The 113188-nt window shown below is 69.0% G+C and carries 101 protein-coding genes and 1 pseudogene (1 of these 102 cut by a window edge); 49 read left to right on the top strand and 53 right to left on the bottom strand.

All coding sequences use genetic code 11. The features are described 5' to 3' along the window. On the top strand, positions 1-1199 hold the 3' portion of the coding sequence (locus AVL48_RS33300) for a cobyric acid synthase (RefSeq protein ID WP_061981472.1). Its footprint begins 271 nt before the window's first position; only the last 1199 of its 1470 coding nucleotides appear in the window; the start codon falls outside the window, past its left edge; its stop codon occupies positions 1197-1199. 242 nt (positions 1200-1441) lie between these two features. Here AVL48_RS33300 and AVL48_RS33295 read toward each other — a convergent pair whose 3' ends face one another. Continuing rightward, complete coding sequence (locus AVL48_RS33295) at positions 1442-2203, bottom strand: CbtA family protein (protein ID WP_061981473.1); 762 nt, start codon at positions 2201-2203, stop codon at positions 1442-1444. Positions 2204-2217: 14 nt separating this feature from the next. Next, entirely contained in the window at positions 2218-2427 is a 210-nt protein-coding gene (locus AVL48_RS33290; protein WP_061981474.1) for a CbtB domain-containing protein, read from the bottom strand. A 208-nt stretch (positions 2428-2635) separates the two neighbouring features. Here AVL48_RS33290 and AVL48_RS33285 point away from each other — a divergent pair, with 208 nt between their 5' ends. Then, positions 2636-3529, top strand: coding sequence for an ROK family protein (locus AVL48_RS33285; protein ID WP_082857851.1), 894 nt, complete (start codon positions 2636-2638; stop codon positions 3527-3529). Here the strand turns inward: AVL48_RS33285 and AVL48_RS33280 are convergent. The 3 genes from AVL48_RS33280 to gltB form a co-directional block, all read right to left on the bottom strand. Further along, complete coding sequence (locus AVL48_RS33280) at positions 3519-4304, bottom strand: DeoR/GlpR family DNA-binding transcription regulator (protein WP_061981476.1); 786 nt, start codon at positions 4302-4304, stop codon at positions 3519-3521. The two genes, AVL48_RS33285 and AVL48_RS33280, sit on opposite strands and share 11 nt — an antisense overlap. 686 nt (positions 4305-4990) lie before the next feature. After that, on the bottom strand, positions 4991-6442 hold the full coding sequence (locus AVL48_RS33275) for a glutamate synthase subunit beta (RefSeq protein ID WP_061981477.1): 1452 nt from the start codon (positions 6440-6442) through the stop codon (positions 4991-4993). Next, a complete protein-coding gene (gene gltB / locus AVL48_RS33270; protein ID WP_061981478.1) occupies positions 6435-10973 on the bottom strand; it encodes a glutamate synthase large subunit in 4539 nt (1512 codons plus the stop codon). The genes AVL48_RS33275 and gltB overlap by 8 nt, the downstream gene beginning before the upstream one ends. A gap of 551 nt (positions 10974-11524) precedes the next feature. Here gltB and AVL48_RS33265 point away from each other — a divergent pair. After that, positions 11525-12160 carry a YigZ family protein gene (locus AVL48_RS33265; RefSeq protein ID WP_061981479.1) on the top strand — a complete coding sequence of 212 codons (636 nt, stop codon included), beginning with the start codon at positions 11525-11527 and terminating at the stop codon, positions 12158-12160. Between the two features lie 70 nt (positions 12161-12230). On the opposite strand, the gene AVL48_RS33260 is transcribed toward AVL48_RS33265, so the two are convergent. The 4 genes from AVL48_RS33260 to AVL48_RS40760 form a co-directional block, all read right to left on the bottom strand. Then, entirely contained in the window at positions 12231-12800 is a 570-nt protein-coding gene (locus AVL48_RS33260; RefSeq protein ID WP_061981480.1) for a GNAT family N-acetyltransferase, read from the bottom strand. 41 nt (positions 12801-12841) lie between these two features. Beyond that, positions 12842-13108, bottom strand: a complete 267-nt coding sequence (locus AVL48_RS33255; RefSeq protein WP_061981481.1) for a hypothetical protein — start codon at positions 13106-13108, stop codon at positions 12842-12844. Between the two features lie 131 nt (positions 13109-13239). Next, on the bottom strand, positions 13240-13647 hold the full coding sequence (locus AVL48_RS39325) for an Lrp/AsnC family transcriptional regulator (protein WP_244162367.1): 408 nt from the start codon (positions 13645-13647) through the stop codon (positions 13240-13242). Positions 13648-13868: 221 nt separating this feature from the next. Beyond that, positions 13869-14003, bottom strand: coding sequence for a hypothetical protein (locus AVL48_RS40760; RefSeq protein ID WP_341865665.1), 135 nt, complete (start codon positions 14001-14003; stop codon positions 13869-13871). 93 nt (positions 14004-14096) lie between these two features. Here AVL48_RS40760 and AVL48_RS33245 point away from each other — a divergent pair, with 93 nt between their 5' ends. Both AVL48_RS33245 and AVL48_RS33240 read left to right on the top strand, forming a co-directional pair. Continuing rightward, the gene (locus AVL48_RS33245; RefSeq protein WP_061981482.1) at positions 14097-16871 is read left to right on the top strand and encodes an FAD-binding and (Fe-S)-binding domain-containing protein; all 2775 of its coding nucleotides are present in this window, start codon (positions 14097-14099) and stop codon (positions 16869-16871) included. A 156-nt stretch (positions 16872-17027) separates the two neighbouring features. After that, positions 17028-18230: a cytochrome P450 gene (locus AVL48_RS33240; protein ID WP_061981483.1), complete on the top strand. Its 1203-nt coding sequence runs from the start codon at positions 17028-17030 to the stop codon at positions 18228-18230. Here the strand turns inward: AVL48_RS33240 and AVL48_RS33235 are convergent. Further along, positions 18211-19125, bottom strand: coding sequence for a phosphotransferase family protein (locus tag AVL48_RS33235; protein WP_061981484.1), 915 nt, complete (start codon positions 19123-19125; stop codon positions 18211-18213). The genes AVL48_RS33240 and AVL48_RS33235 overlap by 20 nt on opposite strands. A 42-nt stretch (positions 19126-19167) precedes the next feature. Beyond that, on the bottom strand, positions 19168-19734 hold the full coding sequence (locus AVL48_RS33230; RefSeq protein ID WP_061981485.1) for a TetR/AcrR family transcriptional regulator: 567 nt from the start codon (positions 19732-19734) through the stop codon (positions 19168-19170). A 118-nt stretch (positions 19735-19852) separates the two neighbouring features. Here AVL48_RS33230 and AVL48_RS33225 point away from each other — a divergent pair, with 118 nt between their 5' ends. The 3 genes from AVL48_RS33225 to AVL48_RS33215 are packed head-to-tail and all read left to right on the top strand — an operon-like array spanning position 19853 to position 22535. Next, positions 19853-21043, top strand: a complete 1191-nt coding sequence (locus AVL48_RS33225; protein ID WP_061981486.1) for a cytochrome P450 — start codon at positions 19853-19855, stop codon at positions 21041-21043. A gap of 2 nt (positions 21044-21045) precedes the next feature. After that, a complete protein-coding gene (locus AVL48_RS33220) occupies positions 21046-21261 on the top strand; it encodes a ferredoxin (RefSeq protein ID WP_082857850.1) in 216 nt (71 codons plus the stop codon). Positions 21262-21314: 53 nt separating this feature from the next. Continuing rightward, positions 21315-22535: a GNAT family N-acetyltransferase gene (locus tag AVL48_RS33215; RefSeq protein ID WP_061981488.1), complete on the top strand. Its 1221-nt coding sequence runs from the start codon at positions 21315-21317 to the stop codon at positions 22533-22535. Between the two features lie 122 nt (positions 22536-22657). Here the strand turns inward: AVL48_RS33215 and mtnA are convergent, their stop codons facing one another. Further along, entirely contained in the window at positions 22658-23623 is a 966-nt protein-coding gene (gene mtnA / locus AVL48_RS33210) for an S-methyl-5-thioribose-1-phosphate isomerase (RefSeq protein WP_061981489.1), read from the bottom strand. Between the two features lie 61 nt (positions 23624-23684). On the opposite strand from mtnA, the gene AVL48_RS33205 reads away from it, so the two are divergent. Beyond that, positions 23685-24083, top strand: coding sequence for a RidA family protein (locus AVL48_RS33205; RefSeq protein ID WP_061981609.1), 399 nt, complete (start codon positions 23685-23687; stop codon positions 24081-24083). Positions 24084-24163: 80 nt separating this feature from the next. Here the strand turns inward: AVL48_RS33205 and AVL48_RS33200 are convergent, their stop codons facing one another. Further along, a complete protein-coding gene (locus AVL48_RS33200) occupies positions 24164-24958 on the bottom strand; it encodes a PIG-L family deacetylase (RefSeq protein WP_061981490.1) in 795 nt (264 codons plus the stop codon). Between the two features lie 399 nt (positions 24959-25357). Here AVL48_RS33200 and AVL48_RS33195 point away from each other — a divergent pair, with 399 nt between their 5' ends. From AVL48_RS33195 to AVL48_RS33180, 4 genes are all read left to right on the top strand, one after another. Next, on the top strand, positions 25358-26575 hold the full coding sequence (locus AVL48_RS33195) for an ROK family transcriptional regulator (RefSeq protein ID WP_061981491.1): 1218 nt from the start codon (positions 25358-25360) through the stop codon (positions 26573-26575). Positions 26576-26850: 275 nt separating this feature from the next. After that, positions 26851-27036 (top strand): lasso RiPP family leader peptide-containing protein, encoded by a 186-nt coding sequence (locus AVL48_RS33190; protein ID WP_143104784.1) that lies wholly within the window; start codon positions 26851-26853, stop codon positions 27034-27036. Positions 27037-27042: 6 nt separating this feature from the next. Next, positions 27043-28863: an albusnodin/ikarugamycin family macrolactam cyclase gene (locus AVL48_RS33185; RefSeq protein WP_061981493.1), complete on the top strand. Its 1821-nt coding sequence runs from the start codon at positions 27043-27045 to the stop codon at positions 28861-28863. Continuing rightward, positions 28860-29552, top strand: coding sequence for a lasso peptide biosynthesis B2 protein (locus AVL48_RS33180; protein WP_061981494.1), 693 nt, complete (start codon positions 28860-28862; stop codon positions 29550-29552). The genes AVL48_RS33185 and AVL48_RS33180 overlap by 4 nt, the downstream gene beginning before the upstream one ends. Positions 29553-29603: 51 nt before the next feature. Here AVL48_RS33180 and AVL48_RS39315 read toward each other — a convergent pair whose 3' ends face one another. The 7 genes from AVL48_RS39315 to araD all read right to left on the bottom strand — a co-directional run bounded on the left by AVL48_RS39315 (position 29604) and on the right by araD (position 38277). Continuing rightward, positions 29604-29744: a hypothetical protein gene (locus tag AVL48_RS39315; protein WP_156515791.1), complete on the bottom strand. Its 141-nt coding sequence runs from the start codon at positions 29742-29744 to the stop codon at positions 29604-29606. Positions 29745-30258: 514 nt separating this feature from the next. Further along, positions 30259-30948, bottom strand: a complete 690-nt coding sequence (locus AVL48_RS33175) for a dienelactone hydrolase family protein (protein WP_061981495.1) — start codon at positions 30946-30948, stop codon at positions 30259-30261. Continuing rightward, a complete protein-coding gene (locus AVL48_RS33170) occupies positions 30945-31829 on the bottom strand; it encodes an arginase family protein (RefSeq protein ID WP_061981496.1) in 885 nt (294 codons plus the stop codon). Before AVL48_RS33170 ends, AVL48_RS33175 begins: the two co-directional genes overlap by 4 nt. Before the next feature lie 125 nt (positions 31830-31954). After that, complete coding sequence (locus AVL48_RS33165) at positions 31955-33166, bottom strand: GGDEF domain-containing protein (RefSeq protein ID WP_244162368.1); 1212 nt, start codon at positions 33164-33166, stop codon at positions 31955-31957. Positions 33167-33304: 138 nt separating this feature from the next. Further along, a complete protein-coding gene (locus AVL48_RS33160) occupies positions 33305-34516 on the bottom strand; it encodes an MFS transporter (protein WP_061981498.1) in 1212 nt (403 codons plus the stop codon). An 81-nt stretch (positions 34517-34597) separates the two neighbouring features. Further along, positions 34598-36400 carry a VanW family protein gene (locus AVL48_RS33155; RefSeq protein WP_061981499.1) on the bottom strand — a complete coding sequence of 601 codons (1803 nt, stop codon included), beginning with the start codon at positions 36398-36400 and terminating at the stop codon, positions 34598-34600. 158 nt (positions 36401-36558) lie between these two features. Next, entirely contained in the window at positions 36559-38277 is a 1719-nt protein-coding gene (araD, locus tag AVL48_RS33150; protein WP_061981500.1) for an L-arabinonate dehydratase, read from the bottom strand. Between the two features lie 35 nt (positions 38278-38312). Between araD and AVL48_RS33145 the strand changes: the two genes are divergently transcribed. The 3 genes from AVL48_RS33145 to AVL48_RS33135 are packed head-to-tail and all read left to right on the top strand — an operon-like array spanning position 38313 to position 40486. Beyond that, complete coding sequence (locus AVL48_RS33145) at positions 38313-38969, top strand: GntR family transcriptional regulator (RefSeq protein WP_061981501.1); 657 nt, start codon at positions 38313-38315, stop codon at positions 38967-38969. 2 nt (positions 38970-38971) lie between these two features. Next, entirely contained in the window at positions 38972-39475 is a 504-nt protein-coding gene (locus AVL48_RS33140) for a metallophosphoesterase family protein (RefSeq protein ID WP_061981502.1), read from the top strand. Between the two features lie 18 nt (positions 39476-39493). Beyond that, complete coding sequence (locus tag AVL48_RS33135; protein WP_061981503.1) at positions 39494-40486, top strand: PHP domain-containing protein; 993 nt, start codon at positions 39494-39496, stop codon at positions 40484-40486. A gap of 67 nt (positions 40487-40553) precedes the next feature. On the opposite strand, the gene AVL48_RS33130 is transcribed toward AVL48_RS33135, so the two are convergent. Together AVL48_RS33130 and AVL48_RS33125 are read right to left on the bottom strand one after the other, a co-directional pair. Then, entirely contained in the window at positions 40554-41720 is a 1167-nt protein-coding gene (locus AVL48_RS33130) for a saccharopine dehydrogenase family protein (RefSeq protein WP_061981504.1), read from the bottom strand. Positions 41721-41740: 20 nt separating this feature from the next. Further along, the gene (locus tag AVL48_RS33125; protein WP_244162369.1) at positions 41741-42391 is read right to left on the bottom strand and encodes a GOLPH3/VPS74 family protein; all 651 of its coding nucleotides are present in this window, start codon (positions 42389-42391) and stop codon (positions 41741-41743) included. Between the two features lie 191 nt (positions 42392-42582). Between AVL48_RS33125 and AVL48_RS33120 the strand changes: the two genes are divergently transcribed. The 5 genes from AVL48_RS33120 to hrpA all read left to right on the top strand — a co-directional run bounded on the left by AVL48_RS33120 (position 42583) and on the right by hrpA (position 50924). Continuing rightward, positions 42583-44073 (top strand): APC family permease, encoded by a 1491-nt coding sequence (locus tag AVL48_RS33120; RefSeq protein WP_061981506.1) that lies wholly within the window; start codon positions 42583-42585, stop codon positions 44071-44073. Between the two features lie 70 nt (positions 44074-44143). Further along, on the top strand, positions 44144-44470 hold the full coding sequence (locus AVL48_RS33115; RefSeq protein ID WP_061981507.1) for a hypothetical protein: 327 nt from the start codon (positions 44144-44146) through the stop codon (positions 44468-44470). A 42-nt stretch (positions 44471-44512) separates the two neighbouring features. Next, positions 44513-45721, top strand: a complete 1209-nt coding sequence (locus AVL48_RS33110) for a cation:proton antiporter (RefSeq protein ID WP_061981508.1) — start codon at positions 44513-44515, stop codon at positions 45719-45721. 13 nt (positions 45722-45734) lie between these two features. After that, on the top strand, positions 45735-46898 hold the full coding sequence (locus tag AVL48_RS33105; RefSeq protein ID WP_061981509.1) for a lactate 2-monooxygenase: 1164 nt from the start codon (positions 45735-45737) through the stop codon (positions 46896-46898). A gap of 138 nt (positions 46899-47036) precedes the next feature. Then, a complete protein-coding gene (gene hrpA, locus AVL48_RS33100; RefSeq protein ID WP_061981610.1) occupies positions 47037-50924 on the top strand; it encodes an ATP-dependent RNA helicase HrpA in 3888 nt (1295 codons plus the stop codon). 101 nt (positions 50925-51025) lie between these two features. On the opposite strand, the gene AVL48_RS33095 is transcribed toward hrpA, so the two are convergent. Beyond that, positions 51026-52726 (bottom strand): bifunctional 3'-5' exonuclease/DNA polymerase, encoded by a 1701-nt coding sequence (locus AVL48_RS33095; protein ID WP_061981510.1) that lies wholly within the window; start codon positions 52724-52726, stop codon positions 51026-51028. Positions 52727-52878: 152 nt separating this feature from the next. On the opposite strand from AVL48_RS33095, the gene AVL48_RS33090 reads away from it, so the two are divergent. Then, positions 52879-54516 carry an acyl-CoA synthetase gene (locus tag AVL48_RS33090; protein WP_061981511.1) on the top strand — a complete coding sequence of 546 codons (1638 nt, stop codon included), beginning with the start codon at positions 52879-52881 and terminating at the stop codon, positions 54514-54516. Here AVL48_RS33090 and AVL48_RS33085 read toward each other — a convergent pair. After that, the gene (locus tag AVL48_RS33085; protein ID WP_177242308.1) at positions 54513-55451 is read right to left on the bottom strand and encodes a hypothetical protein; all 939 of its coding nucleotides are present in this window, start codon (positions 55449-55451) and stop codon (positions 54513-54515) included. The two genes, AVL48_RS33090 and AVL48_RS33085, sit on opposite strands and share 4 nt — an antisense overlap. 262 nt (positions 55452-55713) lie before the next feature. Here AVL48_RS33085 and AVL48_RS33080 point away from each other — a divergent pair, with 262 nt between their 5' ends. The 5 genes from AVL48_RS33080 to AVL48_RS33060 all read left to right on the top strand — a co-directional run bounded on the left by AVL48_RS33080 (position 55714) and on the right by AVL48_RS33060 (position 60464). Then, complete coding sequence (locus AVL48_RS33080; protein WP_082857849.1) at positions 55714-56964, top strand: S8 family peptidase; 1251 nt, start codon at positions 55714-55716, stop codon at positions 56962-56964. A 100-nt stretch (positions 56965-57064) separates the two neighbouring features. Next, positions 57065-57817, top strand: coding sequence for an SDR family oxidoreductase (locus AVL48_RS33075; RefSeq protein ID WP_061981512.1), 753 nt, complete (start codon positions 57065-57067; stop codon positions 57815-57817). Next, entirely contained in the window at positions 57814-58878 is a 1065-nt protein-coding gene (locus tag AVL48_RS33070; protein ID WP_061981513.1) for a phosphotransferase family protein, read from the top strand. The genes AVL48_RS33075 and AVL48_RS33070 overlap by 4 nt, the downstream gene beginning before the upstream one ends. Then, positions 58879-59535 carry a histidine phosphatase family protein gene (locus tag AVL48_RS33065; protein WP_061981514.1) on the top strand — a complete coding sequence of 219 codons (657 nt, stop codon included), beginning with the start codon at positions 58879-58881 and terminating at the stop codon, positions 59533-59535. 11 nt (positions 59536-59546) lie between these two features. Continuing rightward, a complete protein-coding gene (locus AVL48_RS33060; protein ID WP_061981515.1) occupies positions 59547-60464 on the top strand; it encodes an SMP-30/gluconolactonase/LRE family protein in 918 nt (305 codons plus the stop codon). A 122-nt stretch (positions 60465-60586) separates the two neighbouring features. On the opposite strand, the gene AVL48_RS33055 is transcribed toward AVL48_RS33060, so the two are convergent. Beyond that, positions 60587-61057 (bottom strand): VOC family protein, encoded by a 471-nt coding sequence (locus AVL48_RS33055; protein ID WP_061981516.1) that lies wholly within the window; start codon positions 61055-61057, stop codon positions 60587-60589. 62 nt (positions 61058-61119) lie between these two features. Between AVL48_RS33055 and AVL48_RS33050 the strand changes: the two genes are divergently transcribed. Then, positions 61120-62058 (top strand): helix-turn-helix transcriptional regulator, encoded by a 939-nt coding sequence (locus AVL48_RS33050; RefSeq protein ID WP_061981517.1) that lies wholly within the window; start codon positions 61120-61122, stop codon positions 62056-62058. Between the two features lie 10 nt (positions 62059-62068). On the opposite strand, the gene AVL48_RS33045 is transcribed toward AVL48_RS33050, so the two are convergent. Genes AVL48_RS33045 through AVL48_RS33030 form a run of 4 tightly spaced genes read right to left on the bottom strand, consistent with a single transcriptional unit; the run spans position 62069 to position 65824 of the window. After that, complete coding sequence (locus AVL48_RS33045) at positions 62069-62896, bottom strand: enoyl-CoA hydratase family protein (RefSeq protein ID WP_061981518.1); 828 nt, start codon at positions 62894-62896, stop codon at positions 62069-62071. Further along, the gene (locus tag AVL48_RS33040) at positions 62893-63585 is read right to left on the bottom strand and encodes an SDR family NAD(P)-dependent oxidoreductase (RefSeq protein ID WP_061981519.1); all 693 of its coding nucleotides are present in this window, start codon (positions 63583-63585) and stop codon (positions 62893-62895) included. Before AVL48_RS33040 ends, AVL48_RS33045 begins: the two co-directional genes overlap by 4 nt. Continuing rightward, positions 63582-65084: a benzoate-CoA ligase family protein gene (locus AVL48_RS33035; protein WP_061981520.1), complete on the bottom strand. Its 1503-nt coding sequence runs from the start codon at positions 65082-65084 to the stop codon at positions 63582-63584. Before AVL48_RS33035 ends, AVL48_RS33040 begins: the two co-directional genes overlap by 4 nt. Next, positions 65081-65824 carry a creatininase family protein gene (locus AVL48_RS33030; protein WP_061981521.1) on the bottom strand — a complete coding sequence of 248 codons (744 nt, stop codon included), beginning with the start codon at positions 65822-65824 and terminating at the stop codon, positions 65081-65083. The genes AVL48_RS33035 and AVL48_RS33030 overlap by 4 nt, the downstream gene beginning before the upstream one ends. Positions 65825-65872: 48 nt before the next feature. On the opposite strand from AVL48_RS33030, the gene AVL48_RS33025 reads away from it, so the two are divergent. The 4 genes from AVL48_RS33025 to AVL48_RS33010 all read left to right on the top strand — a co-directional run bounded on the left by AVL48_RS33025 (position 65873) and on the right by AVL48_RS33010 (position 69906). Further along, positions 65873-66694, top strand: coding sequence for a PaaX family transcriptional regulator (locus AVL48_RS33025; RefSeq protein ID WP_061981522.1), 822 nt, complete (start codon positions 65873-65875; stop codon positions 66692-66694). Then, on the top strand, positions 66691-67473 hold the full coding sequence (locus AVL48_RS33020) for a tryptophan 2,3-dioxygenase (RefSeq protein WP_061981523.1): 783 nt from the start codon (positions 66691-66693) through the stop codon (positions 67471-67473). The genes AVL48_RS33025 and AVL48_RS33020 overlap by 4 nt, the downstream gene beginning before the upstream one ends. After that, the gene (locus tag AVL48_RS33015; RefSeq protein ID WP_061981524.1) at positions 67470-68663 is read left to right on the top strand and encodes a PLP-dependent aminotransferase family protein; all 1194 of its coding nucleotides are present in this window, start codon (positions 67470-67472) and stop codon (positions 68661-68663) included. The genes AVL48_RS33020 and AVL48_RS33015 overlap by 4 nt, the downstream gene beginning before the upstream one ends. Before the next feature lie 172 nt (positions 68664-68835). Then, positions 68836-69906 (top strand): Glu/Leu/Phe/Val family dehydrogenase, encoded by a 1071-nt coding sequence (locus tag AVL48_RS33010; RefSeq protein ID WP_061981525.1) that lies wholly within the window; start codon positions 68836-68838, stop codon positions 69904-69906. Positions 69907-70080: 174 nt separating this feature from the next. Here the strand turns inward: AVL48_RS33010 and AVL48_RS33005 are convergent, their stop codons facing one another. Both AVL48_RS33005 and AVL48_RS33000 read right to left on the bottom strand, forming a co-directional pair. Next, on the bottom strand, positions 70081-70269 hold the full coding sequence (locus AVL48_RS33005) for a DUF5302 domain-containing protein (RefSeq protein WP_061981526.1): 189 nt from the start codon (positions 70267-70269) through the stop codon (positions 70081-70083). Between the two features lie 166 nt (positions 70270-70435). Further along, positions 70436-71311 (bottom strand): alpha/beta fold hydrolase, encoded by an 876-nt coding sequence (locus AVL48_RS33000; RefSeq protein ID WP_061981527.1) that lies wholly within the window; start codon positions 71309-71311, stop codon positions 70436-70438. 62 nt (positions 71312-71373) lie between these two features. On the opposite strand from AVL48_RS33000, the gene AVL48_RS32995 reads away from it, so the two are divergent. Beyond that, positions 71374-72111: a TetR/AcrR family transcriptional regulator gene (locus AVL48_RS32995; protein ID WP_061981528.1), complete on the top strand. Its 738-nt coding sequence runs from the start codon at positions 71374-71376 to the stop codon at positions 72109-72111. Between the two features lie 98 nt (positions 72112-72209). Here the strand turns inward: AVL48_RS32995 and AVL48_RS32990 are convergent, their stop codons facing one another. Continuing rightward, positions 72210-72842 (bottom strand): TetR/AcrR family transcriptional regulator, encoded by a 633-nt coding sequence (locus AVL48_RS32990; RefSeq protein WP_061981529.1) that lies wholly within the window; start codon positions 72840-72842, stop codon positions 72210-72212. A 220-nt stretch (positions 72843-73062) separates the two neighbouring features. After that, on the bottom strand, positions 73063-74436 hold the full coding sequence (locus tag AVL48_RS32985; protein ID WP_061981530.1) for a sensor histidine kinase: 1374 nt from the start codon (positions 74434-74436) through the stop codon (positions 73063-73065). A gap of 77 nt (positions 74437-74513) precedes the next feature. On the opposite strand from AVL48_RS32985, the gene AVL48_RS32980 reads away from it, so the two are divergent. From AVL48_RS32980 to AVL48_RS32970, 3 genes are read left to right on the top strand one after another with little or no spacing between them, the layout of a single operon-like run. After that, complete coding sequence (locus tag AVL48_RS32980) at positions 74514-75041, top strand: P-loop NTPase family protein (RefSeq protein WP_244162370.1); 528 nt, start codon at positions 74514-74516, stop codon at positions 75039-75041. Beyond that, positions 75038-75697, top strand: a complete 660-nt coding sequence (locus AVL48_RS32975; RefSeq protein ID WP_061981532.1) for an ATP-binding cassette domain-containing protein — start codon at positions 75038-75040, stop codon at positions 75695-75697. Before AVL48_RS32980 ends, AVL48_RS32975 begins: the two co-directional genes overlap by 4 nt. Beyond that, positions 75694-76809, top strand: coding sequence for an FtsX-like permease family protein (locus AVL48_RS32970; RefSeq protein ID WP_061981533.1), 1116 nt, complete (start codon positions 75694-75696; stop codon positions 76807-76809). The genes AVL48_RS32975 and AVL48_RS32970 overlap by 4 nt, the downstream gene beginning before the upstream one ends. A gap of 12 nt (positions 76810-76821) precedes the next feature. On the opposite strand, the gene AVL48_RS32965 is transcribed toward AVL48_RS32970, so the two are convergent. From AVL48_RS32965 to AVL48_RS32945, 5 genes are all read right to left on the bottom strand, one after another. Further along, on the bottom strand, positions 76822-77523 hold the full coding sequence (locus AVL48_RS32965; RefSeq protein WP_061981534.1) for a response regulator transcription factor: 702 nt from the start codon (positions 77521-77523) through the stop codon (positions 76822-76824). A gap of 76 nt (positions 77524-77599) precedes the next feature. Next, a complete protein-coding gene (locus AVL48_RS32960) occupies positions 77600-79072 on the bottom strand; it encodes a nitrilase-related carbon-nitrogen hydrolase (protein ID WP_061981535.1) in 1473 nt (490 codons plus the stop codon). Between the two features lie 182 nt (positions 79073-79254). Then, positions 79255-80061 (bottom strand): sugar phosphate isomerase/epimerase family protein, encoded by an 807-nt coding sequence (locus AVL48_RS32955; RefSeq protein ID WP_061981536.1) that lies wholly within the window; start codon positions 80059-80061, stop codon positions 79255-79257. Then, the gene (locus tag AVL48_RS32950; protein ID WP_061981537.1) at positions 80061-81212 is read right to left on the bottom strand and encodes a dihydrodipicolinate synthase family protein; all 1152 of its coding nucleotides are present in this window, start codon (positions 81210-81212) and stop codon (positions 80061-80063) included. Before AVL48_RS32950 ends, AVL48_RS32955 begins: the two co-directional genes overlap by 1 nt. Positions 81213-81290: 78 nt before the next feature. After that, the gene (locus tag AVL48_RS32945; RefSeq protein WP_061981538.1) at positions 81291-82331 is read right to left on the bottom strand and encodes a LacI family DNA-binding transcriptional regulator; all 1041 of its coding nucleotides are present in this window, start codon (positions 82329-82331) and stop codon (positions 81291-81293) included. Between the two features lie 38 nt (positions 82332-82369). Between AVL48_RS32945 and pip the strand changes: the two are divergent. The 4 genes and pseudogenes from pip to lpdA form a co-directional block, all read left to right on the top strand. Then, a pseudogene (gene pip, locus AVL48_RS32940) lies at positions 82370-83305 on the top strand (prolyl aminopeptidase); the annotation flags it as partial. 69 nt (positions 83306-83374) lie between these two features. Further along, positions 83375-83782, top strand: coding sequence for a nitroreductase family deazaflavin-dependent oxidoreductase (locus AVL48_RS40910; protein WP_425266088.1), 408 nt, complete (start codon positions 83375-83377; stop codon positions 83780-83782). A 63-nt stretch (positions 83783-83845) separates the two neighbouring features. Next, on the top strand, positions 83846-84619 hold the full coding sequence (locus AVL48_RS32935; protein ID WP_061981539.1) for a lysophospholipid acyltransferase family protein: 774 nt from the start codon (positions 83846-83848) through the stop codon (positions 84617-84619). Between the two features lie 51 nt (positions 84620-84670). Next, positions 84671-86056: a dihydrolipoyl dehydrogenase gene (gene lpdA / locus AVL48_RS32930; RefSeq protein ID WP_061981540.1), complete on the top strand. Its 1386-nt coding sequence runs from the start codon at positions 84671-84673 to the stop codon at positions 86054-86056. A gap of 122 nt (positions 86057-86178) precedes the next feature. Here lpdA and AVL48_RS32925 read toward each other — a convergent pair whose 3' ends face one another. The 4 genes from AVL48_RS32925 to AVL48_RS32910 form a co-directional block, all read right to left on the bottom strand. After that, on the bottom strand, positions 86179-86553 hold the full coding sequence (locus AVL48_RS32925; RefSeq protein WP_061981614.1) for a PH domain-containing protein: 375 nt from the start codon (positions 86551-86553) through the stop codon (positions 86179-86181). 52 nt (positions 86554-86605) lie between these two features. Beyond that, positions 86606-86902 (bottom strand): hypothetical protein, encoded by a 297-nt coding sequence (locus AVL48_RS32920; protein WP_061981541.1) that lies wholly within the window; start codon positions 86900-86902, stop codon positions 86606-86608. Between the two features lie 76 nt (positions 86903-86978). Then, a complete protein-coding gene (locus AVL48_RS32915) occupies positions 86979-88064 on the bottom strand; it encodes a winged helix DNA-binding domain-containing protein (protein WP_061981542.1) in 1086 nt (361 codons plus the stop codon). Beyond that, the gene (locus AVL48_RS32910) at positions 88064-89194 is read right to left on the bottom strand and encodes an epoxide hydrolase family protein (protein ID WP_061981543.1); all 1131 of its coding nucleotides are present in this window, start codon (positions 89192-89194) and stop codon (positions 88064-88066) included. The genes AVL48_RS32915 and AVL48_RS32910 overlap by 1 nt, the downstream gene beginning before the upstream one ends. A 63-nt stretch (positions 89195-89257) precedes the next feature. On the opposite strand from AVL48_RS32910, the gene AVL48_RS32905 reads away from it, so the two are divergent. After that, positions 89258-90211, top strand: coding sequence for a helix-turn-helix transcriptional regulator (locus AVL48_RS32905; RefSeq protein ID WP_061981544.1), 954 nt, complete (start codon positions 89258-89260; stop codon positions 90209-90211). Here the strand turns inward: AVL48_RS32905 and AVL48_RS32900 are convergent. After that, positions 90189-90650 carry a GNAT family N-acetyltransferase gene (locus tag AVL48_RS32900; RefSeq protein WP_061981545.1) on the bottom strand — a complete coding sequence of 154 codons (462 nt, stop codon included), beginning with the start codon at positions 90648-90650 and terminating at the stop codon, positions 90189-90191. The genes AVL48_RS32905 and AVL48_RS32900 overlap by 23 nt on opposite strands. A 99-nt stretch (positions 90651-90749) precedes the next feature. Here AVL48_RS32900 and AVL48_RS32895 point away from each other — a divergent pair, with 99 nt between their 5' ends. Further along, the gene (locus tag AVL48_RS32895) at positions 90750-91661 is read left to right on the top strand and encodes an NADP-dependent oxidoreductase (protein WP_061981546.1); all 912 of its coding nucleotides are present in this window, start codon (positions 90750-90752) and stop codon (positions 91659-91661) included. Positions 91662-91711: 50 nt separating this feature from the next. Here the strand turns inward: AVL48_RS32895 and AVL48_RS32890 are convergent, their stop codons facing one another. After that, complete coding sequence (locus tag AVL48_RS32890; RefSeq protein ID WP_061981547.1) at positions 91712-92242, bottom strand: winged helix-turn-helix transcriptional regulator; 531 nt, start codon at positions 92240-92242, stop codon at positions 91712-91714. Positions 92243-92283: 41 nt separating this feature from the next. On the opposite strand from AVL48_RS32890, the gene AVL48_RS32885 reads away from it, so the two are divergent. Both AVL48_RS32885 and AVL48_RS32880 read left to right on the top strand, forming a co-directional pair. Further along, positions 92284-93174 (top strand): alpha/beta fold hydrolase, encoded by an 891-nt coding sequence (locus AVL48_RS32885; protein ID WP_061981548.1) that lies wholly within the window; start codon positions 92284-92286, stop codon positions 93172-93174. A 285-nt stretch (positions 93175-93459) separates the two neighbouring features. Then, the gene (locus AVL48_RS32880; RefSeq protein ID WP_061981549.1) at positions 93460-95352 is read left to right on the top strand and encodes a S8 family peptidase; all 1893 of its coding nucleotides are present in this window, start codon (positions 93460-93462) and stop codon (positions 95350-95352) included. Positions 95353-95405: 53 nt separating this feature from the next. Here AVL48_RS32880 and AVL48_RS32875 read toward each other — a convergent pair whose 3' ends face one another. Further along, on the bottom strand, positions 95406-96896 hold the full coding sequence (locus AVL48_RS32875; protein ID WP_074038113.1) for an IS4 family transposase: 1491 nt from the start codon (positions 96894-96896) through the stop codon (positions 95406-95408). A 379-nt stretch (positions 96897-97275) separates the two neighbouring features. On the opposite strand from AVL48_RS32875, the gene AVL48_RS32870 reads away from it, so the two are divergent. After that, a complete protein-coding gene (locus tag AVL48_RS32870) occupies positions 97276-98016 on the top strand; it encodes an SDR family oxidoreductase (protein ID WP_061981551.1) in 741 nt (246 codons plus the stop codon). Here AVL48_RS32870 and AVL48_RS32865 read toward each other — a convergent pair. Further along, positions 98013-99047: an SDR family oxidoreductase gene (locus AVL48_RS32865; protein WP_061981615.1), complete on the bottom strand. Its 1035-nt coding sequence runs from the start codon at positions 99045-99047 to the stop codon at positions 98013-98015. The two genes, AVL48_RS32870 and AVL48_RS32865, sit on opposite strands and share 4 nt — an antisense overlap. A 71-nt stretch (positions 99048-99118) precedes the next feature. On the opposite strand from AVL48_RS32865, the gene AVL48_RS32860 reads away from it, so the two are divergent. Beyond that, positions 99119-100018: a LysR family transcriptional regulator gene (locus AVL48_RS32860; protein ID WP_061981552.1), complete on the top strand. Its 900-nt coding sequence runs from the start codon at positions 99119-99121 to the stop codon at positions 100016-100018. On the opposite strand, the gene AVL48_RS32855 is transcribed toward AVL48_RS32860, so the two are convergent. Next, positions 99998-101443 (bottom strand): peptide ABC transporter substrate-binding protein, encoded by a 1446-nt coding sequence (locus tag AVL48_RS32855; protein ID WP_082857848.1) that lies wholly within the window; start codon positions 101441-101443, stop codon positions 99998-100000. The two genes, AVL48_RS32860 and AVL48_RS32855, sit on opposite strands and share 21 nt — an antisense overlap. Before the next feature lie 100 nt (positions 101444-101543). On the opposite strand from AVL48_RS32855, the gene AVL48_RS32850 reads away from it, so the two are divergent. Both AVL48_RS32850 and AVL48_RS32845 read left to right on the top strand, forming a co-directional pair. Continuing rightward, entirely contained in the window at positions 101544-102881 is a 1338-nt protein-coding gene (locus AVL48_RS32850) for an LVIVD repeat-containing protein (protein WP_061981553.1), read from the top strand. A 14-nt stretch (positions 102882-102895) separates the two neighbouring features. Further along, entirely contained in the window at positions 102896-103339 is a 444-nt protein-coding gene (locus AVL48_RS32845; RefSeq protein ID WP_061981554.1) for a hypothetical protein, read from the top strand. A gap of 174 nt (positions 103340-103513) precedes the next feature. Here the strand turns inward: AVL48_RS32845 and AVL48_RS32840 are convergent, their stop codons facing one another. From AVL48_RS32840 to AVL48_RS32825, 4 genes are all read right to left on the bottom strand, one after another. Continuing rightward, a complete protein-coding gene (locus AVL48_RS32840) occupies positions 103514-105292 on the bottom strand; it encodes a choline/carnitine O-acyltransferase (RefSeq protein WP_061981555.1) in 1779 nt (592 codons plus the stop codon). Continuing rightward, positions 105289-106131, bottom strand: coding sequence for a class I SAM-dependent methyltransferase (locus AVL48_RS32835; protein ID WP_061981556.1), 843 nt, complete (start codon positions 106129-106131; stop codon positions 105289-105291). Before AVL48_RS32835 ends, AVL48_RS32840 begins: the two co-directional genes overlap by 4 nt. A gap of 16 nt (positions 106132-106147) precedes the next feature. Continuing rightward, entirely contained in the window at positions 106148-106999 is an 852-nt protein-coding gene (locus AVL48_RS32830; protein WP_061981557.1) for a HalD/BesD family halogenase, read from the bottom strand. Between the two features lie 149 nt (positions 107000-107148). Next, positions 107149-109746, bottom strand: a complete 2598-nt coding sequence (locus AVL48_RS32825; protein WP_061981558.1) for a bifunctional FO biosynthesis protein CofGH — start codon at positions 109744-109746, stop codon at positions 107149-107151. Positions 109747-109888: 142 nt separating this feature from the next. Between AVL48_RS32825 and AVL48_RS32820 the strand changes: the two genes are divergently transcribed. Further along, a complete protein-coding gene (locus AVL48_RS32820) occupies positions 109889-111496 on the top strand; it encodes an IS1634 family transposase (RefSeq protein WP_082857846.1) in 1608 nt (535 codons plus the stop codon). On the opposite strand, the gene AVL48_RS32815 is transcribed toward AVL48_RS32820, so the two are convergent. Next, positions 111435-112193 carry an SDR family oxidoreductase gene (locus tag AVL48_RS32815; protein WP_061981617.1) on the bottom strand — a complete coding sequence of 253 codons (759 nt, stop codon included), beginning with the start codon at positions 112191-112193 and terminating at the stop codon, positions 111435-111437. The two genes, AVL48_RS32820 and AVL48_RS32815, sit on opposite strands and share 62 nt — an antisense overlap. A gap of 8 nt (positions 112194-112201) precedes the next feature. Next, positions 112202-112999, bottom strand: coding sequence for an alpha/beta fold hydrolase (locus AVL48_RS32810; RefSeq protein WP_061981560.1), 798 nt, complete (start codon positions 112997-112999; stop codon positions 112202-112204). Positions 113000-113188: the final 189 nt, after the last annotated feature.

Genomic DNA, 113188 nt, shown 5'->3' with positions numbered 1-113188 from the left:
TCGGGAAACCGTTCGGCACGCTGGAAGCGGGCGAGTACGCGACCGGCCGGGCAGGGCTCGCCGAGATTGCCTTCGACACGTTTCGTTCCTTGAAGCAGCGCTTCGACGTCGTGCTGTGCGAAGGCGCGGGCAGCCCCGCCGAGATCAACCTGCGCGAAGGCGACTACGTCAACATGGGGCTGGCGCGGCGGTTCGGCCTGCCGGTGGTGGTCGTCGGCGACATCGATCGCGGCGGCGTCCTGGCCGCGATGTTCGGGACCCTCGCCCTCCTGTCCGCCGAAGACCAGGCACTGGTCTCCGGCTGGCTGGTCAACAAGTTCCGCGGTGACGTCGGCCTGCTCCGGCCGGGGCTGGAGACGCTGGAGGAACTCACCGGCCGCGAGGTCTTCGGCGTGCTGCCGTGGCTCGACCAGGTGTGGATCGACTCCGAGGACGCCTTGGCCGCGGCGGGTTGGGGCGCCACCGGCGGCTCCCTGCGGGTCGCGGTCGTACGGTTCCCACGCGCCTCCAACGCGACGGATGTGGACGCTTTGGCCGCGGAGCCGGGGGTCTCGGTCACGCTGACCGCGGATCCGGACACGGTCCTGTCCGCCGACGTGGTGATCCTGCCGGGTTCCCGCGCCACCGTGGACGACCTGGCCTGGTTGCGGGCCCGCGGGCTCGCCGCCGCGGTCGAAAAACGCGCCGACGCGGGCCGTCCGGTACTGGGGATCTGCGGTGGCTACCAGATGCTGGCAGCCGAGATCGAGGACGACGTCGAGTCCGGCGCGGGTACGGTTCCCGGTCTCGGACTGCTGCCGACCAGGGTCTCGTTCAGCGTCGACAAGGTGCTGGCCCGTCCTTCGGGTGAATGGCGCGGCCAGCCGGTGGAGGCGTACGAAATCCACCATGGTGTGGTCTCGGCGACCGGGCCCGCCGAGTCCTTTTTGGATGGACACCGGCAGGGATCGGTGTGGGGCACGATGTGGCACGGCGCCTTCGAGAACGACGGCTTCCGCCGCGCCTGGCTGGGCGAAGTGGCGGACTGGTCGCCCGCCCCCGGAGCACCGGGGTTCGGCTCGCTGCGGGAGGCGATGCTGGACCGGCTCGCCGACGCCGTCGAGGAGCACGTCGACACGGCCGGGCTGCTGCGCCTGATCGAGAAGGGCGCGGTGGCGGGGAGGCCGTTCGTGCCGCCTGGGGTTCCGTCTCGTGAGTGATTTGGGTCGTTCTAGCCAAGGTTGTTTCAGGTACCTACGGCGTGAGCCCGGTAGCCGCCTGGCCGTGAAGGACTCAGAGTCCCTGCGGGAGTCCTCCACACCTTCTCCAGTACATGATGGCCCCCTTCCTTGCGTCTAGCGCAAGGAAGGGGGCCATCATGTACTTCACGCGAGCAAGACCGCAGGTGACGAGTAGGTCCTAAGAGAGGGTTCGTACCAACGACCCAAATCACTCACGAGCGCTACGCGGTCTTGCCTGCCAGTGCCTTCTGCGCCAGGGCCTTTTCGACGAGCGCGCCGAAGACCAGGCCGAGCGCGGTCCACAGCACCACCTGCGTGCCGACCGAGGCCAGCCGGAAGGTCCACAGCGTGGAACCGGGGAACTCGGCGGGAACCTCGTCGATCGATGGCAGCAAAGCCGCCGCCACCGCGATCACCACGAGGTACCCGCCCGAGGCGATCAAGCCGCCGCGCCAAGCACCGAGCTTGTCGGCCAGCTTCCGGCCGAACGCCGCGGCGAGGATCCCGATGAGCAGCGAAAGCGCCACGAAGCCGAAGTACAGCGAAGTCCGGCTCCCGATGGTGCCCGCCTGCCCGACGGCCGGTGGATTCGCCGGGTATTTCAGGAACGGCACCAGGAACACGACCACGAAGGCGCCGCCGGTGAGCAGCGCGGCGGTCACCCGGGGCCGCAGCGTGCCGAGCCGTCCGTAGACGAAGGCGAACGCCAGCGAGAACAACCCGCCGACGGCGACGCCGTAAAGCCCGACACCGGTCAGCAGGCCCACCGTGCTCTGCACACCACGGGTCACGAGTTCTTCCTCCGCCGCCTCCGGCGCGGCGTGCTCGTGGGCGCCGGGAGCGCTGTGCGAGTGCGCGGAAGTGCCTTCGAGACCGATGGCGGTATCGACCGAAGGCTCACCGAAGAAATAAGCGAAAAGGGTCGCCAGGACACCGGCGACCAGGCCCGCGAGCATGCCGCGGACCAGCAAGGTCCTCATCATGGGGCGCGTGCCGCCTAGTGGCAGGGGAAGGCCAGCAGGTGCCGGCCGTCGTGGACGAACTCGTGGACGTACGAGTTCGCGAACACCGACACCGCACCCTGCTCGGCGCTGACGAAGTACAGCGTGATCAGCGAAAGGAGGATGACGAGCACCGCCCAGGGCAGGATCTCGCGGACGGGGATCCGGATCGGGGCGGGAATTGCGGTTACCGCGGGGGACGACATGGCGGTGGGACCTCCTCGGGCTAGCGCGGCCTCTTCAGGGGTGACACGACGGCGCCGGGTCTGGCTTCCCCGAACCTGCCGGTCCGAGGTCACAGTGGCGCGACCGCGCGGAATCTCACCGCGTTCCGGATACCGTCGTCTGGCCGGTCGAGCGTAGGTCTCCGCAAAGCGTCCGGTCAATGTGACAATCGCGGGTATGACACCTGCGGTGGCGGCACTCGATGTCGGCGGCACGTCCATCAAGGCGGCCTTGTACGACGCGGACCTGAAGGATCTGGCCAGTTTGCGCGAGCCGACGGCGCGCGGAGCGGACGGCGAGGCGCTCGCGGACCAGGTCGCGCGGATCGTGGGAACCCTGGGCAAGCAGGCGGGCACCGGCACCCCGGACGCGGTCGGCGTGGTCATCCCCGGCATCGTCGACGAGGTCGAGCGGGTGGCGCGGTTCTCGGCGAACCTCGATTTCCGGAACGTGCCGTTCGGCGAGATGCTCGACAGCAGGCTGGGGCTGCCGTTCGCGTTCGGCCACGACGTCCGCGCGGGCGGGCTCGCGGAATTCCGTGTCGGCGCGGGCAAGGGCTGCGCCGACGCCGCCTTCATCCCGGTCGGCACCGGGATCGCGGCCGCGCTCCAGCTCGACGGGAAGCTGTACGCCGCGGGCGGGCTCGGCGGCGAGGTCGGGCACATCGACGTCGGCCACCGGCTGCCGTGCGGCTGCGGCGCGACGGGGTGCCTCGAGGCGATCTCGTCGGCGTCGGCCATCGCCCGCCGCTACAGCGAGCACACCGGACGCCCGGCGGAAGGCGCCGAGCAGGTGGTGGACGCCGCCCGGCACGGCGACGAGGCCGCGATCTCGGTCGTCAACGACGCGCTCGACGGACTCGGTCACGGCATCAAGACCCTGGTCACGTTGCTCGCCCCCGAGGTCGTCGTGCTCGGCGGTGGCCTGTTCACCGCGGGCGACTACGTCCTCGACCCGGTCCGTGCCTGGCTGACGGCGAACCTGCAGTTCCAGCGGATGCCGGAACTGCGGATCGCGGAGCTCGGCGACGAGGCGGGCAGGCTCGGCGCGGCCCTGCTGGCGTTGGACCGGCTCAAGCCCTGACGACTCGCACGCCTTCCTCTTCGAAGGCGTGCACCCGCTCGGGATCCGCGCGGCCGTCGGTGACGAGGACGTCGACGTCGGCGGTCGCGCAGATCTTCGCGAAGGCGCGACCCCCGAGTTTCCCGGCGTCGGCGAGTACGACGACTTGCCGCGCGCGGGCCGCCATCAGCCGGTTCGTGCTCGCGTCACCCTCGTGATGCGCCTGCGCGCCGTGCACCGGGTCGAACGCGTCCACCCCGAGGAACACCAGATCCAGCGAGATCTGGTCGAGGAACAGGTGGGACAGCGGCCCGGACAGGTCGAACGACTGCTGGCGCGCGACCCCGCCGGTCACCACGATCTTGATGTTCGGGCGCACGGCGAGTTCGTGGGCGATGTTGAGCGCGTTCGTCACCACGGTGAGCGACGGGCCGCCGCTCGGCTCACCCATGTCCGGCCGGGTGGCGAGCGCGCGGCCCACCTCGGAGCTCGTGGTGCCGCCGTTGAGGCCGACCACCATGCCGGGATCGACCATTCTCGCCGCGGCCGCCGAGATCCGTTGCTGCTCCGGTGCGTTGCGCGCGGCCTTGTGTCGCAACGGAAGGTCGTAGGCGACGTTGCTCGCGACGGCGCCGCCGCGGGTGCGGACCACGAGATTGCGGCCCGCCAGGTGATCGAGGTCCCGCCGGATCGTCGCGGGGGAGACGCCGAGTTCGTCCGCCGAGACTTCGACGTCGACCTTTTCCCGCTCTCCCACCATGTCCAATAAGGCTGTCAGCCGTTCATGCCGATTCATCCCCAGCTCCCTCCCCGAAGCGCGATGTCGCTTACCGCACCGGACAAAGTACTACGCGTCGCGATACGGGCGGAGGGAAGCGGCAGGTTCGGGAAAGTGAGGAGAACCGGGGAAAGCGGGCGCCGGCCACCCCCAGTGTGACCGGCGCCCGCCCCGTGGCCGGTACGCCCAGAACCGGCCCGCATCGGAGGGTAGTGCCGCTGAGCGCGGACTGATATCCGCTTTGCGTCCGTTCCGGTGACGTTTAGCGGATACCCGGCGGACGCGCGGGGACCAGCCCGCCTCGCTCAGGAAGGCGATCGACGGCGTGAAGACGGGGGTCGGCACGTTTGGACGAAATGAGCGAAAAAGGGCCGTTATGCGCGCTTGGGCTGCGAAAAACGTAGGAAGGACGAGAAATAAATGCGATATCCCATTCTCGCCTGATCTTCGAGTCGATCGTCATCTCAAGGAATCCCCCACCCCTCGTGTGAGTCGTACCCTTGATACAACCGATACCGAAAGTTCGCCGTCGTCGCCCGCGATCGTCCTCTTCCGGCGGATTTACCACCCGAAGGAACCAGCGCGCGACTACGGCGCGCATTTAGTCCTCTACTTGCGATAGCTGCCCGCGCAACCACCGCGTCTAGAGGACTGCTTGCGGTAGTTCGCCGTTGAACTACCGCAAGCAGAGGACTAAACGCGGGTCAGGAGAGGGGCCGGTCGGTAGGGGCGATCGGCGCGGGCAGGACGTCACGTCCGGTGAGGAATTCGTCGACGCCCGCCGCGGCGGAGCGGCCTTCGGCGATCGCCCACACGATGAGCGACTGGCCGCGGCCCATGTCCCCGGCCACGAAGACGTTGTCGACGCTCGTCTTGAACGCCTTGTCGCGGGCGACGTTGCCGCGCTGGTCCAATTCGACGTCGAGCGCGTCCAGCAGGCCTTCCCGCTCCGGGCCGACGAAGCCCATCGCGAGCAGCACCAGCTGCGCCGGGAGCTCCTTTTCGGTACCCGGGACCGGGACGAACTTGCCGCCCTCGTTGCGCACCTCGACCAGCTTCAGCGCGCGGACGCGCCCGTCGGCGTCGGCCAGGAACTCCTGGGTGTTGACCGAGTACAGCCGCTCGCCGCCTTCTTCGTGCGCGGACGAGACGCGGTAGATCATCGGGTACGTCGGCCACGGATGCGCGTCGGACCGCGAAAGCGGCGGCTTCGGCATGATCTCCAGCTGCGTCACCGACTTGGCGCCCTGGCGGTGCGAGGTCCCGACGCAGTCCGCGCCGGTGTCACCGCCGCCGATGACGACGACGTCGAGGCCTTCAGCGCTGATCGGCGAGACGTCCAGGTCACCGGCCGCGACGCGGTTGGCGGGCGGCAGGAACTCCATCGCCTGGTGGATGCCCTGGTGCTCGCGGCCGGGAATCGGCAGGTCACGCCACGCCGTCGCGCCACCGGCGAGGACCACCGCGTCGTACGACGACTTCAGTTCCTCGACGGTGAGGTCCACACCGACGTTCACCGACGTCCGGAATTCCGTGCCCTCCGCCCGCATCTGCTCCAGACGGCGGTCGAGCCGCCGCTTCTCCATCTTGAACTCGGGGATGCCGTAGCGCAGCAGCCCGCCGATCTTGTCGGCCCGCTCGAAGACCACGACACTGTGGCCAGCGCGCGTGAGCTGCTGCGCCGCGGCGAGTCCCGACGGACCGGATCCGACCACGGCCACCTTCTTGCCGGTGAGCGCCACCGGCGGCTGCGGCGTGACCCAGCCTTCTTCGAAGGCCCGGTCGATGATCGAGATCTCGACCCGCTTGATGGTGACGGGATCGTCGTTGATCCCGAGCACACACGCCGTCTCGCACGGCGCCGGGCAGAGGGTCCCGGTGAACTCCGGGAAATTGTTGGTCGCGTGCAGCCGTTCGGCCGCGTCGCGCCAATCGTCACGCCAGGTCAGCGTGTTCCATTCGGGGATGAGGTTCCCCAGCGGACAGCCCTGGTGACAGAACGGGATGCCGCAGTCCATGCAGCGTCCGGCCTGCTTCTGCAGCTTCGACGTCGCGAAGTCCTCGTACACCTCACGCCAGTCCATCAGGCGCAGGTCGACGGGACGGCTCTTCGGCGTCTCGCGAGTGGTGGTCAGAAAGCCCTTGGGGTCAGCCATGTGCGGCCTCCATGATCGCCTCGTTCACGTCGCGCCCGTCACGTTCGGCCTTCGCCTGCGCCGCGAGCACCCGCTTGTAGTCCTTCGGCATGACCTTGCCGAACCGTTCGACGGCGGCTTCCCAGTCGGCGAGCAGCGTGCGCGCGACCGCGGACTCCGTTTCGTCGTAATGCTTTTCGAGCGCCTCGCGCAGGAAGTCCACATCGGACGAATCCAGCGGGTCGACGTCGACCATCTCCGGGTTGACCCGGTGCACCGGCAGATCCAGCACGTAGGCGACACCGCCCGACATACCGGCGGCGAAGTTGCGGCCCACCGCGCCGAGTACGACCACCCGGCCACCGGTCATGTACTCGCACCCGTGGTCACCGACGCCTTCGACGATGGCCAGCGCGCCCGAGTTGCGCACGCAGAACCGCTCGCCGACCTTGCCGCGGATGAAGATCTCGCCGCTGGTGGCGCCGTAGCCGATCACGTTGCCGGCGATGATGTGCTCTTCTGCGTGGTACCGCGCCACCTTCGGCGGTCGCACGATGAGCCGTCCACCGGACAGGCCCTTGCCGACGTAGTCGTTGCCGTCGCCGTAGAGCCGCAGGGTGATGCCCTTGGGCACGAACGCGCCGAACGACTGACCCGCGGTCCCGGTGAAGGTGACGTCGATGGTGTTGTCCGGCAGGCCCTCGCCACCCCACCGCTTGGTGAGCTCGTGACCCAGCATGGTGCCGACGGTGCGGTTCACGTTGCGCACCGGCAGTTCCAGCCGGACCTTGTCGCCGGAGGCCAGCGCGCCCTCGGCGAGCTGGATCAGCGTGTTGTCGAGCGCCTTCTCCAACCCGTGGTCCTGCACCGTCTGCTGGTGGCGTCGTCCGGCCGGGGCCATCTCGGGCACGTGGAAGATCGGCGACAGGTCGAGCCCGGCGGCCTTCCAGTGGTCGATCGCCTTGCGCTTGTCGAGCATCTCCGCGTGTCCGACGGCCTCGGCGATGGACCGGAAACCCAGCTCCGCCAGGTACTCCCGGACCTCTTGGGCGATGAACTCGAAGAAGTTCACCACGTACTCGGCCTTGCCGCTGAACTTCTCGCGCAGCTTGGGATTCTGCGTCGCGACGCCGACCGGGCAGGTGTCGAGGTGGCAGACCCGCATCATGATGCAGCCGGACACGACCAGTGGCGCGGTCGCGAAGCCGAATTCCTCCGCGCCGAGCAGCGCGGCGATGACGACGTCACGGCCGGTCTTGAGCTGGCCGTCGGTCTGCACCACGATCCGGTCGCGCAGGCGGTTGGCCAGCAACGTCTGCTGCGTCTCGGCGAGCCCGAGTTCCCACGGTCCGCCCGCGTGCTTGATCGACGACAGCGGGGAAGCGCCGGTGCCGCCGTCGTGCCCGGAGATGAGCACGACGTCCGCGTGCGCCTTGGACACGCCCGCCGCGACCGTGCCGACGCCGACCTCGGACACGAGCTTCACGTGGATGCGCGCGGCCGGGTTGGCGTTCTTGAGGTCGTGGATCAGCTGGGCGAGATCCTCGATCGAGTAGATGTCGTGGTGCGGCGGCGGCGAGATCAGCCCGACGCCCGCCGTGGAGTGCCGCGTCTTCGCGATCCACGGGTACACCTTCGCGCCGGGCAGCTGGCCGCCCTCACCGGGCTTCGCACCCTGCGCCATCTTGATCTGGATGTCGTCGGCGTTGACGAGATACTCGCTCGTGACGCCGAACCGGCCGCTCGCGACCTGCTTGACCGCGCTGCGGCGTTCGGGGTCGTAGAGCCGGTCCGGATCCTCGCCGCCCTCACCGGTGTTCGACTTGCCGCCGAGCCGGTTCATCGCGATGGCGAGGGTTTCGTGCATCTCCGCCGAAATCGAGCCGTAGGAGATCGCGCCGGTGGCGAACCGCTTGACGATCTCGGAGACCGGCTCGACCTCCTCGATCGGCACCGCCGGACGCTGACCGATCTTGAAGTCGAACAAGCCGCGCAGCGTGTACAGCTTCTGCGCCTGGTCGTCGACGGCCCTCGTGTACTCCTTGAAGACCTCGTACTTCCCGGCACGGGTGGAGTGCTGCAGCTTGAACACCGTCTGCGGGTTGAACAGATGCGGTTCGCCCTCGCGGCGCCACTGGTAGTCCGATCCGGTCTCCAGTTCGCGGTGGTTCGCGCGGAACCCGTCGCGCGGGAACGCCCGGCGGTGCCGCTGCGCGACTTCCAGCGCGAGCGTGTCGAAGCCGACGCCGCCGAGCCGGGAAGTGGTGCCGGTGAAGCAGTTCTGGATCACCTCGTCGCCGAGCCCGACCGCTTCGAAGATCTGCGCGCCGGTGTAGGAGGCCACTGTGGACACTCCCATCTTCGACATCGTCTTGCGGACGCCCTTGCCCAGCGCCTTGATCAGGTTCGCGGTCGCCTGCTTGGCGGTGACCCCGGGGATCAGGCCCTGATCGGCCATCTCCTCGACGGTCGCCATCGCCAGGTACGGGTTCACCGCGGCGACGCCGTAGCCGATCAGCAGCGCGATGTGGTGGACCTCGCGCGCGTCGCCCGCCTCGACGATGAGGCCGACCTGCGTGCGGGTCTTCTCGCGCACCAGGTGGTGGTGCACCGCGCCGGTGAGCAGCAATGACGGGATGCCCGCGTGGTCTTCGTCGATGCCGCGGTCGGACAGCACGATCAGCCGCGCGCCCTCGGCGATGGCCGCGGACACCTCGGCGCGGATCTCGTCGAGCCGCCGCACGAGCGCCTCGCCGCCACCGTGGACGTCGTAGGTGCCGTGCACGGTGACCGCCTGGAACTCGGGCAGATCGCCGTCGTCGTTGACGTGCACCAGCTTCGCGAACTCGTCGTTGTCCAGCACGGGGAACGGCAGCACGATCCGGCGGCACGACTTCGCGTCGGCCTCCAGCAGGTTCGGCTGCGCGCCGAGCTGGGTGCCGAGCGCGGTGACCAGTTCCTCGCGGATCGCGTCCAACGGCGGGTTGGTCACCTGGGCGAAGAGCTGGATGAAGTAGTCGAAGATGAGCCGCGGGCGGCTCGACAGCGACGCGATGGGGGAGTCGTTGCCCATCGAGCCGATCGGCTCCGCGCCGGTGCGGGCCATCGGTTCGAGCAGGACGTCGAGTTCCTCTTCGGTGTAGCCGAAGGCCTGCTGGCGGCGCACGAGCGCGGCGTGCGGCGGGATCTCCCGCTCGCGTTCGGGAAGTCCGTCCAGCGGCAGCAGGCCGGCCTCGACCCACTCGTCGTACGGGTGGGCGGTGGCGAGCTCGTCCTTGATTTCCTCGTCCTCGACGATCCTGCCTGCCTCGGTGTCCACAAGGAACATCCGGCCCGGCTCCAACCGTCCTTTCCGGACGATCGTGGCCTGCTCCAGCTCCAGGACACCGACCTCGCTGGCGAGGACGACGAGGCCGTCTTCGGTGACCCAGTACCGCGCCGGGCGCAGGCCGTTGCGGTCGAGCACCGCGCCGATCTGGGTGCCGTCGGTGAAGGACACCAGCGCGGGGCCGTCCCACGGTTCCATCAGCGTCGAGTGGAACTCGTAGAACGCGCGGCGCGCGGGATCCATCTCCTGATGATTCTCCCAAGCCTCCGGGATCATCATCAGCACCGCGTGCGGCAGTGACCGGCCGCCGAGGTGGAGCAGCTCCAGCACCTCGTCGAAGGACGCCGAGTCGCTCGCACCGCGGGTGATGACGGGGTAGATCCGCTTGAGGTCACCGGGGATCAGGTCGGATTCGAGCAGCGCTTCGCGCGCGTCCATCCAGTTCCGGTTGCCGCGCAGGGTGTTGATCTCACCGTTGTGGGCGACGTACCGGTACGGGTGCGCCAGCGGCCACGACGGGAAGGTGTTCGTGGAGAAGCGGGAGTGCACCAGGCCGATGGCGCTGGTGACGCGCTCGTCGGTCAGGTCGTCGAAGAACTTCTCGACCTGCGGCTCGGTGAGCATTCCTTTGTAGACGATCGTCCGCGAGGACAGGCTCGGGAAGTAGACGTCGTCCTCGGCCAGCTCGTGCTCGGCGCGTTTGCGCACCACGAACGCGGCGCGTTCCAGGGCCAGGCCCTCCACCGCGTCCTGCCCCGCCAGGAACAGCTGGCTGAAGTGCGGCATGGTCTCGGCCGCGCCCGTCCCGACGTGTTCCGTGTGGACGGGAAGGTCGCGCCAGCCGAGGACGCGCATGCCTTCTTCGGCGGCGACACGCTCGATGGTCGTCATCGCCCGGCCTCGGCGGTTTTCGTCCTGCGGAAGGAAAGCCGTGCCGACGGCGTAGGCGCCGGCCTCGGGCAGGTCGAAGTCGACGACCTCGCGATAGAACTCGTCGGGGACCTGGATGAGGATCCCGGCGCCGTCGCCGGTCTCCGGGTCGGCGCCACGGGCCCCGCGATGTTCCAGGTTCCGCAGCGCGATCAGTGCTTTGGCGACGATGCCGTGATCGCGTTTGCCGGAGAGGTCCGCGACGAACGCGACACCGCAGGCGTCATGTTCGAACTCCGGGTCGTACAGGCCTTCGGGGGCCTTGCTGCCCTTGTAGCTGGCATGGTGGGTCACGGCTGGCCGCCTCCCAAGGCGTCGGCGCGACCGGTACCACTCCGTTCGGGTGGTTCGGGCGTGAACCAGTTAACAGAGTGGTCCGGGACCGCGATGGTCAGTCGAGAGGGAACGATCCCGCCCGCGGAAACGGGGGCAGGCCTCGTAGAGCCGCACTGCACTGGGCGGCCGATGCGCATATCGGTACTGCTGTGCACGTGGGTCCCGCCTGGCCGCTGTGGTGGGCGGCTGACGGGTACACGTGTTACTCCCGGGTTCGCCGGTCTTATGACGATAGTGTGAAATCGCTGTTATCGACATACGTCGCTTGGTCGGGGTGGGAAATGCCACGTGGGCGTTGACTTCACCCGTCCTCTGCCCACTGGCTGGAATGATGTGTCCACTGAGTGGGGCATCAGTGTGCTGACCTGCGTGAACGATCGCTCACCTCGCGCGAGAGTGTGACCTGGATCGCGCAATGGAGCGTGTATCGCGGGCATTGCGGTCACCTGACGTGACCGTCGGATCGCCCGAACGGCAGAGTGGCCCGTCTGGTTTGAGAGGCTTGGCCGATGGCGGATCGTTACCTGACCGTGGCGGGCGCCGGGGTCCACGAGATCGAAATCCGGCGTTCGCGCTTCCTGTGCGCCCTCGCGCCGGTCACGTCGGAAGAGGCCGCGCGCGAGGTGATCGCCGCCCGGAAGAAGGCCGATCCGGCCGCTCGGCACCACTGTCACGCCTTCGTTCTGGGCGCCGACGGCCGGGCTCAGCGATCCAGTGACGACGGCGAGCCCGCGGGGACGGCGGGCACGCCGATGCTCGAGGTACTCCGTCGCCGGGAGCTGACCGACACCGTCGCGGTGGTGACCCGGTACTTCGGCGGGGTGCTGCTCGGCGCGGGCGGCTTGATCCGCGCGTACGGGCAGGCCGTGGCGGAAGCCGTCGACGTCGTCGGGGTGCGGGAGTACCGGCGGCTGCGGCTGGTGGAGGTCGTCGTCGACTACGACCGGGCCGGCCGGCTGGAGAACGACCTCCGCTCGTCGCCGTACCTGCTGCACGCGACGCGCTTCGAGGACGTCGCGCACTTCGATGTCGGACTCGCCCCGGACCAGGGGAACGCCTTTCGCTCCTGGCTGGCGGACCTGACCGGCGGGGAGGCCCTCGCCGAAGACGTCGGTGAGACCTGGCTGCCTACTACCCGCATTTAGAGGACTAAACGCGCCGCTCCGGTGCCCGGCGCGGAAGGGGTCTCGCGCGGCACACCCCGCGTTCAGTCCTCTAAACGCGGCGCGCTTGGGCGCGCCACTCGTCGAGGGTGATGGCGTACTCGACCTCGCCCTCCTCGGTGCCGGCGATCGGGTCGTCGAAGTCCTCGTGATAGGTCCGGATGTGGCGCATCCCGATCTTCTCCATCACCCGCCGCGACCCGAGGTTCACCGCCATCGTTCCCGCCCAGACCCGCTGGACCCCCAGCTCGGTGAACCCCTTCTCCAGGAGCGCCAGCGAGCCCTCGGTGGCATACCCCCTGCCCCAGGACGACCGGTTCAGCCGGTAGCCCAGTTCGGGATCATCCGAGTGATGACCGCGCAGCGGCCGGAAATGGAACCACCCCAGGAAAGTGCTGCTGGATTTCTCGATCGCCGCCCAGAACCCGTAACCGGGGAAACGCTCGTAGTAACCGAGAAAAGCGGGAAGGTCGTGCTTTTCGATCTCCGCCCGGTCGGCGGGTTTGCCCCCATTGAGGTACCGCATGACTTCGGGGTCGTCGTAGAGGGCGAACAGATCATCGACGTCGGCGTCGGTGAACTGCCGCAGCAGGAGCCGCTCGGTCTCCAAAAAGACACGCATGGGCAAAGCGTCGCGCCGGGGAGCGGCCGGGGCAACCCGTTTTACGCGGCCAGCTCCGGTGTGGCGACCCCCAGTGCGGCCGCTCCCGCCTGGGTGAGCAGGGCGGGGACGCGTTCGCCCCACCTGCCGCCCCTGGCGGCCGCCACCAGGCCGAGATGGGCGAGGCGGTGCGCGGTGTGCTGGTCGCAGCAGGCGAGACCGTCGACGAACAGGTCCGGCTCGCAACTGCAGCTGATCTCGGCGTGGCCCTCGGCCACCGCTCTCAGGGTGGCCCGCTCACGATGATTCAGCTCTGTCCGAACGTCCATGGCGCGCCTCCTTTCTGGTCCGCTGTTGAACAGTTAAACCCATACCCCCGACATTTTCCGTCTCCTCCGATGCTATTCCTTGGATTTCGGACGTACTTAAGGGCGGTGTGTCGCGTAATCAAGGGTGAACACTAGGGGCGGTCACCCGGTATTCGTCGCGGAAGGGGTTCCAGCTCGGTCTTGCGCAGATGCCGGAAAATGATCGAACTCCGGAAGCCGACGATCTCCTTGCGCTTCGACAAACGATCCACCAGAAAGGAGTGGAGCTGATCGACGTCCTGCGCGGCGACGTGGATCAGGAAATCATCGCTGCCGGCGGTGACGAAGACGGAAAGGACCTCCGGCAATTTCGCGACCGAGCGCTGGAAGGAGTCGATCACCTCCCGGCTCAGCGGCCGCACCTGCGCCGAGACCATCGCCTGCACGCCGCGGTTGAGGCTGCGCAGGTCGATGTCCGCGTAGCGGACCCCACCCTCGGCCGACGGCCATGGGCGCGTTTCGTCCTCTGAATGCGGTAGTTCGGCGTCGAAGTACCGCATTCAGAGGACGAAACGCGGGTCAACCGGTCGGACTCGGCGACCGACGCCAGTCGCAGCGCCCGGCCGACCTCATCGGCGATGTCTTCGAGGGACTGCGCCGCGTCGTCGTCGAAGTCGCGCGGCTCGCCCTGCCCAGCGCGAGCACCCGGCCGCGGATCACCGCCTGTCCGGGCCCGGCCAGTTCGGCGACGAACCCGGAATGGGTCCCGATGGATCGCGGATCAGCCGCGCCGTCCCGTTGAGCGCCGCGACCCGGTCGAGGTGGCGAGCAGCTCTTCGCGCTCGCGAAGAAGCCCGCCGAGCACCGCGCTGTGCTCGACGGCGAAGTCCTCGGTGACCTGGCGTTTCGCCGCCACTCGCCCACCATCGCAGACGGAAGTGGTTTCCGACACACCCGTCCGGAGAGGTACACCGGTGCGTTCTCGGCCGCGGTTGTCTTGAATGGACCCGTGGAGATACTGGCCGACGCCGCGACACTGGCGCTGTACACGACCGACGCCTCCAACTACCGGCACGTGCCCCAGGGCGTCGTGTTGCCACGGAGCGTCGACGAGGTGATCGCGGCCGTCGCCGCCTGCCGCGAGGCCGGGATGCCGGTGATCGCCCGCGGCGGCGGCACCAGCGTCGCGGGCAACTCGTGCGGGCCGGGTGTCGTGATCGACACCTCGCGCCACCTCGGCGGCGTCCTCGACCTCGATCCCGCCGCGCGGACGGCGAGGGTCGCGCCGGGAACCGTCCTCGACGACCTCCAGGCACTCGCCGCGCCGCACGGGCTCCGCTTCGGGCCCGATCCGTCGACGCATTCGCGGTGCACGATCGGCGGGATGATCGGCAACAACGCCTGCGGCTCGCATTCGGTCGCCTACGGTCGCACGGTCGACGTCGTCCGCGAACTCGACGTGCTGCTCTACGACGGCACCCGGCTGACCGTCGGACCGATGACACCGTCCGAAGTGGACGCTCGGGCGGCCATGCCGGGCACGGAAGGCCGGGTCTTCTCCGAGTTGCGCGCACTCGTCCGGGACAACCTGGCGTTGCTGCGTACCGAATTGTCCACCTTCAGCAGGCGAGTGTCCGGGTACGGGCTGGAACACCTGCTGCCGGAGAACGGTTTCGACGTCGCCAAGGCGCTGGTCGGCAGCGAGGGCACCTGCGTCACCGTGCTGGAGGCGACGGTCTCCCTCGCCGAGGTCCCGAAGCGCAAAGTACTCGCGGTGCTCGGTTTCGTGTCCGACATCGCCGCGGCCGACGCCGTCCCGGCGATCCTGCCCTGGTCGCCGCTGACCGTCGAGGGCGTCGACGCGGACCTTGTCGCGCTGCTGGAACCGGGCCGCGCCGACGGCCTGCCGCCCGGTGGCGCCTGGTTGTTCGTCGAGATGGCCGATCCGGACAAGGCGCGCGCGCTGATCGCCGAACTGAGCGGCGCGCTGACCGGAGCCACCCTGCTGGACGACGCGGCCGCGCAGAAGCGGCTGTGGCGCATCCGGGAAGAGGGCGCCGGTCTAGCCACGCGGCTCGCCGGCGGCGCGGAGGCCTGGCCCGGCTGGGAGGACGCCGCCGTCCCGCCCGAGCGGTTGGGCGCGTATCTGCGCGAATTCAAGGAACTCATGCGCGCGCACGGCCGCAAGAGCGTCGTCTACGGCCACTACGGTGAGGGCTGCCTGCATCTGCGGCTGGACTTCGATCTGCTTTCCCCGCAAGGGATCGCCGGGTTCCGGTCCTTCCTCGAAGAGGCGGCCGACCTGGTCGCGAAGCACGGCGGCTCGCTGTCCGGGGAACACGGCGACGGCCAGGCCCGCTCGGAACTGCTGCCCCGGATGTACAGCCACGAGATCCTCGCGCTTTTCGCGCGGTTCAAGGGGATCTTCGACCCGGACGGCAGAATGAACCCCGGTATCCTCGTCGCCGCGAGGCCGATCGACACCGATCTCCGGGTGCGGCGCGCGCCGCTGGAAATCGAAGACGTCACCGCGCTCGCGTATCCGGAGGACCGGGGGAGCTTCGGGCAGGCGATGCGGCGCTGTGTCGGTGTCGGGAAATGCCGCAACACCACCGGCGCGGGCGTGATGTGCCCGAGTTATCGCGCCACTCGCGAGGAAAAACACTCGACGCGGGGCCGCGCGCATCTGCTCGCCGAGATGGTGAACGGCGAGCTGATCACCGACGGCTGGCGTTCGGAGGAGGTCGCCGAGGCGCTGGACCTGTGCCTGTCGTGCAAGGGCTGCCTGTCCGACTGCCCGGTCGATGTCGACATGGCGACCTACAAGGCGGAATTCCTGCACCAGCATCACAAGGGGCGGCTGCGTCCGGCGTCGCACTACTCGATGGGCTGGCTGCCGGTGTGGCTGCGCGCGGCCGCGCTGGCGCCGCGGCTGGCGAACACGATGTCGCGCCGGTTCTCCGGTCTGCTGAAACGACTCGGCGGGATCGCGTCGGAACGGGAGCTGCCGACGTTCGCCCGGCTGCCGTTCACCAAGCGGCGCAAGGATCTCCGGCGCTGGGCGACCGGTGCGAGGCCGGTGGTGCTGTGGCCCGACTCCTTCAACAACTACCTCACGCCGGACGTCCTCGACGCCGCGGCCGAGGTGCTCACCGCGGCGGGCTACGACGTCGTGCTGCCGGATCGCGGAGTCTGTTGCGGTCTCACCTGGGTGTCCACCGGACAGCTCGACATGGCGAAGAAGGTGTTGCGCAACACGCTTTCCGTCCTCGAACCGTATCTGCGCGCGGGGTATCAGGTCGCCGGACTGGAACCGAGCTGCACGGCGTTGTTCCGCGGTGACCTGCAGGCCCTGCTGCCGGGCGACCCGGTCGCGAAACTGCTCGCCGGGCAGACCAGGACGTTCGCCGAACTCATCGAAGCCTCGCCGCTGGAATTCCGCGCGCTCGACGTCGAGGCGCTCAGCCAGGTCCACTGCCATCAGCACGCCGTGCTGGGCTTCGACGCCGACGAGGCCGCGATGCGCGCCGCGGGTATCCACAATTCCACACTGGATTCCGGCTGCTGTGGATTGGCGGGCAACTTCGGTTTCGAACGCGGGCACTACGACGTTTCCGTCGCCTGCGCCGAGGACCGCATGCTGCCCGCGATCCGCGCCGCGGCCGAGGGGACCGAAGTGGTCGCCGACGGATTCAGCTGCCGGACACAGATCGAGCAGCTGGACGGACGCCGGGCCGTGCACCTCGCGGAACTACTCCGGCGGGCCCTGCCGCCCCGCAATTAGTCCTCTGATGGTTCACGGCACGGGCTCGGTCACGAGACCTTGGGGCGCACCCTTCGAGTAACGCGATTATCACGCGGTGAGAAGGATCTTCGGCTCTTCGGGCGGGTGAGGGGCCGGAGGCTTCCGATCCCGGCACCACCCGCTCATCATCGGCCCATGACAGCCACCTATCCCGCGGCGAAGGACGATCCGGCGACGCCGATGGGCGCGATCTACGCCGACCATCCGCCGATGTCCAAGGTCGTCTTCCCCAGCGGTTGCGAAGGCTGGCTGGTGACCAGGTACGAAGACGTGCGCCTGATCTTCTCGGACAAGCGATTTTCCCGGAACCTCCTCGGCCCTGGCGCGCCCTGCCTCATCGAACCGGGTGACTTCTCCACCGGTGAGCACAGCATCCTGAACATGGACCCGCCGGATCACACACGGCTGCGAAAGCTGTCGGCGCAGGCCTTCACCGTCCGCCGCATCGCCGCGCTGCGGCCACGGATCCAGGAGATCGCCGACGGTCTCCTGCGGGCGATGGTCGCGGCCGGGCCGCCGGTCGATCTGGTGCGGATGTTCGCCTTCCCGTTGCCCACCGCGGTCATGTGCGAGATCCTCGGCGTCCCGTTCGCGGGCAGGGAACGGTTCAGCCAGTGGTCGCGGGTGATCGTCACGCCGGCCTCGCACACCCCTGACGAAGTGGCGCGGGCCCGGCGTGATGGCGCGGATGACATGGCCGCCCTTGTCACCGCCAAGCGGGCGGAGCCGGGTGAAGACCTGCTGAGCGTCCTCGTGCACGCCCGCGACGAGGACGGCGACCGGCTCACCGAGGAAGAGCTGATCGACCTGGCCACGCAGCTTCTTCTGGCCGGGCACGAGACCACGGTCAGCCTGATCGCGACCGGGGTCGTGTTGCTGTCCGGGAATCCGGAGCAGTTCGCCGCGTTGCGCTCGGATCCCGGGCTGACCGCGGGCGCCGTCGAGGAGATCCTGCGGTTCGACGGACCGGCCGACGCGTCGCTGCTGCGGGTCGCGCTGGAGGACGTCGCATTGAGCGCGGGCGTGGTCCGGCGCGGTGAGGCCGTGCTGGCGCACACCGGCGCGGCGAACCGCGACGAGAGCGCCTTTCCCGGCGCGTCGCGGTTCGACATCCGGCGCCGGAACGCGCCACAACTCGGCTTCGGGCACGGACTCCACTTCTGCCTAGGCGCGGCGCTCGCCAGGCTCGAAGGGGAGATCGCGTTCCGGACCCTCCTCGACGGGTTGCCGGGCCTGGATCTCGCGGTTCCGGCTTCGGCCATCGTCTGGCGGCCGCCGCTTTCGATCCGCGGTCCCGAAGCCGTGCCGGTGACGTGGGCTACCACCAAGCGCGGCTGACGCTCTCCAGCGTCGGCTCTCCCGGTGCCGGAAGAACCTTGAAGTACCAGGTGAAATTGCTGTAGACGTGCAAAAGCGCGTACGCCAGGCAGCGCCGCGCGAAGTCCTCGTCCGGTTCCGTGCCGTACCCGGCGAGCAGCCGCCGCAGGAAATCCTTGTCCCCGCCGGAAACGAACAGGCCGACGGCGACGAAGTCGTACTCGGCCGCGCCCCGCATCGCCGGTTCGAAGTCGAAGAGCCCGCTCAGCCGCGGGCGTTCGCCGTCGTGGGTGACCATGACGTGATCGCGCATGAATTCGGTGTGCAGCGGGACGACGGGCGGACTGCCCAGGTCGACGGAGTCGAGGAACGCCGGGATCTGCCCGATCCAGCTCTCGTCGAGGCCTGTCCGGCGATGGTGCTCGACGGCCTTCGCGCGCTGTTCGGCGATGAAGGCGGCCCAGTCCGGCGGGGCGAGGACGTCCAATCGCCGGTCGTGCAGCGAATGGAGGGCGGCCAGCGCTTCGCCGAGTTCGGGTGCGAGCCGGTGTTTGTCCTCTGTGGACAGTTTCGGCCAGGCGTCCTTCAGCGTCTCGCCCCGAAGGCGCTCCATGAGTAGGTAGCCCCAGCCGTCCCGCTCGCCGACGTCCCGCACCGCGGGGGTCGGGATCGGCAGTTTCCCGTGCAGGACCTCGAGCATCGTCCGTTCGGTGGGGAGTTCGCCGCGGTGCACCGGCGGGAACAGCTTGAGCACCAGATCTTCGCCGACGGCGTAGACCGGCAGCGAGCCTTCGGTGAACGGGACGACGTCGCCGAGGCCGAGCGACCCGGTCAACGACGTCACCGCCGGAAGCAGAGCTTGCCTGGTCAGCGCGTCGAACTCGGCTTCGGTGCCGGCGGGCGGGAACGAGGTCACGGAGGCGACCGTAGGGCAGTGGATCCTCCGGCGGCGACCCAATTACCCGCTGCGCTCCAGCAGGGTCCGCGCGGCGCCGAGCACGAGGCGGCAGACGTCGTCCGGATCCGCGCTGGCCAGGGGTTCCTTGCCGGTGATCTCGCGGACGAGGCCGATTCCGAGCAGCCACGCCAGGACGAGGTCGGCGCGCAGATCCGCGTCTTCGGCGTCGGTCAGCGTAGCCAGTACCTTCGCGTATTCCTCGCCGAGTTGCCGCCGGACCGCGGCCGCGGCGCTGTCGTGCCCGGTCGAGCGCAGGTAGGCGTCGAGGGTGCGATTGCGGCCGGTGTCGGATTCCAGCATGCTGCGCAGCGCCGTCCCGAGGAGTTCACCCGGTGGTGTGGTGGCGATCTGCTCGCGTCCGCCGCGCGCCAGTACCTCTTCGAAGAGCGCGTCCTTCGAACCGAAGTACCGGAACAGCAGAGCCTGGTTGACCCCGGCCAGCTTCGCGATGTCGCGCACCGTCGTCCGGTCGAAACCGCGCTCGCCGAACAGGACCCCTGCCGCGTCGAGCAGGGCCGCCCTGGTCGCGGCCGCGTCGCGCTTGCGGACCTGCGGTTCTTCCGTCATCGGGCACAGGCTATCCGGCTCGGCTGTCGCACGGTAGGCGCATTGACGCTGTCCGTGCTCATGGTTAGCGTTGTAAGCAGTTGCTTACAAACCGCCGAGCCGGGGGGTTTCCGGACAAATGACCGCCACTGAAACCGAAATCTTCGCCTATCCCTTCAACGAGGACGCGGGACTCGAACTCGACAAGGCCTACGCCGCCGCCCGCGAGACCGAGGGCATGCTCCGCGTCCGCCTGCCGCACGGTGAACCCGCCTGGCTCGCCGTGCGGTACGCCGACGCGCGTTTCGTGCTGGGCGATCGGCGGTTCTCCCGCGCGATGGCCACCGGCAGGGACGAGCCGCGGATGGCGCCGGGCAGGCGACCTGGCGGGATCCTGAGCATGGACCCGCCCGACCACACCCGCCTGCGCACGCTGGTCGCGAAGGCGTTCACCATGCGCCGCGTCGAACTGCTGCGGCCGAGGGTCGCGGAACTGGCCGCGGGCCTGATCGAGGACATGAAGGCCAAGGGCCGGCCCGCCGACCTCGTCGAGGATTACGCGCTGCCGATCCCGGTCGCGGTGATCTGCGAACTGCTCGGCGTCCCCGTCGAGGACCGGCCGAAGTTCCGCGTCTGGAGCGACGCCGCGTTGTCGACCAGCCCGTTGACCACCGAACAGATGATGGCCAACCAGGACGAGCTGCGGGCGTACATGCACGTACTCGTCGAGCAGCACCGCGCCCGGCCTCAGGACGACCTGATGACCGCGCTGATCGAAGCGCGCGACGTCCGCGACAGGCTGAGCGAGCTGGAACTGGTCGACCTGTGCATCGGCATCCTGATCGCCGGGCACGAGACCACCGCGAGCCAGATCCCCAACTTCGTCTACGCGCTGCTCGACCAGCCGGACCGGCTGGCCCGGCTGCGCGCGGACCTGGATCTGATCCCGGCCGCGGTGGAGGAGCTGCTCAGGTTCGTCCCCTTGGGTGCCGGAGCCGGGTTCGCCCGCTACGCCACCGAAGACATCCAGGTGGGTGACGTGCTGGTGAAGGAAGGCGAACCGGTGATGGTCGCGATCGGTGCCGCCAACCGGGACGCGCTCCAGTTCAGTGCGGCGGAAACCCTCGACTTCGACCGCGAAGCCAATCCCCACCTCGGTTTCGGCCACGGCGTGCATCACTGTCTCGGTGCCCCGCTGGCCCGGCTGGAACTACAGGAGGCCTTGCGGGCCTTGCTCCGCGATCTTCCCGGACTGCGCCTCGACGGCGATATCGTGTGGAAGACGCAAATGCTGGTGCGGGGGCCCCGCTCCATGCCGATCGGATGGTGACCATGAGCTGGAAAGTCGAAGTCGATGGCGGAACGTGCATCGGCTCGGGGATGTGCGCTTCGCTGATGCCGGAGGTCTTCGAACTCGAAGGCGCCACGGCGACGGTGATCGCGGACGAGGTCGACGCGGACGAGACCGTGCTCGACGCGGCCGATTCCTGTCCCGCGATGGCCATCGCGGTCAAGGAGGACGGAAAGGTGATCGGGCCTCGGCCCTGATTTCCGCACTTTAATGCGTGGCGGTCGTCGGTGAACAGGCGTAGGACGACGGTGTGAGCGATGACAGCTTGACCATCCGCACTCTGACCACCGACGACCTGCCCGCGTTCGCCGAATTGCTCGCGAGCGCTTTCCTCACCGACCTCACGGACGGGTTGAAACACCGCGAAACGCTGGTGTTCGAGCCCGAACGTGCGCATGGCGTCTTCGACGGCGACGAACTCATCGGGACGGGGGAACTGCTCACCCGGAAGATCACCGTGCCCGGCGCGGGGCAGACGCCGTTCGCCGCGGTGACCGCGGTAGGCGTCGCTCCCGGACACCGCAGGCGCGGCGCGCTCACCCGGGTCATGCGGGCGCAGTTGCACGGCCTGCATGAGGGCGGCGGTGAGCCGTTCGCCGCGTTGTGGGCGTCCGAAGCGGTCATCTATCCCCGTTTCGGTTATGGCCTCGCGACGCAATTCTACCGGGCGAAAGTACGGGCGAAGTCGGCGTTCCGGCCCGGAGTCGGACTCGAGGCCGAACCCGTGCGCGAAATCAAGCGTGCGCAAGCGATCCCGCTGATCAAGTCGATCTACGAGAAGGAAGCGTCGCAGCGCGTCGGCGCGCTCGACCGGCCGGAGTCGACGTGGGAGTTCATCCTCGACGACCCGGAGTACCGCCGTCAGGGCGCGACGGCGCTCAAGTTCGCCGTCCTGCCGGACGGTTACGTCATCTACCGCGTGAAGAACGACTGGAACGAAGAGGGCCCGCGAGGGATCTTGACCGTGCAGGAACTGGTCGCGACCACGCCGGAGGCGTACGCGACGCTGTATCGCTTCCTGCTCGACTACGACCTGGTCGTCACAGTGGAGACCTTCGCGGCCCTCGACGAACCGCTCATCCACCTGCTGGACAATCCGCGCGCCATGACCCGCTCCGCCGGCGACTCGCTGTGGTTCCGGCTCGTCGACGTCGATCGCGCCCTGATCACTCGCCACTACAACGCTCCGGTGGATCTGGTGCTCGGCGTGCGCGACGCCTTCTGTCCGTGGAACACCGGGAACTGGCGGCTCGTCACCGCCGCCGACGGCCACGCCGAGGTGACCCGCGTCGAGGACGCGCCGGATCTCGAACTGGACGTGACCGACCTCGGCGCGATCTTCCTCGGCGGGACCCGTCCGAGCACACTGGCCGCGGCGGGGCGGATCAAGGAGCGGACGGCCGGGGCGGTTTCGCGGGCGACGGCGGCGTTCGCCACCGATCGGGAGCCGTGCTGCGTGGAGTCCTTCTGATGAGGGGGATGGCGTAGCTCGGCCTGCGCCGTGAAGCCAGGAAGTCCGTGAAGGCCTCCTTCCCTACCTTGAGAGTAGGGAAGGAGGCCTTCACGACTGGGCCGGCGAAATGACCAAGCTGGTCACGGGCGCAGCACACCCTGCTCCGTGACCACGGCGGTGACCAGTTCGAACGGCGTCACGTCGAAGGCCGGGTTGAACACCTCCGCGCCTTCGGGCGCGACCTTCGTGCCACCGAAGCTCAGGACCTCGCCGGGATCGCGTTCCTCGATCGCGATCCCGGCGCCGTCGGGCATCGCGGTGTCCACAGTGGACGAAGGAGCGACGACCACGAACGGGACGCCGTGGTGCTTCGCCGCGATCGCCAGGCCGTAGGTGCCGATCTTGTTGGCGACGTCGCCGTTGGCGGCGATCCGGTCGGCGCCGACGAGTACGCAGTCGACCAGGCCGCGGCTCATCGTGGCGGCGGCCGCGCCGTCGGGCTGGATCCGGTAGGGCACACCGGCTTCGGCCAGTTCCCAGGCGGTCAGGCGGGCACCCTGCAGCAGCGGCCGGGTTTCGTCGACCAGAACGGATTCGACCAGGTTGCGAGCCTGTAGATGCCAGACGACGCCGAGCGCGCTGCCCCAGCCGACCGTCGCGAGACGGCCGGCGTTGCAGTGGCTGAGCAACCGCAACGGCCGCCGCTCACAGTGTTCGAGTACCACCTCGGCCGCCAGCCGGGACGCCTCGTGGTTGATCCGCTCGTCCTCGTCGAGGATCGCCAGCGCTTCGGCGAGAACGGCTTCCGGCCCTTCGGGGAGCTTCGCCAGCGCGCGGGAGACGCCCCAGCTCAGGTTGACCGCGGTGGGCCGGGCCTGGGCGACGCGGTCCGCCTCGGCCTCGACGTCCCCTCTGGTGCGGGTCGCGAGCACGACCCCGAGCGCACCGGCCGCGCCGAGCGCCGGCGCGCCGCGGACGGCCAGCCGTTTGATGGCGTCGACGAGTTCGCCGACCGTGCGCAGTTCGAGCACGCGGTACTCGGCGGGCAGCGCTGTCTGGTCGATGATGGTGACCGCGTCGCCGGTCCAGTCGATCGTCCTGCGCATGGCGAGGTTCCCCCGGAAATCCAGTTGGCCGGCCGAGGCCGGTTCGGTGACGATGCGATGCGTGACCATTGAACGCCACCATCCGCCCGGTCTGCATCCCACGCCCACCTACCACCACGTGACCATCGTCGAGGGGCGGCGGGACGTCCACCTCGCCGGCCAGTGCCCGCTCGCCGGAGACGGCAAGGTCGTCGAGGGCGACGTGCTCGCCCAGGTCGACCAGATCGTCGCGAACACCGCCGCCGCGCTCGCCTTCGCCAAGGCGACCCCGGCCGACGTCGTACGCACGGTGATCTACGTGGTGACATCGGACGCCGACGCACTTTCGGCCGTATGGGACCGGTTCGTCGAGTCGGAGATCGGCGAGGCCTTCACGACCGCGAGCACCCTGCTCGGCGTCGCGCAGCTCGGCTACCGGGGACAGCTCGTCGAACTCGACGTCACCGCCGCGACGGCCTGACCCCCTCCCGCCGCGTTTCGTCCTCTGGTTGCGATCCTTGCACGCGCAAGTACCGCATTCAGAGGACGAAACGCGAGACGTCAGAGGCCGGCCATGAGATCGGTCTCGGTGATGCCCGGTCCCTGACCCGCGCGGATGAACCACTCGACGCCGAACGCCTGCGCGAAACCCTCGTCCGGCATCGCGAGGAAGAAGGAGCCCTCGCTGATCTGACTGGCGTGGGCGCGCATCGCCGCCCGCTTGTGCGGCAGGTACTCCGTGACGTCGACCCTCGCCGTCAACACCGCTTCCGGCTTGCCGAACTCCGCGCCGTCTTCGAAATCGGGGACTTCCTCGGGCTTCATCTGCCCGGTCCGCACCGCCTCCTCCATGCCTCGGCGCATTTCGTCACTGTTGCTCGTCGCCTCGTAGACCCTCGGCGTACCCGCCAGCTCGGCCGCGCGCATGCCGACGCGATGCACCTGGATGTGGTCCGGATGCCCGTAGCCGCCGTTGTCGTCGTAGACGGTCAGGACGTCGGCCTGCTCCTCGCGCAGGATCGCGGCCAGCCGCTGCGCGGCCTCCTCGACGTCGGCCTGCCAAAACGTGCCCGGCTCGTCGTTGCGCGGCTCGCCCATCATGCCGGAATCGGTGTACCCCAGGAACTCCACGCGCTTGGCCCCCAGTACCTCGGCCGAAGCGTGCGTCTCTTGGACGCGGCGCTGCCACAACTCCTCTCCGTCGTCGAGGAAACCGTCCGGCACCTCACCGACCTCGCCCCTCGTCGCGACGACGAGCACGACACGGTGGCCTTCCTCGAAGGCCTTGCGCATGACGCCGCCCGCGACGATGCACTCGTCGTCGGGGTGGGCGTGAAAACTCACCAATGTGGCCATGCTGGGGAAACTACCGCGAGGCCCCGACATATTCCGTCGGCGCGGACCAGGGCGGACGGCCGCGACGATGGCGTGGCAGGGGCGCCGCCCAGGCCGCGGGGGTCGGCGGCCGGGGAGCAAGGTCGACGAAGGATCGACCGAGAATCGGTTTCTTGAGGCAAATTCGGGGGCTGATTGAGCCATTCGGGTTGTGTTCAAATCGAGCAGACTTTCGCCTCCTTCCGACTGAAGTAGGAACATTTCTTCTTGATCACTCGGCTCGCGAGACCGGCTGATCAAGCGTGTTTCGCAAGGTGGCGTGAATCGTTAAGAGCCGTCTCCTTAAACTTGAAGCCGACTCTGTTAGCGTGCATTGCTTCGGCTTCACTTTTGGGTCGCGCGACGGGGAAGAGGGGTTCGATGCTTGAGGCGCGTGAACTGCTCGGCCCGACGAGCGGCACGAAGGAGCAGAATCGCCGGAAGCTGATCATCGAGATCATGATCAAGGCGGATCAGCAGTCACGCCTGGCTCAGCGACTGGGTATCTCCGGCGCCTCGGTCTCCACCGCCGTCGCCGATCTCGTGGAAGAGCACATCGTCGAGGTCGAGCCGGGGCGCAAGGGGAGTGTCGTACGCCTGCCCGAGACCAGAGGCGTCGCGCTCGGGATCGACCTGGGTTTCCGCCGGGTGGCGGTGATCGCCCGCCCGGTCGACCGGCCGTTCGACACGGTCGAGGCCCAGATCGAGATCGAGGGTGCCAACCGCGGGTTTTCCCGATTGCTTCCCCAGCTGGAAAGCATGATCCGCGCCGCGGTGCGGTCGACCGGCCAGGAACTGGACGACGTCGTCTCGGCCGGGCTGGCCGTGCCGAGGATGATCGATCCGCGCAACGGCCGCTTCACCACTCCGGTCCTGCCGCCGTGGACCGGCACCGACGACCCGGCCGCCAGTTTGCGGGAACTGCTCGGCGTCCGGGTCGCGGTGGACAACGACGCCAACCTCGGCGCCATGGCCGAGCAGACCTACGGCCTGGAGAAACCGCTGGAAACGGTGGTGTACATCAAGGCGTCGACGGGGGTCGGCGCGGGGATCATGATCGGCGACAAACTGCTCCGCGGTGAACGGGGGATGGCGGGTGAGCTCGGCCATCTGACCATCGACCGCGATGGCCAGGTGTGCCTGTGCGGCGGCCGCGGTTGCCTCGACACGTTGGTCGGTGCCGAAGCGTTGACCAGTCAGGTGCGCCGGGCCGGACGGCGGGACTATCGCCCGCCCGACAATCTGGGCCTGCTGATCGGGTTGGCGCAGAAGGGCGACGCGGCTTGCCGCCGGATCATCGGTGACGCCGGCCGGACGCTGGGCTTCGCGCTCGCCCAGCTGTGCAACCTGGTGAATCCACGCCTCGTGGTGCTCGGCGGGGAACTGGCTGGCGCCGAGGAGCTGGTCCTCGACCCCTGCCGCCAGGAACTGGAGCGCTACGCCCTCGCCGGTACGGTCACCGATCCCGACCGGTTCGAGCTGCGCATCAGCGGGCTGGACTCGCTCGCCGAGGCGCACGGTGCGCTCATCCTGGGGTTGCGTGCCCGGCAACAGGATCATCCCGGTGACGGGGCTCCCGGCGGCGTGGTTTCGAATTGAACGAAGTGCCGAGTAGTTCTCGTATCTTTCGTTAGAATATATTCGGCGGGGCTGTCAATTAAGGCGGCTCACTCGGACGTGTGATTTTTGCGAGACGGCAAGTCGCCTTCTTCTCGGTGGCTCGATATCACCGGCGTTTTCCGTAAGTCTTCCCGAGGGGGCGCCACGGTCGCACAATTGAGTCCCGTTACGATCCTGCCTTCCTCGGCGATTCGTAACCGGGGATGCGTTTCCTCCTGGCGATCAGGAGATACCCGGACTCGAAGGTGCTGACCATGAACCTGCTTCCCGTGCACAGTCCGTCGCCCGCGGGCGACCCCGTCGACGCGGTCGTGGAACCACCTGCCGACTCGGTCGGCTACGAGCCGCCGTTGCTGTTCGATCTCGGACACGTGCGGGAGCTGACCCTGGGCAGTTCTTCCAGCGGGAGCGCCGACTCCAATTCGCAGTACTACTGGTGACACCCCGTGACGACCGACATGCCGGGCCTGCTGGGCGCCTTCCCCGGCCCTGCGCCCACCGCGGGCGGCCGAGTCCCCGCGGAACCGGTGTGGCCGGGGGAGACGTCATGGACCGCTTTCGGCGCATGGCGGCACCGCGAACTGCGTACCGTGCGGTGCCCGGGCGGCATGCTGGCACTGGTCGGCCAGTGCTTCGAAACCGACTCGGTCCTTCGCGAGGACTTCCGGCGCGCGCTCGAAGGTGACCGGCTCGCCGAGGTCACCAGGTGGCCGGGCAGCTACCTGGCCGTCGTGGTCCGGCCCGAAGACGTCACGGCGTTCGTCGATCTCGCCGGACAGTATCCGCTGTACTTCCACACGACCCCGGCGCGGACCGTGCTCGGAACCCGCGCGCGGGCCACCGCGCGGGCCGCGGGTCTCCCGTTGGAACCGGACGTCCTCACCATGGCCGCGGACATGTTCTGCCCCGGCGTACCGCTCCCGACCGCCGCCCGTTCCGTCTACCGCGGCCTCGGCAGGCTCGCGGGAGGCCAGGCGATGCGTGTCCGCCGCGACGGCGGATGCCGGACGTGGACCTACGAAACCCTCGTGCCCGACCGGAACCGGTCGGCTCGCGACGCCGCGCAGGCGTTGCGAGCCGCACTCGAGAACGCCGTCGACGCCCGGGCCGGTCAGCCGTTGACCGCCGATTTCAGCGGTGGCCTCGATTCGACCTCGCTGGCCTTCCTGGCGGCGCGTCGCCGGGACGGGGCGCTGCCGGTGTTCACCTATCACCATCCGGACGCTCCCGCCGACGATCTGCTCCACGCGAAGCGTTATCTGGGTTTTGACCGGCGGCTGCGGTCCACGGTCGTCACGGGCACCCCTGAATCGCTTTCCTACCGAGGACTCGGCACGGCGACCGCCACCGACCTGCCCGATCCCGGCGCGGTCACCCAGGTCCGGACCCGGCTGCGGTTGCGGCATGTCGCGGCCGCGGGCGGCGGTGTGCACCTCGGTGGCGAGGGCGCGGACGCGCTGCTGGTGGCGGCGCCGGGCTATCTGGGGGATCTGGCGCGCCAGGGCGAGCTGCGGCGGCTGGGCCGGGAATGCCGGCAGCTGGCCAAGCAGCGCCGGGTCGCGTCCGCGCGGGTGATGGCGCGGTCCGCGGAACTTTCGGTGACCTCGCTCGGTCGGGCGCTCCGTCTGCTGGCCGGTCGGTTCGAGCGACCGGCCGACCGGCACATCCAGTGGCTGGACGCGATCGCGTGGTGGCCTGACCTCGGCGCGGAGGCCACCTGGCTGACCACGTCCATGCGGAAGCGGCTGGCCGAACTGGTGCGGGCCGGCGTCGGCGAGTTCACCCCGCCCGAGGGGGCGGGCGTCGGCGATTGCGCGGCGGTCACGGAGGTCCGGTTCTCCGGGGCGGTCCAGCGCCAGCTCGACGAACGCGCGCGGCCGTACGGGGTCTGGCCGCAGGCGCCGTTCCTGGACAACCACGTCATCCGGGCCTGCCTCACCGTTCCCTCCTACCGGCGAGCCGATCCGATGACCCGCAAACCCTTGCTCGGCCGAGCACTCGACGGCGTCGTCCCCGGTGAAGTGCTTTCCCGTACCACCAAGGGCAATTACACCGGGGAGGACTACAAAGGGGTCCGCCTGGCGTCGGCGGAACTCGATGCCAGGCTGTCCAGTACGAGGCTGGCTGACCTCGGACTGATCGAACCAGACAGGGTGAAGGAGAGCTTGTCGCGCGCCGCCGCCGGGCTTCAGGCGCCCTTTCCCGCGCTCAACCGGTTGCTCGCCGCGGATCTGTGGCTGCGGGGGCTCGACGGGGGCGAGCTATGACGGGGATTTCGAAGGTGATCCATCTCGACGGTACTGAGCACGAGGGCGGCGTGCTGTTGAATCTGCGCACCGGCCGGTGGTATGCCCTCAACTCCACCGCCGCCCTGATGTGCAGGGAACTCCGTGCGGGCGACCTCGAAACGGCGGTCCGCGCGGTCGGCGATCGCTATCCGGCGGTGGACGAAGATCGTGTCCGGCGCGACGCGGAGGAAATGATCAAGCGGCTGGCCGATCGTGACCTGGTCGTCTTCGAAGCGGCGAGGAACACGGGGACAGGGGAGCCCCGCACACCGATCGTCGCCCGGTCGGACGACGGCCGCTACCGGCTGCGCGCTGTGGTGGCGCTGGCCTTGGCCTTGGTGGCACTGAGCCTGCCGTTTCGCTGGACCCTGTCGATCACTTCCGCCCTGCGTTCCCGCGACACCGCGATGGCGGCCACGGAAGAAGCGGCGGCGATGGTGTGCATGGTCGAGAAGGCCGCGGGGCTGTTCCCCGGCCGGGTCGCGTGCCTCGAACAGTCGCTGGCCGCCGTGTTCACGGCCGCCTTGTCGCGGCGACGGCTGACCTGGGTGATGGGTGTCGCGGAAGATCCGTATCGGTTCCACGCCTGGGTGGAAAGCGGCGGTGTACCGGTGCTTCCGGCGGAGGAGCCCGACTTCTCCGGATATCGCCGGGTACTGATCCGGTGAATACGAAAGGGCGATCACGGTGGCCCGTGATCGCCCCTTCTCGTTCACCGCTCAGTGGTGCAGCAGTGTGATCAGCTCGCTCCCTTCGTGCCCCTGCACCAGCAAGATCACCACGACGATGATGATCCACCAGCGCGTCGGCAGAGCGGGGAAATCGATACAACGAGCTTCCACCGAGAATCGGAACTTCATGTTTTCACCTCACCGAGGAGTTCACCCGACCCCGCTCCGCCTGCCGGCTCGAGTGGGGATTGATTCGAGTTTTACACGTCTTGCCGATTCTCGGCCGCGGGGCCGCGAGCGGTGATAACGGCGGTCGGCGCGAGGGATTTTTCGGCTTCACTCACGATTGCCGTCAAATGCCGATGGGTCCCGTTTCGAAAAAAAGAACAGTGCCGGAAAAGTGATCGCGGTCGGTCCGATTCGAAGAGGACGGCCGGATGCGGCGGCAGCGAGCGTTCATCGCCGGTTTCGTACCTCGGCTCGACGGTCGCGGTGCACCCGGGCCGGTGCGTCCGGGAGCCTGGTGTCACCTCTTGAGGATGTGCCCGCCCCGAGGGCCGGCTCGGGGGAAGATTTGAACGTCCGCCGCGTCGCGTGGAGGCCGCGACGGTAATCCCGAAATCGGCACCCCGGTCAGCCCGGACCCGGGCCCTCGCCGCCGGGGAGCGAGAAGTCTGGCATATATCACCCGACCGGGTGAGGGTCACGCCGGGTAAGTCCGCTGCAGGAACTCCAGCGTCAGCGCCCAAGCCGCCGCGGCGGGTTCGGGCTGGTGGAACATCGGCGCCACATGATTGTGGAACGCGTGCCCGGCACCCTCGTGGATGTGGATCTCCGCTCCCTCGTGCGTCGCCACCGCGTCGGCCAGTTTCCGCACGCCCTCGACGGGGATGTAAGGATCCGCGCCGCCGAACTGGAACTGGATCGGGCAGGTGATCTTGTCCAGCAACGGAAGCTGCCCCGGCACGGTCGAGCCGTAGTACGACACGGCGACGTCCGGATCGCCCTCGGCGGCGGCCGCGTAGGCCATCGAACCGCCGAGGCAGAAGCCGAAGACACCCGCGCGGCCGTCGGTTTCGGGCAGTGACCGCAGCATCGCCAGCGTCGCGAGCACGTCGGTCACCGCGCGTGCCGGGTCGAGTTTGCCGGAGACCTCCATCGAGGCGGAAATGCCGGCTTCGTCGTGGGTGGCCGACCAGCCGGGGGCGATCCGCCAGAACAGTTCGGGCACCGCGACGACGTAGCCGAGCGCGGCCAGCTCGGCGGCGACGGACTTCAGGTAGTCGTCGAGCCCGAAGATCTCCTGGATCAGCACCAGCCCGGGGCCGGAGCCGGATTCGGGCAGCCAGAGCGGCGCGTCGAACGAGCCGTCGGCGACGGTCACTTCGGTCATCGGGTTCCTTCCAAAGCGCGGACGAGCGAGTCGGTCACCAACGCGGCCTGCGTGCCGTCGTGGTCGAGGTCGGGATCGAAGATGGTCAGCTCCAGCCCGGCGGCGCCGGGGATCGCGAGGAGACCGCGAACAAGCTCGACGAGCTTGTCGGGGCTGAGCCCGCCGGGGTCGGGACTGTCCACAGCGGACACATACTCCGGGTCGAGGGTGTCGATGTCGACGTGGATCCAAAAGCCGTCCAGCGGTGCGAAAATCTCGCGTGCGGCCGCCAGCGCGCCGTCGGTTCCGCGAGCCATGAGCTCTTGGCTGGTGATCGTGCGAAGCCCGGCCTCGCGGGCTTCGGCGGACTCCTCTTCGCGCGCGCCGAGTACGAGGACGTCCTCGTCGCGGACATAGGGTGCCAAACCGTCCACATCCGCCAGTTCCGGAGCGCCGCGGCCGGTCACGACGGCGAGCGCTTCGCCGCCGACGGACGAGACCTGTTCGGAGTTGCCGAGGTGGCGGAAGTCGTCGTGCCCGTCGAAGTAGACGAGGCCGAAGCGACCTTCGCGGCGCAGAGTGAGCATGGCGGCGAGCGCGATCGAACAGTCGCCGCCGAGTACCACCGGGAAGCCGCCGTCCGCGCGGATCTTCGCGAGACGACCGGCGAGGGTGGCCGTGTAGTCCGCGATACCGGCGGCGTTCCGGACGCCGCTGTCCGGCGACCAGTCGGGCAGATAACGCGGCGGCGTGACCACGCCACCGTCGGTCGCGTCCAAGCGGGTGAGCAAACCGTGGTCACGCAAGGCGCCGGGTGCCTTGTAGCAGCCCGGGACCACTCCTTCGGCGGGTGGACGCAGCCCGAGATTGGACGGCGCGTCCAGCAGTACGAAATTCCCCATGCCGACACCGTAGTAGTGACGCCTGCTCCCGTGCGGTCCGTCCCTTGAGGCGTTTAGTCCTCTGAATGCGGTCCTTGCACACGCAACTACCGCATTCAGAGGACTAAACGCGGGAGGGGAGGGGGTCAGCCGGTCACCTGGTAGCCGGACGTCCGGTTCCGCCCGGTGTTCTTCGCCTCGTAGAGCGCCCGGTCCGCGACGGCGATCAGGGCGTCGAGGTCGGTCACGCCCGGCCGGTCGGCGAGGCCGATCGACACGGTGACGTGCTCCGGCAGGCCGCCCCGGTTGGCGATACTCGACCGGATCCGCTCCGCGATCGCGTGCGCGTGCACGGCGGGCGTGCCGGGCAGCAGGACGACGAACTCCTCGCCGCCGAACCGCCCCACCAGATCCGTGGCACGCACCTCGGTGCGGAGCGTTTCCGCGATGGCCGCGAGATACCGGTCGCCGACCAGATGGCCGTGCCGGTCGTTGATCAGTTTGAACCGGTCGACGTCGAGCATCAGCAGGCTGGTGTGCCGTCCCGCGCGCCGTGCGCGGTCGAGTTCGTCGGAGGCGGCGTCGCGCCACGCCTTGGCGTTGAGCAGTCCGGTCTTGGCGTCACTGCACGCCTGTCGTTTCAGTTGCCGCAGCAGCACGCCGCGGTGCAGCACCAGCGTGATCCCGATGATCAGCAGCAGCACCACCGGCCAGTCCCGCAGTGCCCACGCCACGACGACACCGAGCGCGATCGTCGCCGCTTCGAGCGCGTACTCGAACGGTTTCGCCACCGCGTCGCGCAGCCTGTCGTGCGGGGTGCCGTAGTACACCGCGACGGTCATCAGCACGGTGTTCACCAGCAGGAACACGCCACCGGCCGCGACCACCATCCCGAACGACCGGATGTCGCGGGGGAGGACGTCGAACGGGACGGCGTACCGGGTGAGGAAGGCGGAGGCCGCGAAGCCCGAGAGCACGGTCGCCGACATCGAGAACGTGCGTCGGAACAGCGGGTTCGGCTGCCCCCGGAACCAGCGGTAGAAGAACGACACGGCGATGACCAGCGCGGCGAGCCCCGGGTGCAGCAGCAATACGGCGGCGAAGGTCCAGACGCTGTCGAGTGAGATGTGCGGCGTGCCCGCGAACCGTTCCCGCACCCGTTCCACCGGACGCGACAACTCCGTGTACAGCACGACGCTGGTGAGCAGGGCCGCGAAGGGGACAACGTCGCCGGGGGTGACCGGGGCGCGGAGAAAAGTCCAGACCGATCCGGCGATCGCCGCGACGTCCACCAGGAGGACGAAGCCGATCAAGCCGCGGTGGGGTAGCCGCCACAGCGCCCAATTCGTTAGCGCCACGGAGTCGAACGTAATCGGTTGGATACTAGGTGTCACTACGCTGTATGGGTAGGCGTGGATGCACCACGCGTGACCGGTTCGGGGAATGGAGGGGGTGAGCTCCATGCGCGGGCAGAACTGGTGAGTACCCGGTTCCGGTCAAAGGGGGTGAAGAGGGGCCACGTGGCGCCAAGCCCGGGTGGCCGGAACAGCCACTACGAGACCGGCGAGTGCGATGACCGAGACCGTCGTCGCGGGTGAACCGAGTACGCCGACGAGCAGGCCGCCGGCGATCAGCCCGATTCCCTGCACGGCGATGAGTCCCGACCCGGCGAGGCCGAAGGCCTGGCCTCGTTCGGTGTCGGGGACCAACCGCATGAACGTGGTACTGGCGGTGACCTGGTAGGCCGCGCACATGCCGGACAGCACGAGCAGTCCGGCGGCGTAGGGAAGCGAGGGCCGGAACCCGAACGCCGCCAGTGGCACGATCGCGCCGAGCGCCAGCGTCCCGACCAGCCGCAGGCGCCGTTCGGGCCGCACCAGGCGCCCGAGTACGAACACCCCGAGCACGATCCCGGCCGGATGCGCCGCGAGCAGCAGTCCCGCCGTCACCGCCCCGCCGCCGATCTCCGCGGCGTAGGGCACGGCCAGTCCTTCCGGCACGATCACGAAGCCCGCCAGCCACGCCAGGCCGACCAGCGCGCGCAGCCGACGGTCACGCCAGATGGTGCGGGCACCGGCGGAAAGCCGTCGCACCGTCGACGTCGCCGGCCCGCCGGAAGCCGAAGCGGGCCGGGCGCGGAGGCCGAGCCGCAGGACGATGGCCGAGACACCGAACGTCACCGCGTCGATGGCGAGCCCTCGGCTGGTCCCGACGGAGGCGATCACCGCGCCGCCCAAGGCGAATCCGGCGAGCTGCCCGAGCTGGTTGGTCATCTTCAGCAGTGACTGGCCGAGGACGTACTGGTCGCCGCTCAGCACCGACGGCAGGACCGCGGCCTGCGCGGCAGTGAAGGGGGCGTTGGCCAGTTGCACGACCACGAGCACGGCGGCGAGCGCGGGCAGCGGGATCCCGGGAATCGCGAGTACGGCGACCAGGACCGCCCGGACGACGTCGGAGCAGACCAGCACCGCGCGCCGGGGGAACCGGTCGGCCAGCCCGCCGAGCAGCGGCCCGCCGATCAGGTCGGGCAGATAGGTGAGCGCGTAGGTCAGCGCGGGCCAGGTCGCCGACTGGGTCCGCTCGAACACCAGAACCGACAGGGCGACCCTGGCCACCTGGTCGCCGAGGATCGACTGGAGTTCCGCGAACCAGATCGCCCGCAGTTCGCCGACCGCGAGGATCTGCCGGAAGGTCGCCGTCGAGGTCACGAGGTGGCCACCCCCGTTCGGTCGGGTGAGCCACTCAGCGTACCGCCCCGGGCGCGTTCGGTGAACGTGTCCGGGTGGGAATTACTCCGTGCCGCAGGTGATCTTCGGCTGCGGGTTGTAGTGCACGCTCCGGGTGTGGCGCCGGATCTCACGGCCGGTCGCGGCGTCCTTGATGACCCGGGTGTCGGACGTGGTGAAACCGGGCGCGCCGTTGCTGGGCTTGCAGTTCTCGGCGGGGCCGGGTTTCGTCGGCGGGTCGGACGGGTTGCTGCGACCGCCAGGGATCGACTCGACGGTGTATTTCTTGGTGCCCCACAGCCGGATCGTGATGTCCGACGGGGTCCAGATGGTCTGGATCGCGACCCCGGTGTCACCGTCGTTGGTGAACTTCAGGTCGATCACGCTGCCGCCGTTGTGGTTCTGGAAGACCGTCGCCTCGCGCGCGGCGGGGTAGCGGCTGATGTAGTAGCTGTGTTCCTTGTGCTCGGTGTCCTTCATCCCGGCGAAGTACGAGGCGTTGTACAGCGTGGTCGCGAACTGGGAGATGCCGCCGCCGACCTCGCGGCCGGGCGCGCCGTCCTTGATGACGCCCGCTTCGACGTAGCCCTGTGCCGCGCCGCGCGGCCCGGTGTAGCCGTTGAGGCTGAACGTCTCGCCCGGCTTCACGATGGCGCCGTTGACCTTCTGCGCCACGACCCGGATGTTCGTCCCCGAGTCCGGGGCGAACCCGCCGGTCTTGAACTCGCTGACGACCTCCTTGATGCCGAGCTGGTTCGCCTGCTCGGTGGTCACCTTGGCCGGGGTCTTCTTGTAGGTCACCGGCAGCTCGCGGGGCGCCGCGCGCTTGAGGACGTCGAGCACCGGCTTGAGGCTCGGCTCCCAGTCGACGACGTTGGCGTCCTCGGAGGGTTCGACGGTCGGCTTGCCGCCCTCGAAGACGATCTGCGCGTCCTTGCCCTCTTTTTCGGTGGACTTCAGCTGCGGGCCCGCGGCCTCGATGATCTTGTTGTTGTCCACCTTCGGGTTCAGCACGCCGCCGTCGGCGGGCTCGAAGGTCAGCGCGCTCGCGATGGCCTCGGGCTTGACGATCGCGTCCTTGCCCTCGCCCTTGATCACCATCGGCGCCGCCACGGCGGGTTTCGCGACCTGTTCGAGGGCGGCGTGGACGGCTTCCGCCGTCACCTTGACCGGGGTCTGGGCGACGGGGAGCGTGAGCGGCTCACCGGTGGCCCAGCGGTCGAGGATCGTTTGCTTGGCGGCCTCGACGTCGAGCTTCTGCCCGGTCTTCGGCTCGACGGCGACCGGCTTGGCGTCCTCGAACTTGACGGTGCCTTCGACGGGCTCGCGGTCGATCTTGTCGCGCAGGCCCTCCAACGCGGAAGTGAGCTTGCCGTCGTCGGTGTGCGTGACGACGCCGACCTCGGTGGTCGAGAAGAACGACGCGATCCGCGTGAACGGGTTCAGCGGCTGGTCGCCCGCCTGGTCGAGGGTGGCCGGCCAGTCGAGGCGCAGGCCCGCCGCGTTCGGCGCCAGCGACTCCTCGACGTCTCCGGCGACGACCTTCACGGGCCGGGTCAGCCGCGGCTCGATGCCGCCCCTGAGCTCCTTCTCGGCCGCGGTGCGGTCCATCCCGCCGACGTCGACCCCGGCGACGGTGACGCCGCGGGGGACGCTGCCCTGTGAGACCAGCACGTCGAGGGCGTACGCGACGACCAGCAGACCGAACACGCCCCCGCCGATGAAGGCGGCCTTGCGATAGCCGCGACGGCGTTTCGGTGGCGCGTCCCCACCCGGCGTGGCAGACTCCTCGAACCCGGGCTTGACGACCGGGAGTATGTCCGTCTGCTCGGCATGCGACTCGGGCCAGCGCGGTTCTTGCGGCAACTCTCCACCCTCCACGGCCGGCGAGGTCGCCGGACGGCACGTCGAACGCCCGGGCCTTACTCCGCGTTCCGGACGTGCGTTCAAGATACGGGGCGCCGTTTGTCGGCTTGCAACTCGCCCGGTTGGGTGAGCAGCCACTCTGTCCCTCTGTCCATTGATCACTGGGCGTCAGGTTCGGGGTTATCACCCACTCGTGCGAGGAAATCGAAATCGCAACCTTCGTCGGCTTGCGTGATGTGTTCGGTGTACAACGCGCCGTAACCCCGTTCGTAGCGCGGCGCGGGCGGGGTCCACTGTGCCCGGCGGCGTTCGAGTTCTTCGTCGTCGACATCGAGGCTGAGCCGCCGGGACGGCACGTCCAAAGTGATCTGGTCACCGTCGCGGACCAGTGCGAGCGGGCCGCCGGCGTAGGACTCCGGCGCGACGTGCAGGACGCAGGCGCCGTAGCTGGTCCCGCTCATCCGGGCGTCGGAAACGCGGACCATGTCCCGTACTCCCTTGGCCAGCAGGTGATCGGGCAGCGGCAGCATCCCGTACTCGGGCATGCCGGGGCCGCCGAGCGGACCGGATCCACGCAGCACCAGCACGGAATCCTCGGTGACGCCGAGCGCGGGATCGTTGATGCGCTTCTTCAGATCCTGGTAGTCCTCGAACACCACCGCGGGTCCACTGTGGACTAGCAGCCGGGGGTCCGCGGCGATGTGCTTGATCACCGCTCCCGACGGCGCCAGGTTGCCGTGCAGCACCGCGACGCCTCCTTCGGCGGCGACAGGGTTTTCGCGAGGACGGATGACGTCGTCGTTGTGCACACGCGCCGTTTCCAGCGTCTCGCCGAGGGTCCGGCCGGTGACGGTGACGCGGTCGGTGTGCAGCAGGTCGGTCAGCCGGGAGAGCAAGCCGGGCAGGCCGCCCGCGTAGTAGAAGTCCTCCATCAGCCAGTCGCCACCGGGCCGGATGTTCGCCAGTACCGGCACCCGGCGCGCGATCGCGTCGAAATCGTCGATGGACAGCGGGATCCGCCCGCGGCCGGCCATCGCGATCAGGTGGATGACGGCGTTGGTGGAGCCGCCGAGCGCCAGCACGGTGGTGATCGCGTCGGTGTACGCGCGTTCGTCGAGGATCTTCGTGATGGTGAGGTCCTCCCACACCATGTCCACGACGCGCGCGCCGCTCGCCGCGGCCATCCGGTGGTGCGCCGAATCGACCGCCGGGATCGACGCCGCGCCGGGCAGGCTCAGGCCGAGCACCTCGGCGACCGACATCATCGTCGAGGCGGTGCCCATCGTCATGCAGGTGCCGGGGGAGCGGGCGAGGCCACGCTCCAATTCGGACAGTTCCGCGTCGCCGATCAACCCGGCCCGCTTGTCGTCCCAGTACTTCCACAGGTCGGTGCCGCTGCCGAGGACCTCGCTGCGCCAGTGCCCGCGCAACATCGGGCCGGCGGGCACGAAGATGGCGGGAAGGCCCGCGCTCGCCGCGCCCATCAGCAAGGCCGGTGTGGTCTTGTCGCAGCCGCCCATGAGGACGGCGCCGTCGATCGGATAGGACCGCAGGATCTCTTCGGTCTCCATCGACAGCAGGTTGCGGTACAGCATCGGCGTCGGTTTCTGGAAGGTCTCCGACAGTGTCGCGACCGGGAACTCCAGCGGGAAACCGCCTGCCTGCCACACGCCGCGCTTGACCTGTTCGGCGCGCTCGCGCAGGTGCATATGGCAGGGGTTGATGTCGCTCCAGGTGTTGAGGATCGCGATGACGGGCTTCCCGAGGTGCTCCTCCGGGTTGTAGCCGAGTTGCCTGCTCCGGGCCCGATGGCTGAACCCGCGTAGTTCGTCGCCGCCGAACCAGCGGTGGCTGCGGAGTTCCTCGGGTTTTCTCATGAACCCGAGTATGACATCTCATATATGATTGTCCCATGTCGTCGACCTTCAGCCTGCCCGCCTCACGCACCGAAGTGGTGCTGGAGGAGATCCGCCGTGGCATCCTCACCCGCGAGTTGAAGCCTGGTCAGCCGCTGATCGAAGCCGAACTCGCGGCCCGGCTCGGGGTGTCGAAGACGCCGGTCCGCGAGGCGCTCAAGGTGCTGTCGAACTCGGGCCTGGTCACTTTCAGCCCGTACAAGGGCGCGTCGGTATGCGTGGTGGACGCGGAACTGGCGAAGTCGGTCTACGACGTCCGCATGGTGCTGGAGCCCGAGGCCGTGCGCCGATCGGTGGACCGCCGCTCGCCGGAGCTGCTCGAAGACGCCGCCGAGGCGCTGAAGGAGGCGTCGGCGGCGATCGCGGACAAGGACCAGGCCGCGCTCAGCCTGCTCAACCGCCGGTTCCACCGCGCGCTCTACAGCGGCTGCGGCAATCCGCTGATGGTCTCGATGCTGGACGACCTCCGGGATCGGGCCGCGCTGATCAGCGTGGTCGGGTGGGAGGCCAATCCCAGCTGGCGCAAGGAATGGAGTGAGCACAAGGCGGTGCTGGCGGCGGCGAAGAAGGGTGACGCAGAGGGGGCGGCCGAGCTGCTGCGAGCCCACATCGGTGATTTCCTTGGCCGTGTTCTCGAGTCCATCGGGGAGTAGTCATGCGTTTGCTGCTGATCGCCGACACGCATCTGCCGTCGCGCGCGAAGGCGCTGCCGGATCAGGTCTGGCGCGAAGTCGAAGCGGCGGACGTCGTCGTCCACGCGGGTGACTGGGTCGAGGTCGCCCTGCTCGACGAACTCGAAGCCCGCAGCAAGCGGCTCATCGGCGTCTACGGAAACAACGACGGCGAGGAGCTGCGCAAGCGGCTGCCCGAGGTCGCCAGAGCCGAACTCGACGGTGTCCGGCTGGCCGTCATCCACGAGACCGGCGGCAAACAGGGGCGCGAGCGTCGCTGCGACGAACTCTTCCCGGACACGGACGTCCTCGTGTTCGGGCACAGCCACATCCCGTGGGACACGGTCACGCCGAAGGGGCTGCGGCTGCTGAACCCCGGTTCGCCGACGGACCGGCGCCGTCAGCCGTTCTGCACCTACCAGACCGCCGAGCTCCGCGACGGCGAGTTGTGCGATGTCGCGCTGCATGAGCTGCCACTACGCCGCTGACGGGGTAGACAGGTAGCCATGGAACCGGCGCAGGCGTTGAGGGAGATCGCGTTCCGGCTGGAGCGCGCGGGCGAACCCACCTACCGGGTGCGGGCTTTCCGGCAGGCGGCCACGGTGATCGCCAAGGTCGAACCGGATGAACTACGCAAACGCACCGAGGCGGGCACGTTGACCGCGTTGCCGAATATCGGCAAGGCGACCGCGGCCGTCGTCGAAGACGTCCTCGCCGGACGCCGTCCCGCGTACTTCGAGAAGATCGGCGAGCCGAAGCTGCCCGACGGCGGGCCGATGCGGGCCGCGCTGCGCGGCGACTGTCACACGCATTCGGATTGGTCCGACGGCGGGAGCCCGATCGAGGAAATGGCCGAGGCCGCCCGCGCGCTCGGCCACGAATGGATGGTGCTCACCGACCACTCGCCGCGGCTGACCGTCGCCAACGGACTCTCGCCCGAGCGGCTGCGGCGGCAGATGGACGTCGTCGCGGAACTGAACGAGCAGATGGCGCCCTTCCGGATCCTGCACGGTATCGAGGTCGACATCCACCTCGACGGCACGCTGGATCAGGAGGAGGAATTGCTGGCGCGGCTGGACTTCGTCGTCGCCAGTGTGCATTCGAAGCTGCGGATGCCCGCCAGGGAGATGACCCCGCGGATGATCGCCGCCGTGCAGAATCCGCACGTCCGGGTGCTGGGGCACTGCACCGGACGGCTGGTGATGGGCGGCCGGGGGAAGCGTCCCGAGTCGGAGTTCGACGCGGAAGCGGTGTTCACCGCGTGCCGGGACAACGGCGTCGCCGTCGAGATCAACTCCCGTCCCGAACGCCGGGACCCGCCGACGCGGTTGCTGAACCTGGCCGTGGACCTGGGCTGTGACTTCGCGATCGACAGCGACGCGCACGCGCCGGGGCAGCTGGACTGGCTGGTCTACGGCTGCGCGCGGGCCAACGAGCTGGGGATCGAGCCGGACCGGGTGATCAACACGCGGACGGCTGAGGACCTGCTCGCCTCGTGAGTGGTAGTGGCTTTCCGGCCCCGGCCGTGAAGGACCTGCGCGAGGGTGATGGTTCCACGGGCATCGGCTACAGCGTCGCGAACCGCAGGCCCGCGTCGCTCAACCTGTCGATCAGCGCCTGCCCCATCGCGGTCGCCGTGGTCACCTGCCCGGCCGTCTCCGGCAGCTCGTCCAGCGCCAGGCACACGGCGGACTCGCCGAGCATCTTCGCCGTCTCGCCGTAGCCCGGGTCACCACCGGACACCTCGGTCACGACACGTTCACCGCCGCTCTCGGCGTGAAACCGCACGGAGAACCACGACCGCGCCCGACGGACCTCGTCCGGGCCGCCGCCGGGCTTCAGCAGGTTCGACAGCGCCCGCCGCGCCGGGGGGAGCTGAGCGGCCGCGAAGAGCACGCCCATGCCGGCGGCACCGGCGGCCACCACCGGAAGCCGTTTGACCGCCGCGAATTGCCGGTAGGTGAAATCGGGACCGTACGCCGGAAGCGCGGTGGCCGAGCGTTCGACGATCTTCGGGTCGAGGGTCGGCATCGGGACCGCCCAGAAACCGTCGGGGTTGCGATGCGGTGCCCCGAAGGAGGCGCGCGCACGGCGGCCAGCCGGACGTGGTTCGGCCGCGGCACGGTCCCGTGCGGCGCGGATACTCGCGGGCAGCCGGGAAAACGCCGTCAGCGCCGAGAGGAACGTGCCGCCCGACGGCATCCCGCCCGCGCGCGCGTATCCGTCGATGCGGACCGGTTTTCCTTGCGGCAGCTGGGAAATCGTGTAGAGGACGCCAAGGTCGTACGGGATCGAATCGAAACCGCACGCGTGCACCAGCCGGGCGCCGGTCTCGGCCGCGCGGGCGTGGTGGGCGAGGAACATCTTGTCGACGAACTCGGGCTCGCCGCACAGATCGACGTAGCCGGTCCCGGCTTCGGCGCACGCGGCGACCAGCGGCTCGCCATAGTGGACATACGGGCCGACCGTGGTGGCGACGACCTTCGTGGACTCCGCCACCTCGCGGAGCGAGTTCACGTCGGAGACGTCGGCTCGCAGCAGCGGTAAGCCGGCGAATTCCTCGTTGAGCGAGAACAGCCTCTCCCGCAACGCTTCCAGCTTGCCGAGATCGCGTCCCGCCAGCGCGAGGCGCAGACCGGGCGGTGCGGCCTCGGCGAGATACTCCGCGGTCAGGCCACCGGTGAAGCCGGTCGCGCCGAACAGCACGACGTCGTGGTCACGTTCAGTCGGCATGGCGCCAAGGCTACCGCCGGTCAGCGCCGGTCGCCGGTGTAGACGATGGCGGCGCAGACGGCGTCGACGCCCGAGATCAGGTCGGCCAGCGCGCGGGGGAGTTCCCGGTGGGTGGCCTCGGCCCAGGTGCGCAGCCCGGCGCGGTCGAGTTCCGGTTCGCAGAGGTCGTCGAGACCGACCGTCCAGGCCAGCAGCGCCAGGCACACGGAATGCGGATCCGGCTGTTCGGTGCCGAGTACGGCGGCTCTGGCCTTGCTGCGCGCGGCGGTCGACATCAACAGATCCCGCGGCGGGTACCGGTGAATTTTCCGCATCAGCACCCGTTCGGTCTCGCGGGTGACCACACCCGCGGCGAGTAGATTGCCCGCGACCATTTCCCCGAGATCGTGGCGAAGGTGGTCGACCCACTCCCGCACGGTGTGGGACTCCCGCTCACCGCGGATTTCCGAGAACACCCGATCCAGCGCGGGGTGGGCGAGGCCGCGGCGGGACAGCGGCCGGATTCGCTTGCGTTCCACGGTGATCCGCTCGGCGAGCAGGAGATCGCAGAGCGCGGAACCGGCCATTCCGATGCCGAGTCCGGTGCGGCGGAGCGCGGGCTTTCCGGTGAACTCGTCGTGGGCGAGGAAGAACAAAGAATCGACCAAGGTCAGCCGACGCATGAATGGCATGCCCCCCGGCGTCGTAGTGCGGACGGCCAAAGTAGCGGTAGTCGCCCCGCCGTCGCGACCCGAGGTCCGTTTTTAGCCTGAACGGACGTACCTCGCCGGGGTGCCCGGCCCTAGGGTGGGATGGCTCTCGCAAGATCAAGAACGCGTATCGACGCGTTCGCCGCCAAACCGACGTCCGGGGGGACGGGTTCATGGGTACGCAAAGACCGCGGCGCGGTCTCGGTCGGCGACGGCTCGGAGCCGCACAGATCGTCTTCTTCGTGGTGGCCGCGGCGGGCCCGCTGTTCGCCATCGCGGGCGGCGTCCCGACGAACTTCGCGGTCACCGGCAGTGTCGGCGTGCCGCTCTCGTTCCTCCTGCTGGCGCCGATCCTGGCCCTGTTCGCCGTCGGCTACGCGGCGATGAGCCGCTACATCATCAACGCCGGCGCCTTCTATCCCTACGTCGCCAACGGGGTCGGCAAATCGAGCGGCGCCGGGATCGCGTTCGTGACGCTGATCACCTACAACGCCATCCAGATCAGTGTCTACGGCCTGTTCGGCTGGTCCGTGTCGACCTGGCTGGGGACGCTCACCGGCTCGCCGCCACCGTGGTGGCTGTGCGCGCTGATGATGGTGGTGATCGTCGGCGCGCTGGGCGTGCTGCGGGTCGATCTCAACGCCAAGGTGCTCGGGGTGGCCCTGTGCCTGGAGGTCGCCGTCCTCACCGTCGTCGACGTCACGCTGTTCGCGAATCCGGCCGGTGGCAGCGTTTCCTGGGTGCCGCTCGAACCGGCGAGCCTGTTCACCACGGGAGTAGGCGCGGTGTTCGCGTTCTCCGCCGCCGCGTTCATCGGCTTCGAGGGCGCGGCGACCTACGGCGAGGAGACGCGCGAACCCAGCCGCACCGTCGGCCGGGCGACGTTCGCGGCGATCGGTCTCACGGCGGTGCTCTACGTCGTGTCGTCGCTCGCGCTGGCCGTGGGCGCCGGACCGGACGTCATCGTCACCACCGCGTCCGCGCAGGGCCCGGATCTGCTGTTCAACCTGGCGGGCGGGCATCTCGGCGAAACGTTCTCCGACGTCGCCTACACGCTGTTCGTGACCGGTCAGTGCGCGGCACTGCTGAGCTTCCACAACGCCGTCGCGCGGTATTTCTTCGCGCTGGGCCGGGAAGGGTTGTTGCCGCGCTCGCTCGCCAAGACGAGCAAGCGCACCGGCGCGCCGGTGGCCGGTTCGCTCACCCAGACCGCGCTGGCGCTGGTGGTGGTGGCCGCGTTCGCGCTCGCCGAACGCGATCCGGTCACCGAACTGTTCACCTGGCTCGGCGCGACGGCGTCGACGGGTGCCGTGGTGATCATGATCGCCGTCTCGCTGTCGGTGATCGGCTTTTTCAAACGGCGTCGTCAGGCCGAAAACGCCTGGCGCCGCTGGATCGCGCCCGGGTTGGCGATGCTCGCGCTGTCGGCCGTCCTCGCCTTGATCCTGCTCAACTTCGACCTGCTGCTCGGCCCGGCCGGGTCGTTCCTGCTGCGCTGGGGGCTGCCGGGGCTGGTGGTCCTCGCGGCCTTGGTGGGTTTCCTGCGCGCGGAAGTGCTGCGGACGCGGGATCCCGAAACCTACGCCGGGATCGGCGGCCCGCTCGAAGAAGGGGAAGACGCACGCGGCCCCGCCGCGCTGAGGTCCGGTCACCATCCTAAGTAGACGCTGTGGCGTGTCCCGTGCCGGATCCCTCGTCGATTTGTCTATAAAGGACTGGTAAAGTAGCGGCGAGATGACGCCGAACCGTGCCCCCGCTCCGCGGCACCGTTCCGTCTTCTTTCTCTTGATCTTGCTCGTCTTCGCCTTCGTCACGCCGACTGTTCCCCCTGGGCACGGCGTCCTGGGGAACAAGGGCTTCACGCAGGACGATCCGGTCGCCGTCTTCGCGACCCATCCGCTGCCCGCCTTCCACGGCGCGCAAGTCGTTCCCCTCGTCGACGTGCCCGCCGAAACGGCGACCGCCGACCTCTCCGACGCCGGACCCGCTCCCGAGCCGGGCGAATCCGTCCTCGTCACCCGCGCGCTGCCCCACGCCGCCGCGCGGGCGCCTCCGCGCTGATCCGGTCCCAGCGTCCCGAATCAGCCACCATCGGAGGTCTCCATGAGTTCCGGTCATGCCCTGCTGGCCGTCGGCGGGGCGTTCCTCGCCGCCGGCGTCATCGCCAGAGCGGGCGCCCGTATCGGGCTGCCGACCATCCCCCTGTTCATGCTGGCCGGTTTCGTCTTCGGCCCCAACACCCCCGGACTGTCCCTTGTGGACGATCCCAGTGAGCTCGGTGTGCTCGCCGGGCTCGGCCTCGTCTTCCTGCTGTTCTACCTCGGCCTCGAGTTCTCGCTCGACGACCTCGCCAAGGGCGGGCGCAAACTCGTCTGGTCCGGACTGAGCTACCTGGTCCTCAACATCGGCGGCGGGCTCGCCTTCGGTTTCCTGCTGGGCTGGGGAACCAGGGAAGCGCTCGTCATCGCCGGTGCCATCGGGATCTCGTCGTCGGCGATCGTCACCAAACTCCTGCTCGAATCGCGCCGGATGAACAACCCCGAATCCCGGCTGATCATGGGCATCATCGTGATCGAGGACCTGTTCCTCGCGCTGTACCTGGCGTTGCTGCAGCCGGTGTTGTCCGGAGCCGGGAGTTTCGGGTCGGCCATGGCCGACTTCGGCAAGGCCTTCGCCTTCCTGATCGTGATGGCCGCGCTCGCCCGCTGGGGTGGCCGCGTGGTGTCGAAGCTGTTCGGTTCGGCCGACGACGAACTGCTGACCGTCTGCTTCGTCGGTGTCGCCGTCATGGGTGCGGCCGTCGCCGAGGAGGTCGGGGTGTCCGACGCCATCGGCGCGTTCATGGTCGGCATGATGCTCGGCGGCTCGAAGGTCGCGCCGCGGATCCACAAACTGGTGCTCCCGCTGCGGGACGCGTTCGGCGCGCTGTTCTTCTTCATCTTCGGGCTCAGCATCGACCCGAACGCGGTCGGTTCGGTGGTCGTGCCGGTGCTGATCGCGGTGGCGCTGACGATCGTGGTCAACCTGGGCGCGGGCACGCTGGCCGCGCGGCTGCACGGGTTCGACCGCCAGGCCGGGGTCAACATCGGGCTGACCGTGCTCACCAGGGGTGAGTTCTCCCTGGTGCTCGCCGCGATGGCGACGGCGGCCGGACTGGACTCGCGGGTCGCGCCGTTCGTCGCGGGCTACGTGCTGCTGCTGGCCGTGATCGGTCCAGTCGCGGTCATCCGCTCGGAGAAACTCACCTGGTTGCTACCGGCGGGTATCGTCCGAGGCTCGCCCCGCCGCGACGAGCCGGCCCGGGTGGAGTGACGAGGAGGCCTGGGTGACGGAGCGGTTCGGCGGCTACCAGAACGAGATCTACCTGCAGGGGCTCGGCGGGACCTTCCCGCCGTGCTCTGCCGATGCCACGAAGCTGGAGGAGTCGGCGCGGGAGATCTTGGAGCCGGGGCCGTTCTGGTACGTCGCCGGTTCGGCCGGTTCGGGCGCCACCGCGCGCGCCAACCGCGAGGCGTTCGACCGCTGGCGGCTGGTTCCCCGGATGCTCACCGGCGCGACCGAACGCGACTTGTCCACGACCGTGCTGGGGACCCCGATGCCGGCGCCGGTGCTGCTGGCACCGATCGGTGTCCAGTCGATCGTGCACGAGGGCGCCGAACCGGCGGCCGCGCGGGCCGCGGCGTCGGTCGGCCTGCCCTACATCATGTCGACGGCGTCCTCGACCGGCATCGAGGACGTCGCCGAGGCGAGCGGGGAAGGGCCACGGTGGTTCCAGCTGTACCGGCCCACCGACAACGACGTCTGCGCGAGCATCCTGGCGCGGGCGAAGGCCGCGGGGTTCACCACGCTCGTGGTCACGCTCGACACCTGGACCCTCGCGTGGCGCCCGAACGACCTCGACCACGCGTATCTGCCGTTCATCAAGGGTGAGGGGCTCGGCGTCCCGCTCAGCGACCCGGTGTTCCGCGGCTTGCTGGAGAAGACACCGGAGGAGGACCCGCCCACCGCGATCCTGCGCTGGATCTCGATGATCACCGGCACCGACAGCACCTGGGACCGGCTGCCGTTCCTGCGTGAGCACTGGGACGGCCCGATCGTGCTCAAAGGCGTCCAGCATCCCGACGACGCGCGCCGCGCGCTCGACGCCGGGATGGACGGGATCGTCGTGTCCAACCACGGCGGCCGCCAGGTCGACGGCGCCGTCGCGTCGCTCGACATGCTCCCGGAGGTCGTGAGCGCGGTCGGCGACCGGATCGAGGTCCTGTTCGACTCGGGCATCCGCACCGGCGCCGACATCGCCAAGGCGCTCGCGCTCGGGGCGAAGGCCGTGCTGGTGGGGCGGCCGTGGGTGTACGGCCTGGCGCACGCGGGGGAGGAAGGCGCCCGGCACGTGCTGCGGAGTCTGCTCGCCGACCTCGACCTGACCATGGGCCTGTCCGGCCACCGCACGCTCGCCGACCTCACCCCGGGCTCCCTCATGCGCTCCTGACCCCGCGTTTCGTCCTCTGAATGCGGTAGTTCGCGTTGCCAACTACCGCGTTCAGAGGACGAAACGCGGGGGGTGGGTGGTGACGTGCGGGATATTCGGAGGCCGTGCTCGTCACCCACGGCTATCCTGGTGCCGGTCATGGCCAGTACACCCTCCCCGCTCGGCGCCCTGCGCGCTCGCCTGCCCGAACTGATGTCGCGCGACGAGCACCGCCTCCGGCGCCGGCTCGACGGTGCCCGGAAAGCGCGGAACGCCGAGAGCATCGTCGCGCAGATCGAGGCGGACATCGAGGCCGCCGAACTGCGGATCACCCGTCGGCGCGACAACGTCCCGAAGATCTCGTATCCCGAAGAGCTGCCCGTCAGCCGGCGCAAGGACGAGATCGCCGAGGCCATCCGCGACCACCAGGTGGTGATCGTCGCGGGGGAGACCGGTTCCGGGAAGACGACCCAGCTGCCGAAGATCTGTCTCGAACTCGGTCGCGGCATCCGGGGCCAGATCGGCCACACGCAGCCGAGGCGGCTGGCCGCGCGCACGGTCGCCGACCGGATCGCCTCCGAGCTGAACACCGAACTCGGCGAGGCCGTCGGCTACAAGGTCCGGTTCACCGACCACTCCGGCCAGGACACGCTGGTCAAGCTGATGACCGACGGCATCCTGCTCGCCGAGATCCAGACCGACCGGATGCTGCGGCAGTACGACACGCTGATCATCGACGAGGCGCACGAGCGCAGCCTCAACATCGACTTCATCCTCGGCTACGTCAAGCAGCTGCTGCCGCGCCGCCCCGATCTCAAGGTGATCATCACCTCGGCGACGATCGATCCGGAGCGGTTCTCCAAGCACTTCGACGACGCGCCGATCGTCGAGGTCTCCGGCCGGACGTATCCGGTCGAGGTCCGCTACCGGCCGATCATCGACCCCGATGATCCGGACGCCGACCAGGACCGGGATCAGACGCAGGCCATCTGCGACGCCGTCGACGAACTCCAGCACGAGGGGCCGGGCGACATCCTGGTCTTCCTCTCCGGCGAGCGGGAGATCCGCGACACCGCGGACGCACTGTCCAAAATGGACCTCAGGAACACCGAGATCCTCCCGCTGTACGCGCGGCTCTCGTCGTCGGACCAGCATCGGGTGTTCCAGCGCCACACCGGGCGCCGCGTCGTCCTCGCCACGAACGTCGCCGAGACGTCGCTGACCGTGCCGGGCATCAAGTACGTCGTCGACCCCGGCACCGCGCGGATCTCGCGCTACAGCCATCGCACCAAGGTCCAGCGCCTGCCGATCGAGCCGGTCTCGCAGGCGTCCGCGAACCAGCGCAAGGGCCGCTGTGGCCGTACCTCCGACGGTATCTGCGTCCGGCTGTACTCCGAAGACGATTTCGACGCCCGGCCCGAGTTCACCGATCCGGAGATCCTGCGGACCAACCTCGCGTCGGTCATCCTGCAGATGACCTCGCTCGGCCTCGGCGACATCGCGGCGTTCCCTTTCGTGGAGCCGCCGGATCGCCGCCAGGTCACCGACGGTGTCCAGTTGCTGCAGGAGCTCGGCGCCTTCGACATGTCGGACGGCAAGAAGCTCACCGAAACCGGCCGCAAGCTCGCCCTGCTCCCGGTCGACCCGCGGATGGCGCGGATGGTGCTGGAGGCCGCACGCAACGGCTGCGTGCGGGAAGTGATGATCATCGCCGCCGCACTGTCCATTCAGGACCCCCGTGAGCGGCCGGCGGAGAAGCAGCAGGCGGCGGACGAGCAGCACGCCCGGTTCGCCGACAAGACGTCCGACTTCCTGGCGTACCTGAACCTGTGGGAATACGTCAGCGAGCAGCAGAAGGCGTTGTCCACCAATCAGTTCCGCCGGTTGTGCCGCAACGAGTACCTGAACTACCTGCGCATCCGCGAATGGCAGGACATCTTCAGCCAGCTGCGTCAGCTGGCGAAACCGCTCGGCATCACCCTCAACGCGGGTGGCGCGGCCGATCCGCAGCGGGTGCACACGTCGCTGATCGCCGGGTTGCTGTCGCACGTCGGCCTCAAGGATCCGGCCAAGGGCGACTACCTCGGCGCGCGCGGGGCGCGGTTCTCGGTGTTCCCGGGTTCGGCGCTGTTCAAGAAGCAGCCGCGGTTCGTGATGTCGGCCGAACTGGTCGAGACGTCGCGCCTGTGGGGCCGGGTCAACGCGCGGATCGAGCCGGAATGGGTCGAACCGCTCGCCGGGCACGTGGTCAAGCGGAACTACTCCGAGCCGCATTGGGAACGTAAGCAGGGCGCGGTGATGGCCCTGGAAAAGGTGACCCTGTACGGGGTCCCGCTGGTCGCCGACCGCCGCGTCAACTACGGCCGGATCGACCCGGAACTGAGCCGCGAACTGTTCATCCGGCACGCGCTGGTGGAAGGCGACTGGGAGACCAGGCACAAGTTCTTCGCCGAGAACCGCGCGCTGCTGGAAGAGGTCGAGGACCTGGAGAACCGCGCGCGCCGCCGCGACATCCTGGTCGACGACGAGACCCTTTTCGAGTTCTACGACCAGCGCGTCCCGGCCGACGTCGTCTCGGCTCGGCATTTCGACAGCTGGTGGAAGAAGGCCCGGCACACCGAGCCCGACCTGTTGAGCTTCGAGAAGACGATGCTCATCAACGAGACCGCGGGCGGCGTGCGCGAGGCCGACTACCCCGATTTCTGGACGCAAGGCAGCCAGACCTTCAAGCTCACGTACCAGTTCGAGCCGGGCGCGGACGCGGACGGCGTCACCGTGCACATCCCGCTGCCGGTGCTGAACCAGGTCACCGCGGACGGTTTCGACTGGCAGGTCCCCGGCCTGCGCGAAGAACTGGTGACCCAGCTGATCAAGTCGCTGCCCAAGGCGATCCGGCGCAACTTCGTACCGGCACCCGATCACGCGAAGCTCGTCCTCTCGCGGGTCGGCCCCGCCGACGGCCCGCTGCTGCACGCCGTCGCGGACGAACTGGAGGCGCTGCGCGGGGTGGTCATCCCCGACGACGCCTGGCAGCTGTCCGCGGTGCCGGAACACCTGAAGATGACCTTCCGCGTGGTGGACATCCGCGGCAAGAAGGTGTCCGAGGGCAAGGACATCGAGGCGCTCAAACGAGACCTGAGCGGCCAGGTGCGCGCGACGATCTCCAAGGCCGCCGACAGCATCGAGCGCGAGGGCCTCACGACGCCCGCGTTCGGTGAGCTGCCGAAGGTGTTCGCGAGCAAGCAGCGCGGGCACGACGTCAAGGCGTATCCGGCGCTGGTCGACGAAGGCGGCACCGTCGCGGTGCGGCTGCTGGACACGCCGGGGCAGCAGGAACAGTCGATGTGGGCGGGCACGCGGCGGATGCTGCGGCTGAACCTGCCGTCGCCGATGAAGTTCATCACCCGCAACCTCGGCAACTCGTCGAAGCTCGTGCTGAACCGCAATCCGCACGGTTCCGTGGCGGCGTTGCTCGAAGACTGTGTCGACTGCGCCGTGGACAAACTCGTGGCCGACAACGGCGGCCCGCGCTGGGACGAGGCCGGTTTCGCCGCACTGCTGGAGAAGGTGCGCGCCGGGCTGAACCCCGGCGTGCTCGCCGTGCTGACCGACGTCGAGAAGATCCTGCGCGCGGCCAACGACGTCGAGACACGGCTGGCGGACACCCGAGGCCCGGCCGACTCGCTCGCCGATATCCGGGCACAGCTGGACGGCCTGGTGCACAAGGGTTTCGTGACCGAAACCGGGCAGGACAGGCTGAAGCACGTCGTCCGGTACCTGCGGGGGATCGAACGGCGGCTGGAGAAGCTCCCGACCGAGCCGACCCGTGACATCCAGCGCACCGGCGACATCGTGTGGCTGCGTAACGAATATCAGGCGGCGCTCGACGCGGTGCCGCCGGGGACGTCGTCACCCGCGCTGCGGGAGATCCGGTGGATGATCGAAGAACTGCGGGTGAGCTTCTTCGCCCAGACGCTCGGTACCGCGCACCCCGTCTCGCTGAAGCGCGTCATCAAGGCACTGGACGACGCCGCCACCCGCGTTTAGTCCTCTAAATGCGTTTTGGCGTGGGGGCTCACGGTTTGGTGACCCTCCGGTGGGTTTCCCCGGCGCCCTCGACTGTCCGCGTTCAGTCCTCTAAATGCGGGTTACTTCGCATCGGCGTAGGTGTCCACGGCGGCGATGTGCAGCGGGAACCGGACGGGGCAGGCGGCACCGAACAGCATCCGCGCCGCCTCGGCCATGCTGTCCACAATGGACTGAGACACCTCGTCGGCGAACTCGGCCGGGGTGTGCACCAGGACCTCGTCGTGCTGGAAGAACACCAGATGCGCGGGGGAGGGGAGCTTGCCGCGCAGGGTGGCCAGCAGGACCGCGGTCATGTCCGCCGCGCTCGCCTGCACGACGAAGTTCCGGGTGAACCGGCCCCAGCCGCGCGACGCTTGACGTGCCTTGGTCTCGGCGGCCTCGTCCTCGGCGACGCCGCCGGTCAACGCGCGCCAGGCCTCCGACGGCGCGGGTGAGGTCCGGCCCAGCCGGGAGCGGACGCGTTCGCCGCGTTCCCCGGCCTGCGCGGCACGCTCCACATAGGACACCGCGTCCGGGAACCTGGTCCGCAGCAAGGCCAGTAGCGGTCCCGCCTCGCCGGAGGTACCGCCGTACATCGCCGAAAGCATCGCGATCTTCGCGCGGTCGCGGTCGGTTCTCTCGTCCCAGGCGGGCACCGGGACGCGGCGCACGCCGGAGAACATCGCCTCGGCGAGGCTGGCGTACAGATCCGTGGCCGCGGCGACCTCGGCCAGTTTGCGGTCGCCGGACAACGCCGTCAGCACCCGCGGCTCCAGTTGGGCGGCGTCGGCGACCACCAATTTCCAGCCGGGATCGGCGCGGACGCAGGTTCGCAGGATCTTCGGGATCTGCAGCGCGCCACCGCCCCGGCTCGCCCAACGGCCCGAGACGACCCCGCCGACGACGTAATGCGGGCGGAACCGGCCGTCGTGCACCCACTCGTCGAGCCAGGCCCAGCCGTTGGCGGAATGCAGCCGCGCGAGTTCCTTGTACTCCAGCAGGGGTGGCACGGCCGGATGGTCGATGTCGCGCAGCAGGTACTTCCTCGCCGAAGTGACCTCGATGCCCTCGCGTCCGAGCGCGCGGACGACGCTGGCCGGGGCGTCCGGGTTGACCGGTCGCCCGCCGAACGCGTCGCTGATCTTCGCCGCCAGGTCGACCAGCCGCTTCGGCCGGTGCCCGGCCGGGACGCGCGGACCGAGCTGCTCGGCGAGCAGTTCGAGGTGCAGGTCCGCACGCCACGGCAGTCCGTCGGCCGACATCTCCGCGGCCGCCAGCGCGCTCGCCGACTCCGCCGCGAAGAGCAGCCGAAGCCGCTCCGGATGTTCGGTGAGGGCGACCCGTTTCTCCTGTTCGGCCAGCACGAGACGGGCGGCGTCGACCACGGTGACGCCGGACGGCAGCCGAGGGCCGCGCGTCTCGAACAGGGTCGGCTGATCGTCCTCGGTCCACAGTGGTGGCTCGTCGGCGGGCGCCTCCTGCCCGTTCGCTCTGGCCAGCGCCGCGCGCAGGCTCCGCGATTCCTGCGGGCGGCCTTCGTGCGCCAGCAGGAGGCCCTCGACCAGCTCCAGGTCGTGACACCGCCGCACCCGGAGACCGGCCTTGATCAGGGCCGGGTACGTCCGCTCGACCGACGGGAGCACCCAACGGGGTGAGTGCTCCGCCTCCAGCCCGCGCACTTCGTCGACGAACCGCGCCAGGGTCAAGCCACGACGCGGCGGTTCCCCGGAAATCGAGATCGCGAAGTCGCCATCCTCCTCCTGACCTGCGATCGCCTGCACGTTGCCATTGTGCTAGTTCCTACCGACATTTCTGTCATCAGCGGGCTAGTGCGCCTGGACTAACGGTCGGCTACTGTCGAGTAGCAACCCATACCGCCGGTACGCGAAGACGGCGGATGGCGTCTCGCCGCAGCAGCAACGGAGGTGCCCGGATGAGAAACCCCACCGGCCTCGCCACCTTGGTGGCGGGCAAGGTGACCGAGACCGTGCGCAGCATCGACGTGATGCGCCAAGCGGGCCTGCTCCCGATCCCACGGGTCGACGAGGGGCTGCGTTCGCTGGTCATGGTCCGGAAGTGGGGTCCGTTCGCCGGCGCGAACATGATCGCCGCCCGCCGGGACCCGACCGCCACGGGCATCATCGACGAACTCGGCCCGCTGACCTTCAAGCAGCTCGACACCCAGTCGAACGCGCTGGCCAGGGCCTGGTCCGAACGCGGCCTCGGCCCGGGTTCGGTGATCGCCGCGCTGTGCCGCGATCACCGCGGGCTCGTGCTGACGATGCTCGCCTCGGGCAAACTCGGCGCCAAGCTGCTGCTGATGAACACCGGGTTCGCCAAACCACAGCTCGCGGACGTCGCGAAGCGCGAAGGCGTCACCGCGCTCGTGTACGACCAGGAGTTCACCGATCTGCTGGACGCGGTCGAGGGCGACGTCGACCACTACCTCGCGTGGGTCGACTCGGACGCCGAGCTTTCCGGGCACGAGATCCCGATCATCACCGAGCTGGTCGCCAGCACCGACGACCGCCCGTGGCCGGCGCCCGCCAAACCGGGCGGCTTCATTCTCTTGACCAGCGGCACCACCGGGACGCCGAAGGGCGCGCCGCGGCCGCACACCTCCGCGCTCGCCTCGGCGCAGTTCCTCGACCGCATCCCGCTCCGGACCGGCGAAGCGACCTACATGGGCGCGCCGCTGTTCCACGGCACCGGGTTGTCGCAGTTCATCCTGTCCTTCGCGCTCGGCTCGAAGGTCGTCATGCGGCGCAAGTTCGTGCCGGAGGAGACGCTGCGCGGCGTCGCGGAGAACCGCTGCACCACGCTCGTTCTCGTGCCGACGATGCTGCAGCGGATCGTGGACCTGCCCGAAGAGATCCGCGCCAAGTACGACACCTCGTGCCTGCGGATCATCTTCGTGGCGGGCTCCGCGTTGTCACCGGATCTGGGGAACCGCGCCACCGCCGCGTTCGGCGACGTCGTGCACAACCTCTACGGTTCGACGGAGGTCGCGGTCGCGACGGTCGCGACGCCCGAGGACTGGCGCAAGGCGCCGGGCACGGTCGGCCGCGCGCCGGTGGGCTGCAAGGTCGCGCTGTACGACGAGAAGGGCCGCAAGATCACCGAGCCGCACGTCACCGGCCGGGTGTTCGTCGGCAGCGGGCTGAGCTTCCAGGGCTACACCGACGGGCGGAACAAGGAGATCATCGACGGGCTGCTCTCCAGCGGCGACGTCGGCCATTTCGACGAGGACGGCCTGCTGTTCATCGACGGTCGCGACGACGAAATGATCGTCTCCGGTGGTGAGAACGTCTTCCCGATAGAGGTGGAGAACCTCCTGGTCGAGCGCGAGGACGTACTCGAGGCGGCGGTCGTCGGCGTCGACGATCCCGAATTCGGGCAGCGGCTGAAGGCTTTCGTCGTGCGGGCCGAGAAGTCGGACCTGGACGTCGAGGGAGTGCGCGAGTACGTGCGGGCCAACCTGGCCCGGTACAAGGTGCCGCGTGACGTGGAGTTCCTCGACGAGCTACCGCGCAACGCGACCGGAAAGGTACTGCGCAACAAGCTGCACTAGTACTCCCAGTCGATCCCGAAGACCCCGGGACCGAAGTCGAGCGCGACCGCGTGGACGCCGCTGCCCTGGTCCGGTTTGAGTTCCCTCCGGTCCAGCGGCGACGTGCCTTGCCGCGAATATCGCCAGCACTTCGCGGGAATGGTGTCCGGGTCGAACCGGACCTCCAGCAAGTACTCCCGCACCGGACGCCGGAACTCGCGGTAATGCGTGTTCCGGCATTCCGGGTACGGCGGCCCCGGGTTGGTCAGGGAGTACTCGATCAGGTGAGTCTCGCCGCGGTCGATCGGCCGGTCGAAAAGCAGTTCGGCCACGGTGAGCCCGTGCTCGTCGTCGACTTCGGCGCGGCCGACGTGGCAGTTGCGCAGTGTGTTCAGCACCGGTGGGCCGGCGTCGGGATCGCCTTGGGCGTAGACCAGCAACCAGCGGTCCTGTCCGTCCGCGCCCGCCTGGAACACCGCCCTGGCGGTCACCGCGCGTTGCCCGCCGTCCGCGGCGATCTCGCACAGGTCGTGCAGGCCGACCAGTTTCAGCTGATGGTGTTGTTCGAGCGCGTTGGGCGCGCCGACCTTTTCCAGCAGGACCTGGAGCGCTTCGAGCGGGAAGGTCAGCGGCTGCTCGGTGGTGGCGCGGCTCCGGCGTGACGACGCCCCGCGCGGCCGTGGCGGCGGGAGCAGGCCGAGCAGCGAACCGGCGGGTACCGCCAAGACCTCTTCGAGGACCCGGACCGCGGACAACGAACTCTGCCGTTCCGGCTGACGTTTGCCCGATTGCCAGTAGCTCAGCGCGGTCACGCTCACCGACGCGCCGCGCGCGAGGAGCCGGGCTTGGATCCGGTCGAGGCTGAGCCCGCTCGTGGCGATGGCCGATCGCAGCGTCGAGGCGAAGGCCGTAGGCGGCTGGTCGTCCTCTTCCGTGATCGCGCTCCCCGCCACCATATGCCGCCCGACCGCCCCCGTCTGCCGCTTCTCGACACCGTCCGGTTGATAACAACACGAACAACATTATCAGTCTGTGGTAACGCTCCAGTGGCGCTGTCTGCCTGGGGAAAGCGACTTTCCGGATGAGCGATGTTAGTCCTTACGGCCTAGTACTGGTAACTGTGAATCATTGCCCGTCCGCCAAGGCACCGGCTTGCATGGCTCTCAGCAACGATCATCCTCCCGGGTGATCGCCCGCGGCGCGGCAGGAAGGGAACCAGTGAGCAAGTCCCGGAAGAACCTGAAGTCCCGAAAGACCCGGAGCGGCTTGATGGCGGGGGTCGCCCTCGCCGGGGTGACCGCGGCGGTCGCCACGTTCGGCGCGGGTGCGGCGCAGGCCGAGCAGCAAGGCGAGATCCGCGACGCGGGTGTGGCCAACGCCGTCGGCGGCAGCTACATCGTCGTGCTCAAGCCCGCCGCGGTCGGTCAGGGCGTGGCCCCGGCGAGCGAGATCACCGCGAATGTCGCCGCCAAGGCGCAGGGCCTCACCGGTCAGTACGGCACCACGCTTTCCCGCACGTTCGGTTCGGCGCTGAACGGCTTCTCGATCAAGGCCGACGAGGCCGCCGCGAAGCGCCTCGCCGCCGACCCGCAGGTCGCCTACGTCGTCCAGAACAAGACCTTCAAGATCAGCGAGACCCAGGACAATCCGCCGTCGTGGGGCCTCGACCGCGTCGACCAGGCGGACTTGCCGCTCGACACCAAGTACACCTATCCGACGAAGGCCGACAACGTCACCGCCTACGTCATCGACACCGGTGTCCGCGGCTCGCACCAGGACTTCGGTGGCCGCGCGACCGGCGGCAAGGACTTCGTCGACAACGACGACACCCCCGACGACGAGCACGGTCACGGCACGCACGTCGCCGGCACCATCGGCGGCACCGAGTACGGCCTGGCCAAGGGCGTGAAGATCGTCGGCGTCCGCGTGCTCGACGCCAACGGCAGTGGCACCACCGAAGGTGTCGTCGCCGGGGTCGACTGGGTAGCGGCGAACGCCAAGGGCCCGTCGGTCGCCAACATGAGCCTGGGCGGCGGCGCGGACGACGCCCTGGACGCGGCGGTCAAGGGCGCCATCGGCAAGGGCGTGACCTTCGCGCTCGCGGCCGGCAACGAGTCCTCCGACGCCGGTAATACCTCGCCCGCCCGCGTCAAGGAGGCCATCACGGTGGCCGCCAGCGACAAGACCGACAAGCAGGCCGGTTTCTCGAACTACGGTTCGGTCGTCGACCTCTACGCCCCGGGTGTCGACATCACGTCGTCGTGGGGAACCGGTGACGACGCCGACAACACCATCAGCGGGACTTCGATGGCTTCGCCGCACGTCGCCGGTGCTGCCGCGCTCTACCTCTCAGCCCACCCTGACGCCACCCCGGCCCAGGTCGCCGAAGGTCTGGTCGCCGCGGCCGCCGACGGCAAGATCAGCAACCCGACCGGTGGCACGGCGAACAAGCTGCTCCAGGTGAAATAGGGCCCTCTCGACAGGCTGCCCCCGGCGAACCCCAGGCACCGGGGGCAGCCACCTGTCCGAGGGTCCCCGAGACTTGTTACCAACGGGTAAGCTCCAGCCCATGGTGCTGCGGAAGAACATCCTGATCACCGGGGCGAGCTCCGGACTCGGCGAGGGAATGGCCAGGCAGTACGCCGCCAGAGGTCGCAACCTGGCGTTGGCCGCCCGTCGTCTCGACCGGCTCGAAACCCTAGCCACGGAGCTCAAGAAGGCTTACCCGGGCATCACCGTGGTCACCCGGAAGCTGGACGTGAACGATCACGACCAGGTCTTCACCGTCTTCGAGGAGTTCCGCGAGGAGCTCGGCTCACTCGACCGCGTGATCGTGAACGCGGGGCTGGGCAAGGGACAGCCGATCGGCTCGGGCCGGTTCGACGCCAACCGCCAGACCCTGCGGACGAACTTCCTCGCCGCGGCCGCCCAGATCGAGGCCGCCGTCGGCATCTTCCGCGAGCAGAAGGACGGCCACCTCGTGGTCGTCTCCTCTTTCTCCGCGCTTCGCGCCTTCCCCGGAAACCTGACCGCGTACGCCGCCTCGAAGGCGGGCATCTGGGCGTTCGCCGAGGGCACTCGGATCGAGCTGATGAAGACGCCGATCAAGGTCACCACGCTGTTGCCCGGGTTCATCGAATCGGAGATGAACGACGACATCTCGAAGGTCCCGCTCGGCACGAAGGCCGAGCCCGGCGCGCAGGCGATGGTGAAGGCGATCGAATCCGAGGCGGCGAAGGCGTTCGTGCCGTCGTGGCCGTGGGGTGTGCTCGCACGGGTGTTCCGGTTCATCCCCGCGTCGGTGCTGAAGAAGTTCGCATGACGCCGGCCTCCGACCAGACCGTCGAGGTGCGCGGCGAGGACTCGTTCGATCCCGCCGCGGTGCACGCCTGGCTGACCGGCCGGGTGTCAGGACTCGGCGATGCGCCGCCCGAGGTCCGCCAGTTCCCGGGCGGTGCCTCGAATCTCACGTATCTGCTGAGCTATCCCGGCCGGGAGCTGATCCTGCGGCGCCCGCCCGCCGGGCACAAGGCCGCGTCCGCGCACGACATGCGCCGCGAGTTCCGGGTCCAGCGCGCGTTGCGACCGGTCTTTCCTTACGTGCCCGAGGTGCTCGCCTTCTGCGGCGACGAGACCGTACTGGGCGGCGATTTCTACGTGATGGAGCGGCTGGAAGGCCTGATCCTGCGCGGAGATCTGCCCGCGGGACTCGAGCTGTCCCCGGATCAGGCAAGCGAGCTGTGCGGCAAGGTCGTCGACCGGCTGGTCGAGCTGCACGCCGTCGACGTCGAGGCCGCCGGGCTGGCCGACCTCGGCAAGGGGGCGGGTTACGTCGAGCGTCAGGTGCGCGGCTGGTCCGAGCGATTCCGTAAGGCACGCACGGAAAACGTTCCAGATTGCGCCGAAGTGATGGCGTGGCTGGCGGACAATCAACCCGCCGAGGTCAAGATCTGCTTGATCCACAACGATTACCGGCTCGACAACCTGGTGCTCGACGACGGCCTCGGCATCATCGGCGTCCTCGACTGGGAGATGGCCACCCTCGGCGATCCGCTGATGGAACTGGGCAGCACGCTCGCGTATTGGGTACAGGACGATGACGACGACGTCATGAAGCTCAGCCGTCGCCAGCCAACACACGTGCCGGGGATGTACACGCGCGAGGAGTTCGTGCGGCGGTACGCGGAGCGGTCCGGCCTCGGGATCGGCGACTGGACGTTCTACGAGGTGTACGGCCTGTTCCGGCTCGCGGTGGTGATCCAGCAGCTCTACTACCGCTTCCACAATGGACAGACGAGCAACCCGGCCTTCGAGGATCTGTGGCAGTTCGTCGGCTATCTCGACGGGCGATGCCGCCGGATCATCGCGGAGGGTCACGCGTAGATGGGTGCGATCTACCTGGTCCGTCACGGGCAGGCATCGTTCGGTGCGGAGAACTACGACCAGCTCTCGCCGCGCGGGTTCGAACAGTCCACTGTGGTCGGTTCGGAACTGCTGCGGCGCGGCGTCGAGTTCACCCAAGCGCGTTCCGGCTCCCTGGCCCGCCAACGGGACACGGCCGCGACGGCGTTGAAGGTGCTCGGTTCCGGGATCGCCGTGGTCGAGGACGAGCGCTGGAACGAGTACGACCACGTCGACATCGCGAAGTACCACGCAGCCGGGGTGCGGCAGACCGATTCCCGGGCATATCAGGCCGCTTTGGACGGTGCGCTGAACGCGTGGGTCTCGGCGGGGGAGACCAGCCCGTGCGCCGAAACCTGGCCCGCGTTCCTGGCGCGTGTCAAAGGCGCGCTGGCCGATGTCGTGGCTTCACTGGGCAAGGGCGAGCACGCCGTCGTGTTCAGTTCGGGCGGGGTCATCGCCACGGTCTGCGGCGCGCTCATGGGCACCCCCGAGGCCGGCCTGCTGAAACTGAACCGGGTCACCGTGAACGCGGGCATCACCAAACTGGTGTCCGGCCGCGGCGGGGTGACCATGCTGTCGTTCAACGAACATCCGCACTTCGAGGCGGAAGCCGCGGAACTGCTCACCTACCGCTAGGGAGGAACGCGATGTCGTTCGGCCAGGTCACGGTCATCCCGGTGAACGGGCACGGCCCCGAAGACGTCGTGGTCGACGACCAGGGGCACGTCTACACCGGTGTCGACGACGGGCGCATCCTCCGCGTCACGGCGGACGGCAAGCGGATCGACGTCCTCGGCGACACCGGCGGGCGTCCGCTCGGGCTGGAGTTCTACGGCGACGATCTCCTGATCTGCGACGCCAAGGCCGGTCTGCTCACCATGCCGCTCGCGGGTGGCTCGGTGACGACCTTGGCGACGGCCGCCGCCGGACTCGATTTCGTGTTCTGCAACAACGCCGCCGTGGCGAAGGACGGGACGGTGTACTTCACCGATTCGTCCCGGCTCTTCGGCATCGAGAACTGGCGAGACGATCTGATCGAGCAGACCGGCGGCGGACGTCTCCTTCGGCGGACCCCGGACGGGAAGATCGACCAGCTCGCCGACGGTTTGCAGTTCGCCAACGGCGTCGCGCTGCCGCCCGACGAGTCCTATGTGGCCGTCGCGGAGACCGGCGCCTGCCGGGTCGCCCGCGTCTGGCTCACCGGCGACCGCGCCGGAACCCGTGACGTGCTGGTCGACGATCTGTGGGGCTACCCCGACAACATCTCGACCGGCAGCGACGGGCTGATCTGGATCACCGTGGCGAGTCCGAAGGTGCCCGCGCTTTCCTTGGTGCGCAAGCTTCCCGCGCCGCTGCGCGCCCGTGTCCGCGCGCTGCCGACGGCGCTGCAGCCCGCACCCGCGCGCGAATGCGGCGTGCGCGGGGTGACGCCGGACGGGAAGCAGGTGCACGAACTGCGCGGGGAGATCGACGGGTTCCATGTGCTCGTCGGGGTCCGTGAACGGGCCGGGACGCTTTACTTCGGGTCGCTGGAGGACAACGCGATCGCCGTGACGACGGTCTGAGTCCGCTGGTCATGAGTGGTGACACGCCTTCCCCAGTACATGATGGCCCCCTTCCTTGCGCTAGGCGCAAGGAAGGGGGCCATCATGTACTTCACGCAGGTACCGACCACGCTCCGGGACTCTCAGTCCAGGCAGAATTCGTTGCCCTCCGGGTCGGTCATCACGATGAACCCGTGGCTCATCGGGGGTTCGGGCTCGTGACGGCGTACCCGCTTCGCGCCGAGCGCGACCAGCCTGTCGCATTCCGCCTCGAGCACCGCCATGCGCTCGTCCCCGTGGAGCCCCGGGGCGGCGCGGATGTCGATGTGGACACGGTTCTTGGCGACCTTGTCCTCCGGGACCTGCTGGAAGAACAGGCGCGGTCCGATTCCGTCGGGGTCCTGGACGGCCGAGCTGGAATTGCGCTGATCCTCGGGCACGCCGACCCGTTCGAGGAACTCTTCCCAGGCGGAGAGCGGGTCGGCGCCCTCGGGTAGCTCGACACCCGGCGGAGCGGGGTGGACGTAGCTCAAGGCGTCACGCCAGAAGGTCGACAGGCCCTTGGGGTCGTGGGCGTCGAAGGTGATCTGGATTTCGCGGCTCTTTCGGCTCATGAAGACATCCTGACACCTCTAGCGGACAGGATCGGTCCGCTATCTCTGACACAGTGGGTGACATGGAGGACGAGCGAGGCACCACGGAGCGGGTGCTCACCCTGCTCGGGTTGCTGCAGCAGCGTCAGGTCTGGACCGGCCCCGAACTCGCCGACCGGCTCGGGGTCACGCCGCGCACGATCCGCCGCGACATCGAGCGGCTGCGGGCGCTCGGATATCCGGTGCGGGCCGGCAACGGGGTCGGCGGCGGATATCAGCTCGGTCCGGGGCAGGACATGCCGCCGTTGCTGCTCGATGACGAGGAGGCGATCGCCACCGCGGTGTCGCTGCTGGCCGGGGCGGGTGACGGCGATGCCGCGCTTCGGGCGCTCACCAAACTCGACCGGGTGTTGCCGATCCGGCTGCGGCACGCGGTGCGCGCGCTGTCGGGCTCGGTGGTCGCCTTCGACGGCAGCCGCGCCTCGATCGACCCCGACGTGCTCATGACGCTGGCCCGGGCCTGCCGGGACGAGGTCGAAGCGGGGTTCGACTATTCGTCGTCCGGACGGCGAAGGGTTGAGCCGTACCGCCTGGTCGCCTCCGGAAAGCGCTGGTATCTGTTCGCCTACGACCTCGATCGCGAAGACTGGCGTACCTTCCGCGTCGACAGGATGTCCGGGGTTTCCGCGCGGGCGTGGCGGTTCCGGCCGCGTTCGGCGCCCGACGCAGCGGCCTACGTGCAGGAAAGTGTGGCCAGCCGGGTCTATCAGTATCAGGCGCGGTTCCTGGTGCACGCGCCCGCCGAGGTCGTGCGGGCGCAGATTCCGGCGTCGGCGGCGGTGGTACGGCCGAAGGGGGCCGCGCGGTGCGAGGTGCTGAGCGGGGCGGGGGATCTCGACTTCCTGCTGATGCACGTGGTCGTGCTGGGCCACGTTTTCGAGGTGATCGAGCCGGCCGAACTGCGCGAACGGTGCCGGGTGTTGGGGGAGCGGCTACTGGGGGCGGCCGGTCCCGTTTCGTGAGTGGTAAGGGTCAGCGGCCGGTCCACCGGGGGGTTCGTCCAGCGGTCCAGGCCGCGTAGAACTCCCCGTGGTCCTTCGCGGTCATCAGCAGCGCCTGCGTGATCGCCTCGAGTTCGATGGAGCTGCCCAGGTCCATGTCCAGCTCGCGGGTCAGCAGAACCTTCGTGGTCCCGTAGGCCAACGCCGGACCGTCCGCCAGCCGACGGGCCAGCGCCGACGCCGTGGCACCCAGTTCGGCATCCTCGACGACCTGCGAGGCCAGGCCGATCGTTTCCGCGCGAGCCGCGTCGATCTTGTCGCCCAGCATCAGCAACTCCGTCGCCCGGCCCAGGCCGACCAGCCGCGGCAGCAGGTACGCCGAGCCCATGTCCGCCCCGGCCAGTCCGACCTTCGTGAACAGGAACGCGAATTTCGCCGACGACGCGAGCAGCCGGAAGTCGCTCGCCAGCGCGATCACCGAACCCGCGCCCGCCGCGACCCCGTTCACCGCGGCGATCACCGGGATGGGGCACTCGCGCAGCGCCTTCACCACCGCACCGGTCATGCGAGTGAATTCCAGCAGTTCCGCGGTCTCCATTTTCTGCAGTTCGCCGATGATCTCCTCGACGTCGCCGCCGGAGCAGAACCCCCGTCCGCGGCCGGTGATGACCAGCACCCGGACGTCGCCGCGATGCGGCAGTTCGGCCAGCAGGTCCCGGAGGTCCGCGTAGACGTCGAAGGTGAGCGCGTTCAGCTTTTCGGGGCGGTCCAAGGTGACCGTGGCGACGCCGTCGTCCACGGTGAACTCGAAATGTTCCCAGTTCGCGGTGATCGGCGGTGTGGCGCGGAACGGGCTCATGACTGGATCCCACCTCCATCGAGGACGAGTGTCTGTCCGTTGATCGCGGCGGCTTCGAGCGCCGCGAAGAAGGCCACCGCGTGGGCGACCTCGTCGGGTTCGAGCAGGCGGCCGAGCGGGGACGCGGCCGCGAGGGCGGCTTCCGCGTCGGCTTCGTCCCGGCCGGTCCGCTCCCGGATCCTGGCCACCGAAGCGGCCGTCATGTCGGTGCGCACGAAGGCCGGGCAGACGGCGTTCGCGGTGACGCCGGTGCCGGTGACCTCGGCGGCGGTGGCCCGCATCAGCCCGACGGCGGCGTGCTTCGACGCGGTGTAACCGGCCGTGTAGCGGTAGCCGATATGCGACGCCGTCGAGGCGACCGTGACGATCCGGCCGGTGTCCCGTGCCCGCATGCCGGGCAGAACCGCCCGCGTGCAAAGAAAAGCACCGGTCGCGTTGACGTCGATCTGAGTACGCCATTGGTCGAGCGACGTCTTCGCCAGCGGGGCGCTCGCCGAGATCCCGGCGTTGTTCACCAGCACGTCCACCGGGCCGAGAGCCTCGAAATACCGGGCGACGGCAGCCTCGTCGGTGACGTCGCAGTCGGCCCGGCCGGGTGCGTGTACTTGGTCGCCCGCGGCCTGGAACCGGGCGGCGACGGCCGCGCCGATCCCGCGTGTCCCGCCGGTGACGACGACGATCCTGCTCACTGCGCCTCCACCCGGCGCAGCGCGCGCCGATCGAGTTTTCCGTTGGCGGTGCGGGGGAGTTCGGTCACGAACACCACCTCGCGCGGATACTTGTGTTTCGCCAGCTGCGTCCGCGCGTGGTCCTTCAGTTCGTCGGCGGTCACGGAAGCGCCCTCCGCCAGCACGACGCACGCCCGCGGGACCACCAGCCCGTCGACGGTCACCCCCAGCACCGCGCAGTCGACGACGGCGGGATGGCCGATGAGGCAGTCTTCGATCTCGCTCGGCGCGACGAACACGCCGGACACCTTCAGCAGGTCGTCGGCGCGGCCGTGGTGGTGGAAGTACCCGTCGGCGTCGCGGCTGAACAGGTCACCGGTGCGCAGGGTGTCGCCGTGGAAGGTCCGCGCGGTCTTCTCCGGGTCGCCGTGGTACTCGCGGGCGATGGTCGGCCCGGTGACCTCCAGGGTGCCGATCTCGCCGTCCGGCAAGGCTTCGCCGGTCTCGCCGAGGATCCGCGCGGTGTAACCGGGCACCTCACGGCCGAGACTGCCGACCCGCTGGGCGCCGGGGGTGTTGGAGAGATAGATATGGTACGCCTCCGAGGAGCCGATGCCGTCGATCACCGGGACCCCGAAGACGTTGTCCCACTTGCGGTGCAGCTCCGAAGGCAATGCTTCACCCGCCGACGTCGCGAGCCGGAGGGAACTCATGTCCACTCCTGCCGCCGCCGGATCGGCGATCATCGCGCTCATCATGGTCGGCACGTTCACCAGGATCGTCGGACGGTAGCGCTCGATCAGGGAGAACAGCAGGCTCGCGGTACTGCGCTGCGGGAAGACGACCCCGGACGCGCCGACGCCGAACGGGAACAACGCGGTCAGATCGCGCGCGTAGCCGAAGAACAGCTTCGGCACGGCCAGCACGCGGTCGTCCTCGCGCAGGTCGAGCACGCCGAGCGCGTACCGCTCGAAGCTCTCCACCGCACTCCGTGCCGGGTGCACGCAGGCCTTGGGCGAGCCGGTGCTGCCGGTGGTGAACTTCCAGATCGCGACGTCGTCCAGCGTGGTCGGCGCCGCTTCGAGTTCGGCGGGAGCCGACGCGACCAGCGAGTCGAACGAGTGCTCGCCGGGTGCCAGGGCGACGTCGCCGATGACCAGCAGGTTCCGCGCCCCGGCCTCGCGCAGCGCGGGCAGCGTCGACGCGTCGGCGATGACCACCACGGCCTCGGTGTAGTTCAGGTAGTACGCGTAGTCCTTGGGCTGCAGGAACGAGTAGACCTCGGCGGTGACCGCGCCGATCTTCTGCGCCGCGTACCAGACGGCGACGAACTCGACGCTGTCGTTCAGCGCCAGCAGCACCCGCTGTCCACTTCGGACACCGAGGTCCCGCAACACGTTGCCTGCCCGGTTCACCAGCGCCGCCAGCTCCGCGTAGGTGACTTCCTCGTCACCGCACAGCAACGCCGTCCGCTCACCGGGGAGGCGATCCACGAAATGGGTCGCCAGGTTGAAGGTCATACCAGCTCCCGGATCGCCTCGACCAGGATGTCGGTGAGCACCGAGAACGTTTCTTCGCCTTCTTCGGCGGTCGCCAGGGCGGGCTCCCCGCAGTAGGCGTCGGTCATCCCGGCCGAGACGAAGTCCGTGGCATCGCCGCGCGCCAGATCGACGTGGACGGGGCGCAGCTCGCGTTGGATCGTGACGTCGACCAGATCGGGCCGGTCCGCCAGCACGAGCGACGTCTCGTAGCGCCCGGCGTGGCACGCGCCGGAGCGGAACTCGTCGGTGAGCCGCGCCGCGTGCCGGCGACGCACCAAATCCACGAAACCGATCCCGACGCCGTGCTTCGCTTCCACGGTCTCCACCACCCGCCGGAGCACGACCAGGTGGGCAGGCTCGAAATGGTTGTTGACCAGCAGGACGCGGGGCAGTCCCTGTTCGATGAGCGCGCCGCAGATGTCGGTCAGCAGGGCGTGCAAGGTCTCCTCGCCGATCGGGATGCCGCCCGCGAACCCCGCCGCGAAGCGGGTCACGCCGTAGGGCACCTCCGGCAGGATCAGGACGCGGATACCGGGATCACCGGCCAGCCGCGCCGCGGCGCGCTCGCACATTCCTCGCGAGATCAGGGGGTCGGTGTTCAGCGGGGCGTGCGGTCCGTGCGGTTCGACGGCGCCCACCGGAAGCAGCAGGACCGGAACGCGCTCGTGCGACGCGAGTGCCGCGACCTGACGTGAGCTCAAATCCGCGAAGTACGTCACCCGAATCAAGCTACACCGCAGCGGCCTGAGGTGTATAGAGTTGCCTTCATGCCCGCATCGTCCCCGCTGCACGGTGATCCAGCTCCCCAAGAGCTGGTGATGACGCTGCTCGGCACCTACGTTTCGCCACGCGAGAGCCGCCGTGTCTGGTCCGGTGGCCTCGTCAGCGTGCTGGCCGGGCTCGGTTTTTCCGACGGCGCGGCGCGGATCGCGCTCGCCAGGCTCGCCCGCCGCGACCTGCTCGCCCGGCACAAGGCGGGGCGGCTGGTCCACTACTCGCTGACCCGCCGCACGATCGCGCTGCTGGAGGACGGCGACCGCCGGATCTTCTCCCTGGGCAGACGCGAACGCGCGGTCGGGGAGTGGACCGTGCTGTGGCAGAGCATCCCGGAAACCCGCCGTCAGGCGCGGGAGCGGCTGGTCCGCCGCCTGCGCTTCCTCGGCTTCGGGCCGGTCCAGGACGGCACCTGGATCGCCCCGCACGACCGTGAGGCCGAGGTGCTCGCCCTGCTGGCCGAGCTCGACGTCTCCGAACACGCCGGGCTGATGCTCGGCAAACCGTCGCTCGCGCTCGACGTGCGGCGGTTCGCCGAACGTGCTTGGAACCTCGACAGCCTGGCGGCGCGTTACGACGCGTTCGTCCGGGATTTCGGCGGATATTCAGGCGAGCTGCCTGATGCCGAGGCGTTCCAGGTCCGAACCTGGCTGACGCACACCTTCCGCGCCTTCCCGTCGCTCGATCCGGAACTCCCGGTCGAACTCGTACCGGCTCCGCCGAACCGGGCGGCCGCGGTCGAACTCTTTCACGATCTTTACCAGGCCTTGGCTCCGGCGGCGCAACGCCATTTCGATGAGGTGACAGAAAAATGAATGACACGCAAGCGGCATTGAGTTATACGTCCTACCTTTCGCTGGACGAATTGCTGGACTCCCAGCATCCCCGCTCCGACGAACACGATGAATTGCTCTTCATCGTCATCCACCAAGTGTATGAACTTTGGTTCAAACAAGTTCTCCACGAGGCGCTTTACCTGCAGGAGCAACTCGAGGCGGGTAACACCGCTCACGCCATCCGCACACTGCGGCGGATTCTGACTATCTTCAAGGTGGTGGTCGCGCAGATCGATGTGCTCGAGACGATGACCCCGAGCCAGTTCACCACTTTCCGTGCGCGACTCGACGCTTCGAGCGGGTTCCAGTCGGCTCAGTTCCGCGTTCTGGAGGCCGTGCTCGGCCGCCGGGACGAGCGGGTGTTCGCGCATTACCCCGAAGGCGGTGCGCAACGCGCCCAAATCGCCGACGCGATGTCCCGGCCGTCGCTCTTCGATTCCTTCGTCAAGTACCTCGCGGTGAAGGATTACGACGTTCCGGCCGGGCGTGACGTCAGCAAGCCACTCGAACCCTCTCCGGCGCTCCAAGAGGTTCTGCTGCAGGTTTATCGCGATGACACCGGGCCGTCAGTCGTGGCGGAGCACCTGGTCGACCTGGACGAAGGGATGCAGGAGTGGCGGTATCGGCACGTGAAGATGGTCGAGCGCACCATCGGGGACAAGACGGGGACGGGGGGTTCGTCGGGGGCGCATTACCTGCGTACGACGCTTTTCCGCCCTATGTTCCCGGACCTCTGGGCAGTGCGGAGCCGACTTTGACGACTCTCGGCGAACTCCGCCGTGACCCCAACGCGCTCGCGGCGCACTACACGAAATTCGGGGTGGCGGACCGGGTCCTGCTGACCGGGCATTCGCACCAGGCGTGGCCGGACGTCGCCGAGGAAGGTCTCCGCGAAGCCTTCGCCGACGCGGCCGAAGAGGTCGACACGAAATGGGACCGCGCCTTCGCGAAGGCCGACGAGATGCGGGCCGGGTTCCGGGCGCTGCTCGGCGACCCGCACGGTGACATCGCGCTCGGCGCCAGCACTCATGACCTGGTGATCCGGTTCCTGTCGGCGATGGACCTGCGCGGGCGTCCCCGGATCGTCTCGACCGACGGCGAGTTCCACACGCTGCGGCGTCAGCTGGCCCGGCTGGCCGAGGAAGGCGTCGAGGTGGTCCGCGTCCCCGCGACGCCCGTCACCACGCTGGCCGAACGCGTCGCGGCCGAAGTCACCGAAGACACGGGCGCGGTGCTCGTCTCGGCCGTGCTGTTCGAGACCTCCCGGCTCGTGCCGGGACTGGCCCACCTCGCCGACGTCTGCCTTTCGAAGTCGGTGAACCTCGTCGTCGACGCCTACCACGCGCTCGGCGCCGTCCCGTTCGCGCTGCACGACCTCGGGCTCACCAACGCCTGGGTGCTCGGCGGCGGCTACAAGTACCTGCAGCTCGGCGAAGGCAACTGTTTCCTGCGGATGCCCGCGCACGCGCAGGAACTGCGCCCGGTGGTCACCGGCTGGTACGCGGAGTTCGGCGCGCTCGCGGACGAGCGCCGACCCGGCCAGGTCGCCTACGCCACTGGATCGGACAGGTTCGCCGGCGCGACCTACGACCCCACGAGCCACTACCGGGGCGCGCGCGTCTTCCGGTTCTTCGCCGAACAGGGGCTCACGCCGGAGTTCCTGCGCGAGGTGTCGCGGCACCAGGTCGGCTTCCTCGCCGAGGGCTTCGACAAGCTCGGCCTGCCCGACGACGTCATCACGCGTGACCGGGAGACGCCGCTGGACCGCATCGGCGGCTTCCTGTCGCTGAAATGCGCCGACGCCGGTGCGCTGCAGGCCGCCCTCGCCGAACGAGGCGTCCGGACCGACAGCCGCGGCGCTTATCTGCGGTTCGGGCCCGCGCCTTACCTGTCCGACGACCAGCTGGACTCCGCGCTCCGCGTCCTCGACGAGGTCGTCCGGGGCTGACCTGTTTCGAGAACGTCGCATCCCCGGCTTGGCGAACGCACCGGGGGGATCTAGGTTTGCGATGTGGCACCGTCGCCGCCGGATGACCTTCGTGCGGGGACTGTGCCGTTGATCCAGGATCTTCGCACGTGAGCCACAAGCAGCGTGCACTCCATGACAAGGAGTCACCACAGTGACCGAAGTGTTCGGCCAAGGCACGGGCCATGAACAGGTCGTCTTCTGCCAGGACCAGGCCACCGGCCTGAAGGCCATCATCGGGATCTACTCGACGGCGTTGGGCCCGTCGCTCGGCGGAACCCGGTTCTACCCGTACGAGTCCGAGGAAGCCGCGCTGGCGGACGTCCTCGCGCTGTCGAAGGGCATGGCCTACAAGAACGCGCTCGCCGGGCTCGACCTCGGCGGTGGCAAGGCCGTCATCATCGGCGACCCCCAGAAGCACAAGACCGAGGCGCTGCTGCGCGCCTTCGGCCGGTTCGTCCAGTCGCTGGGCGGCCGCTACATCACCGCCTGCGACGTCGGAACCTACGTGCAGGACATGGACATCGTCGCCCGCGAATCGGAGTTCGTCACGGGCCGCTCGCCGGAGAACGGCGGCGCCGGCGACTCCTCGGTGCTCACCGCCTTCGGCACCTACCAGGGCATGCGTGCCTCCGCGGACACCGTCTGGGGTGTCCCGGAACTCGCGGGCCGCAAGGTCGGCGTCGCCGGGGTCGGCAAGGTCGGGCACATCCTGGTCGGGCACCTGATCGAAGCGGGCGCGCAGGTGGTCATCACCGACGTCTCCCCGGCGGCGATCGAACGCACCCGCGCCGCGTACCCCGGCGTCGAGGTGGTCGAAGACCTCGACACGCTGATCCGCACCGAACTCGACGTCTTCGCGCCGTGCGCGCTGGGCGGCGTGCTCAACGACGAGACGGTCGGGCTGCTGCGCAGCAAGATCGTCTGCGGCGCGGCCAACAACCAGCTCGCGCACCCCGGCATCGGCAAGCAGCTCGACGACCGCGGCATCCTCTTCGCGCCGGACTACCTGGTCAACGCCGGTGGCGTGATCCAGGTCGACGACGAGCGGCGCGGCTTCGACTTCGCGCGGGCGAAGCGCAAGACCACGGCCATCTTCGACACCACCAAGGCGGTGTTCGCGCTGGCCAAGGCCGACGGCGTACCGCCGGAGACGGCGGCCGACCGGCTGGCCGAGCGCCGGATGGCCGAGGTCGGCGGCCTGCGGTCGATCCTGACGGTGTAGGTCTCTCACGCCGTAACGCCATGAAAGGTCCTTTCCTTGCGAATTTCGCAAGGAAAGGACCTTTCATGGCAGGTGGGGCGCCCGACCGGACCAGCGAAGTAGTGAAGGCCTCCTTCCCCACCCTGAGGGTAGGGAAGGAGGGCTTCACAGACTTTCGACCAGTGCGCCCGGGACTCAGCCGCTCTTGCGACGGAAGGTGCGCTTGTTCGCGGCCGGACCGTGCGCGTGCAGGTTCTTCCCGCCCGCGTTCTCATGCGCCGAGCCGGTGCGGGACTGCGCCTGCTTGCGCTCCAGTGCTTCGCGGAACTTGCGCTTGGTGTCGTCCTCTTCGCCATCCGCAGGGGACGGTGCCGGTTCAGTCATTGCTACCTCCGAGGTGACGACATGTGACGTTCCCAGCCTGTCAGGAACCACCACGGTTGGCGAGTCGATTTACGTCACCTGGCGGACGCGGGCGCTGGCAGTGGTCGCACAGCAGGAGACGCTCAGTGTCCCCAATGCGACAGTGGAAATCAGAGGTATCGCCCACTCAAGACCCGGCTTTGCGCGCGTGGCCGATGATCACGTCGGCGATCGCGGGCCACAGCCGCCGCGGCAATTCGTGCCCCATCCCGGGGAACAGCACCAGTTCGGCGTCGGGGATCGCTTCCGCGGTCGCCTTCCCGCCGCTGACGTTGATCAGCGGGTCGCTCTCGCCGTGGATGACGAGGGTGGGGACGCGGACCTCGCGCAGCTTCGCCGTGCGGTCCCCCGAAGCGACGACGGCGGCGGCCTGGCGCAATCCGCCCGCCGGGTGGTTCGCTCGGTCGTAGTTGCGCGTGGCCTTCATCCGCAGGTACTCCTCGTCGGAAGGATGGCCTGGCGAACCGACGAGCTTGAACCACTCGACGCCATCCTCGATCGCCTGCTCACGGGTGGCGGCGGGCGGCCGGGTCAGCCCGGCGAGCGCGGCGGGCTCCGGATGCCCGACCGAGGGGTCCCCGGTGGTCGACATGATCGACGTGAGGCTGAGCAGGCGGTCCGGGGAATCGATGGCGAGTTGCTGCACGATCATCCCGCCCATCGACGCGCCGACGACGTGTGCGCGGTCGAACCCGAGTGCGTCGAACAGCCCGGCGACGTCGGACGCGAGATCCGAGAGCAGGTACGGGGCCGTGGTCAGGTCACCGGCCGCGAGCGCGGCGAGGTCCGGGGCGGGAAGGTCGTCCAGATAGGTCGACAGGCCGATGTCGCGGTTGTCGAACCGGACGACGTGGAAGCCGCCATCGGCGAGCAGCTCGCAGAAGCCGACCTCCCAGGTGACCATCTGGGCGCCGAGCCCCATCACCAGCACGAGCGGCGGATCCGTGGGGGAGCCGAAGGTGTCGTACTCGAGTTCGAGGCCGTTCACACGCGCGCGGGGCATGGCACGATCCTGCCCGGATGTCCCCCGCCGTGCCACCGGCGTGCTGCGGATACGGTGTCCGCATGTCGACTTTCCCTGAGGACGTGGGTTCCCGGTCCCGGTCACGCGCCGCTTCCGGGCGGCCGGCGGTCACCAGGGAGCGGATCGTGGACGCCGCGCTGGAGCTTTCGGCGGAGTCGGGCCTGGAGAACTGGACGTTGCGGCAGCTCGCGGCCGCGGTCGACGCCTACCCCGCGGTGGTCTACCACCACGTCGGCGACCGGGACGCCGTCGTCGGCGCGGTGCTGGACCGCGTGGTCGGCGAACTGACCCTGCCCGACAAGACGCTGCCGTGGCGGGCCTGGTTCGACGAGTTCCTGCCGACCGTGCGGACGGTGCTGCGCCGCTATCCCGGTTCGGCGCGGCGGCTGGCCCTGTTCGGGCCGTCGGTCGCCGCCGCGGTGCCGACCATGGACACCGGTATCGGCCGTCTGCTCGCGGCCGGGTTCGGGGCCGAGGCGCCGTTCGCCTACAACCTGCTGCTCGCCACCGCCTGCCAGTTCGTCGCGATGGAGGACGACCGCGAGAGCGCGATGGCGCTGCAGCTCGACCGGTCCGAGGGCTACGCGGCGTATCGCGACCGGGGGGATCTGCCGGGAATGGCGGCGCTGGGCGAGTCGATCGCGGCGCTGGTCGCCGATCCTGATCTCGCGGCGGGCTATTACGAACGTCTCTACGCCTACGCGGTCGAGCGCTGCCTCGACGGGCTGGAACATCGGCTCACCCAGCTGCGGGCTCTCGAAAGTTTGACAGAGTTCTGACAGTAAATCGGCGTAGTGTGGAGGGATACCGGTGCTCGTCACCGGTCCGAAGCCCCTGGCACCAACCTCCCCCTCGCGGTGCCGGGGGCTTCTTCCCGTCAGCTCCGCGGCGCGGCGCGCTGGATCTCGGGGAAGACTTCGCCGACCAAGGTGACCAGCGACTTGCTGAGCAGCGTGTGCACCTGCTCGCGGTTGAGCGCACCGCGCACGAGCCATTCCCGGCCCGCCGCCTTGACCATGCCGCCGAACGCGCGGACCAGCGCGTTCAGCTCCTGCCCGTGCCGGCTTTCGGGGGACAGGCCGACCGCTTCGAGCACCCGGTCCGCCGATTCGCGATCGGCCTCTTCCAGGATCCGCTCGACCTCGAGGTCCCGGCCGATGCCTTCCGGCGCGATCGCGGCCAGCCACATCTTCTCCTGACGGGTGACCATGTCCAGGAACCAGTCGATGGCGACGTCGGCGCGCAGTTCGAGCGGGCCTTCCGGCAGGATCTCGACCGCGAGCCGCGGCACGGTCAGCGCCCGCCGGATGATCTCCAGGTACAGCTCGCGTTTGGTGCCGAAGTAATGGTTGATCAGACCCCTCGCCACCCCGGCCTCGGCCGCGATGTCCGAAGTGGACACTTCGGAGTAGGGTCGATCCCCGAAAAGACGGGCCGCGCAGGCGAAGATCTGTTCCTTGCGTTCGTCCGGTTCCAATCTCCGCCATCTCGGCGCCGGCTCCGTGGTCATACCTCATATCTTCCCACGATCGATTCAGCCCGGCTGGACGGTCGTGAGGCGGAGCCCGCCGGGGCGCTGACCTGTGACATCAAAAAGCAAAGTGTCAGTTAATCCGGCGTGTACCGTCTGTTGGCTCGCTGTTCTTTACCGTCTTCTTCCAGGTGGCATGCCGTGCGCGCTGTCGGGGCGCGTTTGCCTCCTACCGGCCCGGCCTGGCGAGTAACCCCCCCTAGCTCGCCAGGCCCGGGCCTTCTTCACGCGGTGCGGGGCGTTCGGCGGGCAGGAGCAGCGTGAACGTCGTCGGCGAGGGGCTGGTCAGCCGCAGCCGCCCGCCTTCCGCCTCGGCGAGGCTCCGCGCGAGCCGCAGCCCGATCCCGTTGCCTTCCCGTTCCTCGGTTGCTTCCCTGGTCACGAACGGGTCGCTTCCGCCGGCGATGGCGCCCTCGTCGCTCACGTCGATGGCCAGCGCGTCCCCGGCGTCGCGGGCGAGGACGGTGACCGTGCCGGTGCCGTGCGTCGCCGCGTTGTCGAGCAGCACGGCGAGCACCTGGCGCACGGCCGCGTCCGCCGCCCGCGCGGGCAGGGCCTCACGGCCGCTGATCCGCAGCGCCCTGCCTCGTCCGGCGAGCAGACCGTGCCAGGTCTGCCGGACCTCTTCGAACAGTTTGCCCAGGTCGAGCAACGAGCGGGGCGCCCTGGTCTGTTTGGCCAGCGCCAGCAGGTCGTCGATGGTGCGTTCCAGCCGGTCGGCCGACGCGATGCCGTCGCGGATCGTCGCGTAGGGGTCGCTGCCGGGGCTTTCCAGCGCCGCCTCCAGTTGCAGCCGCAACCCGGTCAGCGGCGTCCGCAACTGGTGAGAGGCGTCCGAGGAGAACGTCCGCTCCCGTTCCAGTGTCTCGCCGATCCGTTCGGAGGTGACGTCGAGTGCTTCGGCGACCTGATCGATCTCGCGGACCCCGGTGCGGCGGGCGCGCACGGTGAAGTCGCCTTCGCCGAGGCGTTCGGCGGTGACGGCCAGGTCCTCCAACGGCCGCGCCAGCCGGGCGGAGATCCGGAGCCCGATCAGCCAGCTGGCCCCGATCGCGATCCCGCCGAGCCCGGCCATCTTCAACCAGGTCACCCGGATCATGTCGTCCAGTTCGGACCGGGGATGCGCGGCCCGGATCACTCCGACCACCGACGCGCCACTGACCACGGGTTCGGCGAGGACCACCTCGTCACCGGCGATTCCGTTCGCCCGGTCGGTGTCGCGCGCGCTGCGGACGAAGTCGTCGGCGTGCGGGGGGCCCTCACCGGCGATGAGCCTGCCGGTCGGGCTGTAGACCCCGATCGCGATGTCCCGGATCCGGTCTTCGCCCTCTTCCCCGGCCGGGGTGGGCCTGAGCTCCGGAATCCGGCCGTTGGCGAGGTCACCGGTCACTTCGAGGGCGACGTTGTCGGCAGCGCGTTCGAGGTCGTGCGTGGACATGCTCTCGTGGAACTTGGCGACCGCGAGGGCGAGCGGCACCCCGAAGAGGGTGATCGCCAGCACCGCGGCCAGCACGGTGAGGGTCACGATCCGGCGGCGCACGGACAGAGTGTGGCCGACGAGGAAGAGGATCACTCGCCGGATGCGATATTTTGCCGTCCGTTGACCTGAGATCAAGGCGATGTTGACCCCTTTCGCCTTACCTTGGGGCCATGCGCCGACGTGCCGCCGTCATGGCAGGCCCGGGGCCCGGATCCGTCCCCCTCGTCCGGCTCGCCGTCCCGGGCGATTGTGTGGCCGTGCTGCCCGCCGGAGGAGGCGAAGCGCCGGCCGGTGGCCGCGGCGTCGGTGTGCTGCTCAGGCGGGGGAATCTCTTCGGCCATCTCACCGTCGAGCAGAACGTCGTGCTGGCCGGAAGGCTCGCGGCCCGGCGTGCTCCCGAAAAAGCTCCGGAGAACGCCGCTGTCCTGCTCGAACTGGCCGGACTGGCCGGACGCGGTGACGCCTACCCGGGCACGCTGTCGGCACTGGAAGGCGCGCGCGCCGGCGTCGCCGTCGCCTTGGCGGGCGTGCCCGACGTCCTCTTCGCCGACGAACCGGCGGGCGAACTCGACAGGCTCGCCGCACTCGAACTCATGGACCTGCTGTGCGCGGTCGCACGGCGCGGGACCGCCGTCGTCGTGGCGACCCGCGACCCCGACATCGCGGCGGCCGCGCACCGGATCGTGAGAGTGGCGTGACGACACCGCTGGTCCGCACCGATGAGCTGGCGCACACCTATGGCACCGGCCTGACCGCGGTGGTGGCCGTGCACGGCGTCAGCTGTGAGATCGGCAAGGAGACCCGCGCCGTGGTGACCGGCCGGGCGGGCTCCGGGAAGACCACGTTGCTGCATCTGCTCGCCGGGATGAAGAAGCCGACGGCGGGCACGATCGAATGGCCCGCGTTCGAGCCGGTCCCGCCGGGCCCCGACCTGATCGGGCTGGTCCTGCAGGACGGTGGCCTGCTGCGTGACCTCGACGTCCGGCTCAACGTCGCCCTGCCGCTGGTCCTCGCGGGCCGCACCGGCACCGCTGTCCGCGACGCCGTCGACGGCGCCCTCGACCTGGTCGGCCTGGCCGGATTCGCGAAGAAGGCACCCCGTGACCTGACCGGCGAGCAGATGCGGCTGGCGATGATCGCCAGGGCACTCGCGCCCGCACCGAAACTGATCCTCGCCGACGACCCGGCAGGCTGGCTGGACCAGCCCGCGCGGGAGCGGCTGCTGGGCAGGCTCGTGCGCGCGGCGGACCGGCTGGCCGCCGGGCTGCTGGTGGCCACGGCCGAGCCCGCCCCGGCCGGGCTGTTCGGCGAGTGCTGGACGATGGTCGACGGGAAGCTGGTGCGTGACCTGTGATCGCCGCGATGGCGTTGTGGGTCGGCGGGATCGCGCGGGTGCGCCCCGCCAGGCTCGGCGTGTCCGCGGCCGGGGTCGCGATCGTGATCACGTTGCTCGCGGTGCACGGCTGGACCGGATCCCCGGCCCCGCCGTGGATTCCCGCGACGGCGCTCGTGGTGCTGCTGGCCACCCCTTCGGAGCGTTCCTTGCGCTCGGACCAGGACCTGCTGCGCGCCCGCGGCGCGACCGGCGGACAGGTACTCGCACTCGCATCGGCGGAAGCCGTGGTCGCGGGGCTGGCGGGTGGCGTGGCCGGGGTGGCGCTGTCGCTGGCCGGCGGTTTCCTCACCGGATCCGGGCTGACGTTCGCCTGGGAAATCGTTCTCTTGCTGGTCGCCGGGCCGCTCGTCGCGGCTCTCGCCATTCTGCCCCCGGTCCTTCGGGAGTGGTATTTCGTCCCTGCCGACGACGGGCCGCCCTGGTGGGCGCCCTACGGCCTCGACTTCCTCCTGCTGGCCCTCGCGTTCTTCTGGCCACTGTTCGGCTGGGCAGGCGGCACGATGCTGCTGTGGCGGCTGGTGGAGCTGGGACTGCGCAAGGGAAAGCGGGCGCTCGGCGGGGCGCTCAGACCGCTCGTCTCGGGACTCGCGGGGGTGCTTGCGTTGTCCATTTCGTGGCGCAGCGCGTTGCTGGCGCGATCGGTGGTGCTGGTCGCGCTGGCGGTGGCCTTCGCGATCTCCACCGCCTTCACCAAGGACGGCTGTAAAGCGGCCACTGTGGACATGCTGGCGTCGCTCGTGCTCGCCGCCGCCGCGGCGGGGCCGTCGTTCGGGCTGGCGCTCAACGAACGGCGTCGCGACCTGCTGATCGTGAGCACCCTCGGCGGGAAACGCCGTCAGGTGGCCGCCTTCATCGCGGGTGACGCGCTGATCGTCGGCGCCGGGGGACTGATCGCCGGACATCTGCTCGGCGTGCTGTTCGTCCTCTTCGCACAGGTGGAGGGGACGCCTTCGCCGCATGGCTATTTCGGGTTGCTGGCGGCGGTGGTGATCGCGTCGTGCGTGACCGCGTCGGCGCGGATCGCGCAACTCGCCGCCCGCGACGAGGTCTCCGACCTCCGCGATTACTGACCCCTTCGCCGCTCAGCCTTCGAAGGGCTGTTCGAGCCGGTAGCCGTGGCCGCGCAGCGTCGAAATCCGCGGCGCCTGCTCGGGGGTGGGCGCCGATTCGGTCAGCTTCCGCCGAAGCGCGGCGATGTGGACGTCGAGGGTCTTCGTGGAGCCGTACCAGTGCGCGTCCCACACCTCGGACATCAGGGTGTCCCGGCTGACCGCGACACCCGGCTGTTCGGCCAGCCGGGCGAGCAGGTCGAACTCCTTGGCCCGCAACGGGATCTCCCGGCCGCCGACGCTGACCCGCCGTCCGGCGGTGTCCACGCGCAGATGTCCGACGGCGATCGCGGGCCTGCTCTCCGGCGGCGCCGTCCCGCGCCGCAGATGCGCCCGCACCCTGGCGAGCAGTTCGCCGAGGCGGATGGGTTTGGTGAGGTAGTCGTCGGCCCCGGCCTCCAGGCCGACGACGACGTCCATCTCCTCCTGCCGGGCGGTGAGGATGACCAGGACGGCACCGGGGAGTTCGGCGCGCAGCCGACGGCAGACCTCGACCCCGTCCAGATCCGGCAGACCGAGATCGAGCAGGACGAAGTCGATGTCCCCGGCCGCCGCGGCCGCCAGCGCGGTGCGCCCGTCACGCTGCCAGGAAACCTCGTAACCGTGCAGGCGCAGGGTCGATTCGAGGACGCCGCCGATCGCGTCGTCGTCTTCCACCACCAGCAGCTTCGGCATGCGTCGGAGCTTAACCGTTGAACACTGTTCTTTTCGGGTAAGACGTTACGAAGACCACCCGTTCTGTAACGGGGCGCTAACGGTTCCGTCGGTATGTCCATAAAGGACAGAGCACGGCCGCGGCGAGGCACAGCCAGGCGAACACGTCCCCGATCGTGCCGTACACGGTGTGTGTTCGCGGCTGTACCGGCAGATCCGCGACGAGGGTCTGCTGATCGGTGCGGAAATAGTCCGCTTTCCCCAGCACTCGTCCTTGGCTGTCCACAGCTGTGGAGATTCCGTGGGTGGCCTGCCGGAACACCGGGAAACCGCTTTCCACGGCACGAAACGTCACTTTCTCCGCGTGCAGGGTCGCGAAGCCCGCCCAATCGTTCGCGGGGACGAGCAGCAGCGCGGTGTCCTTGTCCGCGGCCTGACGCGCCAAATCGGGGAAGTCCGCGTCGTAGCAGATGACCGTCGCGAGCCGTCCATACGGCGAATCCGCGGTCGGCACGACGCCGGAGCCGGGCGTCATCGGCTCCATCGGCGTCGGATGCGTCTTGTCGTAGGTCCACCGCACTTCGCCGGAGGGGTCGACGAGTACCGCCACGTTCCGGATGTAGGGAGCCTGCGCGGTGTAGAGCGCGTAGGCGAGTGCGACGTGGATACCCGCCTGCTTCGCTTCAGCACCGACCCTGTCCAGCAGCGCGGCCTGATCACGTTCCAGTACGCGGGCGTGGGTTTCCGGCCAGACCACGATCTTCGCGCCCGCCGACGCCTGCCGCCGGGTCCTACTGACGAGATCTTCGGTGACCGGCGCGAAAGCGGCGCCGACGGCGGCGGGGTCGGCCGCGCTCACTTCCTGGGCACGCCAATATTTCACGCCGATCCGTTCCAGTGCGTCGGAACTCGCCCTGTCCGCTTCCGCGGCGGGGCTGATCCCGGCGATCCGCACCGTCCGGGTCGTGGGGGCGTCGAACAGCAACCGCGCGCCGCCCGCGGCGAACACCACGACGACCAGGCAAACGTGGACGAGGATCGAGCGCTTGACCTGCGGCCACCCTTCCGTCCAGCCGCTGTTCACCACCGAGGCGAACCACGCGAGAACGAAGGTGAGGCCATACACGCCGGTCACGGACGCGACCTGGAGCAACGGCAGGTTCCCGGACTGCGTGCTGCCGAGCGCGCCGAAGTCGCCGAAACCAGTGATCAGCGTGAAGAGGTACTCGCCCGCCACGAGCGTCACCGGGAACACCAAGGTCCCCACCGGACCGGCGCGTTCGGCGAGCAGCCGGTCGGCCGCGAACGCGGTCGTCTGCAGCAGGACGAGCAAGGTGAAGGCGAGCAACGCCGGCAGGACGAACAGCAGTCCGGTGCCACCGAGCCAGAAGACCTGCCCGATCAGCAGGGACAGCCCGACCATCAGGACCGCGCGCCGGAGGGGCGCCCGCCGGGCGTAGTGGAGCAAGAAGATCGGGAACACCCAGGCGGCGAGGGGGACGTTCCAGTCGGTGTGGACGGCGAGCAGGAGCAACGCGGTGCCCAGCCACCAGAGCAGCCTCTGATTCATACCGCGAACGCTAGGAAACAACGCCTGTCCGGACATCGCACCAAGGGAAGGCGGGGGCCTTACTTTCGTCAGGTCTGCCGAAGAGGCCCCAGTACATGAAGGCCCCCTTCATTGCGCCTAGCGCAAGGAAGGGGGCCATCATGTACTTCACGCGAGCAAGACCGCGGCCCCTTCGCCTTTCGTCAGGCGACGTGGTCGCGATAAGCCGCGATCGTCTCCGCGAGCACCCCGCCGCCGGGACGGCGCCAGAGATCCGCGTCGAACACCTCGACCTCGATCGGCCCGGTGTACCCGGCGGCCTCGACGCACGCCTTCAGGTGACGGTGGTCGATCGGGCCGTCGCCGGGCAGCGCGCGACCGAGCAGGGTGTCGGTCAACGGCACCTTCTGGTCGCACACGTGGAATCCGGCGATCCGCCCCGCCGCCGCGGCGATCGACTCCTCGATCCGCGGATCCCACCACACGTGGAACTCGTCGACGATCACGCCGACCTGATCGGCCGGATGCTCCAGCGCGATCGCCAGTGCCTGGTCCACTGTGGACAGCACTGATCGTTCGGCGCACTGCATGGGGTGCAGGGGTTCCAGCCCGAGCCGGACGCCGCGCTCACCGGCGTAAGGTGCCAGTTCGCCGACCGCGTCGGCGACGCGCTGCCTGGAGGTCGCGAGGTCGCCGTGCACGCCGCCGACGACCAGGACGAGCACGTCCGCGCCCAGCGCGGCCGCTTCGTCGATCGCCTCACGGGTCTGCGCCACACCGTCCACAGGGGACCCTTCCGGGGTGATCCCGGTGAAGAAACCGCCGCGGCACAACGACGACACGCCGACGTCGTACTCCTTGAGCAGCCTGGCGGTCTCCTCGACACCGGTCTCGGCGACCTTGTCCCGCCACAGGCCGATCCAGCGGACGCCCGCCTCGGCGCACCCCGCAACTGCCTCCGGCAGCGACCAAGCCTTGGTGGTGATCTGGTTCAGGCTCAACCGGTCCATCAGGACACCCCCGCCGCGGCCAGCAGCGGACGCATCCGCGCGACGGCGAGGTCGGGATCGGCGAGGACGCCGGCCGCGTCCGCCAGGCGCAGCAGTTCGGCCAGATGCGTGATGGACCGGGCCGATTCGCGGCCCGCGACCATGCGGAAGTGGTTCTGGTGCCCGTTGAGGTAGGCGAGGAACACGACGCCGGTCTTGTAGTTCCTCGTGGGGGTGCGGAAGATCGCCCGGCTGAGCGCCACCGTCGGGTCGAGCAACTCGTGGAATCCGGCCGTGTCGCCCTCGTCGAGCCGGGCGAGCGCGGCGCCGGCGACCTGCGCGACAGCGTCGAAAATGCCGAGAAGCGCTTCGCTGTGACCCTGGTCGTCCCCGGCGATCAATTCCGGGTAGTTGAAGTCGTCACCGGTGTAACACGCGACGCCCTCGGGCAGCGCGCGGCGGAACTCGGTCTCGATCGAGGCGTCGAGCACCGAAACCTTGACCCCCGCGATCACTCCCGCGTGGTCGGCGCAGAGCCTGCCCAGTTCGCGGGCGGCGGCACGGACGTCGGCGTGCCCCCAGTATCCGGCCAGCGCCGGGTCGAACTGCTCGCCCAGCCAGTGCAGCAGCACCGGACGATCCGCGCCGGAGAGCAGTTTCCCGTACGCGGCATGGTAATCCTCGGGGCCGGACGCCGACGCGGCCAGCGCGCGGCTGGCCATCACGACCGGGATGGCCCCGGCTCCGCCGACCAGGTCCAGCTGCTCACGCCAAGCGTCCAAAATGGACTCTGCGGTCGCGTCACCGGCGGGAAGCTGGTCGGTCCCGACCCCCGCGACCCAGGGTCGCCCGGCGGCGAGTGCACCCGTGCGCCGGATGAGGTCCTTGGTGGTGGCCCAGTCCAGGCCCATCCCGCGCTGCGCGGTGTCCATCGCTTCGGCGACGCCGAGGCCGCAGGACCACAGGTGCTCGCGGAAGGCGAGCGTCGTGTCCCAGTCGAGGACCGCGCCTTCTTCGGGGTCGGCGGCGGCGAGCGGGTCGGCGACCACGTGCGCGGCCGCGTAGGCGATCCGGGAGGTCGGTGGTGACGCCGGTTTCGCGGGCGTTTCCGCCCCCTGCGGCGTCCACTCCACCAGTCCGCCATCGGCGGTGGGCAGGGCGATCAAGGTCATCGGGTCTCCGTGGCGCGAGCGTGAGAAAGCGCTTTCTCGTGCCACGGTAAGTCACCCCGCGGGCCGCACACAAGAGGTTCAGCGCGCGGGGGCGGCGGTACTGCGACGCCGGACGACCTCGCCGGACATCCGCACCACCCGCGCCCGGGTGCCGGGAGCGGCCTTGAGCGCCAGGTCCATGGCCCGTTCGCCCAATTTCTCCAAGGGAAGCGCGACGGTGGTCAACGACGGCGTGAGATCGCGCACTACCGGGATGTCGTCGAAGCCGGCGATCGACATCTCGCCGGGCACGGAGACGCCGGCGTCGCGCAAGGCGGCCATCGCGCCGATCGCCATCACGTCGGTCACCGCGAACACGCACGTCGGCCACTGCTTCCGCGGCCGGGCGAGGATCTTCTCCATCGCCTGGTAGCCGCCGTCGCGGGTGAACGCCGCCTCGGCGACGTCGTCCTCGGCCAGTTCGACGTCGTTTTCCCGCAATTCCGCGGCGAAGCCTTCGAGCCGGTCGACGACGGTGGTCAGGCTCCTCGGCCCGGCGAGTACGGCGAACCGCCGGTGTCCCAGCTCCAGGAGGGCTTTCGCCAAAGCGGCGCCGCCGCCCCGGTTGTCGGGCTGGACGGTGTCCACTTTGAGCCCGCGATGCCTGCTGACCGCGGCGACATGCCCGCCGCCGCGCCGGTACGGCTCGAGTTCGGCGGCCATCGCCTTCTCCCACCCTTTGTCCTCGAAGGCGGAGCCGATCAGCAGGATGGCCGACGCGCGCTGGGCGCGCAGCGTGGAAACGTAGGCGACCTCCTTGGCCGGGTCGCGGAACGTGCTCGCGAGCATCACCAAAAGGTCGTTCTCGCTCGCCACGCGCATGATCCCGCCCGCGATGGCGGCGAAATAGGGATCGCCGACGTCATGGCAGATCACCCCGACGGTCGGCTGTGAGCCACCGGCCAATGCCTGAGCGTGAGCATTGGGGGTATAAGAGAGGTCGGCGGCCGCGGCGATCACCCGTTCGCGGAGATCCCCCCGGACGGTGGCGGTGCCGTTGAGTACGCGGGACGCCGTCGCGAGCGACACTTCCGCGGTGCGCGCCACATCTTCCAGCGTCACGTGGGGGCGGGCCTTCATCGATCCTCCAAGCTGGCGTTTCGGGCATAGTGGCGGACATGCTCGGCCTTTACCCGGAAATCGAACCTTACGTCCAAGGGATGTTGCCTGTCGGTGACGGCAACGAGATCTATTGGGAGGAATGCGGCGATCCCGAGGGCAAACCGGTGATCTTCCTGCATGGTGGTCCGGGAGGTGGTTCGAGCCCGAGACACCGCAGGCTGTTCGATCCCGAGCGCTACCGGATCGTCCTTTTCGACCAGCGCGGCTGCGGGCGCAGCACCCCGAACTGTGCCACACCGGAGGCGGATCTTTCGGTCAACACGACCTGGCATCTCGTCGAGGACATCGAGCGGCTGCGCGAGCATCTGGGCATCGAACGCTGGATGGTCTTCGGCGGCTCGTGGGGGAGCGTGCTCGGGCTGGCCTACGCCCAGACGCATCCGGAACGGGCCACGGAACTCGTCCTGCGCGGTGTGGCCACGTTGCGGGTGAAGGAACTGCAATGGCTTTTCGGCGGGGGCGCGGCTTTCCTCTTCCCCGAGGCGTGGTCGCGCTTCCTGGATCCGGTGCCGTATTCGCGCCGCCACGAGAACCTGATCGAGGTCTATCACGACCTCCTGCACCATCCGGATCCCGCGGTGCACGGACCCGCCGCGGTCGCGTGGAGCCGGTGGGAAGGGGAAACGGTCAAACTGCGTCCGCAGGAGGAAGTGATCGACGCCTTCTCCGAGCCGGAGTTCGCGCTCGCGATCGCCAGAATCGAGAACCATTACTTCCGGCACGGCGGCTGGCTCGCGGAAGATCAGCTGCTCCGCGACGCCGGGAAGCTTGAGGGTATTCCCTGCGTTCTGGTCCAGGGACGCTACGACGTGGTCACCCCGGCCATCACCGCGTGGGAGCTCAGCCAGGTGCTCCCCGGTGCGGAACTGGTGATGGTCGGCGACTCGGGTCACGCGTTCGACGAACCGGGCACCCTGCACGAGTTGATCAGCGCGACCGACCGGCTCGCGTCAAACTGGCAGGGCGCCGCTACACGTCAGGACCAGGAGAGGAACGCACACATGCTTTTCGGTGACGAGCACGTCCGCCGCTACGAGGAGACCGACGGCGAGGTGGGACACGACTGGGAGAAGGGCGCGCCCTGCCTCGTCCTCACCACCAAGGGCCGCAAGACCGGCGAGGACCGCAAGTTCGCGCTGATCTACCAGTTCGACGGCGAAAACAACCCGGTCATCGTGGCGTCGAAGGGCGGCGCGCCGGAGCACCCGGGCTGGTACAAGAACCTCCTCGCGAACCCTGAGGTGAAGGTCCAGGTCAAGGCGGACAAGTTCACCGCGCGCGCCCGGACGGTGGAGGGCGAAGAGCGCGCGAAGCTGTGGGAGAAGCTGGCCGCGGTCTGGCCGGACTACAACGAGTACGCGAAGAAGACCGACCGCGAGATCCCCGTGGTGGTCCTCGAACGCGTGTGATCCGCACCGCGTTCACGGCGGGTTCCAGCCGAACCGGACCGGATTCGGCTACGAATTACGTCCATGGTGCTGAGACCTCGTGAACGCTGGACCGCATTGAGGCCCGTTTCGGGTGACTTGCTGACCTTCCGCCAGATGATCGCCTTCGGCCGGCGCTTCAACCGCGTCGGCCGGGGCGCCTGGTTCAGCCTCGCGATCAACGTGGTCTGGCCGTTCCTGGTGCTGTTCACCCGGTTCCGGGTACGCGGGGGAGAGCACCTCCCCGCTTCGGGTGGCTTCCTGGTGGCGTCGAACCACCTCTCGTTCGCCGACCCGACGACGGTCACGGCGTACTGCCTCGCGCACGGGCGCGTGCCGCGTTACCTGGCGAAGGCGAGCCTGTGGGACGCGCCGGTCGTCGGCTCGGTGATGCGTTCGGGCGGGCACATCCCGGTCCACCGCGGGGCACCGACGGCGGCGGGCGCGTACCGCGACGCCGTCAAAGCCGTGCGTGAGGGTGAGTGCGTCGTCATCTTCCCCGAGGCGACGTTCACGGATCACCCGGACGGGTGGCCGATGCGGGGCAAGACCGGAATCGCGCGGATCGCGCTGGAGACCGGCGTCCCGGTGATCCCGCTGGCGAACTGGGGCACGCACCACCTGCTGCCGTCCGACGCGGTGCTCCCGCGCGGCTTCCCGCGCAAGACGGTGAACCTGGTCGCGGGTCCGCCGGTCGACCTTTCGGACCTCGTGACCCCCTCACCGTCGCGTGAAGTGCTGGAAGAGGCGACCAAACGGATCATGACCGCGGTGACGGACCTGCTGGTGGAGATCCGGGGCGCCCGCCCGCCCGCCTGAGTAGGCAGTCTCACCCTTCGGACCGTCCCGGTGAGGGGTAGGTTTCGAGGTATGAGCGCACACTATGACGTCGTTGTTCTGGGCGCCGGGGTCGGCGGTTACGTGGCGGCCATCCGGGCGTCGCAACTGGGGCTGAGCGCGGCGGTCGTGGAAGAGAAATACTGGGGCGGGGTCTGCCTCAACGTCGGCTGTATTCCGTCGAAGGCACTGCTGCGCAACGCCGAACTCGCGCACATCGTGACCAAAGAGGCGAAGTCGTTCGGGATCCAGGTCGACGGGAAGATCACCTTCGACTACCAGGCCGCCTTCGACCGCAGCCGCAAGGTCGCCGACGGTCGCGTCAAGGGCGTGCACTTCCTGATGAAGAAGAACAAGATCACCGAATACGACGGGCACGGCACCTTCCTCGACGCCAACACCATCGAGGTCAACGGCGAGCAGATCACCTTCGACAACTGCGTCATCGCCACCGGCGCGACCGCGCGCCTGCTCCCGGGCACCACGCGCAGCGACCGCGTGGTCACCTACGAACAGCAGATCATGGAAAACGAGCTCCCGGAGAGCATCGTCATCGCCGGCGCGGGCGCCATCGGCGTCGAGTTCGCCTACGTGCTGCACAACTACGGCGTCAAGGTGACCATCGTCGAATACCTCGACCGGATGGTCCCGCTCGAAGACGCCGAGGTCTCCGCCGAACTCGCCCGCCGCTACCGGAAGCTCGGCATCGAGGTACTGACCTCCACCAAGGTCGAGACGATCGACGACACCGGGGAGCAGGTGCTCGTGACCGTGTCGAAGAACGGTGAGCAACGCGTCCTGGAAGCGGACAAGGTGTTGCAGGCCATCGGTTTCCAGCCGCGCGTCGAGGGATACGGCCTGGACAAGACCGGCGTCGAACTGACCGAGCGCGGCGCGATCGCCGTCGACTCGCGCGGCCGCACGAACGTCCCGCACATTTTCGCCATCGGCGACGTCACCGCGAAACTGATGCTCGCGCACGCGTCGGAGTCCATGGGCGTCGTCGCCGCCGAGACCATCGCGGGCGCCGAGACCATGGAACTCGACTTCGTGATGATCCCGCGCGCCACCTACTGCCAGCCGCAGATCGCCAGCTTCGGCTGGACCGAGGAACAGGCCCGCGAAAAGGGCTTCGACGTCCAGGTGGCGAAATTCCCCTTCACCGCCAACGGAAAAGCACACGGCCTCGGCGAAGCCGTCGGCTTCGTGAAGATCCTCAGCGACGCCACCCACGGTGAGTTGCTGGGCGCGCACCTGATCGGCCCGGAGGTGACCGAACTGCTGCCGGAACTGACCCTGGCGCAGCAGTGGGACCTGACGGTGCACGAGATCTCGCGGAACGTGCACGCTCACCCGACCCTCGGGGAAGCGGTCAAGGAAGCCGTGCACGGCCTCGCGGGCCACATGATCAACATGTAGTGACGCGAGTGCGTCCGTGGGCGAGACGGCCCAGTGACGATGGAGGAATCGGGACACTCAACGTCCCGATTCCTCCATCGTCACCCCAAGCCAGCCGCAAGTAGTCGACTGAACGCGAAACCCTAGAGCGTGTGGGTGGCGATCAGCTGCCCGATCGCCCGGATGTCCGAAGAGCCCCGGAATTCCAGGCGTACGTTGCCCAGGCCGCTGAACCACAGGTCCAGTTCGGCGTCCAGGTCGAAGGTGCCTGCGGTTTCGATGGAGAACGCCTGGATCTTGCTGTACGGCAGCGAAGTGAAGTCCTTTTTCTTGCCTGTCATGCCCTGGATGTTCACCGCGATGAGCCGCTTGTTCGTGAACACGACGAAGTCCCGCATCGCCTTGAACGAGGAGAGGATCTGCTCGCCCGGGATGATGATCGGCTGCACCGTCGGCGCGATGTCCCCCGGTTTGCACGGCGTGAGCTTGAAGACGGTGTCCTTGGAGAAGTCAATCATGGTCTCCACAGTACGGACTTCCGCGCGACGGCGGTGAGTCCATAAAGGACGATCAGTTGACGCCTTCCATGGCCGCCTTCGCCACGTCGCTGCCCTTGTCCGCTTCCCCGGCGACCTTCACCAGTGCCGCCGTCGCCTGGTCCCGGCTCTCCTCGGCCTTCACGCGTCCTGCCGACGCGGCGTTCACGCCGAAGAAGGCGCCTACCACCGTGCCGATCACCGTTCCCGCCGCGGTGATCACGGCCGTGACGTCCGACGTGTTCGGGTAGCGCATGACCGCCGCCACCGCGATGACCGCGAGCGCGCACAGGCCGGCCACCACCGTCATGAATCCGTAGTTCTTGCCCATCGCCCGCTCCCTTCAGGCTCTTCAAGGCAATGCTTCGCCCGAACGCCGCCCGTCGTTACGGCAAAAGGCCGGACCGTTACCCGCCGATGCCGAAACGCACGTCGTGGCTCTGACCGGGCACTACGAATTCCAGCAACCGAGTGCCCTCTTCGGCTATCGAATCCTGATCCCGCAACGGTTTCGGTGATTCGATCGTCAGTGTCGCCCCTTTGATCGCCCAAATGGCCAGGAATTCACCGTCGACGAGCAGGGTGCCCCGGCGGCCGCCGTTTCCGGGCGGCAGGGGTACACGGCGGCCGTCCGGGATTACGCGCGTGCGGTCGGCGTGGGAGAGCAGGACGTTGTCGTACTCGGGCAGGAACCGCGGGGGAGCCGGGGTGTCCGCGTCGGGTCGTGGCGCGTCCGGGAGGTCGAACAGTTCCTTGCCCTCGGTGTCGGTGAAGGTCCGCAGCCGTGGCCGGAGACGCTCGAAGGCCTCCTTGAGCTTGGTCAGCCCTGACCAGACCTGCGCGTCGCGGACGGTCGCCGGGCCGAAGGCCGTGAGGTAGCGCAGCACCAGATCGTCCAGCGAGATGCCGTCCGTGATCGGGTCGCCGACCCACTGTTCGAGCAGGGAAAACGCCACCGGACCGGTCTGGCCCCACAGCCCCCGCGGTGTCACGTGCGCGAGAGGGAGATGGCTGTTGACCGCGTAGGCGAGGGTGACCGGATCGGCCTCAGGCCACCGCTCCGAGAGCGCGGTCCGGATCTCCGCGCGCGTGCGAGGTCGTTCGGCCAGCAGTTCCCGTCCCGCTTCGGTGATCGCGGCGAGGTCGAGTCCGGCGATCTCCCGTGAGTAGTGGCCGAGGAAACCGCGTTCGATCACCGATTTGATCGTGGGCCACAGCGCGAGGCTGTCCTCGGCCGTCACCAGGTGCACGGTGCCGCGCATCAGCGTCGACCGGACGACTTCGCGGGCGGCCAGCGGTTTCGCCAGTTCGTCCACCTGGAAATCCCGCAGTCGTGACCACAGGCCGACGTAGGACGAGTCGGGTGCCTGCGCCTGGAGGCCGGCCAGCCGCTCGATCGCGGTGACGGCGGGGAGATCGGCGCGGTCCAGCAGGAGTTGCCTGGCCAGGGTGGCGCGGTTGAGCGCGCGCGGGCTCAAGGTTTCCGTCTTCATCAGCCGTGCCTCCCGAAGAAGGTACGGAGATCTCCGGCAAGCAGTTCGGGGACTTCCATCGCCGGGAAATGACCACCGGTGTCGTATTCGGACCAGTGTTCCACCGGGCCGTCCTGGAGGCTCCGGATCGTCGTGTCCCCGGCGAAGACGGCGATGCCGCGAGGAGGTCCGGCGGGTGCTTCACCGTCCCAGCCGCCTTGGGACATCTGCCGGTAGACCTCCATGCCCTCGTACGTGGCATGCGCCGAGGACGCGCCCGCGCCGGTGAACCAGAACAGGCTGACCGCGGCCAGCAGATGATCGCGATCGACGGCGTCGTCCGGCAGCGCCTTGGCCGGATCCGTCCATTCGGCGAACTTCTCCACGATCCACGCGAGCTGGCCGGTGGGGGAGTCGTTGAGCGAGTACGCCAGCGTTTGCGGTCGGGTCGCCTGAAGGTGCAGGTAACCGAGGCCGTCGGACTGGAACCGGTTGAAGCGTTCGCCGCGTTCGCGGTCCTTTCCCGAGAGACCGGCCAGGTCGACGGCGGGGCCGAACGGCATGCCCGCGCTGGTGCCGGTCAGGTGCACGCCCACCGTGCGGTGCGCGGCGATCATCGACAGGATGCCCGCGACCCCGGCGCCGGCATCCGTCCCGTGGACGCCGAAACGTTCGTAGCCGAGGCGGTCCATCAGCGTCGTCCACGCTTGCGCGACGCGGAACAGGTTGCCCCAGCCGGGGCCTCGCACCGGCGTCGAGAAGCCGTAACCGGGCAGGGACGGGATGACGAGGTGGAACTCGTCGGTCAGCAGGTCGATGACCTTCCGGAATTCGAACGGCGAACTCGGCCAGCCGTGCGTGAGGATCAGCGGCAGCGCGTCCGGCCGGGCGGAGCGGACGTGCAGGAAGTGGATGGTCTGGCCGTCGATCTCGGTGGTGAACTGCGGGATCTCGTTCAGTTCCGCCTCCTGCGCCCGCCAGTCGAAGCCGTCGGCCCAGTACTCGGCCAGTCCTTTGAGATAGGTGACCGGAACGCCTCGGCTCCAGTCGGTGGTGACTTCGCGCGGCCAGCGGGTGCGGCCCAGTCGGTCGGTGAGGTCGTCCAGTTCGGCCTGGTCGATGGCGATGCGGAAGGGCTTGATCTCGGTCATGAGGACTACGTTAGGAACGATTGCGGAAAGGTTCGTTCCGCGATTGCGGACAAGGTGGGATTCATGGCTGAAACTTCGGCGAGACTGCTGCGCCTCCTTTCCCTGTTGCAGGCGCGACGCGTCTGGACCGGGCCGGAACTGGCGGATCGGCTCGACGTCACGACGAGGACCATCCGGAACGACGTCGAGCGGCTGCGCGGACTGGGTTATCCGGTCGACGCCACTCCCGGCGTCTCGGGTGGGTACACCCTGGGCGCGGGCGCGGCCATGCCGCCGCTGCTGCTCGACGACGAGGAGGCCGTCGCGGTGGCGATGGGGCTGCGCACGGCCGCGGGCGGGACGATCGCGGGGATCGAGGAGACGTCGGTCCGCGCGCTGGCGAAATTGGAGCAGGTGCTGCCCTCGCGGCTGCGACGCCGCGTCAAGGCGCTGAATTCCGCGACGCTCGCGGTGCAGGGCGGCGGCCCCACGGTCGACGCCGAGGTGCTCACCGTCATCGCCAACGCCTGTCGTGACCGCGAGACCCTGCGGTTCGATTACTTGGGGCACCACGGATCCGAGACGCGACGGCAGGTCGAACCGCATCGCGTCGTGCATATGAACCGCCGGTGGTACCTCGTCGGCTGGGACGCCGACCGGCGGGACTGGCGTACGTTCCGCGCGGACCGGATGCGGCCGCGTACCCCCAACGGACGCCGGTTCGAGCCGCGCGAACCACCCGAAGGCGGGGTGGTCGCCTACCTGCAGCGCGGCGTGGGCGCGGCGCTGTGGCGGCACCACGCGACGATCCGGCTGCACGCCCCGGCCGCCGAAGCCGCGGCGAAGGTGCCGCCCGCCGTCGTGGTCGAGGCCGTCGACGAGCGGACCTGCCTGCTCAAAGCCGGTGCCGACACACTGGAGTACCTGGCGCTCTACCTCGGCCTGCTCGACACCGACTTCGACGTCGTCGACTCACCGGAATTCGCCGGGCACTTGCGCAAGCTGATCGACCGGTTCAGCCGTGCGGTGGACGCTTGACGTCGAAGACCAGTTCCGGGCGCTCCCAGGTGATTTTCGGCGGCTGTGGCGGCACGACACCGACGCGGCGCGCGCCCATCCGCTCGTAGAAGCCGGTGGCCGGGGGATGGGAGACGACGCGGATTTCGGTCATGCCGAGTTCCGCGGCCTGGCCGAGCATATGCTCGATCAGCCACGCGCCGATGCCGGTTCCCTGTGCGGAATCGGCGACGAACAGCAGGTCCAGCTCGGCCGGATATTCGATCAGGCTGTAGAAGCCGACCACCTCCCGCTGTGCGTGGGCGACGAACGCGGGATGGGTGGCGAGATAGTCCTCGGTGACCCGGTAACCCTCGAGAATCGACGCGTATTCCCCTTGATAGGCGGCCGATTCCCGCAGCAGCGTGGTCACCTTGCCCGCGTCGGATGCGCTTGCCCTGGAGATGCGATAGCTCGTCACGCCCGCAGCTTAGAACGTCACACCGACAACTCTTGACCTCCAGTTAACTGGAGCTACCACAGTGGGTTCCACAGCGGGGGAACGAACTGGAGGAACAAGATGAAAGCGGCCGCGTTCACGGAAGCCGGTGGCCCGGAGGTACTCCGGGTGCTGGAGTTGGAAGAGCCGCACGCCGGGGCCGGGCAGGTCCGGGTGCGGGTGAAGGCGGCGGGGGTGCAGCCGTATGACGCGGCCGTGCGGGCGGGCTGGGAACCCGCGGGGATCGAGCTGCGGTGGCCGCGGGTTCCGGGGAACGAGTTCGCCGGGATCGTCGACGAGGTCGGTTCCGGGGTCACCGGCCTCGTCACGGGCACCGAGGTGCTCGGTTTCACCGCTGTCCAGGCTTACGCCGAGTACCTCGTGGTGCCCGCGGAGAACGTCACGCCGAAACCGCCGGAGATGCCGTGGGAGGTCGCGGGCGGCTTCACGGCGGGAACGCAGACGGCGTCCTTGGCACTGGACGCGCTGGGGATCACCCGTGGTGAGACGCTGCTGATGCATGGCGCGGCCGGGGCGGTGGGCACCGCAGCCGTCCAGCTCGCCGTCCTGCGCGGCGCGAAGGTCATCGGCACGGCGAGTGAGGTGAACCAGGACTACGTCCGTTCACTCGGCGCCGAACCGGTCGTCTACGGCGAAGGGCTCGCCGAACGGGTGCGCGCCCTCGCGCCGTCCGGAATCGACGCGGCGCTGGACGGGGCGGGCGGGGTCGCGTTCGACCTGTCGCTGGAACTGGTCGCCGACCCGGGACGGGTGCTCACTCTCGTCGAGCATGGACGCGCGGCCGAAGCCGGCGCGCGAGTGGTCACCGGAACGCGGTCGGCCGAGCGGCTGGGGATGCTCGCGTCGCTGTACGTCAAGGGGGAATTGCGGTTCCTGGTGCGGCGGACCTACCCGTTCGGTGAGGCCGCGGCGGCGCATCGGGAGATCGAGACCGGGCACGGGCGGGGAAAGGTCGTGCTGACCTTCCCGTGACGGGGGTGCGGGCGGGGCGCGGCGGTGAGGGAGGAAGCCGTCGCGCCCCGTCAGGCGGCGAAGACGGTGCGGACGACGGCCTCATCGCCCTCGATCTCGACCACTCCGAGGGCTCGGGCATCGTCGAGGGTGAGCGCACCGGCGGCGAGGGCGAGGACGTAGGCGGGCTCGGCGCGGACGGTGGCGTCGTGGTCGCCGCCGTCGTGCGGGCCGACTTCGAAGCCCGAGCGTGTCGCACGGAGAAGTAAGGACGGGTCGCCGATTTCCAGGCCGACCGTCGCCGAGTCGCGGATCGTGACCCGGGTGTCGAGCAAGGCGGGGACGGCGAGGGCGAGCCACTCGGAGCGGAAGGAGTCGCCCTCGGGGCCGCGGGTCATCAGCGGGGTGGACCAGCGGATCAGGCTCTCGATCGGCTGTCGCAGCTCGGTGCCCCAAGGGGTGAGGGCGTACTCGACCACGTTGCCTTCAGCTGCCAGCCGCCGCTCGACCACTCCGGACGCTTCGAGGTCGCGGAGCCGGTCCGCGAGCAGGTTGGTCGCGATGCCGGGGAGGCCCTCGAGCAGATCGGGTCTCAAGCGCACTTGAGAAACTCAAGCTACCGCGAGTCGAGAGGGGCCCCTCCATGGCTGATACCACCAGGAGCGCCCGGCCCGCTTGGGTCGATGACGACCTGTTCCCGTTCGAGAGCCGCTTCGTCGATGTCGACGGGCACACAGTGCATTACGTCGACGAGGGGTCGGGTCCCACGCTCCTGTTCCTGCACGGCAACCCGACCTGGTCGTTCCTCTGGCGGGACGTGATCCGCGCGCTGTGCGACGACTTCCGGTGCGTCGCCCTCGACTACCCGGGTTTCGGACTGTCGGCGGCGAAGCCCGGCTACCGCTTCCTGCCCGAGGAGCACGCCGACGTGGTCACCGCGTTCGTCGACGCCCTCGGACTGGAGGGGATCACGCTGGTCGGACAGGATTGGGGTGGACCGATCGGGCTGGCCGCCGCGCGGCGGCTGCCGGGTGGCTTCGAGCGGCTGGTGCTCGTCAACGCCTGGGCCTGGCCGGTCAACGGCGACCTCTACTTCGAGGCCTTCGCTCGCCTCGCGGGCGGAGCCCCGATCCGCTTCCTGGCCCGGCGGTTCAATCTCGTCGTCAACGCGTTCATCCCCATGGGGCACCGCATGCGCAAGCCGACCGCGGCCGAGATGACCCAGTACCGTCGCGCGCTGGACACACCCGAGCGACGCCAGGCCTCCGCCGTCTTTCCCGGCCGGATCACCGCCAGCCGGGCCTTCTTCACCGAGGTCGAGGCAAGTCTTGCCGACTTCGCCCACGTGCCGACCCTGATCGTGTGGGGAAATGCCCAGATCGGCTTCCGGCCTCGGGAGCGCGAGCGACTGGAAGCGTCTTTTCCCGAGCACGAGACCGTGCTCTTCGAGCGCGCCGGCCTCTACGTGGAGTCCGACGCGCCCGAGGAGTTCGTCGCCGCGATGCGCGACTGGACGGCGGCCGAACGCGACTAATCGGCTAATTGTGGTGGATACGCGGCTTGGCAAAAGTCCAGTCGCGGCGCCCCAAATGGTTTAAACCAAAATTTCGGTCTTTTCGGACTGAGCGTGGTCCCACGATGTGGATTCCCGCTCCTTCCCGACTTTGGTCGGTGGACTCGTCACCGACAGCTCTTTAGATTCTCCCTATTACACCCGGTCAGGGGTAATTCATTCGGGTAACCGAAGAGATTACTGCGACGGGGTGTCACGCCGTCAGCGCGCTTAGCCGGAGCGCTGGGTTGAAACAGGGAGAATTCGATGAGCAGATTCAGCCGGGTGGTCACATGCTCGGTTCCGGTCGCGGTCGGCGCTTTGCTGCTGTCGACCGCCGTTTCCGGCGCCCAGCCGTCGGAGGAGGCGCGCACGCAGGCCGGGATCACCGCACTGCAGAGCATCAAGAAGAGCCTCACCCCGGCTGAGCGCAAGCAGTCGAGCCAGCTCGTCATCGAGAAGCGTCTCCGCGCGGACAAGGGGCTGGCCGGCAAGCTGTCCGAGTACCGGACCGGGCTGGGCGTCAGCGACGCCGGCACCGTCGCGGTGGACATCAAGGGCGCGGGTCAGTCCCTCGTGGACGCCGTCAAGGCGGCGGGCGGAACCGTCCGTTACGCCTCGCCCACCGGCGCGCTCCGCGCCGACCTCCCGCTGAACGCCGTCGACGCGATCGCCGGACGCGGGGACGTCACCGAGGTCAAGGCCGCCGCGCAGGCGATGACCTGGAACGAGTCCGCGCCGCAGAACCGCGGGCAGGCCGCCGCCAAGCAGGCCGCCGCCGCACTCCAGGTCGCCGAGGGCGACAAGGCGCACGGCGCCGACACCGCCCGCACCAAGTACGGCGTCACCGGAGCCGGCCAGAAGGTCTGCGTGCTCTCGGACGGCGTCAAGTCGCTCAAAGCCTCGCAGACCGCCGGTGAACTTCCCGCCGTCGATGTCCTCGCCGGTCAGGCGGGCAGCGGTGACGAGGGCACCGCGATGCTGGAGATCATCCACGACATGGCGCCCGGCGCCGCGCTCGGTTTCGCGACCGCGTTCACCAGCGAGCAGAGCTTCGCCGACAACATCCGCGCCCTGCGCACCACCGGCAAGTGCACGATCATCGTCGACGACGTCTCCTACTTCGACGAGTCGCCGTTCCAGGACGGCCCGGTCGCGCAGGCCGTCAACGACGTGACCGCGGCGGGCGTGCTCTACTTCTCCTCCGCGGGCAACTCGGGCAACCTGACCGACGGCACCAGCGGTTACTACGAGGGTGACTTCCGCGGCTCCAGCAGCAAGATCTCCGGGATCACCGGTACGCCGCACGACTTCGACCCGAGCGGCACGACCCAGCTGTACAACGCGCTTTCCCCGGGCTCGCTCGGCCGCTACGTCACCCTGTTCTGGTCCGACCCGTGGGGCAAGGCCACCAGCGACTACGACCTGTTCATCCTGAACTCGTCCGGTTCGGTCGTCGCCTCCAGCGAGGGCGCGCAGAACGGCACCCAGAACCCGTACGAGATCGCCCAGGTCCCGGCCAGTGGCTCCGGCTTCAAGGTCGCCGTCGTGAAGTACAGCGGCGCCGACCGGTTCATCGCGCTCAACGTGATCCGCGGCCGTTTCGTCGCCTCGGGTTCGCTGAAAGCCTTCAGCACCAACGGTGTCACCTCCGGTCACTCCGCGGCGGTCAACGCCTTCAGCGTCGCGGCCACCCCGGCCGCCGGCGCCTTCGGCCGCGCGCTCGAAACCGGCGACCCGGCGAACCCGGCCGGCCCGTACCCGGGTCTGTTCACCAGCGCCAGCAAGTGGGAACGGTTCACTTCGGACGGTCTGCGTCACCAGTTCTACAACCCGGACGGTTCGGTGATCACCCCCGGCAACGTGTCCTCCACCGGTGGTGCGACGCGGAACAAGCCGGACATCACCGCGGCCGACGGCGTGGCGACCTCGGTGAGCGGCTTCCAGCCGTTCTTCGGGACCTCCGCCGCGGCGCCGAGTGCCGCCGCCATCGCCGCGCTGCTGTTGCAGGGCAAGCCGACCGCGACCCCGGCGCAGATCCGCTCGGCGCTGACGTCGACCGCGATCGACCTCGGCGCTCCCGGTTTCGACCCGGTCACCGGGGCCGGGGTCATCATGACCGGGCCGGCGCTGGCCGCGCTGGGCGTCGCCCCGAAGTAGTGACCCTTTATCGCGCGTGAAGTCCGTGAAGGCCTCCTTCCCTACCTTAAGCGTCAATGCCAGGAACTTAGGCTGGCTCTGGGGTGGGTTGGGTTGGCTGTGTCTTGTCCGGTGGTGGGGGTTGCGGTGTTGATCCGGTAGCTGGCTGTGGTGCAGGTCAGTTGCCGGGTTTTGCCGTTGTGGGGGTAGCGGTGGAGAGTGTTTTTGAGGGCTCGGGGAAAGATCCGGTGGTGGGTGTGGCGGGTGATGAGTTGCCGGTGTAGGTGCTGGCAGGTGTGTTCGAGGTGTTCGCGGGCTTGTCCGGGTGTGATAGTGATCGCCGCTGTGGCCGTGTCGCGGGCGGCGGTGAAGGAGATCCGGGATGGATCCAGAGTGCCGGTGTTCGCGGCGTGGGTGATCAACAGCCGGATTGTCTGGTAGGTGGTGAGGGCGGCCCAGAGTTCTTGCTGGGCGCGGATTGGGGTGCGGCCGCGGAGTTGTTGTCCTTGCAGGAGCACGGTTTTGAGTTCACGGATGCCGGTTTCAGCGACCCAGCGGCGGGCATAGAGGGCGACGAGTTGGTCGGCGGGAGCGGAGTCGGTGTCGAGCAGGCTGGTGACCAGCCGGTATTTCTGGGTGCGGGGGACGCCGTCGACGGTGACGGTGATCCAGGCTTCGATCACGCGGACGGTGATGCCCTGGATCGGGCGGGGCTTCGGTGGGCGGTGTCCGCGTTTGCGGTTGCGTCGGACGTTGTTGCGCCAGGCGCGGGCGTCGGCTGGGTCGTGCAGAATGGCCAGCCAGGATCCGTCGGGCAGAAGGTGTTGCGGGCTGAGCAGGGGTTTGTCCAGTTTGGCTCGCCATAACAGGTGTGTTCCCCGGGCGCGGGCCGCGCTCCAGAGCGGGTAGCCCAGAAAGTTCCGGTCGGCCAGCAGCAGCATCCCCGGCCGCAGGAAGGTCACAAGCCGGCGGGCCAGGGTGACCTCGCCCTGGCCTAGCCCGCCGGTGACCGCGCCCAGCAGCTGACGGGTGCCGCAGGCCAGCAGCACCAGCACCCGCGCTTTCGGTGTTCCCACCGGGCCGTTCCCGCCCCGATGGCGGCGGAAATGTTCCCGGTTCGCGGGCGTGTCGTCCACTGTGATCTCGGTGCCGTCCCAGGCACAGACCTGCAGCCCGAACGCGTGGGACCACGGCCGGACCAGGGTCGGGACCGGCCTCGTCATCGCGGTGAACAGCAGCTGGAACGGCACCACGCCGAGACGGTCACGCAGCTTGGTCAGTGCGGTGCTCGTCGGCAAGGCCCAGCCCAGGCCCGCCAGCCGCCGCACCATTCCGGGCGGGATCATCGCTTGCGTCACGGCCGCGGCGGACTGGGCGCGCAGCAGGCACAACGCGAGCACTAGACAGACCCCCAGCCGCGAGGGCAATGCCCGGAAGCGCTGCTCGTCCCTGCCAGCGACCGCGAGAGCCTCGTCGACCAGCGAGGGCGGGATAAAACAGGACAGAACACCCAGACCGGTCCGCGACAGCAACCGCCCCAGCGGTGACGACCAGCCCGTGGGCATGACAGCATGAGCAGGCAACGAGGCTCCTGACAGCACTGATGACTTCGACAATCACCAGTCCTAGTCCGAGCCTCGTTGCCCTTTCAGGCCACCACGCCGACCACCCTCAAACCGTGATCAACGCCAGCCTTAAGTTCCTGGCATTGACCTTAAGCGTAGGGAAGGAGGCCTTCACGGAACGGCCACGTTGGCTTACCTCGCGATAGGGCGCCACGGTCATTTCGTCAATCCCAGCGTGGGTATTTCTTGGCGCTTTTCTCGCTGCGGAGGAAATCGCTTCGGCGCGGCGCGTTCCTTCGCGTGAGGCCAGCTAGGCTGACCGGACGCGGATGACAATCGCCGCGCCGGAGCGGTCCGGCGCGGTCGGCGAGGAGGTTCGATGGGCAACGGCAAGACCGCGGTCGTCACCGGGGCGAGCTCCGGGCTCGGCCGGGAGATCTCCCGCGCGTTGCTCGGCGCGGGTTACCGGGTCGCCCTCGCCGGACGTCGCGCGGACGCGCTGGCCGAGACCGCGGGCGGCGACCCGAACGCGCTCGCCGTGCCCACCGATGTCGCCGATCCCGATTCCGTCGCCGCCCTGTTCGAGACGGTCCGTGCCGAATGGGGGCGGCTGGATCTCCTGGTGAACAACGCGGGCGTGTCGGTGAGCGGGACCGTCGACGAGCTGTCCTTCGCGGACTGGAAACGCGCCGTCGACACCAACCTGACCGGCATGTTCCTGTGTGCGCGGCAGGCGGTCCGGCTGATGAAGGCGCAGGACCCGCGCGGCGGCCGGATCGTGAACAACGGCTCGATCTCCGCCCACGCCCCGCGTCCCGCGAGTGTCGCCTACACGGCGACGAAACACGCGGTCACCGGGTTGACGAAGTCGATCTCCCTCGACGGCAGGGCCTGGAATGTCGCTTGTGGACAGATCGACATCGGCAACGCCGCCACCGAGATGACCCTGCGGATGGCCGACGGTATCCCGCAGGCCGACGGGAGTGTCAAGGCCGAACCGACCTTCGACGCCCGGCACGTCGCGGACGCCGTGCTGTACATGGCCGGTCTGCCGCTGGACGCGAACGTCCAGTTCCTGACCATCACGGCGACCACGATGCCGTACATTGGCCGTGGCTAAGGGATCACCTTCGCCTTCCGGAACTCGTCGAACAGCCGGAAGAACATCGCCGACGTCTCCGCGTATTCGTGGAAGCCGGCGCGGCGGGCCTTCGAGCCGTCCGCGAACATGTCGTAGTCCCAGCCGAACACGAAGTCGGCGAAAGCCCAGGACGAGGAGACGGCGCTGTACGGCACCTCCAAGCCGTATTTCGCGGCGATCGAAGTCCAGAGTTCTTCCTTGTCCGCCATGACGACGTCCAGCGACATCGGCAGTGGCGGCGCCACCTCCAGGTCGAAGTAGCCGGCGATCCGCGGCCAGAGCTCGCTCCACCGGAAAAGGTCACCGTTCGCGATGTTGAACGCCTCGTTCTCCGAGCCGGTGGCCCAGACGGTGGCCTTCGCCAGTAGCCCGGCGTCGGTCATCTCCAGGAGACTGTCGTACGCGCCGGGTTTGCCGGGGAAGCGCAGCGGCAGGCCGAGTTCCTTCGAGATCGACGCGTACACGGCGATGGCCAGCGCGAGGTTCATCGGGTTGCCCAGCGCGGTCCCGCCGACCACCGACGGCCGGATCGCCGACCACGTCCAGGATTTCCCCGCCTGGCGTCGCTCCAAAAAGGACTGCTGGTCCACATTGAACTCGGGCGGCATGTGCCCGGCGTCGGTTTCGCGCGCCGGGGTCTTGAACGGGCCGAGGTGGGCGCCGTAGACCTTGTAACCCTGCATGAGGCTGATGTGACGCAGTCCGGGCGCGGCGGGTTCGATCGCGTCGACGAGGTTGGTCAGCATCGCCAGGTTCGGCGGGACCAGCTCGGCCCAAGTCGGCTTGTCGACATAGGCCGCGTAGAACACGTGGGTGACGTCGTCCAGGCCGCTCAGCTTGGCGCGGGTGTCGTCCGCGTCGAGCAGGTCGACGGCGATCTGACCGGGGCCGCCGCGTCGCGACAGGCCGACGACCCGCCAGCCGGACCGGCTCTCCAGGTACTCGATCAGGTTCTTGCCGATGACCCCGTTCGCCCCGGCGACCAGGGCGACCTTGCGTTCTTCGTTCATGTCACCGAGCCTGGCCTCGTCGGGGTGATAAGTCCAAGGCATAGATATCACCACTCCGATAAACTCTTTGCATGACCAGTTTGCGGCAGCTCGAATACCTGGTGACGGTCGTGGACACCGGCTCCTTCACGCGGGCGGCGGAATTGCTGCACGTGACACAGCCCGCGCTGTCGCATCAGGTCCGCGCTCTGGAGAAGGGCGTCGGCGGCCCCCTGCTCGAACGTCTGCCGCGCAGTGTCCGGCTCACCCCGATGGGGCGCGCCATGCTGCCGCACGCCCGTGCCACCCTCGCCGACGCCGAACGCGCGCGGTGCGCGGCCCGCCAGGCGTCCGGGCTGGAGGCCGGCGAACTGCAGATCGCCACGGTCTACTCGGTCGGTCTCGGGGTGCTGCCCTCGGCGTTGCGGGTGTGGCGGAGGGAGCGGCCCGACGTCGACGTCACGCTGGTGGAGTTCCGGCACGCGGACGAACTGCGCGACGCGATGGCGGCGGGGGAAGCCGACGTCGCGGTCGGCCCGGTCCCGCCTGGCTGGGACGGCCCGGTGCGTGAACTCGGCACCGAGGAGTTCGTCGTCGTCCTGCCCATCGACGGCCCGCGCGAGGACGACGGCACCGGCGTCGTCGACCTCGCGACCCTCGCCGACTGCGCTTGGGTGCACTACGCGCCGGGCAACGGCCTCGCGGACCTCGTCGACCAGGCCTGCGCGGCGGCGGGATTCCAGCCGAGGGCGGCGGTCCGTACCGAGCAGACCGCGGCCGCGCCGGTGCTCGCGGCCGCCGGTCTCGGCCCGGCGCTGGTCCCGGCCAATGTGCTGCCCCAAGGCTTTCCCGGCCGCGTCCTCCGGCCCGAGCCGTCGATCCGGCGCACGCTCGCCGCCTACTGCCGGAGCACGCCAGACCCGCTGACCTCGGCCTTCATCGACGTCGTGGCGGGGGAGTGCACCCTCGGGTCAGCGCACGGAAACCGCTGACAGGTCCACGCTCCCGAACGGCGTCGCCTTCACGTCGCCGACCCGCTCGGCCCAGACCGCGTGTCCGTGCCCGGACCACAGCGGGGCGACCGGCAGATCCCGCAGCAACTGGTTCTCCACCAGCCGGTAGACCTCACCGCTGTCACCCGCTTCGGTCTCCTCGGCCGATTTCAGCAGGTCGGCGAATCCGTCGCTCTGATAGCCGGTGGCCTTCACGATCTCGCTCAAGACCTCTTGCGGACTCGGTGTCATGAGGTTCAGATCGAGGGCGAACGGTCCTTTGCCGGGAGCCGAGGCGATCGGCACGCCGAGTGCCGTGCCCGCCTGTTCGGCCAGCGGGCGCAGCCAGTTCGCCCCCGTCTGTCCGAAGTGGACCGCCGAACCGGTGGGGAACTCCGCCTGGGTCAGCAGGGACTTCCCGGCTCCGGCGTCGAAGGTGCAGGGACGGCAGGTGCTGCTGCGTTCGCCGGGGGCGACGGCGGGCGGCAAAAGTGACTTCGCCGGGTCCACCTGCTTGCCGAGGACGTCCGACTCCAGCGCGGCGCGGTCGACCCCGAGCGCGAAGCCGTGCCGGACGGTGGCGTCGGAGAAATGGTCCGCCGTCAAAGGGAAACCCAGGTAGGAGACGGTGGGCAGCGCCCACATCGCGTGCCGCTGCGCGAAATCGGCGTGCATGGCTTCGTGCCGGTCACCGGGGACCACGGTGGAGAGATCGAGTTTCCCGGCCTTGACCTCGTCGTACTGTGCCGCGGCGTCCCCGGTCTTCAGCTCGACCACGCGAGCCTTGCCCGGCGCGTCCGCCACCCGGGCCAGTTTGCCGCCCGACGGCTGCCAGGCCCCGTCCAAGCGGAACGGGCCGTTGCCGACCGGGTGCAGCGCGAACCCCGTCCAATCCCGCGAAGCCAGTGCCGACGCGGGGAGCGGGACCAGTGCGGGGGAGGAGAGCAGCGCCGGCACTTGTCCGGACGGCCGGTCGAGGACGAGCCGGATGGTCAGCGGGTCCGGTGCGGTGATCTCCTTGGCTCGCAAGAGATCTTTCACCACGCGCGACGCCTGCCAGTTCTCCTTGCCGATGGCCGCCCACGTGTCCACGTAGGACTGGGCGGTCACCGGCGTCCCGTCGTGGAACTTCCCGCCGTCCTTGAGCTTGACCGTCCACGTGATCCGGTCGGTGCTGGTGACCGATTCCGCCGCCCGTGGCGTCATCTTTCCCGTCGCGGGGTCGTAGTCGCCCAGCGGCGTCCACAGCGCGCCCGTGACGAGCCGTCCGGATTGGTCGCGGACGTCGGCGGGCAGCAGGGTCGCCGGGGCGGCCAGCCCGACGCGAAGAACGTCCGGTGCGGGCGGTTCGCCGGATTCCGTGCAGCCCGCCGTGACCAGGGCGGCGGCGAGGAGCGGGGCCAGAAGACGCAAGCGCATGGTCATGTCATAGCAGTCCCGCACCGACCATCGGCGGTTGTGCGGGCAAAGTGGTGGTCATAGGGTGCGGAGACCAGCCTGGGAGGTTTCTGTGCGAGGAAACTGGTTGCTCCGTTCATGCCTGGCGATCGCGACGGTCACCACGACCCTGATCGCCACCGGCCTGCCCGCCGCCGCCTGCGGCGAGGAGGACAAGCCGTCGAGTGAGAAGGTCCGGGTCTCGGGCGAGCCCGGCGCGGTGAAGAACGTCAAGGCCGTCGGCAACGTGCCCGACGCGCAAGGCGCCATCGCCATGGGCTTCCTGCAGTACGGGCACCGCGACGTCATGGCGGTGTCCGGCGAGTTCGGCCTGAAGGTCTACGACCTCACGAAGAACCCCACGGCGCCGAAGCTGATCGGCGAGGTCAGCCTGCCCGGCCTGTGGGAGACCGAGGACACCGAGGTCGACGTCAAACGCAAGCTCGTCTTCCTCGCGCGGGACCCGCGCGCTTACGGCGGCACCACGCAGACCGGTGAATCCGGGATCTACATCATCGATCTCAAGAACCCGGACAAACCGGCCATCCTGAGCTACACCAAGGTGCCGGCCGGACATACGACCAGCTGTGTCGACGACTGCCGGTACCTCTGGACCGGCGGCCCGGCGAAGGCCGCGAACCAGCCCGCCGACTGGGGCGGCCGCCCGATCTGGGTGACCGACATCCGCGATCCGCGTAACCCCAAGACCTTCCCGAACCCGATCGAACTCGCGCGCAACGACGGCAAGACCGACTACGTGCACGACGTCCAGGTCGACGACGAGGGGGTGGCGTGGGTGTCCGGGCGCGGTGGCGTCCGCGGCTACTGGACCAACGGCTACCACCGCGATCCCGTGCGGGGCAAGGTCCGCCGCGCGACCGCGTTCGACCCCGTGCCCTACGCCGGTGGCGGGATCGAGGAGACGGCCGCGCCGTCGAAGTTCATGCACAACAGCTTCCACCCGGCCGGGCACCGCTCGGCCGACGGCGCGGACTCGAACCGCTGGCACGGCCGCGATCTCATCTACGCCACCGAGGAGAGCTTCCTCGACGGCTGCGCCGGTGACGGCGTGCTGACGATCTCGTCGTTGCAGAACTCCTACAACGGCGAAGGCTGGCGTTCGACGCCGGAGAAGCCGTTCCGCCTCAAGTCCGTCGGCACCTGGAGCGTCGCCGGGCAGGAAGGCAGCGACCCGACGACGGGTGACTGCTCCGCGCACTACTTCGACGTTCGCGGCAAGGTCCTCGTGCAGTCGTTCTACACGCAGGGCACGCGCTTCCTCGACGTCAGCGACCCGACCGACCCGAAGCAGATCGCCTACTTCCGCCCGGCGGACGCCAGCGCGTGGGCGCCCTACTGGCACAAGGGTTACGTCTACGTCGCCGACAACACTCGCGGAATCGACATCCTGAAGCTCACCGCCTGAGCCAAGATGTCCCCATGCGCACCATGGGGAAGATGTTGGGGAGCACGGCCGCGGTCGTCCTGATCGCGGCCTGTACTCCGCCTCCGCCCGAAGCACCGCCCGTGTCCACCGATCCGGCGCCGGTCGCCGAGACGTTCCCGGAAGTCGGCGAGATCGCCGAGGTCTCCTGGGTCGAGGAGAAGATGGGCGCCCCCGAGGGTCGGGTCGAGGCGCCCGGGCCCAGCGACTTCCGGCTGACCGCCCTGGTGAAGCTCGGTCTCGAAGCCGTCCCGAAGGTACTGAGCAGCTACAAATGCACGCAGGTGGGGCAGCTGCCGGACACCCCGGAACGACTGAAGCCGCTCATCCCCGCCAAGGTTTCCTGGCTTTCCTGTGACCTGCCCACGACCACCAGGTCCAGGACCGTCTACGTGGTACCCGGTTCCGCGGAGGCCGTCTTGATCGCCCAGACCATGTGACAAAGCCGTGCGGAACCGGTGATCCGCGGTCACCGTGGCCGCGTGATCCGTGAAGGCCTCCTTGCCTACCCTGAAGGTAGGGAAGGAGGCCTTCACTACCGGCCGAACGGGTCGGTAACCCTCATCGGCACTCACGACCCCCGGCCTGCGTCCAGAATCAGGGCCTTCAGATCTCTAAGCCAGCAACTCCTGCAGTTCCCGGATGGCCGTGGCGAGTTCCGCCGCGAACAGCTCCATCTCGTGCGCGACGTGCTTCGGCGTGCACAGGTAGATGTTCAGCCTGTCCGGCAGCAGCACGTACGCGACGCCGATGCACTGCGGGCTGGTCGATCCGAAGCCGAAGTACTGGATGTTCACCGACGGCGCCGAGCTGGTGCTCAGGTAGTCGTTGCGCATCTTCAGCCAGCCCGGCGACGAGTACAGCGCCGGGGGCTCGTCGACGCCGCGACGCTTCTGGATCAGCTGCAGCTCCCACAGGTGCTGCTCCGGCGCGTCGCCCGCCTGGCATTCCTTCGCCCGCGTGACGTGCTTCGCCGCCGCCGCGCGGAAGGCCGCCTGACGCGTCTGCCGGTCCGCGTTCGGGTCGTCAATCACCTTGACGAACCACTGCACCTCGGGCGTCACCACTCGCATCGCTTCGGTTCGCCCGTTCTGGTACTGCCGCGTCGCGATCGATTCGTACGTCGCGCCGGTGATGCCCTTCGCGCGCTTGTGCGCGAGCTGGTACGCCATCTGCGCGAAGCCGTCGGGGGACATCCCCAGCTCCTTCGCCCGCTTCGCGCCGAAGTCGGTGAAGGACACCGTCTTCGTGGCGGTCGCGTCGGCGTACGCGGCGAAGGACGAGGCCGCGGCGCGGGCGTCCTCGCGGAGCGCGTCACCCAGGACGAACTCGATGACCTCGGACGCCGGGACGCCGTCGGCGGGCGGGCGGTCCAGCCGCGAGCCGCTCAGCAGCTCGTCGGTGAAGCCGAGGATCGTGGTCCCGTCCAGTTCGCAGTGCTCGACGTTGATCCCCGCCGTTCCGTCCTCGAACACGATCAGCGAGACGGCCTTGTCGAACCAGCGGTTGCCACTGTCGCCGTGCAGCAGCTTGTCGCACGCCTCCTGCGTGTCCGCCGGGGTGAAGTCCTCCAGGCACAGGCAGAACAACGCCGTCTCGATGTCATCGAGCGCGGACGCGTTCCCGGCGGCGAGCAACGCCTCGCGCGTCGCCGCCCACTCGGCCCTGGCTTTGGTGGTGAAATGCCCGACGGCGCTCTCCGGATCCTCGACGAAGTTCCCCGACTTCATGATCGTCTGCAGCCCCGCGACCAGCTGTTCGGGGGAATACGGCCGCCCGTCCGGTGCGATGACGTCCATCCGGAACGGGGTGTCGCGGTGGAAGACCACGATGTGCCGGGCCTTCGACGGCCCCGGCCAGTCCTCGCTGTACGGCGTCCGTGCGGTGTCCTGGACCGCGCCGGGGATCCGCGTCGCCGAGAACAGGTACTTGTGCTGCACCATCGACTGCGGCTGCCCGCGGACCACGATCGGCGGCACCAGTTCCTCGTCCAGCTTCAGCTTGTAGTCCACCGCCGACGCGGCCAGCTCGGCCGCCCGCTCCAGCTGTCCCAGCGGGGAATCGGAGAACAGGAAGAAGAAGTTGGCGTTGAGCGCGATCCGGTCGCGGCGGCCGAGGTAGCGATACGGCCAGAAGGTGTCGAGCCAGCTCCGCACGCCTTCGCTGCTGTCGTAGGCCTCGAGCGCGCTCTGGAGTGCGTGCGCCGGGCTTCCTTCCGCGAGGAACTCGGCGACGGCGCCTTCGGTTTCCGCGAGCTCGCCCGGGGTGAGCAGCGGCGAGCACCATTCGAGGAACCGGCGGCAGGTGTCCTCCAGGTTGGGGACGGGGACCCTCGGCAGGAGGTCCTCGTTGCCGAACGTGCGGGTGGACAGTTCCGGACTGCTCACGATCATCCTTGATCTCGAAGGGGAAGGGCGTTCAGCGTGGCGGCGAGGTCGGCCGCCGCGCCGTCCGGGCGGGAGACGTACAGCCGCGCGTACAGCCGGCCGCCGGACTCCAGCCCATACGGGTCGACACCCGCGACGGACAGGTTGTCCAGGATCTGTGTTCGTTCTTCTTCCGAAGCGAATTTCCGCTGCTGGAAGACGCCGTCGGTGCCGGCGGTGTCGTAGGCCAGGTCCGCGAGGCTCGCGGCGACCGGTTCGTAGGAGAACATCCGCAACACGAAATGCGCCATCCACGGCCGGCTTTCCCGCGCGATCCGGACCAGGGTCTTTTCGGTGACGTAGCCGATGCAGCCGGTCGAGATGACGATGTCGACCTCGGCCAGCAGCGCGCGCTGCTCTTCCGTCGGCTCTTCGCTCTCCAGATCCGCGTGGATCGCGTCGTCGATGAAGCCCGCTTTGAGCGCGTAGTCAAGGGCCGGTGCGGAGGTGTCCAGGCCGATGAAGCGGACTTTGTCGTCGGCACCCTTCAGCATCCGCCGGTCCCGGGCGATCAACTCGTCCCTGCTCAGCGACGCGCCGTCCGCGTAGTGGTCGTACAGCCGCTCCATCGAGAGGTCGCAGCGGTGCAGCGCCGCGTTGACGCCGTACGAACAGCCGAGGTCGAGGACTGTCGGCACTGTGACGTCGGTTTCGGCGCGGTACTCGTCGATCAGCTGCGCGAAATAGGCTTTGGCCTGCTGGGGGATGTCGTAGTCCAGGCCGCGCAAAGTGCCGAAGAAGGCACGCGGGTCGGGCTCGGTGTAGATGTGGTCGAATGAGATCTTGCCGGTCGAATCCAAAGGCACGGGCCAGACTCCTGACTTAGTCGAGCAGCTGATCGCCCCGGATGGCCGCTGAAGCGACATGGTCGGGCAGGACCCGGCCGAACAGCTGTCTAGTCCGCTCCGGACTGCCGATGACCCCAGGACGCTCGCTGTAGGCGAAGATCGCGGAATGGCGTGCTGTAGCTCCTAGAACACTACTCACGCGGTGCAGGGCGAAGCGTCCGCGAAACAGCTGAAGATCACCGGGACGCAGCGTGAGCCGCCGGATCAAGTGATCGCCTTCGCCCGCCAGGACGGCGCGGACGTCGTCGAAGTTCTCCGCCTTTTCCGAGCGGATGTTCGGACAGTATTCGAAGACACCGCCGTCAGCGGCCTCCTGGGTGAGCATGCTGACGGTGAACTCGTTCGTGTCGAAGTGCCACGGATGCGAGCGGCCCGGTTCGATCACGTTGAGCACCAGGCCGGACAACGGATCGGCGAGTTCGTGGAGCACGGGGAGTTCGAAACAGTCGGCCACGAACCGCTGGAACTCGCGGCTCGCGTACAGCTGCTGGATGATCGCGGTCGGCGGGATCCGGTCGCGTGCCACGAAGGCGTTGCCGCGTTCCATGATCGTGCGGCCGGGATGGCCTTCGGGGAGCGGAGTGTCGACGGCGATGTTGTAGGCGTTGACGCGTTCGACCTTCGCGTACGCCTTCGGAGCGATCTCCGCGCCTTCGCGGCGAAGGACGTCGCGCAACTCCGGGCGGACGAAGTCGGCCAGGACACTGCATCCCGTTTCCCGCAGTTCGGCGCGGGTCCGGGAAACGATCTCGCGCCAGGCCGGGCTGCCGGGCTCGGACAACGGATAGCGGGCGGTATCGGCCACTTGGACTGCGCTCGCGGTCATCGACGTCCTCTCGCCTGCCCGGAAGTGATTCTCGGGTTTAGCACAGAAAACGCCCGAAGCCCCCGCGCCTTGTGAGCGGCGACACACGGAACGTGATCACCCCCTGACCCGCGCTGTGCCCGGGTCAGGGGGTGATCACGGATTTTTCGTCAGCTGGTGACAAGCGGCAGCAGCGGCCGCCGGACCGCGGTCGCGACCCCGTCGGACGCCTCGGCCGCGGCGATCCGCTCCGCCGTCGGCGTCCCGTATTCGGTGGTCCGCTGCCGCAGCGGACGGCCGAGCGGTTCGACCATCGCCCGCATGTCGCTGATCGTCTTGTACGACCCGTTGGCCGCACCCGCCATCCGGCTGATCGTCTCCTCCATCAGCGTCCCGCCGATGTCGTTGACCCCGCCCTGGAGCACCGCGCGGCTGCCTTCCTCACCGAGTTTCACCCAGGAACTCTGGATGTTGTCGATCATCCCGTGCAACAGCAGCCTGGCCAGCGCGTGCACCGCGCGGTTCTCCCGCAGCGTCGTCCCGGCCCTGGCGAGCCCGGCGAGATAGATCGGCGAACTCTGGTGGATGAACGGCAGCAACACGAATTCGCTGAACCCGCGCCGCCCGTTGCGTTCCAGGCCTTCCCGCTGCAGCTTGGCCAGCAACTTCAGATGCCCGACCCAATGCGCCGGGGTGTCGACGTGGCCGTACATCATCGTCGACGTCGTCGTGATGCCGAGTTTGTGCGCGGTGGTGACGACGTTGATCCACTCCGACGTCGGCAGCTTGCCCTTCGTCAGCACCCAGCGGACGTCGTCGTCGAGGATTTCCGCCGCCGTGCCCGGCAGCGAGTCGACACCGGACTCCTTGGCCCGCGCCAGCCAGTCCTCGATCGAGAGATTCGTCCGCGAGGCGCCGTTCACGACCTCCATCGGGGAGTACGAGTGCAGGTGGATGTCCGGCCGGCGGCGTTTCACCTCGGCCGCGAGGTCGAAGTAGGCGGTGCCGGGCAGATCCGGGTGGATGCCGCCCTGCATGCAGATCTCGGTCGCGCCCGCGGCCCACGCCTCGTCGACCCGGTCGCCGACCTGCTCCAGCGAAAGCGTGTACGCGTCGGCGTCGGTGCGCCGCTGGGCGAACGCGCAGAACCGGCAGCCGGTGTAACAGACGTTGGTGAAGTTGATGTTCCGCGTGACCACGAAGGTGACGTCGTCGCCGTTGACCTCACGGCGCAGGTCGTCGGCGATCCGGGTGAACGCGTCGAGCTCCGCCCCGTCGGCGTGCAGCAGCGCCAGCGCCTCGTCGTCGGAAAGCCCGGCCGGGTTCTTTTCCGCGCTGCGCAAGGCATCCCGGATGTCGAGGTCGAATCGCTGCGGCGCGGTCTTGATGTTGCCCTTGATCTCCGCCCAGTCGCCGTAGACGGAATCGAAGTCGCTGCGCCGGTCTTCGGTGCGGCCGATGGTGTCGACCTCGACGTGCAGATCGGTCCGCCCGGCCTCCTTCCAGCCCCCGTCCGGCTCCTGCCACGGGATGCCGACCGGGATCGCTTCCTCGATCGCCAGCCCGGTCTCGGCGTCGGTGAGCGGCGCGAGATGCGCGTTCATCCGCGGGTCCAGCCACGGCTCACCGGTCTTGACGTACTCCGGGTAGATCGGCAGCCGCTCGCGCACGGTGAAGCCGAGCGCTTCGGTGCGGCGCTTGAGTTCGTCGATTTGCGGCCACGCGCGCTCGGGGTTCACGTGGTCAGGCGTCAGCGGCGAGACACCGCCCCAGTCGTCGATGCCCGCGTTCAGCATCAGTTCGTACTGCTGGCCGATCAGGTTCGGCGGCGCCTGGATGCGCATCTTCGGCCCGAGCACGAGCCGCGCGACGGCGATGGTCGCGGCGAGTTCTTCGAGATCGGCGTCCGGGGTCGCGCGCATCTTCGTGTCCGGCTTCGCGCGGAAGTTCTGGACGATCACTTCCTGGATGCCGCCGTAGGTCTTGGCGACCTTGCGGATCGCGAACAGCGAGTCGGCCCGTTCCTCGAAATTCTCGCCGATGCCGATCAGGATGCCGGTGGTGAACGGGACCGAACTGCGGCCGGCGTCCTCCAGCACGCGCAGGCGGACGTCGGGGTCCTTGTCGGGCGAGCCGTAGTGAGGGCCGCCCTTCTCGGTGTAGAGCCGCTTCGCGGTCGTCTCCAGCATCATGCCCATCGACGCCGAAACCGGCTTCAGCCGCTGGAAGTCCTGCCAGGTCAACACGCCGGGGTTGAGGTGCGGCAGGACGCCGGTCTCCTCCAGCACCCGGATCGCCATCGCGCGGACGTAGGAGAGCGTGTCGTCGTACCCGTGCGCGTCGAGCCAGTCCTTCGCCGCCTTCCAGCGGTCTTCGGGACGATCGCCGAGGGTGAACAGCGCCTCCTTGACGCCCATCGCGGCACCCTTGCGGGCGATGTCGAGGACCTCGTCGGGGGAGAGGAACGGCGACTCGACCCGGCCGGGGACGGTCGCGAAGGTGCAGTAGCCGCACCGATCCCGGCACAGGCGGGTCAGCGGGATGAAGACCGAGCGGCTGTAGGTGACCACGCCGGGACGGCCCGCCGCGACAAGGCCGGCGTCACGGACCCGGGAAGCGTGGTCGGACAGTGTCTTGAGGTCGTCGCCGCGCGCCTGGAGCAGGATCGAGGCCTCGGTGAGGTCGAGGGTCTTCCCGTCGCGCGCCCTGGCGAGTGCCCGGCGCATCGCCGAGGTGGTGGGGGCGGTCACGTCAGCGTCGGATGCCATTCCCGCACGCTATGGCCGGACTCGCTCCAGCTGCCAGTGTGCATCCGGCCACCACCTCGCTCACCTGGGTGTGCTCACTGTTCACGCAGGTCAGGGGCGGATCTTGGTTGCCCATCAGTGGGTCGGCGTGTATTACCTAAAGGTGGCTTCGGTGATCGGCAAGAAGGTCGGCGGGCGGACGTACTACTACCTCGTCACCTCCGCGCGGGTCGACGGAGTGCCCCGCGTGGTGTCCCAGCGCTACCTCGGCACGGCCGAGGAGATCGGGCGCGCGATGGAGGGCGAGATCTCCGCGCCCGGCGAAGCGCGGCATCGCACCTTCGGAGACGTCGCGGCGGTCTGGGCGACGCTGAACCGGCTCGACTTCGTCCGGCGAGTGGACGACGCCGTCGGCGCCCAACGCGCCGCGACCACCCTGGGGACGCATCTCGCCCTCGCCGTCCTGCACCGGGCGACCGCGCCGGAAACGGAGCTCGCCACCTGGTGGGAGGACGGTGTCGCGCGGGAATTCGTCCAGGCCGACCTGGCCAACCACTGGCGGGCACTGCACCGGCTCACCCCGGAACGCATCGCGCGGATCGAGACCACGATCGCCGACGCCGTACTCGGTTGGCTGGGCACGGGGAACGCCGCGCTCGCCGTCGACGTGCCGCAGTTCGCCACCTTCACCACGGCCGACCCGTGCCGCTGCGAACTCGCCGGACTCGGACTGGTGGTGACCAAGGACGGCGCGATCCCGCTGGCGTCGCACGTGTACCCGCGAGAGGGGGCGCCACCGTTCGCCGCGCTGGCCGAAGACCTTCGCGGACGGCATACCGACGGCGACGTCACGCTGGTCTTCACCGCCGGGCAGGCCGCCCAGGTGGATCTCGGCCGGCACTTCGTCGGCGCCCTGCCCTTGTCGGACCATCCGGACCTGCTGGCGAAACCGTCGTCCGCGCGCAAACCCGTCGACCCGGAGCGTTTCGCCGGGCTGACCGCCCTCGACACCAGGACGATGGTCGCCGGCGTGCGGCGGCGCGTGATCCTGACCCATTCGGAGACCCTGCACAACGCGCAGGCCCGCGCGTTCGGCGACGAACTGGGCACCGCTACCCGCGAGCTCGCCGGCCTCGACGCCGCGCTGGCCACCGGTACCTACCGGGGTGACCGGGGACAGGTGAACGCCGAGATCGCGCGCATCACGCGTGGCCGCCGGGTCGAGCGGGTGCTCTCGCCTTCGCTGACCGGGACCAGGCCGGGGGAGATCCGGCTGACCTGGAAGGTCGACGACGCCGCCGTCTCCCGGCTGCGCGAGGAGTTCTTCGGCAAACAGGTGCTGGTCACCGACCACGACTGGCCGGTCGCGGAGGTCGTCACCGCCTACCGGGCGCGGACCCACCTCGACTCGACGTTCCGCTGGCTGACCGGCACCGCCGTCGCCGGGCCGTCCCCGCGCTGGGACTGGACCCCGCACCGGATCGCCGTGCACACCCTGGTCACGGTGCTCGCCTCGACGGTCACGCACCTCATGCGGCGCGAGGCCGACCGTGCCGGGATGAACCTCTCGGTCCGCGAATTGATGGACAACCTGGCCGGGATCGGCGAGACGGTGCTGCGTTACCCGTCGACCGGCGGCCGCCCGCGGACCCGGCGCCTGCTGACCGAGCGGAGCCCGGAGCAGCAGGCGCTCTTCGACCTCTTCGGGCTTACTTCTCTCGGTGGATCTGCAGCGCGGAGAAGCTCTGCACCACCGGCATCAGCTCGATGACGTTGATGTTCACGTGCTCGGGCTGCGAAGCCGCCCAGAAGACGGACTCGGCCACGTCGGCGGCCGTCAGCGGCGTCGTGCCCTTGTAGACGTTGTCGGCCTTGCTCTGATCGCCCTCGAACCGGACGACGGAGAACTCCGTGCCCCCGACCATGCCGGGCTCGACGTTGGTCACCCGGACACCGGTGCCGTGCAGGTCCGCGCGCAGGTTAAGGCTGAACTGGTGCACGAACGCCTTGGTCGCGCCGTAGGTGTTGCCACCGGGGTAGGGGTAGGTGCCCGCGATCGAACCGATGTTGATCACGTGCCCGCGGCCGCGCTCCACCATTCCGGGCAGCAGCGCCCGGGTGAGGTGCACCAGCCCGGTGATGTTCGTGTCGATCATCTGGTCCCAGTCGTCGAGCTTCGCCCGGTGGGCGGGCTCGAGCCCCTTGGCGAGGCCGGCGTTGTTGACCAGCAGGTCGACGTCGGCGAACTCGGCCGGGAGCGTGCCGGGCAGGGCGGCCACCGCGTCGGCGTCACGGACGTCCAGCTCGAAGGGCAGCACGTTCTCGCCCAGCTCGTCGGCCAGCTTGGCCAGCCGGTCCTTGCTACGCGCGGCCGCGACGACCTTGGCACCGTCCGCGGCGAACCGGCGGACGATCTCGACGCCGAACCCCGCGCTGGCGCCGGTCACGAAGACGGTCTTGTGGGACATGGAAAAGATCACCCAATCTCTTTCAAGAACCGTGCGAACACGGCGTTGAACTCGGCCTCGCGCTCCAGATTAGGCATGTGGGCCGCCCCCTCGATCACCGCCAGGGTGGAGCCGGGGATGAGTTCGTGCATCAACTCGGCGTCCGAGACGGGCGTGTACTCGTCCTCGGTGCCGACGACGATCAGGCTCGGCACGGTGACCTTCGCGAGGGTCTCCCGGTAGTCGGGCCGTTCGGCCCGGCCCCGGAGAGCGGCCGCCGCTCCTTCCCTCGGAGTCGTCCGCATCATCCGGAGGACGTGCGCCGCGACGTCGGGCTGGGTACGGACGTTCGTCGGCGAGACCATCTTCGTCAGCACCTCGTCCGCGTACGGGCCGATGCCCTCGGCGAGGACCCGGTCGGCCATCGCGTTGCGGACGCGCTTGCCCTCCTCGGTCTCTTCTTGAGGGGAGGTGTCGGCGAGCAGGAGACCGGCGACGCGGTCGGGATAGGTGCGCTGGAACTCCATGACGATCTGCCCGCCCATGGAGAGGCCGCCCAGTACGAACCGGTCGAGGCCGAGGTGATCGGCGAGCCGGGCGATGTCGGCGGCGAAGACGTCGAGGCCGGTTTTGCCGGGGACCACCGTGGTCTCGCCGTACCCGCGAAGGTCCGCCGTGACGACGCGGTAGCCCTCGCGACCGAAGCGTTCCGCCTGCGGACGCCACATCGTGCGGTTGAAGGGGTGACCGTGGACGAGGACGAGGGGCAACCCGGTGCCGAGATCGTCGTAGGCGACGGAGATGCCGTCGAGTTCCGCAGTGCTCATGGGACCGAAGCTAATCGGAGCAATCTACGAGATCAATACGGTGCAATGTACTCGGAGCAATGTTCTTGTCCGGGTGTGCACCGGGCCGCCGCTGGGCCGATCATTGGGGTAGGGCTTGTTTAGGCCCTTGACCAGCGGAAATGTTGTTAAGGTACCCCCCTGTTTCGGGCCCCTGGAGGCCGTGTAAAG

Source organism: Amycolatopsis regifaucium (assembly GCF_001613935.1).
Lineage (GTDB): Bacteria > Actinomycetota > Actinomycetes > Mycobacteriales > Pseudonocardiaceae > Amycolatopsis > Amycolatopsis regifaucium.
This window is presented reverse-complemented; position numbering and strand designations above follow the sequence as displayed.

What these genes read in the sequence shown, in the direction of transcription:
- AVL48_RS33295 (WP_061981473.1), bottom strand. Translation starts at nt 2,203, where the DNA reads ATGATGAGGACCTTGCTGGTCCGCGGCATGCTCGCGGGCCTGGTCGCC.
- AVL48_RS33290 (WP_061981474.1), bottom strand. Translation starts at nt 2,427, where the DNA reads ATGTCGTCCCCCGCGGTAACCGCAATTCCCGCCCCGATCCGGATCCCC.
- AVL48_RS33280 (WP_061981476.1), bottom strand. Translation starts at nt 4,304, where the DNA reads ATGAATCGGCATGAACGGCTGACAGCCTTATTGGACATGGTGGGAGAG.
- AVL48_RS33275 (WP_061981477.1), bottom strand. Translation starts at nt 6,442, where the DNA reads ATGGCTGACCCCAAGGGCTTTCTGACCACCACTCGCGAGACGCCGAAG.
- AVL48_RS33265 (WP_061981479.1), top strand. Translation starts at nt 11,525, where the DNA reads ATGGCGGATCGTTACCTGACCGTGGCGGGCGCCGGGGTCCACGAGATC.
- AVL48_RS33260 (WP_061981480.1), bottom strand. Translation starts at nt 12,800, where the DNA reads ATGCGTGTCTTTTTGGAGACCGAGCGGCTCCTGCTGCGGCAGTTCACC.
- AVL48_RS33255 (WP_061981481.1), bottom strand. Translation starts at nt 13,108, where the DNA reads ATGGACGTTCGGACAGAGCTGAATCATCGTGAGCGGGCCACCCTGAGA.
- AVL48_RS39325 (WP_244162367.1), bottom strand. Translation starts at nt 13,647, where the DNA reads ATGCGGTACTTCGACGCCGAACTACCGCATTCAGAGGACGAAACGCGC.
- AVL48_RS33240 (WP_061981483.1), top strand. Translation starts at nt 17,028, where the DNA reads ATGACAGCCACCTATCCCGCGGCGAAGGACGATCCGGCGACGCCGATG.
- AVL48_RS33230 (WP_061981485.1), bottom strand. Translation starts at nt 19,734, where the DNA reads ATGACGGAAGAACCGCAGGTCCGCAAGCGCGACGCGGCCGCGACCAGG.
- AVL48_RS33225 (WP_061981486.1), top strand. Translation starts at nt 19,853, where the DNA reads ATGACCGCCACTGAAACCGAAATCTTCGCCTATCCCTTCAACGAGGAC.
- AVL48_RS33220 (WP_082857850.1), top strand. Translation starts at nt 21,046, where the DNA reads ATGAGCTGGAAAGTCGAAGTCGATGGCGGAACGTGCATCGGCTCGGGG.
- mtnA (WP_061981489.1), bottom strand. Translation starts at nt 23,623, where the DNA reads ATGCGCAGGACGATCGACTGGACCGGCGACGCGGTCACCATCATCGAC.
- AVL48_RS33200 (WP_061981490.1), bottom strand. Translation starts at nt 24,958, where the DNA reads ATGGCCACATTGGTGAGTTTTCACGCCCACCCCGACGACGAGTGCATC.
- AVL48_RS33195 (WP_061981491.1), top strand. Translation starts at nt 25,358, where the DNA reads ATGCTTGAGGCGCGTGAACTGCTCGGCCCGACGAGCGGCACGAAGGAG.
- AVL48_RS33190 (WP_143104784.1), top strand. Translation starts at nt 26,851, where the DNA reads ATGAACCTGCTTCCCGTGCACAGTCCGTCGCCCGCGGGCGACCCCGTC.
- AVL48_RS33180 (WP_061981494.1), top strand. Translation starts at nt 28,860, where the DNA reads ATGACGGGGATTTCGAAGGTGATCCATCTCGACGGTACTGAGCACGAG.
- AVL48_RS39315 (WP_156515791.1), bottom strand. Translation starts at nt 29,744, where the DNA reads ATGAAGTTCCGATTCTCGGTGGAAGCTCGTTGTATCGATTTCCCCGCT.
- AVL48_RS33175 (WP_061981495.1), bottom strand. Translation starts at nt 30,948, where the DNA reads ATGACCGAAGTGACCGTCGCCGACGGCTCGTTCGACGCGCCGCTCTGG.
- AVL48_RS33170 (WP_061981496.1), bottom strand. Translation starts at nt 31,829, where the DNA reads ATGGGGAATTTCGTACTGCTGGACGCGCCGTCCAATCTCGGGCTGCGT.
- araD (WP_061981500.1), bottom strand. Translation starts at nt 38,277, where the DNA reads ATGAGAAAACCCGAGGAACTCCGCAGCCACCGCTGGTTCGGCGGCGAC.
- AVL48_RS33145 (WP_061981501.1), top strand. Translation starts at nt 38,313, where the DNA reads ATGTCGTCGACCTTCAGCCTGCCCGCCTCACGCACCGAAGTGGTGCTG.
- AVL48_RS33140 (WP_061981502.1), top strand. Translation starts at nt 38,972, where the DNA reads ATGCGTTTGCTGCTGATCGCCGACACGCATCTGCCGTCGCGCGCGAAG.
- AVL48_RS33135 (WP_061981503.1), top strand. Translation starts at nt 39,494, where the DNA reads ATGGAACCGGCGCAGGCGTTGAGGGAGATCGCGTTCCGGCTGGAGCGC.
- AVL48_RS33130 (WP_061981504.1), bottom strand. Translation starts at nt 41,720, where the DNA reads ATGCCGACTGAACGTGACCACGACGTCGTGCTGTTCGGCGCGACCGGC.
- AVL48_RS33125 (WP_244162369.1), bottom strand. Translation starts at nt 42,391, where the DNA reads ATGCCATTCATGCGTCGGCTGACCTTGGTCGATTCTTTGTTCTTCCTC.
- AVL48_RS33120 (WP_061981506.1), top strand. Translation starts at nt 42,583, where the DNA reads ATGGGTACGCAAAGACCGCGGCGCGGTCTCGGTCGGCGACGGCTCGGA.
- AVL48_RS33115 (WP_061981507.1), top strand. Translation starts at nt 44,144, where the DNA reads ATGACGCCGAACCGTGCCCCCGCTCCGCGGCACCGTTCCGTCTTCTTT.
- AVL48_RS33110 (WP_061981508.1), top strand. Translation starts at nt 44,513, where the DNA reads ATGAGTTCCGGTCATGCCCTGCTGGCCGTCGGCGGGGCGTTCCTCGCC.
- hrpA (WP_061981610.1), top strand. Translation starts at nt 47,037, where the DNA reads ATGGCCAGTACACCCTCCCCGCTCGGCGCCCTGCGCGCTCGCCTGCCC.
- AVL48_RS33090 (WP_061981511.1), top strand. Translation starts at nt 52,879, where the DNA reads ATGAGAAACCCCACCGGCCTCGCCACCTTGGTGGCGGGCAAGGTGACC.
- AVL48_RS33085 (WP_177242308.1), bottom strand. Translation starts at nt 55,451, where the DNA reads ATGGTGGCGGGGAGCGCGATCACGGAAGAGGACGACCAGCCGCCTACG.
- AVL48_RS33075 (WP_061981512.1), top strand. Translation starts at nt 57,065, where the DNA reads ATGGTGCTGCGGAAGAACATCCTGATCACCGGGGCGAGCTCCGGACTC.
- AVL48_RS33070 (WP_061981513.1), top strand. Translation starts at nt 57,814, where the DNA reads ATGACGCCGGCCTCCGACCAGACCGTCGAGGTGCGCGGCGAGGACTCG.
- AVL48_RS33065 (WP_061981514.1), top strand. Translation starts at nt 58,879, where the DNA reads ATGGGTGCGATCTACCTGGTCCGTCACGGGCAGGCATCGTTCGGTGCG.
- AVL48_RS33060 (WP_061981515.1), top strand. Translation starts at nt 59,547, where the DNA reads ATGTCGTTCGGCCAGGTCACGGTCATCCCGGTGAACGGGCACGGCCCC.
- AVL48_RS33055 (WP_061981516.1), bottom strand. Translation starts at nt 61,057, where the DNA reads ATGAGCCGAAAGAGCCGCGAAATCCAGATCACCTTCGACGCCCACGAC.
- AVL48_RS33050 (WP_061981517.1), top strand. Translation starts at nt 61,120, where the DNA reads ATGGAGGACGAGCGAGGCACCACGGAGCGGGTGCTCACCCTGCTCGGG.
- AVL48_RS33045 (WP_061981518.1), bottom strand. Translation starts at nt 62,896, where the DNA reads ATGAGCCCGTTCCGCGCCACACCGCCGATCACCGCGAACTGGGAACAT.
- AVL48_RS33035 (WP_061981520.1), bottom strand. Translation starts at nt 65,084, where the DNA reads ATGACCTTCAACCTGGCGACCCATTTCGTGGATCGCCTCCCCGGTGAG.
- AVL48_RS33025 (WP_061981522.1), top strand. Translation starts at nt 65,873, where the DNA reads ATGCCCGCATCGTCCCCGCTGCACGGTGATCCAGCTCCCCAAGAGCTG.
- AVL48_RS33020 (WP_061981523.1), top strand. Translation starts at nt 66,691, where the DNA reads ATGAATGACACGCAAGCGGCATTGAGTTATACGTCCTACCTTTCGCTG.
- AVL48_RS33005 (WP_061981526.1), bottom strand. Translation starts at nt 70,269, where the DNA reads ATGACTGAACCGGCACCGTCCCCTGCGGATGGCGAAGAGGACGACACC.
- AVL48_RS33000 (WP_061981527.1), bottom strand. Translation starts at nt 71,311, where the DNA reads ATGCCCCGCGCGCGTGTGAACGGCCTCGAACTCGAGTACGACACCTTC.
- AVL48_RS32995 (WP_061981528.1), top strand. Translation starts at nt 71,374, where the DNA reads ATGTCGACTTTCCCTGAGGACGTGGGTTCCCGGTCCCGGTCACGCGCC.
- AVL48_RS32990 (WP_061981529.1), bottom strand. Translation starts at nt 72,842, where the DNA reads ATGACCACGGAGCCGGCGCCGAGATGGCGGAGATTGGAACCGGACGAA.
- AVL48_RS32980 (WP_244162370.1), top strand. Translation starts at nt 74,514, where the DNA reads ATGCGCCGACGTGCCGCCGTCATGGCAGGCCCGGGGCCCGGATCCGTC.
- AVL48_RS32965 (WP_061981534.1), bottom strand. Translation starts at nt 77,523, where the DNA reads ATGCCGAAGCTGCTGGTGGTGGAAGACGACGACGCGATCGGCGGCGTC.
- AVL48_RS32960 (WP_061981535.1), bottom strand. Translation starts at nt 79,072, where the DNA reads ATGAATCAGAGGCTGCTCTGGTGGCTGGGCACCGCGTTGCTCCTGCTC.
- AVL48_RS32955 (WP_061981536.1), bottom strand. Translation starts at nt 80,061, where the DNA reads ATGGACCGGTTGAGCCTGAACCAGATCACCACCAAGGCTTGGTCGCTG.
- AVL48_RS32950 (WP_061981537.1), bottom strand. Translation starts at nt 81,212, where the DNA reads ATGACCTTGATCGCCCTGCCCACCGCCGATGGCGGACTGGTGGAGTGG.
- AVL48_RS32945 (WP_061981538.1), bottom strand. Translation starts at nt 82,331, where the DNA reads ATGAAGGCCCGCCCCCACGTGACGCTGGAAGATGTGGCGCGCACCGCG.
- AVL48_RS40910 (WP_425266088.1), top strand. Translation starts at nt 83,375, where the DNA reads ATGCTTTTCGGTGACGAGCACGTCCGCCGCTACGAGGAGACCGACGGC.
- AVL48_RS32935 (WP_061981539.1), top strand. Translation starts at nt 83,846, where the DNA reads ATGGTGCTGAGACCTCGTGAACGCTGGACCGCATTGAGGCCCGTTTCG.
- lpdA (WP_061981540.1), top strand. Translation starts at nt 84,671, where the DNA reads ATGAGCGCACACTATGACGTCGTTGTTCTGGGCGCCGGGGTCGGCGGT.
- AVL48_RS32925 (WP_061981614.1), bottom strand. Translation starts at nt 86,553, where the DNA reads ATGATTGACTTCTCCAAGGACACCGTCTTCAAGCTCACGCCGTGCAAA.
- AVL48_RS32920 (WP_061981541.1), bottom strand. Translation starts at nt 86,902, where the DNA reads ATGGGCAAGAACTACGGATTCATGACGGTGGTGGCCGGCCTGTGCGCG.
- AVL48_RS32915 (WP_061981542.1), bottom strand. Translation starts at nt 88,064, where the DNA reads ATGAAGACGGAAACCTTGAGCCCGCGCGCGCTCAACCGCGCCACCCTG.
- AVL48_RS32910 (WP_061981543.1), bottom strand. Translation starts at nt 89,194, where the DNA reads ATGACCGAGATCAAGCCCTTCCGCATCGCCATCGACCAGGCCGAACTG.
- AVL48_RS32905 (WP_061981544.1), top strand. Translation starts at nt 89,258, where the DNA reads ATGGCTGAAACTTCGGCGAGACTGCTGCGCCTCCTTTCCCTGTTGCAG.
- AVL48_RS32895 (WP_061981546.1), top strand. Translation starts at nt 90,750, where the DNA reads ATGAAAGCGGCCGCGTTCACGGAAGCCGGTGGCCCGGAGGTACTCCGG.
- AVL48_RS32885 (WP_061981548.1), top strand. Translation starts at nt 92,284, where the DNA reads ATGGCTGATACCACCAGGAGCGCCCGGCCCGCTTGGGTCGATGACGAC.
- AVL48_RS32880 (WP_061981549.1), top strand. Translation starts at nt 93,460, where the DNA reads ATGAGCAGATTCAGCCGGGTGGTCACATGCTCGGTTCCGGTCGCGGTC.
- AVL48_RS32875 (WP_074038113.1), bottom strand. Translation starts at nt 96,896, where the DNA reads ATGCCCACGGGCTGGTCGTCACCGCTGGGGCGGTTGCTGTCGCGGACC.
- AVL48_RS32870 (WP_061981551.1), top strand. Translation starts at nt 97,276, where the DNA reads ATGGGCAACGGCAAGACCGCGGTCGTCACCGGGGCGAGCTCCGGGCTC.
- AVL48_RS32865 (WP_061981615.1), bottom strand. Translation starts at nt 99,047, where the DNA reads ATGAACGAAGAACGCAAGGTCGCCCTGGTCGCCGGGGCGAACGGGGTC.
- AVL48_RS32860 (WP_061981552.1), top strand. Translation starts at nt 99,119, where the DNA reads ATGACCAGTTTGCGGCAGCTCGAATACCTGGTGACGGTCGTGGACACC.
- AVL48_RS32855 (WP_082857848.1), bottom strand. Translation starts at nt 101,443, where the DNA reads ATGACCATGCGCTTGCGTCTTCTGGCCCCGCTCCTCGCCGCCGCCCTG.
- AVL48_RS32845 (WP_061981554.1), top strand. Translation starts at nt 102,896, where the DNA reads ATGCGCACCATGGGGAAGATGTTGGGGAGCACGGCCGCGGTCGTCCTG.
- AVL48_RS32840 (WP_061981555.1), bottom strand. Translation starts at nt 105,292, where the DNA reads ATGATCGTGAGCAGTCCGGAACTGTCCACCCGCACGTTCGGCAACGAG.
- AVL48_RS32830 (WP_061981557.1), bottom strand. Translation starts at nt 106,999, where the DNA reads ATGACCGCGAGCGCAGTCCAAGTGGCCGATACCGCCCGCTATCCGTTG.
- AVL48_RS32825 (WP_061981558.1), bottom strand. Translation starts at nt 109,746, where the DNA reads ATGGCATCCGACGCTGACGTGACCGCCCCCACCACCTCGGCGATGCGC.
- AVL48_RS32815 (WP_061981617.1), bottom strand. Translation starts at nt 112,193, where the DNA reads ATGTCCCACAAGACCGTCTTCGTGACCGGCGCCAGCGCGGGGTTCGGC.
- AVL48_RS32810 (WP_061981560.1), bottom strand. Translation starts at nt 112,999, where the DNA reads ATGAGCACTGCGGAACTCGACGGCATCTCCGTCGCCTACGACGATCTC.